This window comes from Microcoleus sp. N9_A1 (assembly GCF_036701795.1).
Lineage (GTDB): Bacteria > Cyanobacteriota > Cyanobacteriia > Cyanobacteriales > Microcoleaceae > Microcoleus.
On sequence record NZ_JAUBRI010000001.1, the window covers coordinates 1 to 108,558 of the forward strand.

The 108,558-nt window shown below is 45.9% G+C and carries 79 protein-coding genes, 1 tRNA gene and 1 pseudogene; 46 read left to right on the forward strand and 35 right to left on the reverse strand.

Going from position 1 to position 108,558, the window contains the following annotated elements:
- Positions 1-179: 179 nt before the first annotated feature.
- Positions 180-2,675, forward strand: coding sequence for a hybrid sensor histidine kinase/response regulator (locus QUA58_RS00005; RefSeq protein WP_333392661.1), 2,496 nt, complete (start codon positions 180-182; stop codon positions 2,673-2,675).
- 276 nt (positions 2,676-2,951) lie between these two features.
- Positions 2,952-4,037 (forward strand): chemotaxis-specific protein-glutamate methyltransferase CheB, encoded by a 1,086-nt coding sequence (gene cheB / locus QUA58_RS00010; protein ID WP_333392575.1) that lies wholly within the window; start codon positions 2,952-2,954, stop codon positions 4,035-4,037.
- A gap of 148 nt (positions 4,038-4,185) precedes the next feature.
- Here the strand turns inward: cheB and QUA58_RS00015 are convergent, their stop codons facing one another.
- On the reverse strand, positions 4,186-4,572 hold the full coding sequence (locus QUA58_RS00015) for a response regulator (RefSeq protein WP_015175702.1): 387 nt from the start codon (positions 4,570-4,572) through the stop codon (positions 4,186-4,188).
- Between the two features lie 740 nt (positions 4,573-5,312).
- Between QUA58_RS00015 and QUA58_RS00020 the strand changes: the two genes are divergently transcribed.
- Together QUA58_RS00020 and QUA58_RS00025 are read left to right on the forward strand one after the other, a co-directional pair.
- Complete coding sequence (locus QUA58_RS00020; RefSeq protein WP_333392576.1) at positions 5,313-8,120, forward strand: GAF domain-containing protein; 2,808 nt, start codon at positions 5,313-5,315, stop codon at positions 8,118-8,120.
- A gap of 101 nt (positions 8,121-8,221) precedes the next feature.
- Positions 8,222-8,293: transfer RNA gene (locus tag QUA58_RS00025), tRNA-Gln, on the forward strand.
- A gap of 322 nt (positions 8,294-8,615) precedes the next feature.
- On the opposite strand, the gene QUA58_RS00030 is transcribed toward QUA58_RS00025, so the two are convergent.
- From QUA58_RS00030 to QUA58_RS00035, 3 genes are all read right to left on the reverse strand, one after another.
- On the reverse strand, positions 8,616-9,617 hold the full coding sequence (locus QUA58_RS00030; RefSeq protein ID WP_333392577.1) for a transposase: 1,002 nt from the start codon (positions 9,615-9,617) through the stop codon (positions 8,616-8,618).
- Positions 9,562-9,882 (reverse strand): hypothetical protein, encoded by a 321-nt coding sequence (locus QUA58_RS31435; RefSeq protein WP_333309862.1) that lies wholly within the window; start codon positions 9,880-9,882, stop codon positions 9,562-9,564. Before QUA58_RS31435 ends, QUA58_RS00030 begins: the two co-directional genes overlap by 56 nt.
- An 817-nt stretch (positions 9,883-10,699) precedes the next feature.
- Positions 10,700-12,202: a serine hydrolase gene (locus QUA58_RS00035; RefSeq protein ID WP_445301855.1), complete on the reverse strand. Its 1,503-nt coding sequence runs from the start codon at positions 12,200-12,202 to the stop codon at positions 10,700-10,702.
- A 179-nt stretch (positions 12,203-12,381) separates the two neighbouring features.
- On the opposite strand from QUA58_RS00035, the gene QUA58_RS00040 reads away from it, so the two are divergent.
- The gene (locus QUA58_RS00040; protein WP_333253318.1) at positions 12,382-13,494 is read left to right on the forward strand and encodes an N-acetylmuramoyl-L-alanine amidase-like domain-containing protein; all 1,113 of its coding nucleotides are present in this window, start codon (positions 12,382-12,384) and stop codon (positions 13,492-13,494) included.
- A gap of 48 nt (positions 13,495-13,542) precedes the next feature.
- Here the strand turns inward: QUA58_RS00040 and QUA58_RS31440 are convergent, their stop codons facing one another.
- A complete protein-coding gene (locus QUA58_RS31440; RefSeq protein WP_445243684.1) occupies positions 13,543-13,770 on the reverse strand; it encodes a DUF2809 domain-containing protein in 228 nt (75 codons plus the stop codon).
- A 635-nt stretch (positions 13,771-14,405) separates the two neighbouring features.
- On the opposite strand from QUA58_RS31440, the gene QUA58_RS00045 reads away from it, so the two are divergent.
- The gene (locus tag QUA58_RS00045) at positions 14,406-15,149 is read left to right on the forward strand and encodes a TylF/MycF/NovP-related O-methyltransferase (RefSeq protein ID WP_333253316.1); all 744 of its coding nucleotides are present in this window, start codon (positions 14,406-14,408) and stop codon (positions 15,147-15,149) included.
- Positions 15,150-15,387: 238 nt separating this feature from the next.
- Here the strand turns inward: QUA58_RS00045 and QUA58_RS00050 are convergent, their stop codons facing one another.
- Positions 15,388-16,806 (reverse strand): D-alanyl-D-alanine carboxypeptidase, encoded by a 1,419-nt coding sequence (locus QUA58_RS00050; protein ID WP_333253314.1) that lies wholly within the window; start codon positions 16,804-16,806, stop codon positions 15,388-15,390.
- Positions 16,807-17,390: 584 nt separating this feature from the next.
- On the reverse strand, positions 17,391-17,726 hold the full coding sequence (locus QUA58_RS00055) for a ribbon-helix-helix domain-containing protein (protein WP_333253312.1): 336 nt from the start codon (positions 17,724-17,726) through the stop codon (positions 17,391-17,393).
- A gap of 582 nt (positions 17,727-18,308) precedes the next feature.
- On the opposite strand from QUA58_RS00055, the gene QUA58_RS00060 reads away from it, so the two are divergent.
- Positions 18,309-18,824: an HNH endonuclease gene (locus QUA58_RS00060; protein ID WP_333121920.1), complete on the forward strand. Its 516-nt coding sequence runs from the start codon at positions 18,309-18,311 to the stop codon at positions 18,822-18,824.
- 247 nt (positions 18,825-19,071) lie between these two features.
- Positions 19,072-19,470, forward strand: coding sequence for an alr0857 family protein (locus QUA58_RS00065; protein ID WP_333253310.1), 399 nt, complete (start codon positions 19,072-19,074; stop codon positions 19,468-19,470).
- Positions 19,471-19,726: 256 nt separating this feature from the next.
- Here the strand turns inward: QUA58_RS00065 and QUA58_RS00070 are convergent, their stop codons facing one another.
- Positions 19,727-21,796, reverse strand: a complete 2,070-nt coding sequence (locus tag QUA58_RS00070) for a ShlB/FhaC/HecB family hemolysin secretion/activation protein (RefSeq protein WP_333392578.1) — start codon at positions 21,794-21,796, stop codon at positions 19,727-19,729.
- 502 nt (positions 21,797-22,298) lie between these two features.
- The gene (locus QUA58_RS00075) at positions 22,299-23,165 is read right to left on the reverse strand and encodes a DUF928 domain-containing protein (RefSeq protein ID WP_333392579.1); all 867 of its coding nucleotides are present in this window, start codon (positions 23,163-23,165) and stop codon (positions 22,299-22,301) included.
- Positions 23,166-23,587: 422 nt separating this feature from the next.
- Between QUA58_RS00075 and QUA58_RS00080 the strand changes: the two genes are divergently transcribed.
- Complete coding sequence (locus tag QUA58_RS00080; protein WP_333392580.1) at positions 23,588-25,279, forward strand: transglutaminase domain-containing protein; 1,692 nt, start codon at positions 23,588-23,590, stop codon at positions 25,277-25,279.
- Positions 25,280-25,387: 108 nt separating this feature from the next.
- The gene (locus tag QUA58_RS00085) at positions 25,388-25,525 is read left to right on the forward strand and encodes a hypothetical protein (RefSeq protein WP_333253304.1); all 138 of its coding nucleotides are present in this window, start codon (positions 25,388-25,390) and stop codon (positions 25,523-25,525) included.
- 130 nt (positions 25,526-25,655) lie between these two features.
- Here QUA58_RS00085 and QUA58_RS00090 read toward each other — a convergent pair whose 3' ends face one another.
- The 3 genes from QUA58_RS00090 to QUA58_RS00100 all read right to left on the reverse strand — a co-directional run bounded on the left by QUA58_RS00090 (position 25,656) and on the right by QUA58_RS00100 (position 27,950).
- Complete coding sequence (locus QUA58_RS00090; protein ID WP_333392581.1) at positions 25,656-26,642, reverse strand: aldo/keto reductase; 987 nt, start codon at positions 26,640-26,642, stop codon at positions 25,656-25,658.
- A gap of 132 nt (positions 26,643-26,774) precedes the next feature.
- Positions 26,775-27,704: an alpha/beta fold hydrolase gene (locus QUA58_RS00095; RefSeq protein WP_333392582.1), complete on the reverse strand. Its 930-nt coding sequence runs from the start codon at positions 27,702-27,704 to the stop codon at positions 26,775-26,777.
- A 78-nt stretch (positions 27,705-27,782) separates the two neighbouring features.
- Complete coding sequence (locus tag QUA58_RS00100) at positions 27,783-27,950, reverse strand: hypothetical protein (protein ID WP_333253298.1); 168 nt, start codon at positions 27,948-27,950, stop codon at positions 27,783-27,785.
- A gap of 8 nt (positions 27,951-27,958) precedes the next feature.
- Here QUA58_RS00100 and QUA58_RS00105 point away from each other — a divergent pair, with 8 nt between their 5' ends.
- The gene (locus tag QUA58_RS00105; RefSeq protein ID WP_333253296.1) at positions 27,959-28,300 is read left to right on the forward strand and encodes a hypothetical protein; all 342 of its coding nucleotides are present in this window, start codon (positions 27,959-27,961) and stop codon (positions 28,298-28,300) included.
- 101 nt (positions 28,301-28,401) lie between these two features.
- Positions 28,402-28,890, forward strand: a complete 489-nt coding sequence (locus tag QUA58_RS00110; protein WP_333253294.1) for an anti-sigma regulatory factor — start codon at positions 28,402-28,404, stop codon at positions 28,888-28,890.
- Between the two features lie 252 nt (positions 28,891-29,142).
- On the opposite strand, the gene QUA58_RS00115 is transcribed toward QUA58_RS00110, so the two are convergent.
- The gene (locus QUA58_RS00115) at positions 29,143-29,418 is read right to left on the reverse strand and encodes a DUF6439 family protein (protein WP_006631172.1); all 276 of its coding nucleotides are present in this window, start codon (positions 29,416-29,418) and stop codon (positions 29,143-29,145) included.
- A 118-nt stretch (positions 29,419-29,536) separates the two neighbouring features.
- On the opposite strand from QUA58_RS00115, the gene QUA58_RS00120 reads away from it, so the two are divergent.
- Together QUA58_RS00120 and asnS are read left to right on the forward strand one after the other, a co-directional pair.
- The gene (locus tag QUA58_RS00120; protein ID WP_333253291.1) at positions 29,537-29,902 is read left to right on the forward strand and encodes a DUF2203 domain-containing protein; all 366 of its coding nucleotides are present in this window, start codon (positions 29,537-29,539) and stop codon (positions 29,900-29,902) included.
- A gap of 96 nt (positions 29,903-29,998) precedes the next feature.
- The gene (gene asnS / locus QUA58_RS00125; protein ID WP_333253289.1) at positions 29,999-31,390 is read left to right on the forward strand and encodes an asparagine--tRNA ligase; all 1,392 of its coding nucleotides are present in this window, start codon (positions 29,999-30,001) and stop codon (positions 31,388-31,390) included.
- A gap of 81 nt (positions 31,391-31,471) precedes the next feature.
- Here the strand turns inward: asnS and QUA58_RS00130 are convergent, their stop codons facing one another.
- Both QUA58_RS00130 and QUA58_RS00135 read right to left on the reverse strand, forming a co-directional pair.
- Positions 31,472-32,953: a pitrilysin family protein gene (locus QUA58_RS00130; protein WP_333392583.1), complete on the reverse strand. Its 1,482-nt coding sequence runs from the start codon at positions 32,951-32,953 to the stop codon at positions 31,472-31,474.
- A gap of 382 nt (positions 32,954-33,335) precedes the next feature.
- Entirely contained in the window at positions 33,336-34,931 is a 1,596-nt protein-coding gene (locus QUA58_RS00135; RefSeq protein ID WP_333392584.1) for a pitrilysin family protein, read from the reverse strand.
- A 387-nt stretch (positions 34,932-35,318) separates the two neighbouring features.
- On the opposite strand from QUA58_RS00135, the gene QUA58_RS00140 reads away from it, so the two are divergent.
- Together QUA58_RS00140 and QUA58_RS00145 are read left to right on the forward strand one after the other, a co-directional pair.
- Positions 35,319-35,936, forward strand: coding sequence for a helix-turn-helix domain-containing protein (locus tag QUA58_RS00140; RefSeq protein WP_333225407.1), 618 nt, complete (start codon positions 35,319-35,321; stop codon positions 35,934-35,936).
- Between the two features lie 24 nt (positions 35,937-35,960).
- Positions 35,961-36,482, forward strand: a complete 522-nt coding sequence (locus tag QUA58_RS00145; protein ID WP_333392585.1) for a GNAT family N-acetyltransferase — start codon at positions 35,961-35,963, stop codon at positions 36,480-36,482.
- 8 nt (positions 36,483-36,490) lie between these two features.
- Here QUA58_RS00145 and QUA58_RS00150 read toward each other — a convergent pair whose 3' ends face one another.
- On the reverse strand, positions 36,491-36,853 hold the full coding sequence (locus QUA58_RS00150) for a hypothetical protein (protein WP_333253281.1): 363 nt from the start codon (positions 36,851-36,853) through the stop codon (positions 36,491-36,493).
- A gap of 112 nt (positions 36,854-36,965) precedes the next feature.
- Here QUA58_RS00150 and QUA58_RS00155 point away from each other — a divergent pair, with 112 nt between their 5' ends.
- Positions 36,966-37,100: a hypothetical protein gene (locus tag QUA58_RS00155; RefSeq protein WP_333392586.1), complete on the forward strand. Its 135-nt coding sequence runs from the start codon at positions 36,966-36,968 to the stop codon at positions 37,098-37,100.
- Positions 37,101-37,408: 308 nt separating this feature from the next.
- Here the strand turns inward: QUA58_RS00155 and QUA58_RS00160 are convergent, their stop codons facing one another.
- Positions 37,409-37,771, reverse strand: a complete 363-nt coding sequence (locus QUA58_RS00160; RefSeq protein ID WP_333392587.1) for a hypothetical protein — start codon at positions 37,769-37,771, stop codon at positions 37,409-37,411.
- A gap of 119 nt (positions 37,772-37,890) precedes the next feature.
- On the opposite strand from QUA58_RS00160, the gene QUA58_RS00165 reads away from it, so the two are divergent.
- The gene (locus QUA58_RS00165; RefSeq protein ID WP_333392588.1) at positions 37,891-38,688 is read left to right on the forward strand and encodes a cobalamin biosynthesis protein; all 798 of its coding nucleotides are present in this window, start codon (positions 37,891-37,893) and stop codon (positions 38,686-38,688) included.
- Positions 38,689-38,692: 4 nt separating this feature from the next.
- Here QUA58_RS00165 and QUA58_RS00170 read toward each other — a convergent pair whose 3' ends face one another.
- A complete protein-coding gene (locus QUA58_RS00170) occupies positions 38,693-39,061 on the reverse strand; it encodes a phage holin family protein (RefSeq protein WP_333253274.1) in 369 nt (122 codons plus the stop codon).
- A gap of 109 nt (positions 39,062-39,170) precedes the next feature.
- Here QUA58_RS00170 and QUA58_RS00175 point away from each other — a divergent pair, with 109 nt between their 5' ends.
- Both QUA58_RS00175 and QUA58_RS00180 read left to right on the forward strand, forming a co-directional pair.
- Positions 39,171-39,668, forward strand: coding sequence for a pentapeptide repeat-containing protein (locus QUA58_RS00175; protein ID WP_333392589.1), 498 nt, complete (start codon positions 39,171-39,173; stop codon positions 39,666-39,668).
- Between the two features lie 99 nt (positions 39,669-39,767).
- Complete coding sequence (locus QUA58_RS00180) at positions 39,768-40,601, forward strand: Uma2 family endonuclease (RefSeq protein ID WP_333392590.1); 834 nt, start codon at positions 39,768-39,770, stop codon at positions 40,599-40,601.
- A 74-nt stretch (positions 40,602-40,675) separates the two neighbouring features.
- Here the strand turns inward: QUA58_RS00180 and QUA58_RS00185 are convergent, their stop codons facing one another.
- The gene (locus tag QUA58_RS00185; protein WP_333253269.1) at positions 40,676-42,877 is read right to left on the reverse strand and encodes a transglycosylase SLT domain-containing protein; all 2,202 of its coding nucleotides are present in this window, start codon (positions 42,875-42,877) and stop codon (positions 40,676-40,678) included.
- Positions 42,878-43,414: 537 nt separating this feature from the next.
- On the opposite strand from QUA58_RS00185, the gene QUA58_RS00190 reads away from it, so the two are divergent.
- The 3 genes from QUA58_RS00190 to QUA58_RS00200 all read left to right on the forward strand — a co-directional run bounded on the left by QUA58_RS00190 (position 43,415) and on the right by QUA58_RS00200 (position 48,813).
- Complete coding sequence (locus QUA58_RS00190) at positions 43,415-44,593, forward strand: transposase (protein ID WP_333253267.1); 1,179 nt, start codon at positions 43,415-43,417, stop codon at positions 44,591-44,593.
- Between the two features lie 86 nt (positions 44,594-44,679).
- Positions 44,680-46,158 carry a leucyl aminopeptidase gene (locus QUA58_RS00195; protein WP_333253265.1) on the forward strand — a complete coding sequence of 493 codons (1,479 nt, stop codon included), beginning with the start codon at positions 44,680-44,682 and terminating at the stop codon, positions 46,156-46,158.
- 411 nt (positions 46,159-46,569) lie between these two features.
- On the forward strand, positions 46,570-48,813 hold the full coding sequence (locus QUA58_RS00200; RefSeq protein WP_333253263.1) for a PAS domain S-box protein: 2,244 nt from the start codon (positions 46,570-46,572) through the stop codon (positions 48,811-48,813).
- Between the two features lie 278 nt (positions 48,814-49,091).
- Here the strand turns inward: QUA58_RS00200 and QUA58_RS00205 are convergent, their stop codons facing one another.
- From QUA58_RS00205 to QUA58_RS00215, 3 genes are all read right to left on the reverse strand, one after another.
- Positions 49,092-54,467 (reverse strand): AAA family ATPase, encoded by a 5,376-nt coding sequence (locus QUA58_RS00205; protein WP_333392591.1) that lies wholly within the window; start codon positions 54,465-54,467, stop codon positions 49,092-49,094.
- Positions 54,468-55,086: 619 nt separating this feature from the next.
- Complete coding sequence (locus QUA58_RS00210; RefSeq protein ID WP_333253259.1) at positions 55,087-55,926, reverse strand: M56 family metallopeptidase; 840 nt, start codon at positions 55,924-55,926, stop codon at positions 55,087-55,089.
- Complete coding sequence (locus QUA58_RS00215; RefSeq protein WP_333090177.1) at positions 55,926-56,348, reverse strand: BlaI/MecI/CopY family transcriptional regulator; 423 nt, start codon at positions 56,346-56,348, stop codon at positions 55,926-55,928. Before QUA58_RS00215 ends, QUA58_RS00210 begins: the two co-directional genes overlap by 1 nt.
- 211 nt (positions 56,349-56,559) lie before the next feature.
- Here QUA58_RS00215 and QUA58_RS00220 point away from each other — a divergent pair, with 211 nt between their 5' ends.
- Positions 56,560-57,510: an MbnP family copper-binding protein gene (locus QUA58_RS00220; RefSeq protein ID WP_333253257.1), complete on the forward strand. Its 951-nt coding sequence runs from the start codon at positions 56,560-56,562 to the stop codon at positions 57,508-57,510.
- 202 nt (positions 57,511-57,712) lie between these two features.
- The gene (locus QUA58_RS00225) at positions 57,713-58,909 is read left to right on the forward strand and encodes an MbnH family di-heme enzyme (protein WP_333253255.1); all 1,197 of its coding nucleotides are present in this window, start codon (positions 57,713-57,715) and stop codon (positions 58,907-58,909) included.
- Positions 58,910-58,947: 38 nt separating this feature from the next.
- Here the strand turns inward: QUA58_RS00225 and cydB are convergent, their stop codons facing one another.
- The 7 genes from cydB to QUA58_RS00260 form a co-directional block, all read right to left on the reverse strand.
- Complete coding sequence (cydB, locus tag QUA58_RS00230) at positions 58,948-59,958, reverse strand: cytochrome d ubiquinol oxidase subunit II (RefSeq protein ID WP_333090185.1); 1,011 nt, start codon at positions 59,956-59,958, stop codon at positions 58,948-58,950.
- Positions 59,959-59,966: 8 nt separating this feature from the next.
- Entirely contained in the window at positions 59,967-61,409 is a 1,443-nt protein-coding gene (locus tag QUA58_RS00235; protein WP_333392592.1) for a cytochrome ubiquinol oxidase subunit I, read from the reverse strand.
- Positions 61,410-61,735: 326 nt separating this feature from the next.
- On the reverse strand, positions 61,736-62,209 hold the full coding sequence (locus tag QUA58_RS00240) for a hypothetical protein (protein ID WP_333392593.1): 474 nt from the start codon (positions 62,207-62,209) through the stop codon (positions 61,736-61,738).
- A complete protein-coding gene (locus QUA58_RS00245) occupies positions 62,184-63,389 on the reverse strand; it encodes an urease accessory protein UreH domain-containing protein (RefSeq protein ID WP_333253250.1) in 1,206 nt (401 codons plus the stop codon). Before QUA58_RS00245 ends, QUA58_RS00240 begins: the two co-directional genes overlap by 26 nt.
- Before the next feature lie 315 nt (positions 63,390-63,704).
- A complete protein-coding gene (locus QUA58_RS00250) occupies positions 63,705-64,766 on the reverse strand; it encodes an LOG family protein (protein WP_333392594.1) in 1,062 nt (353 codons plus the stop codon).
- A gap of 192 nt (positions 64,767-64,958) precedes the next feature.
- On the reverse strand, positions 64,959-65,282 hold the full coding sequence (gene trxA / locus QUA58_RS00255; RefSeq protein WP_006631199.1) for a thioredoxin: 324 nt from the start codon (positions 65,280-65,282) through the stop codon (positions 64,959-64,961).
- 484 nt (positions 65,283-65,766) lie between these two features.
- The gene (locus tag QUA58_RS00260; RefSeq protein WP_333253246.1) at positions 65,767-66,930 is read right to left on the reverse strand and encodes a GuaB3 family IMP dehydrogenase-related protein; all 1,164 of its coding nucleotides are present in this window, start codon (positions 66,928-66,930) and stop codon (positions 65,767-65,769) included.
- Between the two features lie 122 nt (positions 66,931-67,052).
- Here QUA58_RS00260 and QUA58_RS00265 point away from each other — a divergent pair, with 122 nt between their 5' ends.
- Positions 67,053-68,258: a lipid-A-disaccharide synthase-related protein gene (locus QUA58_RS00265; RefSeq protein WP_333392595.1), complete on the forward strand. Its 1,206-nt coding sequence runs from the start codon at positions 67,053-67,055 to the stop codon at positions 68,256-68,258.
- A gap of 98 nt (positions 68,259-68,356) precedes the next feature.
- Here the strand turns inward: QUA58_RS00265 and QUA58_RS00270 are convergent, their stop codons facing one another.
- Entirely contained in the window at positions 68,357-69,058 is a 702-nt protein-coding gene (locus QUA58_RS00270) for a polysaccharide deacetylase family protein (RefSeq protein WP_333392596.1), read from the reverse strand.
- 344 nt (positions 69,059-69,402) lie between these two features.
- Between QUA58_RS00270 and QUA58_RS00275 the strand changes: the two genes are divergently transcribed.
- Positions 69,403-75,888 (forward strand): AAA family ATPase, encoded by a 6,486-nt coding sequence (locus tag QUA58_RS00275; protein ID WP_333392597.1) that lies wholly within the window; start codon positions 69,403-69,405, stop codon positions 75,886-75,888.
- Between the two features lie 409 nt (positions 75,889-76,297).
- On the opposite strand, the gene QUA58_RS00280 is transcribed toward QUA58_RS00275, so the two are convergent.
- Complete coding sequence (locus QUA58_RS00280; protein ID WP_333253237.1) at positions 76,298-77,497, reverse strand: response regulator; 1,200 nt, start codon at positions 77,495-77,497, stop codon at positions 76,298-76,300.
- 1,136 nt (positions 77,498-78,633) lie between these two features.
- Between QUA58_RS00280 and QUA58_RS00285 the strand changes: the two genes are divergently transcribed.
- The 13 genes from QUA58_RS00285 (at position 78,634) to QUA58_RS00345 (ending at position 93,678) form a co-directional block, all read left to right on the forward strand.
- On the forward strand, positions 78,634-80,850 hold the full coding sequence (locus QUA58_RS00285; protein WP_333392598.1) for a transporter substrate-binding domain-containing protein: 2,217 nt from the start codon (positions 78,634-78,636) through the stop codon (positions 80,848-80,850).
- Between the two features lie 196 nt (positions 80,851-81,046).
- Complete coding sequence (locus QUA58_RS00290; protein WP_333392599.1) at positions 81,047-81,931, forward strand: sigma-70 family RNA polymerase sigma factor; 885 nt, start codon at positions 81,047-81,049, stop codon at positions 81,929-81,931.
- Positions 81,871-83,661 (forward strand): tetratricopeptide repeat protein, encoded by a 1,791-nt coding sequence (locus tag QUA58_RS00295; protein WP_333392600.1) that lies wholly within the window; start codon positions 81,871-81,873, stop codon positions 83,659-83,661. Before QUA58_RS00290 ends, QUA58_RS00295 begins: the two co-directional genes overlap by 61 nt.
- Positions 83,662-84,046: 385 nt before the next feature.
- On the forward strand, positions 84,047-84,835 hold the full coding sequence (locus QUA58_RS00300; RefSeq protein ID WP_333392601.1) for a hypothetical protein: 789 nt from the start codon (positions 84,047-84,049) through the stop codon (positions 84,833-84,835).
- Between the two features lie 137 nt (positions 84,836-84,972).
- Positions 84,973-86,073: a patatin-like phospholipase family protein gene (locus QUA58_RS00305; RefSeq protein ID WP_333392602.1), complete on the forward strand. Its 1,101-nt coding sequence runs from the start codon at positions 84,973-84,975 to the stop codon at positions 86,071-86,073.
- Between the two features lie 66 nt (positions 86,074-86,139).
- Positions 86,140-86,379: an aspartate 1-decarboxylase gene (locus tag QUA58_RS00310; protein WP_333392603.1), complete on the forward strand. Its 240-nt coding sequence runs from the start codon at positions 86,140-86,142 to the stop codon at positions 86,377-86,379.
- 72 nt (positions 86,380-86,451) lie between these two features.
- Positions 86,452-87,054: a GNAT family N-acetyltransferase gene (locus QUA58_RS00315; protein WP_333392604.1), complete on the forward strand. Its 603-nt coding sequence runs from the start codon at positions 86,452-86,454 to the stop codon at positions 87,052-87,054.
- A gap of 74 nt (positions 87,055-87,128) precedes the next feature.
- Positions 87,129-89,444 carry a hypothetical protein gene (locus QUA58_RS00320; protein WP_333392605.1) on the forward strand — a complete coding sequence of 772 codons (2,316 nt, stop codon included), beginning with the start codon at positions 87,129-87,131 and terminating at the stop codon, positions 89,442-89,444.
- 11 nt (positions 89,445-89,455) lie between these two features.
- Positions 89,456-90,190: a hypothetical protein gene (locus tag QUA58_RS00325; RefSeq protein ID WP_333392606.1), complete on the forward strand. Its 735-nt coding sequence runs from the start codon at positions 89,456-89,458 to the stop codon at positions 90,188-90,190.
- A gap of 182 nt (positions 90,191-90,372) precedes the next feature.
- A complete protein-coding gene (locus QUA58_RS00330; RefSeq protein ID WP_333392607.1) occupies positions 90,373-92,034 on the forward strand; it encodes an ABC transporter ATP-binding protein in 1,662 nt (553 codons plus the stop codon).
- A gap of 260 nt (positions 92,035-92,294) precedes the next feature.
- Positions 92,295-92,801: a hypothetical protein gene (locus QUA58_RS00335; RefSeq protein ID WP_333392608.1), complete on the forward strand. Its 507-nt coding sequence runs from the start codon at positions 92,295-92,297 to the stop codon at positions 92,799-92,801.
- Positions 92,802-93,158, forward strand: coding sequence for a hypothetical protein (locus tag QUA58_RS00340; RefSeq protein ID WP_333392609.1), 357 nt, complete (start codon positions 92,802-92,804; stop codon positions 93,156-93,158).
- Positions 93,159-93,288: 130 nt separating this feature from the next.
- A complete protein-coding gene (locus tag QUA58_RS00345; RefSeq protein WP_333392610.1) occupies positions 93,289-93,678 on the forward strand; it encodes a hypothetical protein in 390 nt (129 codons plus the stop codon).
- 458 nt (positions 93,679-94,136) lie between these two features.
- On the opposite strand, the gene QUA58_RS00350 is transcribed toward QUA58_RS00345, so the two are convergent.
- The 3 genes from QUA58_RS00350 to QUA58_RS00360 all read right to left on the reverse strand — a co-directional run bounded on the left by QUA58_RS00350 (position 94,137) and on the right by QUA58_RS00360 (position 94,823).
- A complete protein-coding gene (locus QUA58_RS00350) occupies positions 94,137-94,322 on the reverse strand; it encodes an NfeD family protein (RefSeq protein WP_332982109.1) in 186 nt (61 codons plus the stop codon).
- Positions 94,323-94,398: 76 nt separating this feature from the next.
- Positions 94,399-94,587: an NfeD family protein gene (locus QUA58_RS00355; RefSeq protein ID WP_333252189.1), complete on the reverse strand. Its 189-nt coding sequence runs from the start codon at positions 94,585-94,587 to the stop codon at positions 94,399-94,401.
- Positions 94,588-94,616: 29 nt separating this feature from the next.
- A complete protein-coding gene (locus tag QUA58_RS00360) occupies positions 94,617-94,823 on the reverse strand; it encodes an NfeD family protein (RefSeq protein WP_333252188.1) in 207 nt (68 codons plus the stop codon).
- A gap of 214 nt (positions 94,824-95,037) precedes the next feature.
- Between QUA58_RS00360 and QUA58_RS00365 the strand changes: the two genes are divergently transcribed.
- The 3 genes from QUA58_RS00365 to rodA all read left to right on the forward strand — a co-directional run bounded on the left by QUA58_RS00365 (position 95,038) and on the right by rodA (position 99,447).
- Entirely contained in the window at positions 95,038-97,449 is a 2,412-nt protein-coding gene (locus QUA58_RS00365; RefSeq protein WP_333392611.1) for a tetratricopeptide repeat protein, read from the forward strand.
- Between the two features lie 61 nt (positions 97,450-97,510).
- Positions 97,511-97,858, forward strand: a complete 348-nt coding sequence (locus QUA58_RS00370) for a VOC family protein (RefSeq protein ID WP_333392612.1) — start codon at positions 97,511-97,513, stop codon at positions 97,856-97,858.
- A gap of 329 nt (positions 97,859-98,187) precedes the next feature.
- The gene (rodA, locus tag QUA58_RS00375) at positions 98,188-99,447 is read left to right on the forward strand and encodes a rod shape-determining protein RodA (protein ID WP_333252185.1); all 1,260 of its coding nucleotides are present in this window, start codon (positions 98,188-98,190) and stop codon (positions 99,445-99,447) included.
- Between the two features lie 391 nt (positions 99,448-99,838).
- On the opposite strand, the gene QUA58_RS00380 is transcribed toward rodA, so the two are convergent.
- Positions 99,839-101,203 carry a proton extrusion protein PcxA gene (locus QUA58_RS00380; RefSeq protein ID WP_333252184.1) on the reverse strand — a complete coding sequence of 455 codons (1,365 nt, stop codon included), beginning with the start codon at positions 101,201-101,203 and terminating at the stop codon, positions 99,839-99,841.
- A gap of 52 nt (positions 101,204-101,255) precedes the next feature.
- Here QUA58_RS00380 and QUA58_RS00385 point away from each other — a divergent pair, with 52 nt between their 5' ends.
- The 3 genes and pseudogenes from QUA58_RS00385 to QUA58_RS00395 form a co-directional block, all read left to right on the forward strand.
- Positions 101,256-103,466, forward strand: a complete 2,211-nt coding sequence (locus tag QUA58_RS00385; protein ID WP_333392613.1) for a recombinase family protein — start codon at positions 101,256-101,258, stop codon at positions 103,464-103,466.
- 379 nt (positions 103,467-103,845) lie between these two features.
- Positions 103,846-107,133, forward strand: coding sequence for an Ig-like domain-containing protein (locus tag QUA58_RS00390; protein ID WP_333392614.1), 3,288 nt, complete (start codon positions 103,846-103,848; stop codon positions 107,131-107,133).
- A gap of 34 nt (positions 107,134-107,167) precedes the next feature.
- Positions 107,168-108,558: pseudogene (locus QUA58_RS00395) on the forward strand (calcium-binding protein); the annotation flags it as partial.

Below are 108,558 nucleotides of genomic sequence, written 5' to 3' on the forward strand. Positions count from 1 at the left end.
TGATCGCTGGTATTTATAATTATGAACTTTCTTTGAAGACAAATTAGCCCTCGCCTGAGACTTTCGCAAGAGGTCTATTAGTCATTAGTCATTAGCAATCGACTGACTATTCCACATAATTATCATTACCAATTACCCATGAGCCATGCTCAATTACCTATTACTCAAAAACATATATGATGATTGAAGATCAAGAACTTCGAGATGTATTTAAAGTCGCTAGTCAAGAACACTTACAGAAACTAGACGATGGATTGCTGTACTTAGAACAACATCCCAGCGACTTAGCTAAGCTAGAACAATTGTTGCGGGAAACCCATTCTCTTAAAGGTGATGCTGGGATGCTGGGCGTAAAGAATGTAGCATCTTTAGCTCATCAAATGGAGCATATTTTGGAGGGTGTCAAGCGGGGAGAAACTCAACTGAATTTGGATATTAGCGATCGACTTTCGCAAGGTTTAGAGGCCATGCGGAAACTCGTTAACGAAGCCGTTACCGGCGAAGATTCCGGCGTTAATACTTTTTACATCCTCGCTAGCATGATGGGTTCTTCTAGTCAGCCACAGCCACAGGCTGCAGCCTCAATAGTAGATCCCTCATCTTCACAAGTACCAGAACAACCGTTGATAGAACCGCAATTTACTGAGCCTCTTATTCAAGAACTAGAAACAAATGTTGAAACTTCTGAAGTCCTTAACTTAGAGAAAAATTCCTCTTTTTTACCCCTACAATCAAAGCCAGAATTTCTACGGCAAGATCAAAACTTGCAGGTACCTTCTGGGCCGGCAAGTGAGTCGGCTTCGCAGTCGGCAGTTACTGCATCCTCAACCTCATCTTACCGCATTGAAACCATTCGCGTTGCTACTCAAAATTTAGACGATTTAATGACTCAAGCAGGGGAACTTACTGTCACAAAAACTCGGCTAGGACACCGAGTTGCAGAGATCGAACAAATTACAACTTTGTGGGAAGAGTGGAGCCGAGAATATTTTGTAACGAGCTTGAGTTTTGATCGGATGCAAATAGATGAAAATGGTATTAAACCTAACGGTAAATTTAGCCAATTGCAGGATTACTATCAACGTACAGAAGAACGTTTAGAACGTCTCGGAACTTTAGTCAACCGATTGAGAAATCGAGTTTATGAAGATACTGCCAGACTCGAATTAATCGCTGAGGCATTAGAATCAGGAATTCGCACTCTGAGACTGCTGCCTTTGTCTACTATTTTTAATTTATTTCCTCGCACTGTTCGAGACTTAGCGAAACGGGAAGGTAAAGAAGTTGCATTAGTGATTGAAGGAGGCGAAACTACAGCAGATAAACGCATTTTAGAGGAAATGAAAGACCCTTTAATGCACATGATTAGAAATGCGATCGACCACGGTATTGAAACTGTTGCAGAGCGGAAAAAGCTCGGCAAACCTCCCGTGGCTACTCTCCGAATTAAAGGCTATAATATTGCTAGCAATATTATTATTGAAGTTGCTGATGATGGCCGGGGACTAAATCTAGAGAGCATTAAACAAATGGCTGTAAAACGTAATATTTGTACGCTTGAAGAACTGGCAGAAATGACCGATACTCAAGTACAATCTTTGATTTTTACTCCGGGGTTTTCGACCAAAAAATTTGTTACCGAAATATCGGGGCGCGGGGTGGGTTTAGATGTAGTTCGCACTAATGTTGAAGCCCTAAAAGGTAGTATCCAAGTAGAGTCTTTACCGGGTAAAGGATGCACTTTGAGGCTGCAAATCAGCACGTCTTTAGCTACAGCAAATGTATTAATTGTCATAGTTGAAGACATTCCTTATGCTCTGCCAGTAGAGTTTGTAGACACGGCTCAACAGGTGTCTCAGTCTGAGATATTTGCTATAGAAGGTAAGGAAACTATACTTTCAAAGGGTCACCCTCTGTCAGTTGCTCATCTGACAGATTTACTAGAATTAAACAATAGACAAGGGTGGCAAAAAAATCGGTATTTGAGACAGGAAACTGGGAGCGAAACTCTGAGAAAAAATCAAAATTACTTCCTAAATTCAACTTCTTCAAAAATGCCTTGTATTGTTTTGAAAGTTGGGGAGGAAAGATTTGGATTATTTGTAGATGCTTTGATAGACGAACAGGATGTGGTGATGAAACCTCAAAGTCAATTGCTGAAACGGGTGCGAAATATTTCGGGCGCCACAATTCTGGGTACTGGGGAAGTTTGTATGGTACTCAATCCCCACGATTTGATAAAATCTGTACGCCAGCAAGTTTCGTCCCGTGGGGTTTCTGGTGCGCGATCGCAACTTGAGACTGCCAGCAGAAAACAAGTTATACTATTAGCAGAAGACTCGATAGCCACGCGCACTCAAGAAAAGCGCATCCTGGAAGGTGCGGGTTACGAAGTTGTGACTGCGGTAGACGGATTGGATGCTTTCCATAAATTGAAAACTCGCGATTTTGATGCTGTGATTTCTGACGTACAAATGCCAAATTTAGATGGTTTGGCTCTGACTGTTAAGATTCGGGAGCAAAAAGAATACAGTGAGTTGCCGATAATTTTAGTGACATCTTTGGCATCGGATGAAGATAGAAAAAGAGGGGCTGATGCGGGGGCAAATGCTTATATTCCTAAAGGTACTTTCAATCAAGATGTGTTGGTAGAGACACTAAAAAGGTTAGTTTAGTCATTAGTCATTACTCCTTGGTTATTAGGCATTTGTTATTTACTACCAATTAGCAAGGCCGAATATCCAGTGCCCAGTGCACAATTACCAGTGCATAGATGCTGATCAATGCCCAATACTTTGACTACGCGGTTACTGAGCGACTCGTGCTGAGTGTAGCCACTCGCCCTGGGCGGTTTGCCCGCTCAGCTTCGCCGAATGGAAGTAAGTCGAAGGGCAGCACAAGTGCCCTATTCCCCATTCCCCATTTCCCATTCCCCATTCCCCAGCAAACTGATGTTATCGCCCATTAAACTATTGTTAGTTGAAGATTCTCCAGTAGTTACGCTCGTCCTCAAACGAATTTTTGAGTCCTCGCCAGACATCCAAGTTGTAGGAACAGCTTGCAACGGATTAGAAGGACTAGAATTAATCCCCAAACTTCAGCCCCAAGTAATCTGTACGGATTTGAATATGGCACCAATGAACGGGTTAGAATTTACCGAAGAAGTAATGAAGAAATATCCGCTACCAATTTTAGTAATTAGTGCTTCAGTGCAAGCGAATGATACTCAGAATGTATTTCAAGTGTTAAAGGCTGGTGCATTGGATGTTTTTCCTAAACCGATGGGCGGGTTGGTATCAGATTACGAGCGCCTAGCCAGTCAATTAATAGCTAAGGTTAAAATACTCTCAGGAGTTAAAGTATTTACACGGCATCAAAAAACTATGCCAACACAAGATAATAATCAAGTTGTAAAAATTAACCAAGCACCAGTTCCTAATTACAAATTTTCCAACGAAAATGTTAAATCTCCCACTATTAAAGTATTGGCTATAGGGGCTTCTACAGGGGGGCCGCAAGCACTGTACGCAATTATTTCTAAACTTCCGGCTAGTTTTCCAGTGCCTATAATTTGTGTCCAGCACATCAGTGAAGGTTTTTTGCAAGGATTAGTTGATTGGCTGGGTTGTGAATCGAAACTGCCTGTTAAGATAGCTTCTTTTGGGGAATTGCCACAAGCAGGAACTGTTTATTTCCCGCCCGAAAAACGTCATTTAGAATTGGACTCTCAAGGGCGATTTGTTTATTCAGAAGCTGCTCATGCCGCAGGACACTGCCCTTCTGTAACGGTGACATTTAAGTCGGTAGCTAATTTTTATAGTCGGGCAGCAGCGGGGGTTTTGCTGACAGGAATGGGTAGAGATGGTGCTGACGGAATGTTGGCGATCGCCAGACAAGGCGGGTTGACAATCGCTCAAGACGAAGCTAGCTGCATTGTCTTCGGAATGCCCAAGGAGGCGATCGCCCTCGGTGCCGCCCAATATGTTCTACCTGTCAGTGCGATCGCTCCTTTACTCCTGGCAAAATTAAAAATTTAGGACTTACCTCGCAAATTGTGCAGAATGCCCCGCCCCCCGACTTGTTAAAGAAGTCGAGGATCAGAGAGGGCGATCGCAACTTTTTAGTTCATTAATTACTTAAATTACTTCATTAATTACTCAAAACTATTTTTTTTTCTAAGTCCAATTATTTGATTTTGATAAACTTACCAATTACCTCGCGCAACTTATCAGCATCAAACGGCTTAGTTAAATACTCTGTTGCTCCCGCCAAACGCCCCTGTACCTTATCAAAGGCTCCATCTCGCGCTGTCAGCATTACGATCGGCAAATTCTGAAACTGAGGCAAGCTCCGCACCGTGCGGCAGAGTTCCAATCCGTCAATACCAGGCATCGAAACATCCAGCAACAAAACAGAAATTTGTTCGTGATAAATCGTTGACAAAGCATCCACTGCATTGTCGGTTACGAGAACTCGAAACTCTTTGCTTAAGGCTTGTTTAACAAGTCCTTGCATCACGACGCTATCATCAACTGCCAAAATAGTTGGTACTTGACTGCTACTTGCAGACATATTCTTCTCCCTGTTTATTTATAGTTCTTGAAAATACAAAACATACTTCCTGCAGTTATTTTTTGAGAGTTGCCTCTACACAATAATTGTCAACCCCGTTGGAGCGTTAGTTGAAACATTACCCCTCTTTTTTCACCTCAAACTCGAAAAAAGGGATTGGGAGAGTGGTCGATCGGCAATTACAACAGTTGCAAAATGTGCATCCGGGCCCAGAAACCCTAAAAGGTCGAGTTTGAACAACTATTGTTACAAAGTTTAACATCTTACCAATCTTTTGTAATTCATCTCCTAACTGTAGTTGAACTCCCGGCTAAGGCACAGCTCGGTAAGGGACACTGGTATTGTGGCACAAACCCCTGATTTAAATCTACCAGCAAGCCAGCTACCCACGATTAGATAAGTCTGTTAAAATACAATTAAACTGATAAAAAAATTCTAGGTAAGCAATCGTCATATATTTTGGAAAGCTGCTTCCTCCCAACAGAGGCTCTGAGATTTAGAGAGCCGGAGGTATTCAAAAGCATAGTCAACTGGAAGTATAATTTGTATAGTCTTAGATCTGGGCTGTTCTAACTCCGATAACTCAAAAGTTTCCAGATCAGTCAAGAGGTTAGTTTGAATTCGGCGCAAGCAGCCTGCGCCGAAGTTGCGCCCACGGTCTCCCATCACACAATTCATAGCTTGTTTTTCTCTAAAGTATTGAGAAGGGCGGTTGCCAGCAACTAGACGGGCAGTTACACATGATGAAAGCACCCTTGCCTCTTGGTAAAAAAGTGTTCAATCTCCATAACATTGACTTGTATCAGCTTCTCGGCTCTGCTCCAGATGCTTGCTTGGACAATTTGGTCGGTTTGGCAGCTCAAATCAGCCGAACTCCTATTGCTTTCTTGAGCTTGATTGACGGTAATCGCCACTGGTTGAAGTCGCAGTTAGGTATCGATCGAACTTTGGCCCACCGTTACCTGAATTTTTGCGATCGCGCCCTGGATCAAACTCCCGAAGAGTTCACCAAGAGCTCAAACTCAAACTCGGAATTTGACCGGGCAATTTCCCTGCAACAACCGCCAGTTGCTCCCGAATTTGCGATCGAACTCCCTATAAATTCCTTTAAAGAACTGCCTGCCGCCATTGTCCATGACGCTTCCACAGATGTGAGATTTGGCGAACACCCGCTGATCGTTTTCTACCCCTTCGTGAAATTTTACGCCGGAATCCCAGTAGTCAGCTCTGATGGGCAGGTGCTGGGAGTGCTATCCGTCATGGACTCGGTGCCGCGAGACTTGACAAAAGAAACGATACAAGGTCTGCAAGCTTTGAGCCGGCAAGTTGCGAGTTTGGTGGAGCTGCGCTGGCAATTAGTCAATGCCCAGAAACAGTTGCCAGAGGCAGAAGATATCAGCTCGAACAGCCAGCAAATCTCCGAGTTAGTTCCTGGCTCGAACCCATCCAGCTTGTGTGCGGTGCATACGCCACAGAGCAGCAGGAGAATATACGCAACAAAAAAGCTCCCAACGCTGGGGGAAACAGGCAAATCTCAATATTTGTGGGAAAATTCAGCGGGCATCGGGCGCACGGACGATACCCAACCAATCGGAGAAATTGTTGCCGGCCCTGGGGACACCTCCGATCGCCAACTAACGGCAGCGTCCCTACAAGAGCGAGCTCGCTTGGGATCTCTGCAAGCTAAAGTCGGTGCAGCCCTCGGACAAGGTGGGAAAATATCGCCCATCCTCAACCGCTGCACCGAGGCAATGGTAGATTACCTCGACGCCAAAGAGGCGAGTATCTGGACGTTCAACCCGCAGACAGAGCAGTTAGAATTGCAGGCAGATTCAGGACTCACCATCGAAGGGTGGGAACGGGAAATAGAAGATTGGGTGCGAGCAGAAGCGGGAAAACTCCAAACGGCTCCTGTATGCCTACTGTCGAACCCGTCTCTCTGCGCCATTGCCTATCCGCTGATAGTGGAGGAGCGGCTGGTGGGAGTGCTGGCTCTGTGCAGTAGCGCTTTGGTAAGCGAGGGAGCGCTAGAAGTTCTGGGCTGCATGGCTAACGCCATCGCCGTGGCGATCGATCGCATCACGGCCCGAGAAGAATTGTTGAGCCGCCGGGAAGGCCTGCTGTTCGGTCTCGCCAGCCAGATGCGGAATTCCCTCGACCTCGACAAAATTTTAGATACGGCTGTCAACGAAATTCGCAGCTTGTTGCAGGTTGACCAGTGCTACTTTTTGTGGTACTCTATCTCGCGAGACGGGCAGCCAAGCTTTGCAATCACCCACGAGGCGGCAAATCCCGAACTGAAAGAGCGGCTTACAGAATATCCGATCGAACAAGTAACCCTGCTGGCCGAGAAAATTTGCCACCGCCAAACGCTCCGGATCGGGGACGCGGCAACAGCACTGTGCATAGAACCGCCCACGCGAGATTTTTTGACCAGTCTCGGGATTTTTTCTAAGCTGCTGCTGCCACTCAAGACTCGCTCCGGTCAAATGGGTGCTGTAGTTTGCAACCATTACAGCAGCCACCATTCCTGGACGACGAGCGAAGTGGAATTGCTGCAAGCGGTGGTTGATCAACTGGCGATCGCGATCGACCAAGCCGAACTCTACGCCCAAACCCGCGCGGCAGCCTTAGCCGCCCAAACTCAAGCCCGCCAACTGACGGAAACTTTGCAGCAGTTGCAGCAGAAAGAAGCTCAGCTCATCCAAAACGAAAAAATGTCCTCTCTCGGTCAAATGGTCGCCGGCGTCGCCCATGAAATTAACAATCCGGTTAATTTTATTTACGGCAACTTGACTTATTGCAAGCAGTACATGAAAAATCTGCTGGATTTGCTGCACTTGTATCAAAAGCACTACCCCGAGCCTTGCCCCGAAATTCTCGACAAAAGCGAAGAAATCGATGTTGATTTCATAGCGCCCGATTTGCTGAAAATTCTGTCTTCAATAGAGATGGGAACCGAACGCATCCGCCAAATAGTCCTGTCTCTGCGGAACTTTGCGCGGCACGACGAAGCAGAGATGAAGCTGGTGGACATTCACGAAGGGATTGACAGCACGCTGCTGATTTTGCAGAGCCGCTTGAAGTCAAATGGGCTAATACCGGGAATTGAGGTAATTAAAGACTACGGCAACTTCCCGAAGGTAGAGTGCTATCCCGGGCAGCTCAACCAAGTATTTATGAATATTTTGGCGAATGCGATCGACTCTTTGGAAAATCAGCCCCCACCCAAGACGATCAAAATCTCGACGGCGGTGGTGGCCCCAAACTCGGAGGCTGATGATTCAGGAAAGTCGAGTCCTCAAGTTGTGGTGATTCGGATTCAAGACAGCGGGCCCGGATTGGCCGAAAAAGCTAAATGCCACTTGTTTGACCCTTTCTTTACCACTAAACCTGTGGGCAAGGGTACGGGACTCGGCTTGTCTATCAGCTACCAGATTGTGGTGGAAAAACACGGAGGAAGCTTGAACTGTATCTCGCAACCTGGACAGGGAGCGGATTTCAGTATTGAAATCCCGGTAGCTCGCCCCCGTGCGATCAAAGAATAAACCTGCGGGCGATCGGTTTCAAAAAGATTTTTTAAATTTTATTGTCAAAGTGCTTGACAGATTCCCGTGTCTGGGTGTTAGTATAGTAAATGTTGAGACGTTGGGGCGTCGCCAAGTGGTAAGGCAGCTGGTTTTGGTCCAGCCATTCAGAGGTTCGAATCCTTTCGCCCCAGTTAAATTGTGTCCGGTAAATCAATTGTTTAACTCATCGTTTAGAGTTAGCTAGACAGGCGGGAATCCCGAGCCCATAATCTTTGATTTGGGGTGGGATGAGAGCCGCGCTCCTGTGAGGAGCGATCCTGCCGCGATGTTGGGCCCAGCCAACCAGCATTCTTTGGATGGCGACGAGACGAGCACTCATTGTATTGACACTCTCAGCGCTAAAGCGACTGAGATTCTTAAGATTTCGCAACCTTAATATCCTGATTACTCAGGTTCCCAAACTCACCGCGTTTGCTCTTTGAGCACGGTGATGTCTTTTGGGCGTTTAGATGACTAGCACTCCCGTTTCGCAGAGTCCCCACGTACTATTTTTAAAGCTCTATCTCTGATGGTTTTTGCAGCGCCAATATCAGCGTGTTCGTGATAGCCACATTCGACACAGATGAACTTTTCACCATCTCTATTCGACTTGTCAATATGACCGCAATTCCTGCATTCTTGGCTAGAGTGTTTAGGATTGATTTTAATTGTGATTTTTCCTTGCTTCACAGCAAGATACTCAATCTTCAAAATCAATTCACCCCAACCTGCATCAGAGATAGAACGATTCAAACCTTTTTTTCTGGATTGTCCCTTCTTAAGAAACCTCCCAGCTTTTTCGTCAGTTGTCACCTTGCATCGGCGCATCATCCCAGAGATGTTTAAATCTTCTAGGGCAATCACATCGACGTTGCGAGACACAATCTTGTTAGCAACTTTCCATTGGTAAGCTTGACGTTTATTACCAATCTTTTGATGAAATTGCCCAACTCTGATAGCCGCTTTTTTGCGGTTTTTGCTACCTTTGACCTTACGGCTAACTCGCCTTTGTCTATTTTTTAGAGTCCGCTTAGCTTTTTTGTTGGTTGCAAACTTGGGATTCTCGATTTGATGTCCATCAGAAAGGTGAACCAACTTAGTTATTCCTAAATCGCACCCTATTACTTTGGGATTATTACCAAGAAGTTTAGCGCTGTATTCAGGTACAGATTTATCCTCTATTCTGAGGGAAATATACCAACCATTTTGACGTTTTCTAACCGTGCAAGCCTTGATGGTAAACCCATCTGGGATTGAGCGAGAGTTATGAAATCGCATCTGGCCCAGTTGAGGGAGATAGATTTTATTGCCCTTTAGTTTGACGCCCATCACATAAGTAAAAGACGTAAAGTTGCTACGGTTTTTGAACCTGGGAAATCCTCTGCCTTCAAAGAAATTCTTGTAAGCAGTGTCTAATCGTTTAACATTCTGTTGTAGAACTTTTGAATCTATTTGAGCATGACCTTGGTCTAGCAATTTTCAATTCTGGCAATGCTGTAATTTGAATGTCCGCCGCACTTCTACGGGGATTTCTAGCCTGACCTTCTTGATCAAACTTATAGTCTTTCCAGGGATTTCCGGTGGCGCCACTTTTGCTAACGAAACAGGTTAACGGTGAAACTTCGCCATAAGTTCTAATATCGCAGTAGTCGCCTTGGACAAACTGTTGGCTGTATTGGGTAATTCTGTCATTTAGACACCAGTTGTAATGACTTCTAAGCATATTTACCCAAGCCGACATTTTTAAGACTTGCGTTTGATTGGGGCGCAATTTGTAAATATAGTTTGTTAGCAATCTCACTCATCTCCTTGTTCATATCTTAATATAGCAGTCGCCTTTTAAATATTAAGAATTAAGAAAGATTCACGGCGGTTAAAACCGCCCGTGCCGCTTACATCTCATGGCTAAAGCCGATGAGTTTTCCGCTTGCCGAACTTTTTTTTATAATTGTGGTAGAATACTCGTATCTTCGATCGCAGAATAACAATCTAGATAACAATAAAACAGCTTTGATGTGACAAGTGGGGCGGGACGTGTTCCTCACTATAAAACGCCGTAGAGGGAAACGATTGGAGTACCTTGAGGGAAGATCTTGATATCCTTGACCGGACTCAGATGCCTACAACATACCGCTTGCGGTTGGTGTATGAGCGTCACGGCTTGCTCATAGGATATAACAAACCGGGTTTCTGGCTGCGGGTTTGACCTAAAATCCTAGATTTGTGGTCAAGAAATTGGTTTTTGTGGTCGTCAGTACCCATTTTTGGCAGAAACCGTTGTTTGTGCGTAATATCACTTCTGAGTGCGCCGGAATTGTAAAATCGAGTCAACATTCAACACTCAGATCAAATCCGGTTGCATTGGAATAATTAAACCACTCTTGACGCCGAAAAAACAGAGAAAGAGAACAGAGAGATGAATAATTCCGATGCAACCGGATTTGATATCAACCATCCTTCAGTTTTTCGAGTGACAGTAAACAGTCAACAGTCAATAGTCAACTTTTCGACTAACAGTCAACAGTCAACAGTCAACAGTCAACCCGCCCTACTCCATATTACTGCAAAGTGATGGGGCCACGAGCGTTTAGCCGGTCGAAAACGTATCGGGAAATGGCCGGAAATGCTGTTTCGTCCTTGGCGTAGGCCGGATCGTCTGCAAAAACAACTAAGATATAAATCGCGCGATCGTCTAAAGTTCTAACAAAAGCCGCTTCGCTGCGTGATTTGGAAGTATAGCCTACTTTGGAACCAAAATAAATATTAGTTGGTAAAGATTCGCCGAGAAATCCTTGTATCGAATTGCTAGGGTCATTTTTCCAGGCCTTGGGGTCTAAGTCTCTAGTCAGCAAGTAAGCCATTTTGCGGCTCGCGACGCTAGAAACCGCTTGCCTAGTATAGATTTCATATATTAATCTGGCGGCTTGGTCGGTAGTTACTTGATTGCGAATCGGCTGGGAAGCATCGCCCCGCAATTGCAAGTCGCGACCGATTGGACCTTCTTGCCTCAAATAGTATATGGGATAATTTTTGGTGGTTATACGAAGATCATTGTAGCCTGCTGACTGGAAAAAGGAGTTAATTTGATTGCGCTTTTTCAGCCATGTTTGCAACTCTTCTCCGGCGAGCCTGCCCCCGGATTTTGTATCTGTGATTTTGTCTAAAAGCCTGCTGGCAGCATCGTTGTTGGAGATGCCAATCATTTGTTCTAGATCGTTTTTGAAGGCTGATTCTTTTTGCGTAATTATGCCTTTTTCTATGGCTGAGTAAAAGGCTGCCATCCAAAATAACTTGGCAACGCTAGCGGGAAATCTGAGACTTTGATTTTGATATCCGGCAAAGGTGTGAGTTTTGGAATTGCTGACATCAAATAAGGTAATTGATAGCCGTTCTGCAGGCAATCCTTTGCTGCTTGCAATTTTCACAGATTCATCAACAATCCCTTGCAATTCTTGAGAGTAAACGGGATTGGGAGGTGTTTTGATGTTGTAGCTAAAGGTAGGCTCGCTTTGAGGAGCGGCTAAATTTTCCGATGGTTCAATTGTCGGAGGCGAGAGTGTTTCTTGAGGCGAGACGGCCTGTTGAGCCAAGATAACTGGCGGTTCTGGGGGACGGCGAATTCTGAAGGGCATTGTGACGAGCCAAAAAAACGCGATCGCCCCGACAATTAAACACAAAATGTTACGGTATTTGAGCCGAGAAAATTTCGTCCTCACTCGGCGACGAGACGGGACTGGGCCTTCGCTGCTTTGGCGACGGGGCCCGACTAGGCGCTGGCTGCTTTGGGGTCGGGATTGGATTATACCTCTTGCATGAATCTTTGCTCGATCGGTCAACCGCAGATACAAGGCAGATGAACGCAGATTAACGCAGATAATTTCAAGAATTGAGAGCGACTTTTGCAACAAGTCTATTGGGCGTCGGGTCTGGATTGGGCGTCGGGACTTGACTGGACGCTCGCTGCTTTGGCGTCGGGACTTGACTGGACGCTCGCTGCTTTGGCGTCGGGGCTGGATTGGGCGTTGGGGCCCGATTGGGCTGCGTCGGCGGTCTACTTGCATTACAGTGTTGTGGTATCAAACTCGCACGATCAGTTTATAATAGGGCGGCGTCTAAATGACAAGGGTGTCGATCGAGTCCGCTGTTGCCAATTTTATCTGTCTACTAGGCTGATTGAGACTTCTAGTAATTGTAAAATTTTCAGGATAGCACTGAGTTGAAGCAAAATCCTTTGAAAAACATGAGAAATTTTTGGAGTCTGGCTGTTTTGGGATTTGCGATCGTCGGCGTGAATAATTCTTTGATACCTGATGTTTGGGCATTTCAGTCTCAATCTGCTACGGGATATGTTGTCGATCGACAAACAGCAGGACAGGGCGCGGATGTAGCGTTTTCCTTGACGGGAGAAAGCGAAAATCTGGAAGTAACAAACAAGCAAACTGTTTCCAGTTTTCTGAGTATGTTTTGGGACTTCAACAATTTAGCGGCAATTTCCTATTCCGAATTGCTGGATGTACTGGCGAGACGACCAGACTCAAACAATACCGAGAGAGAAACCGTTGCACAGCCTGAAGACATAGCACGTTTTGAAAAGGTTGTACAGTATGCAAAACAACAAAATTTGCACGATCGCCCGATCGGAGAAATCGTCCAGGCGATCGCCGATAATTTCCAAGGATTGCCCTACGCCGCTGGTTTGCTGGACGAATCCGGCGAAGAAAAGTTGATCGTAACTTTGAATAAATTTGATTGCGTTTTGTTTGTAGAAACCGTTTTGGCTATTTCGCGGGGCGTAGCAGTACAAGATTACGACTATCAAAATTTTGTCAATCGCATAGAAGAACAGCGGTATTTAAATGGTAAAATAAACGGTTATTGCAGCAGATTGCACTATTTTTCCGAATGGATTAACGACAATCAAAAACGGCAAAGTGTGGAAAATATCACCGCTGAATTAGGTGGAGTTCCCATGAATAAAACACTAAATTTTATGAGCCAGCACCGCAGCAGTTACCCGCAAATGGTCAAAGATGAAGCGACTTATCAGTGCATAGTCAGCCAAGAAGCAGAATTAGCCAAAAATACTGTTAATTACATCCCGACAAATCGGATAAAAAGTGTTTATTCTCAATTAAAACCAGGGGATATTGTAGCGGTAGCCACGGATGTTAAAGGATTGGATGTCACCCATACGGGTTTTGTGTACAGGAATGCAGACGGGAATCTGGGCTTAATTCACGCTTCCCCGGCTGGGGAGGTGACAGTTGCTTACGACTTGCACAGATATATTAGCAGAGTCGAAAGTGCGATCGGCATTGTGGTAGCTAAGCCGATCGATCCCAGATCAAGATGATATGTGAGGTTATCAACAGAAAAGACTAAAAGCCTTACTACGAACCTGTTAGGATTTTTGATGTCTTTTCATGATTTTATGCTTCAGACAAACCACCAAAACCCACTCCACAATACATCCGAAAATATAGCCGATAAAATCCTCGCAAGCAAAGCTGCTACCCATAAATATATACCCGAATAATCTAGCCCTAATCCATTGCAAAAAACGAGGAAGCCACAGTTGGCTAAATTCAATTGCGGAGTAAAAAAGGAGAACTCCCCATTCTTTTAACAACTGATTAAGCTGTTGCGGGATTTAAATTTTCTGTCAAAAAAAAATCAAAATCTTTTGGGGAGTAGGGGTTGGGCGTCCCGCCCGCCCTGAATATACAATTTAAATGCGCGACAGCTTACCAATAAACTAGGTTTATTGCCGATCGCCTACCCCTGGGATGACGCAAGTGCCTTGATCGCACTCCTGAGCGGGCTGGTCTTCATAATTTACCTTGACAAAACGTGAGAACCTACCGCTCATCAGGCTTTACTTGTGATGTGAATTGAAGTAATTGCCTCTTTCTTCTGAAAAGGAGATGATTTCATGCTTTGCAGCAATCGGGATTTCATCCTGATTTCATAATTGCGTGCAATTCTAGAGAAGTAAACTAATTTGAAGTATCTCAGGTAGCAACATTTTCTTTTGTTACTCTATCTCTAGTCTCAATGAAGTGAGTGTTTCTCAACTTCTTTGCAAAGAGAGGATTTTCATTTCTTCTATTTAAAGTCATTGCTATTAGCAGCTTCCCAAACGTTTATTCCACCGCTATTCAAAACTATGTAATTCGGTGCCACCACTATGCTGCTGATGCCAGGATTCTAAGTGAAGTCCTCCATCCTCTCAACCACTATTCACAATTTTATCTAGCAAACGACATGAACAATACTTTCATTGCAACTTATTTTGATTGGGATCACCGGACTCCACGCAAACGCCATCGTTTGGCTAATCGGGTATTGAATAAATTGCGTTTGAACGGTCAAGTTATTCCCAAATCGCCTGGTATGGCAAGTATAGAAGCTCGAATGAATATTTTTCATTTGGCAAGCCAAACAGCAGCATACAAAGTATCTGGTGATGTTGTCGAAGTGGGTTGTAATGCTGGCGAAAGTTCGATTGTGATCAAAAAAGTTCTGAATGAGTATGCGCCGGAGAAACAATTTCATGTGTTTGACAGCTTTGAAGGGCTTCCAAAACTACAAGGAGACGATATTAAAGATGGAGTATACGATCAAGGTTCGATGACAGCGAGACTCGACGAATTCAAAAATAATTTTTCCGCTGTTGGACTGGATCTACCACATATTCATAAAGGATGGTTTGAGGATACTGTTCCTTCATGTCTTCCAGATAAGATCAGCTTTGCAATTGTGGACGGCGATCTATATAGCTCTACTAAATATGTACTGCCCCATGTTTACGAGCGTTTAACGCCAGGAGCTATTTGCTTATTTGGCATTTATTATGATGAAAAGGTGTTTTCACGTCCACATACTGCTGAGCCTTTCAAATCGCCTGGTGTAAAACGTGCTTGTGATGAGTTTTTTGCAGACAAGCCTGAAAAAGTCTCTGTACTCTATGCTTGTGAGTATTCCAACGGCTATTTTCGCAAGCTGTAGAGACAGAGCAGTTTGATGGGAATAATAATCTGGTGTTTGTATCCTGAGAGTGTTTCATCACCTTTATAAATAGGGCATTCCTCGGAATTTGCCGATAAATAATAAATCTTGTTTATTGCCGATCGCCAAGACCTATAATGACGCAAATACGTCGATGGCACCTTGACAGGGTTGGGTGCTTATGGCGCACCTTACGCTACTTAAAAATCAAGGAATAAAATCCTTACTCCAAACCCCATTAATTGATGATTTCGCTGCGAGATACCTTACTAATTCTAGCAGGATTTGGCGTTAATTCTGGCGGCGAAACTTGAACACTTCCCCACTCATTCAAAAAGCTTTTCAGCAAAACCTCTTGCTGAGTGCGAAATGTCTCGACATTTGCCCCGCGATTCATAATCACAAACCACACTGTTTCTTGTTTTTGAGTGGGCAGGGCTCCGCCCAAAGCGCTAACATTATCCAATGTGCCAGATTTGACCACTGCTAATTGGGGAAGCGACCGTTCTGATAGTATTCCTTTATCTTTCCCAACTACAGTTAAGACATCCGCAACTGTCATACTGTAAGGTTGAAGATAGCGTTCTAAAGCTATAAATAACGCGCAAGCAGCCCGGGGAGAAATGAGATTTTCTTCGCTCAATCCCGAACCATTGACGAGTTGAATTTCTGCGGGCGGAACTCCGGTTGCTGCTGCTGCTTTTTGCGCGACTGTTTTGGCGCCGCCGACAGTATCAGCTAGCATATCTGCCATGAGATTGTTGCTGTACTGATTCATTTTTTTAATCAGTTCAGCAAGGGGCAAAGAATAATGTTTGACTAAAGGCTGCACGTCATTGGGAGATGCTGGCAAAACTTGTACAGTACCCTCAATTGCTATTTGGGGTTTGGGCGTATTGGGAGGCAGGGTTTGATACTGGGCGGCGGCTTCGCTGGGCCAGATTTGACTGTTCAATCCTTGTTTGAGCAATTCTCCCGATTTGAGGGGATCAAGTTCAAAGTTCATGTAAAACTTATCGACAATTATCAAATTGCCACTGACTCGCTTGATGCCTTTTTGATTTAAGGCGTTACCAAGGGCGATCGCCTCTTCCCAGACAAACAAAGGATCGGCGCTTCCCTGAACAATTAAATCACCTTTTAATACGCCGTTTTCTATTTTTCCTGTTGTACCAATTAAGGTAATAAATTCATGTTCCGGCCCGAATTGTTGCAGCGCGACGAGAGATGTTGCTACTTTGGTAATAGAAGCGGCTGACAGAGGAACTGTACCTTGATGATTGGCTAGCAATGTATTGCCTGATTGCATCCAGATGCCTTGGTCTTCTTTGGCAAAACCTTGGGCTGTCAACCCGTTGAGATATTGCTGGATTTTGGTATTTGTGGGGGTTTCGGGATTGGTAGCAGAGACTATTAAGGGCTGAGGCTGACTTGGTTTAACTGGCGGCGGGGAAGATTCAGCTACAGGAGAGGGAGGTGCAAGTTGAGGTGATTCAGTAGCTGCACATCCGGCAATAATTGTGAGAAGGGCGATCGAACTTACAGCAGTCAAGTAGCGGTTTTTCAGCATTACTTTAATTTTTTTCATCAAATGTACGATCGTCTGTTCGGCACGCCCGATGGAAAGTTTAGCATTAACCCGCGCCTTTTGGAGCATCCGGAGCTGCGTTACCAGAATTGTGAACCGCTAACATTACCCATCTTCTTCTCTATCTTTCTTCGTGCTCTACCCTACGGCAACGGCTTCGCCGAACCCGTCTTCGTGGTTCGTTAAATAGATATTGTTTAAATACTGCGGGATTTTATACCAATAGCCCGGACTGTTTTTAGTTCGTAATCTGAAACCTTAGATTTTTCGTTGGTAGCTCACATCTTGCATCATTCTCAAGAACAGGCTTTCCGGCCTGTTCCACAACAAGTGCAATTTCTTGTGGAAAGTAGGGGTTGGGCAGGAGAGCCCGCCCATAAAAAGCTTATTGAAAATGGTGCAAGATGTCAGTTGGTAGTTCGATTGCCACATCGCCTTGAAATCCTTATTCTACGGTTGGCACTCAACAACTGTCCGAAGTATTTTTATATTTTTTCACAAAAAAATGCAATTCTAGGCAACCTCCAAACCTTTATCTCATAAGTCATTCCCAAATCTAAAATCTAAAATCTAAAATCTAAAATAGAATGATCTTCAGCGCCTGGGGCCTTCACCCCAGGCCGATCGCTCTCACAAATTTTCGGTAAACTGGTTTATCCAGCCATACTCCCCATACTCAGCGGCACCATCTCGCCGTGAATCGTCAGGCCTAATAACATCGGCCCACCCGGTCGGATCAACTCTCCTGTAAGCGCGCAGCGTTCCTCCTGCTGTGCTGTGGCATTAATGCTGGCTCGAATATCCGATCGAGAAAACATCTGCCGATACTCTCCAGACTTCTGCTGCACGTAATTCCAGAGCAAATCTCGAATCAAAGCTTGATAGCCTTGATTGCCTGCGAGCTCTTTAAGTCTCTCTTTGAGCTCTCTTTCGAGTCGAATGCTGGTGACTTCCATTTCGGTGGTTGAGGTTCTAGGTAGGGTATGCATAATTTTTTCTCCGTGACGGGTGGACATCTGTGTAATATCAGTGTAGTATGTTTACAGCTAGATTGAAAGCCTCTTAACCACCTTCTGCCTACAGTGAAATTTCTCCCCACCTACTCCACCTATCAACTGAAGTGCGATCGCCCCACGGGTCGCTCCGAGTCCTTACGGCACGTCTTTAGCACGGGTTTTGCGACAGTCGCAGCGACCTCGTGGGCGGGCCGGGGCCTAAATAAACACGGTTATAGTGGATTAGGACAAATGGCAGAAATTCATTACAACGAGATAGACCACGAGGGTCTGCAAGTGGCACAGCCATATCGAGATACGCGAAGCGGGAGGTACAGCTAAACGACTGTACCAAGACAGGATGAAAATTTGCATGAAAGCAGTTTTTCTAGCCCCCGCTTCTAAGTAAGAGAAGCGGGGGCATTTGATTGGATATTTGAGAAATTCGATCCGCTTGGGGAACTGGCAAAAAACCAGATGTAGCCAATGCTGAGGAAGCAACCAAAATTCAAAATTCAAAATCTAAAATCTAAAATCCAAAATCTAAAATCCAAAATTGACGAGGAGGAGCAAGCCGTGAACGTAGTAACTGATGTATTGAGGCAATCTGTGGTGGTGTTTTCTCAGAATTACCTACCAATGAGCCGTGTCAACATCAAACGGGCGATCGTACTGTTGGTAACAGGCAAGGCTGAACCTCTGGATTTTAGCATTGGCAACGGCTGGCTGGTGCGATCGCCCAGCACCAGCATCCACGTACCCGAACAAATCCGCTTGACTTTTGGTAACAGGGAACGCCTGTGGAAAGTGCCCCCGGTGAATCGCCGGGAAGTTCTGCGCCGCGACGCTCATTCTTGCCAATACTGCGGTAGCAATCGGCATTTGACGCTGGATCACGTCATGCCTCGCTCGAAGGGCGGCCCGCATACTTGGGACAACGTGGTGACTGCTTGCGAACGGTGCAACTCTCGTAAGGGCGATCGAACTCCCATAGAAGCTGGAATGTCTCTGCGAACTAAGCCGAAGGCCCCCATACACCCCACTGTTGCTTTTGCCGAACTGTTTTGGCACGAATACCAAATTGGGGAATAGGGAATGGGGAATAGGGCATGGCGCATGGGGCATGGGCCAAACAGGTAATTGGTAATAGCTAATAGTTAATAGCTAATTCAGTCCTGTAATTAAAAAGGATTTTAGTTCGGAATAGCAAACTTTTCATTCCGACCTATCCAATGCCCAATGCCCCATGCCCCATGCCCCATGCCCCATGCCCGATGCCCAATTCCCCATTCCCGATTTTCAATTTTAAACTTTCAATTCCAAATTTAGGGCTGTCAATATGCTGAAGTTGACTTACACTGAAACGGGCTTTAACCTAGAGCGTTTAGCTCAATCTCCCGAACAGTTAGTGGCGCTGCGAGTTGTGCTGGCTATGCGAGTTGGTCAAAGCATCAGCGTCGAACCGAGCACTGCGGCATTTTTGCTGCCCGTGAATTTGCCAGCGCTGTCTCTGTTGGAATCTGAGGCGCGCCGAAACGACAACGATGCGATCAACCTTTGTGTTGCTGATGCTGACTTTGTAGAAGTGACTCTGCGCGGTACGTGGATTTCTGACGCGTCTGAGGGGGCTGACGGGGTGTTTGCGACTGTGTTGGGCGATCGGGCGGAGCTCTTGCTGCTCAAACTCTGGCTCGAAACTCAGGCTGCTGCGGAGGTTGTCGGGGAAGTCGGCGATTAATATCAATTCCGGTTGCACTCAGGAGAGATGACTGTTGACTGTTGACTGTTGACTGTTGACTGTTTGAACAATACCCATGCAACCGAAAACGATATAAGATCCGATGTTGAAGGAAGAAGGAAGAGGGAAGTTCGGCAACGGATGCAAGTAACGGATGTAACGGATGGAAGAAGGAAGAACGAAGAGGGAAGAAGGAAATATTTTCTTCATCTCCCACTCTCCCCCTCTCCCTCTCTCCCTCTTTCCCCCTCTCTCCTTATGGCGTATAAATTATGTTGAAGTAAATTCCCTTATCTTGCAGATTGTCGCCCCTATCGCTAATTCTCACCAAAGGAAAAGCGTAATCTAGGCGCAGGTTCACCCGCTGTATCGGTTCCCAGATTACCCCCAAACCCACACCTGCTAAAAATGTCTGATTTGTTAATTTATTAGGATTGTTCGCAACGTTCCACACCGTACCCGCATCCAAAAAAGGAGCCAATTGAAGTTTGGGATTTCCCGAAGCATCGCGCTGCAAAGTAATCCGATCTTCGATGGAAACTCTGAAGCCGTTATCGCCAGAACGGACATTTTGGCGGTAGCCGCGCAAAGATTGTCCACCGCCAATTACAAATTGCTGGGAAGGCAACAAACTATTAGCTGACAACTGTAAGTCTGCCTGCACAATTAATAAATGTTTGTCATTCAATCGCTGTACTCGCTGCACTTGACCCAGCCAGCTAAAAAATTGTCCGTCGGGATCAGAACCTTCGTATGCAGTAGCATCAAACAAGCTAGTGCCGATCGTAAATTGCGATCGCACGGCCCAAGCACCCTGCGGGTCGCGCCGAATGTAGTCCTGTCCCAGCTTAATTGCGCTCGTAGTGCTGACACCCTTGGACTCCGGGCGGATGCCAAAAGAAACCGGTTCGCCCGCGACAAAAGTTCTGCCTGTCTGATAAGTAACACCGGCAGACAAGGCAAATTCTTCGATCGGCGTTCTTCGCAACGGCTGGCGGTAACTTAATTCAAATAAATGCGATTTTCCCGAAATGTCAAAACGGTTAAAAGGTGCTTGTACAATACTGTTGCGGTTTGGCGCTGCCCTCAATTGCAAAGTGCCGTTCATCGCATTTAGCGGCACGCGATAGCTGAAATCAAACACATCTGAATCGCCGAGCGATCGATAATAAGCCCCTGCCAGTTCGTCGCCATTTCCTGTTATATTGCGGTGCCGCAAACTAACTCCCAATCTTTCGGAACCGACACTGGGAGGCGAGTAATTGTCAATGCTTAAACTAGGCTGAAATGGATTAGCTTCCGAGATTCGGACGATCAGAATGCTCTCGCCTTCATTATCCCCAGCCCGCAGACTGGCTTCTACATTGTCAAATAAAGGATCGACTCGCAGCAGCCGGAGTTGGTCTTCTAATGAAGCTGTGCTTAAAGGCATTCCCGCCCCGAGTCGAATCCGGCTGCGGATGTAACTTGGATTCAATCTTTTAGTTCCTTCTACCTCAATTCGGGCTAGCTTGCCTTCAATCACTTGAATTTGGACTACCCCTGCGGTGATAGTTTGGGGCGGCAAGACTGCTCTAGAAGTGATGTAGCCACGATTGAGGTAAATTTCGGTAATTTTGTCGGCGATTTGTTTGAGCTGTTCTAGGGTGGTAGAACGGCCTTCTAAGGGGTTGACTAAGGCATTAATTTCGTCTTGGCTTAAAATTGTGCTGCCAACTACTTGAATTTTCTGCACCTCAATTGGTGTATTCGGCAGCGTTGGGGGAACTGGCGACGGAGACGGAGACTCCGGCGCTACTGTGGGCGGTACTTGGGGAGGTTCTGGGGAAGGCTGCGGGGCAGGTTGCAGAAATCGATCGCGATTTGGATCTGGCTGAGTCGGTGGCGGTGGGAGGTTGGGAGGCGGCGAGGGTTGGTTCTGGGCTAAAACATGATTGCAATGTAGCTGGTTCTGACATTGGGGATCATTGTCAACCAGATTTGTTTGTTCGGGCAAGATGCCCGCACCACAAGCAGTTTCATCGATTGTGGAACAGGCAGCTTGGCTGTTCTCGGCGGGGGTCGATTGTGCTTCTGGTTCAGGGTTGGTCTCGATGGAATCGGGAAGCTGATTTAAGTTGGTCGCTGTTTCATCCTGGTTGATTTCCAGTTTTTGCAGTGCTAATACTTGATTGCCCGTATCTGCTGAGTTGTCAGCGGCGACGGGCAACTGAGAAATATCGTTTGTTTGGGATATAGCTTTATTGGCGTAAAAGCAAGCCATCGGGAGCGCAGTTAGAAGTGAAATCCCCAACCGAAATAGTGCAATATTTGCATTCGGGCGCATAATTAATAATTTCTCTAAAATAAGTTTGTCGGCTGCTTGACTATGCTAGTTTATCATTTAGTATTAGGCGAAATTTTACCATCAAAATCTCCACAGTCCGCCTTTCAAGATGCCAGAAGTCCGAACTGCTGATCAGTACACAAATTTTAATTTATTTAGGACGATCGACCAAACAACCCGCAACAGCCAAAAATCATCTGTGGCGCTGCCAAATACCGCGCTCTAAACCGAATTTTTCCTACTTGCTGCACCAGTCATACTATTTTAGGTTTGAGATTTGAGATTTGGCAATGACTGATGGCTATCACCGTTGGGAGCATCTCATATTTGTAAAAACACTTCTTCTGACTCTTTCCCCTGGCTCTTTCCTCCTGGCTCTTTCCTCCTGGCTGCTGGCTCCTGGCTGCTGGCTCCAATTTCTAGCTTGGCGACAAAAGTGAGATGCTCCGTCACCGTTTGGGGCTTGCCTACCGTTGCATTCTTTTTTGAAACTGGTGTTGAATTATTTTCTTGTGATAGGTGTTAACTCACTTGCGACTAAGGGTTCTTGGGCTATTTTGCCGAGTTCGACTGAGTTCAACACTGCTAACCACTTGATCGCTAAACTGGCATCGCTGGGAGACTCGATACGCAATTGAGCTAGAGTGGCCAGGTACTCGTACCAGAGACTTTGTTGGGCGAAGATGCTGAGCTTGGTGAGATCGGACGATCGATCCAACTCTGTTTTCACGGTTGGGGCGAGTGCGGTGCGGTTGATCCACCCGGAAACGAGAACATCATCTCTTGTATTTTTTGGGTTGCATTTGATAGTAAAGTACCATTGATAGTTTTTGCCAACTTCCAGGGCTGGCGAGTTGTCGTCGGAGCCGAGGCTGACGCTAACGATACCTGCACGGCTAGTTACCATGCGAAAACTTTTTTTGTATAGTGTTTTGTCTCTTTGGTCTGCTAACTCAAACTGAACTGTTTTGTCGAGGGCTACGGGAAGGTAGTAGAAAAATGTTGGCTTTGCTGATATGGTTTGCCCCATAGTTGATTGGGGAATCAAGGCAGTTAAGGCAGTTGTGGCCGTGGGGCATTCTAAGCCGCGGGTTCCTCCCCCTTCACGCCTTCCGGGTACTCCGTCCTCCGGCGGTTGAAAGCTATTCCACGTGGAGCCCGTTGGCTGAATGTTCGGTCTGCTTCCGCTGGGTTCAGGGGGTTGAACTGTTTGCCAGTTGAGGGGTAGCTGCGGTGGTGAGGCGCGCTGGACAATGTTTGCGGGGCTGTTGAGAGCCTCTGCTGGTATTAAAAAACTACCGGCGGCAACTGCCTCTAAAGACAGAATTAAGGAAAGAGTACCGATATTTAGAGCAGACTTCAAAGCCATGACGAACCTGCCTTTTGATGAACCTAGGAACTTTATCGCACGGTTTTATTCTATCCAAGGTTTTGACGGATATAGTAATCTGTTGTACTTAATTTATATCTTCAGGCAGATACGATTATTTGGGTCGCTCTGATCAACATAGAATTCTCTGTCGCGTTTGTCAGTGGTAGCTTAGTAGTTATACTTACTTCCATTCACGGCAGCAGGTTGGGTTGAGCTTGTTAAACCCAACTTTGACAAAGACTAATATTCGGGCTCTTTTAACTCTAGTAAGAGGGTACAACGCGTCTTTTCGTAAAAACACCCGGTTGATGCGTCAGTCCTGGATATCAGGAAACTAGGCAATTTTGCTGGTGAACCTCAAGCGATCGGCTACAAGTTACAAATCAGGTTTTCTGTACAATACCGGCAAGAAATTTAGCATGAATCTCGATTCACCTGTTCTCTCGGACAAACAGCCTTCGGGGCTGCGGATGGTAAGACCGATCGGAGTCTTGGCACTGCACGGCATTGCTTTTTTAGGAAATAGGTTGTTCGCTGTCGATCGCGCCGAAGGGCTGCTATTGGAGATCGATCGAGAAAGTGACAACACTACTGTTTTGAATCCTTATCAAACGGCTAAGTTTGCGGGCGCAACCGGGCTGGCTATTTCGGAAGATACTCTCTGGTTTGCGCGGGATGAGGATATTTGTTGCTGTCGGGGCGCAGTTCGGGACGGGGCGATCGCTGAACTCAAACCGGAACATTTTGTTTCACTTTCTTATCCTGCTGACGGGATTGCTGTTTGGAAATCTACGCTTTATGTGACTTGCCAGAGATTGGGCTATATTCTGGTTTTTGACATGAAAACTGGTCGGGAAATTACTCGGTTTTACGCTCCCGGTATAGGGGTGGAAAATATCACAGTCCGGGATGAGGAAATTTGGGTTTGCGACAAGACTGAGCAAACTGTTTACTGTTTGGAACGGGGAACTGGGGAGATTAAATTTAGCGTTTTGACTCCCTTTGAGTCGCCTTCGGGTTTGGCTTTTCACAAGGATTCCGAAACGGGGGAGGAGGTTCTGTACGTGGCTTATGCCGGGGATGAACTTTACATCCGGGATGACCCGAATTCGGAAGATCCTTTTCAGTTGACGAAGCGCGATCGCACTTTTATTCAGCCTTTGTCTTTTCACTACAATGAAGCCGATCGCTACGCTCTGTCAAACGGTTTTTTGATGGAAATGTCTTATGTGGAGGAACTGTCTCCTCTGGATGAGGTAGAAATCGCAAATTTGGAGTGGCGGATTGCTTTGCCTTCGGAAACTCATCGACAAAAAGTAAGGAAAATCACGCCGATCGGAATGCCTTTTACTGAGGAAATTCTGGAAGGGGAACGGGTGGCGGTGTTTAAGTTCGATCGCCTGCAGAAGGGGGAACGGCGAATTTTTGGCTGGAAGGCTTTGTTGGAAGTGCGATCGATTAAGTATCAGTTGTCACCTAGGGATGTCGAAAAGATTCCGAAGCTGTCGCCGGAGTTTGCAGCTAAGTATTTGGTGGATAATGACAATTTGGCTATGGATACGGAGATTGTGCGATCGGCTGCCGTGGCCTCAATTGGCACAGAAACTAACATTCTGAGGCAATTACTGAGCATTCGCAATTTTGTTTATGACCAACTTTCTTACGGGATCAGGCCTCACATTGACACTCCCGATATTGTACTGCGCCGCGGCATCGGTTCTTGCGGCGAGTACGTAGGGGTGTTGTTGGCTTTGGCTAGGTTAAACGGGATTGCTTGCCGCACGATCGGGCGCTACAAGTGTCCGGCTTTTGCTGACAGAAAAGGCGTGCCGCTGGAGCCGGATTTCAATCACGTTTGGCTGGAGTTTTACATTCCGGGTTTTGGCTGGGTGCCGATGGAATCTAATCCTGATGATATTCAAGACAGAGGCCCTTATCCTTTGCGATTTTTTATGGGTTTGGCTTGGTATCACGTAGAAATTGGCAAGGGAATTCGGTTTCAAAGTCTCACAAGCGGGGGTCTTCCTTTGAACAAGGAGGATGTTTCCGTAGGGACTCTGGCAATCAATCATGTGAGGTTTACAATTTTGGAAGATTTGCCAGCAGTTTGAATGGAGTGTGAGCAATTAACAGTTAGCCGTCAATATTCAACTGTTAATTGTTAACATTTTTCATCTAAAATCGAAAGTAGAAAATGTAAAATCAGAGGAAGAGGGGTTGTGGAATTTTCGATTGCTAATATTCTAGTTTTAGTGGCTTTTGTACTGCTGCTGACCGTGACTGGCGGGGTCGCTTATTTGACTGCGGTTGAGTGGCGCGATCGCAGGCGGTTAGATAAGGCTAAACGGAAAAAATAGTAGCTCGTTGCTGTTGACAAATTGCATCTTTTATGATAAAAAACCAGGCGACCCAATCGTGTCGCCTGGTTTTTTGATTTGAGGAGTTTTGACAGCTTCGCAACGCCGATCAACCTTTGGAAATTGGCAACTAAGTCCATTGTCGGAAAAATGTATTTTCTTGCCAAGCAGCGGCGGTGCGCTTTTCAATTGCTGCCATTTCTGTTTTGTTCAAAGGTTTGAATGCTTGGGCGGCTTTCAAGTTTTCTTCCAGTTGCTTTACTGAGTCGGCGGCGATGACGCAGCAGTGCACGCCGGGAAGTGAAAGCGTGTAGCCCATTGCTTGGTGCATTCCATCTAAAACACCGTTCTGAAATAATTTGCCGTAAGCTGGTATTTTCATGGCTATGACGCCGATATTTTTGGCTTTGGCAACTGGTAAAGCGCTGGTAACAAAGGAGCGCGGATGGTGTTTTTCGGCGGCGTTGAGGGAGATTAATGTTGTGTCAAAAGGATAGCGCTGCAAGCCTGCGGCAATGATGGCTGGTTCGTGGTGTCCGGTGATGCCGGAAAAACGAATTATTTTTTGCTGTTTGGCTTCTTCGATCGCCTTTATTGCTCCTTTGGCACTGAAAATTTGGTCTAATTCTGTTTGGAATGAGACGTGGTGGAGTTGCCACAAGTCTAGCCGATCGGTTTTCAATCTTTTGAGCGATTGCTCAAAATCTCTCCACGCGCCATCTCTGTCTCTGGCGGCGGTTTTTGTGGCTAGGAATAGGCGCGATCGATATTTTGGCAAAACTTTGCCTAAGTTTTCTTCGCTGGGCCCGTACTCGGCCGCCGTGTCAAAATAGCGAATGCCTAATTCGATCGCGCGTTCAATTTGCGCCACCGCTTCTGCTTCTCTTCCCTGCTGCGATAGGGGTGTTTGTCCGGCCCATCCCAAACCAAAAATCGGCACTGTCACGCCGGTTTTGCCTAACAGTCGTTCTGGCATTTTTACTGTGGTGGCCGCCTGGTTATTGGGTGCGGCTGCGATTTCCCGATCCTGCTGTTCGATCGCCTTAGCGCCTGCAATGCCGCTGGCAACAGCTATACTGCTCAATATAAAATTGCGGCGAGTCTTTTTGCTGGTCATGGTTTCGATCTCCTCAGAATGTTTGAGTTGAGATTAACCAGAAAGTTAAATTAAGTCATTAGTCAACCGTCAACCGTCAACAGTCAACCGTCAACAGTCAACCGTCAACAGTCAACAGTCAACCGTCAACCGTCAACCGTCAACAATGCCCTTGTCAATTATCCATGCGCGAATCAGTTCGTTTATGTGTTCTGGTACTTCGTCGTGGGGACAGTGACCAGCTTTGATAAAGTGTTCTGTCAACTGCGGATAGTGTTTGCGAAACTTGGCGCTTCTTTCTGTAGAATTCATCCACGGATCGCCTTCTCCCCACAGCATTAGCAACGGGCATTTTAATTGACTCAGCAATACGTCGATTTTTTCCCCTTGGGGTGTTCGGAATACGGAGGCGAATACTTTGGGGGCACCGGGATCGCAGGATGGTTGGTAAATTTCTTCTACTAATTGGTCTGTGACGGCGCTTTGGTCGAGATAAACTTTTTCTAGGGTTTTCCGAATTGTCGATCGCTGGCGCACGTACTGGAACAGCAGAAAACTTGCCCAATCTTGCTGAAATAAGGTTTTAGCTACCGTAGATATGGCTTTTTGCAAGGGCGGGGCTTCGGGTGCGGGCTGCGGTTCGCTGAAGGGGCCGGCGCTGTTGATTAATATGAGTCCGGCGGCTGATTCGGGGCGCTGGGCGGCGACACACAAGGCGGCGTAGCCTCCGAGGGAGTTGCCGGCTAGTACGGCGGGCCGGCCGATGATGTTGGTGATAAAGTCGTGGAGTTGGTCGCGCCAGAGGTCGCCGCTGTACTGCATTTCGGGTTTTGCCGATCGCCCGAATCCGATCAGGTCGATCGCCCAGACTTCAAAGTCTTTGCTCAGGCCGCTGATATTTTTGCGCCAATGGTCTGTGGACGCGCCAAAACCGTGAATTAACAGCAGGGGAGGGCGTTCGGGATGCCGATCGCTCGTTAGCGAAGCCCTCGAAGAGGATCGAACGTAGTATACTGAATGCCCCCGCCACTGCCAGTAAGTGCCGGCGATGGGGGCTGTGGTGATGGCTGGGGTTGTTTGCATGATGTAAAGAAATAATTATTTACTTTAACTATTGTATCGCGACGCTCAGATTTATAAAATTTTGCAAACGCGCTGGGCTTAGGCCAGCAAAGGATTCGTCAAGTTTGGCGAGTTGGGTTCTGGCGATCGCCCGTACTCAGTATTAATAAGTTTTGTAACGAATATTGATTTTGTGAGGATCGCAGCAATCCGAGATATTTTGCCCGATCGCATTTTGGAAAATAAATCGGGTTTTGGCTGCAACATACCTAGGTATGATGATTTTGCTGTTTGGTGGCAAGACCAAGTTCTGGGCGATGCAGCTTGCCCAGCGGCTGCGAGGGTCGAACCTGATGGGCGAGGGTCAAGGGATCGACTTTTTTATAGTTATTTGCGGGCTTTTCCAGGTGGGGATCGTTTGTTCAAGAGGTGTTGACGGCTTGGGGGATGCAGCTAACCGTTTGGTTGCGAGTTGGCAAAAGCTGAAATCAAAAATTTCGGGGCTGGAAGAAGTTATAAGTAAAATTACTGATGGTTCTCTGCAGAAGTTTCTCAGAATCGCAGAATATTTTGTGACGTTGTTTGCTGTTCTTAATTGCTTTGATACTCTAAGATAGAAGTAGAGCTGCGCCGCTCAATTAATTAGCATTTTGAATACTAGGGAGCCAACTATGCAGGGTGTGAACTTTATCCACCTGAAAGTTAGGGAGTTTTCTGAGTGATTGCTATTTCACCTCGTCCCGTCGGACGCAATTGGATTACGATTAGCTTCGCTTCTACTCTATACCTTTGTCCTATTTTGGATCTGCTCCTAGCAGAGCTTCCGGATCACTGGCAAGCGGAATTGCGGTTGGGGCTTCAAGAAGCTTTGGTAAATGCTGCTAAGCATGGTAACAAGTTAGACCCCGGTAAAACTGTTGGAGTCCGTTTTTCGATCGTCCAAAACCAATATTGGTGGGTGATATCGGATGAAGGTGCTGGCTTTAAGGCTCCTTGCGGTTGCGATCTTGATACCGATAATTTCGACACTCTCCTAGCAGAGGATGTTGCAGATGAATCGGCACTCCCCCATGTGGAACAGGAATGTGGTAGGGGGTTGTTTATTCTTTACCAAATATTCGATCGGGTAGAGTGGAATTCTCAAGGTACAGAGTTACGGCTGTGCAAAGAACTTCCCAGTCGCTACCGACTGCCTCGCTTGCGCTAGCACCGCCAGTTGGCAGCAGTTTTCACCTCAGCTAGTCCTGGAATTTTTTTGGTTTCCGGGCTGAAGTTTGCAGTGAGAATTTGGAGGATGTGGCTATTGATAGCTGATAATAATGCAAAATGTGAGTTTTGAGTCAAAAAAGTATAAATCTTTTGAACTCACAATCGCGCTGCTCGATCGAGCGGCGCGATTGTCTAAGTTTTGAGCGACTAATCAATTCAAAAGTCAAAACTCAAGACTCAAAACTCAAAATTATTTGCCGTGGGTGGGACAGGGAGGAGCAGATATCGATCGATCCAGCCATCCTGCTGCTTGGTTTAAGCGCGGGAGAGCTTCTTCGGGCTGTTTTTTGAGCAAAAAGACCAAAGCGGCCGCAGCTTGCTCGCAGGCCCGCGCGGAACGGTTGGCTTTCAGGCGGTGCCAATCTTTTTCGTGGATGGCGAGGCGCGCGGCTAGAGCTTGGGCTAGTTCTACCGTGCTCAGCTCGTTGAGGTTGACAGTTTGGGTTGTTTGTGTAGTTTCAAGCATAATTGGCAATTATAGGGATTTGGCTGCCGTTTCTGAATTTAAAAAATATACTGCATATAATAACAACTTAATTGGAAATCGGTTTTTTTTATTATTATTGTCAGGTTTACGGATCGAAATGCCTCAACAGCCGTCAGAGTTAAATCCCCAAGAGCAAGAAAGTGAGTTTGTTCAAGCGATCGCAGCAGTGGAGCGATCGCTCGCGGCAGTTAAAGAGCGTTACACTCAAATTCAGGTCGATCGACAGCGCCAAGTCGAACTAGGCCATCGGCGCGAAGAAATCCGCCAGTCGGGACGCCGAAATCCATTGCCGGAACTCAAAAAAGAATTGCGGGAAATTGAGCAAGAATTGGAAACGATCGAGTTAAATTTAGAAAGCAGTCTGTTTTCTTGGGGAAGCATAAAACAACCTTTTTGGCAAGCAGTTCGCTTTGGGGGACTGGGCATTTTGCTGGGTTGGATTTTGAAATCCTATGCGGGATAGTTTTGGATTTTTTTACCGCAGAGGGCGCAGAGGGCGCAGAGGAAGAGAAAAGAGAGAAATATGGTGCAAAATAATATTAAATAAACGGGAGTGGATATGACAAATCAACGAATTGCAGCAATTTTGCGCGGTGGCGAACCCGACGACACTGTAACTATTCAAGGTTGGGTGCGTACCAAACGCGAATTAAAAGAATTTGCCTTTGTGGAAGTCAACGACGGTTCGGCGATGGCTAATTTGCAAGTAGTCATCAATGCGGATTTGCCAGACTTTGAAAATGTACTCAAACAACTAAATACAGGTGCATCTTTAGAAGTGTCTGGCGTGCTGGTAGCGTCACCGGCGAAAGGACAGCGAATTGAATTAAAAGCTTCACAAGTACAAGTTTACGGCGAAGCAGACCCGCAAACTTATCCGCTGCAAAAAAAGCGCCATTCATTGGAATTTTTGCGGACAATCGCCCATTTGCGGCCGCGCACAAACACGCACGGCGCTGTGTTTCGAGTCCGCAATGCTTGTTCGGCGGCGGTACACCAATTTTTTCAAGAACGCGGCTTTTTGTGGGTTCACACTCCGATTCTTGCTGCTAGTGACTGCGAAGGTGCGGGGGAAATGTTCGCCGTTACCAACTTTGATTTAAAGAACGTGCCGCGCACAGATTCGCAAGAGGTTGATTATGCGAAAGACTTTTTTGGAAAGCGCGCTTATTTAACAGTTAGCGGCCAGTTGGAAGCGGAAGTTATGGCAATGGCTTTTGGCAATGTTTACACTTTTGGCCCGACTTTTCGAGCGGAAAATTCCAATACTTCGCGACATTTGGCTGAGTTTTGGATGATTGAACCGGAGATGGCTTTCTGCGATTTGCAGGGTGATATGGATTTGGCTGAGGCGTTTTTAAAGTACATCTTTAAGTACGTTTTGGATCACTGCCCGGAGGATATGGAGTTTTTCAATGAGCGGATTGATAAGACGGTTTTGGCTACGGCTGAAAATATTATTAACAATCAGTTTGAGCGGATTACTTACACGGAGGCGATCGCACTTTTGGAAAAAGCCGACAAAAAGTTTGATTTCCCGGTAAGTTGGGGCTTAGATTTACAGTCGGAACACGAGCGCTATTTGGCTGAAGATTTGTTTAAGAAGCCGACAATTGTTAGCGATTATCCAGTCGGGATTAAAGCATTTTATATGCGTTTAAACGAAGACGAGAAAACCGTGCGAGCAATGGATGTTTTGGCTCCGAATATTGGGGAAATTATCGGCGGTTCCCAGCGGGAAGAACGGCTGGATGTGTTGGAGCGGCGCATGGAAGCGCAGGGCATGAATAAGGAGGAGTTGTGGTGGTATTTGGATTTGCGCCGCTACGGTACTGTGCCTCACGCTGGCTTTGGTTTGGGATTTGAACGGTTGGTGCAGTTTATGACGGGAATGGGGAATATTCGCGATGTGATTCCGTTTCCGAGAGCTCCTTTGACTATTGATTTTTAGTTGACGATTGTGCGGCAAAACGTAGGTACACGGCAACGCCGTGTCCCTACCCGGATCGGTGACTCATAATCACAAATAAATTTAAGTCGCCGAGGGAATTGTGATATCAACAGATTGCACTTTGACCGCAGTTCCCAAACTCGATAGCGGCGGTTGAATTGCCGCACTATTTCCCACTACTAATGTCACCAGATTCTCCGGTTTCAAGTAAGTCTTGGCTACGCGCTGCACGTCAGCAATTGTTGCTGCTTCGATACTGCGACGGTAGCTAAAAATGAAATCTTCGGGATAACCGTAGTATTCGTAGCGCATTAATCGCGACAAAGTTTGACTCGGATTTTCAAATTTGAAGATGAAAGAATTTAGGGTGGAATCTTTAGCAAAAGCTAATTCTTCCGGGGTAATTGGTTCGGTGCGGATACGATCGATCTCTGCCCGAATTGCCTGGATAAACGGTACTGTCGCGTCCGATCGCGTTTGGCCTCCAGCGACAAACACCCCCGGATAGTCATATCTCGGACTCCAAGCCGCGTATACTGAATAAGCTAAGCCTTGGCGCGATCGCACGTTATTGAACAAACGGCCACCGAAACCGTTCAGAACCCCGTTCATTACGTCCAAAGCACCGTAATCTGGACTGCTGAGCATTCCGCCCAAATGTCCCATCTGCACGTAACTTTGACTTAATTGCGACTGATTTACCAAAAATACGCCACCGCCTTTTGCTGGCGATACCGTTGGTAGCGCAGGCACTTCTGCACTCTGACTCGGTTGCCAGTTGCCGAATTTTTCCTCGACGAGCGATCGCATTTTAGCTGTATCAAAATCGCCAGAAATACCCAAAATCATATTCTTGGGATGGAAATATTTCTGGTAGAAACTCACCAAATCGTCGCGGGAAATATTCGCGAGGGTTTTGTATTCTACGGTGCGCGCGTAAGGACTGCGATCGCCGTAAATTAATTTTTGAAACTCGCGGCCGGTAATACCGTCAGGATCGTCATTGCGGCGGGCGATCGCACCTTGAGTTTGGTTCTTCGCTAAATCCAACTTTTCTGCTTCAAAGATTGGCTCCCGAATCACTTCCGCAAATAAGTCAAACACTGGTTCCACATCTTCAGCTAAAGCACTAAAATTAGCCGTACCAGAAGCAACATCAATCCCCGTTTCTACCGAAGCTGCTCGCTGTTCTAGCAATTGATTTAGTTCATCAGCCGTATGCCGGCTAGTACCGCCAGTTCGCATCACTTCTCCCGTCAAACCTCCCAGTCCAATTTTATCGGCAGGTTCAAAACGCTCGCCCGTGCGAAATAGCGCCGTTCCCCCAATTAGCGGGAGTTCCCGGTCTTCCATCAGATACACCCGGATGCCATTTTTTAGCTCGAAGCGAGTGTATTTAGGCAGTTTAATTTCTGGCACCGCCGGGAATGTTAATTCGTCGTAGTGTTTGGGTGCCGCCGCAAAGGAAGGTAACAAATTAAACGTGCCAAGTGAAACAGTAAAAAAGCAAAGCGACAGCAGAAATAACTTTACTTTTTTCAGTCTCAATTTAGTCCTTTTCATTCTTTCTCCTAAGTTTTATATTGTGACAATTCTACAGCGAGGCATAGCCTCTGGATCTGCGTTCCCCGGCTCTGCCCATTGGTGACAACTTAACGTTAAACCGATCGTCTCTCTTGTTTGTAGCGAAGTCTAGATCCCCCCTAACCCCCCTTAAGAAGGGGGGGACAAGAGTGTTCTCAAAGTCAACCCCTACTCCCCTTAATAAGGGGGATTTAGGGGGATCTAGACTCGACTAAAAGCGACATTTATTATGGGTTTTAGTCTTAAGTTATCAGGAATGGGCAGGCCTGAGAACGAGTTTTTCTTTCTTCTTTCTGATGAATGCCTCACGCTCGACAATTCATCCGTGTATTCGTGTCAAAATCCGTGTCGTGCCTTCTTCTTACAGTGGCAAAAGTTTACCAATCGTGCGATTTTCCGGGCGAAAAGTTGCCTGAGAGACACGCTGAATGTCAGCCGGAGTAACAGCCGCGATCGCATCCAATTCCTTGAACAAATTTCGCCACGAACCAGTTTTCACTTGATAGTCCAGCAGCGAAAATGCCATGCCCATATTAGAATTGAGCGATCGCAACAAATCGGCTCTCGCCTGAGTTTTCACGCGCTCCAATTCCAAAGCAGAAACCGGCTCAGTTTTCAGGCGATCGATTTCCTTGCTCAAAGCTGCCGCCACCTCATCAACCGTGCGGCCCGGAGCAGTTTGAGCGTAAAATAACATCAAATTCGGATACTTTTCCCCCGGATAACCGCTGAAACCTTGAGCAGCCAGCGCCAATTGCTGCTGTTCAACCAAAGATTTGTAAAGCCGAGAAGTGCGGCCATCGCTGAGCAAAGAACCAATCATTTCATAAATCGCATTGTCGGGATGATTCATCGCCGGCCGGTGGTATCCTTCCAAATACCAAGGTTGAGTGTTTAATTTCAGCGTCACTTCCTTAGTTTGCGTTTGGGGAGGTTCGACAATCTGCAATTCTGGAGGCGCTGGTTTCGCCTTGTAACGGCCGAAATAAATTTGAGCGAGTCGCTTCACCTCCGCAGCTTTCACGTCTCCTACCACCGCCACAGTCAGCTTGCTGGGGACGTAGTGAGTCTCGAAAAACTTCTGCACGTCGCTGCGGCTGAGGTTTTTAATGTCTTCACTGTAGCCAATTACGGGACGGCGGTAGGGATGAGCAGAGAAAGCTTTGTTGGCAAAAACTTCAACCATTTGTCCGATCGGAGAATTCTCGGTTCGCAGCCTGCGCTCTTCTAAAATTACCTGTTTTTCTTTGTAAAATTCCCGAAATACTGGTTCTAGAAATCGCTCGGATTCCAGCGACATCCACATTTCTAACTTGTTAGCTGGGAGGCTGTAAAAATACATTGTGGCGTCGGTGGAAGTAGCGGCATTTAGTCCGACTCCGCCTGCTTGTTCCACTATTTTGCCGAGTTCATTGCGCTTGACAAATTGCGAAGCTTCGGCTTCAACTTTGTCAAATTCTGCTTTTAATGTGGCGACTTCTTGAGTTTTGCCGCTGGCCTTGGCTGCTTGCATTTGCTCGAAGAGTTGGTCTTGTTTTTCTAAGAGCGGCTTTTCGGCTTGGTAGTCGGTAGTGCCGATTTTTGGCGTGCCTTTGAAGGCTAAATGTTCGAGATAGTGCGCGACACCTGTTTGACCGTCGGGTTCGTTTGCGCCGCCGACATCGGCGTGAATCAGAAACGATGCTACGGGCGCTCTGGGCCTTTCGAGTACGATGAATTTCATGCCGTTGTCGAGCTTAAATTCGCTGACTTGGCTGATTACTCGATCGAGCGATGGTTGAACAGAGACTGTTTGGGAGCCGCTAGCGGGGTTGGGGCGGGCGAGGGCGATTTCGGGAGAAATGCCCCACCACAGCAGTACAGCGGCCAGCAGGGAGGCGATGAATCGAGTTTGGCGATCGGGCGATTCCCTACGGGATAGCTTCGCTTTACGGAGTTTTTGGAACTGCGGGGTCATTCGATTTTAGATTTTAGATTTTGGATTGTGGAGTGTCAAACAAAAAAATGTTTGTGCTCGGTGGCCAGGGATTCTTTTTTAAGGATAAAGATTTTTGGAGGCATAAGCGATCTATTGTGCCGCAGATGTTAGGCTGATACAGCAAATCTCCAAAAGGGTCATTGGATTTTAGATTTTAGATTTTAGATTTTGGATTGTCAAAGGGCAAGAAGTTTATGCCGAATAACAAGAGATGCTTTTTAAGCATAAAGATGTTTGGGGCATAAGCGATCTGTTGCGCTACTTCCAGTTTAAGATTAAAGTCACGCACAACTTAAAACTTAACATTATTTCGCCCTTCAGTCCCGAACCCGTAGTTCCAAGTCGCCAATTACCGATTGCAAAGCCATGCGAATTTTTAATCAGTCTCCTCCTTCTGAAACAGAAACTAAGAAGCGGATTTTACAAGCAGCTCAGCGGTTGTTTGCCCGCAGCGGATACGATGGCACGACAACTCGCGATTTAGCAGCGGCGGCGGGGGTGGCCGAGGGTACGCTATTTCGGCATTTTGATAATAAAAAAGCTATTTTGATTGAGGTGGCGACGGAAGGATGGGTGGAGTTGCTGACGGATTTGCTGACAGAATTGAGCGAGATGGGCAGTTACAAAGCAGTGGCTCAGGTGATGCGGCGTCGGATGCTGAATATCCGCGAGAATAGCGACATGATGCGGGTGTGTTTTTTGGAGGCGCAATTTCACCCGGATTTGCGCGATCGAATTCAGTTGGAAGTCATCGGAAAAATGAGCGATGTGGCTGAGGCTTTCTTTGAAACGGCGATGGAAAAAGGAGTTTATCGGAAGATGAATCCGAAGATTGTCGCTCAGGTATTTTTGGGAATGTTTGCAGTCGCAGGTTTCAGTCAAAATACGATTATGGAACCCAATGCTTCTCCGCAGGAAATGCAGGAAATGGCCGAAGGACTCGCAGATATTTTTCTGAATGGGGTTTTAGTCAAGGATGAATAATTAGGGTCACAGGGAAAAGTTGTTATGGGCCAAATTTTGCACTATTCTATTCGCCCGCTAACGCAGGAAGACGAGCCTTTTCTCTGGCAAATGCTGTATGAAGCGGCGCACGTGGCAGCAGAAGGCGAATCAACGGTGCAAGCGGTTGTCAATCATCCTTTAATTGCGAAATATGTCAAAAACTGGGGACGCGCAAACGATCTGGGCTTCGCAGCGATCGAATTGAACGACAGCCAGCCTGTAGGAGCCGCCTGGGTGCGTTTGTTTACAGAGGATGACAAGGGGTTTGGCTGGGTTGACGATACTACCCCGGAATTGGCGATCGCCGTTCTTCCAGAATATAGAAATCAGGGTGTAGGAACGCAGTTGCTGGCTCGTTTGTTGTCAGCAGCACAAGTCTCTTATCGATCGCTATCCCTGAGTGTCAGAAGCTCGAATCGAGCCCTGAGTTTGTACGAGCGATCGGGATTTAAAGTAATTGAGGGAAGCGAGACAATCAACCGCACAGGAGGGACATCATTCACCATGAAACTTGATTTTGACTAAGTGAATTATTACTCTATAAATTTATACATTTGCTGTACCCAATTCTCTCGATTTTCCTGCCATTCATCCGTCATTACTTCCCAAGTTGTATTGCTTTCAAGTTCCAGCAATAGACTTGATACTTCTTCAAGCGTCGATGCTATATGACCTTCTTTTATCCAACTTTCCCGGATCATTTTCCAGAGACTTTGTACCGCTTCTCGCTGAAAATTTGATTCTAATTCAACTAGCAATTGGGCTAGGTGTTTTTCGTTCATTGTGGCTGACACCTCGCTCATCCAACAGTTGCGACGTTCTTTCCATTCTTCCGTCACTGCGTCCCAGTTTAGGTGGGCTTGAAACTCTAACAGTAATTGGTTTAGTTCTACCATATTAAATTTTGTCTTGTTTGCAGTTTGTGCTATATTTGTACAAATTTTATTGATTTAGACTGTTGTTTTTTTATAATGAGCTATGTGGCTGAGGCTTTATTTGGAAACGGTGATGGAAAAACAAGTTTATCCAAAGATGAATCCGAAGATTGTCGCTGAGGTATTTTTGGGAATGTTTGCAGTCGCGCCATTCAGTCAAAATACGATTATGGAGCCGAATGTTTCTTGGCAGCAAATGCAGGTATAGCAATCCTAAATCATTTGTGTAATTCTTGTAGGGGCAAACCCACCGTGGTTGCCCCATGAGGCAGGGTAGGCACGGGGGCAGGGTAGGCACGGGGGCAGGGTAGGCACGGGGGCAGGGTAGGCACGGGGGCAGGGTAGGCACGGGGGCACTACCCCTACATCTTTTTACGATTCATTTAGGATTGCTATAATGGCTGAAGGACTCGCTGATATTTTTCTGAATGCGGTTTGGCAGAAAGATGCATCATTAGTCATTAGGAAATTTTAGAGCCTGAAAACGCAATATCTACAGGCTCTGACTCGTCGAAACTACTCGTTAAAATTGTGCATTTGCTGTACCCAATTATCGCGATTCTGCTGCCATTCATCAGCCATAGCTTCCGAATTTATATTGGTTTCAAGTTCCAGCAATAAACTTGATACTTCTTGAACAATCGATGCTCCCAGACATTCTTCTACCCAACTTTCCCGGCGCTCTTGCCACTGAATATCCACCGATTCCCACTGCAAGTTAGATTCCAATTCAACTAGCAATTCTGCTAGATATGTCAGGTTAACTGATGCTGCCGCATCGCTAACCCAACTTTCCCGGCGTTCTGTCCATTCTTCTATAAGTCCTTCCCATTTGAGGTTGCTTTCAAGCTCTAACAGTAACTGATTTAGTTCTACCATCTTAAATGTTGGGTTTTTTGTAGTTTGCGCTACAATTATACCAAAATTTTCACTAAACAGAGTGTTATTTTTTTTTAAGATTGCGGTCGCCGTGAAACTACAGAATAGATAACTGAATAATGAGCGATAAATTTACTTTAGATATGCTAGACATTCCCAGCGGCTGGCGGCGCGGCGAAGGTGACTGGACAGGAGTGGCGGCGGCTCTTGCTAGAGGAGAAACTGTAGAAGTAATTCAAGAAGTTGGTTCTACTTTGTGGCAAAACAGTCTGCCAGAAAAACATTCTTTGTATTGGGAGGGGGAAAATCTCTCAACTATCAAAGCTAGAATTTGGATTAGTTTCACCCAGAGAAGATTTTCGCCGGAATCTGTTTTGCCAAAGGTTCAGTGGCATCCGAGAGTGTTGTGGGTAGGGATAGGTTGCGAACGGGGAACAGCGCGAGAATTAATCGAAACTGCGATTCAAAATGTCTGTCGCGGTTATCATTTAGCGGAAAGTGCGATCGCAGGGATTGCTACAATAGACACTAAAGCAGGTGAACTCGGCTTGCTGGAACTTTGTCAAGCGCGAAACTGGCCGTTAAAAACCTTTGCTGCTGACATTTTAAGTTCCGTAGAAGTCCCCAATCCTTCAAATATTGCACTCAAAGAAGTCGGGACGCCCAGCGTAGCAGAAGCTGCTGCACTTTGTGCGATCGAACTGATATCTTCCACAATTCTCAAGAACAGGCAAGATGCCTGTTCCACAAAGAGTGAATCTGCTTGTGGGGTGGGCATCCTGCCCGCCCAGAAAAGGCTTTTAGTCCCTAAACAAATATTTCGCAGCAAAAATCCCCCCCTTTTACAAGGAGGGGTTAAAGTCGGTTCTGCGGTAACAGTGGCGGTTGCAGTTTGTGCGATCGACTATCTGGGATAATGTATTACTGAGCCAAAGTATCGGCATTCACAAATCGACCGATCAACCCAGAAACGAATGACAAAACAATCGAACCAAACAAAGCCGGCCAAAAACCGTTAACCGCAAAGCCGATACTGAACACACCCGCCAACCAGGAAGCTAGAGAAAGCGAGATTGCATTCACAACAAACAAAAACAAACCTAAAGTAATAATAGTCAAAGGCAGAGTCAGCAGTGTAAGGATCGGCCGGACAACCGCGTTCACCAATCCGATAACCACAGCAGCCACCATCGCCGCCGGAAAGCTAACCACTGCGATACCTGGTACAATGTTAGCGGTAATGACTAGCGATACCGCTGCTACTATCCAAGTTAAGAAAAAACTTAGCATATGTTTTTTTTCATCTCCATCACTATTAATTAAGAGTGTAACTGTTTAGTCGATCGACCAAAGTTCGGGATACACTACGAAATACCCACCTTGCAAGAATATCAGACTTATGAAACTCCGGCAACTAGCAGCATTCCTCTTGGCGCTAACTATCTTCATCCTGCCGCGGTCAGCCCAGGCTCAATCTAAATATTACCCTCCTCCCCTCTCCTTTAGCAACGCCGAACTGACAAGACGCGATTTTTCGGGTCAAATGCTGCGAACCGCTGAATTTTCTAACGCTAATATGGACTTAACTAATTTTTCTAATGCCGATTTGCGCGGAGCAATTATGAGCGCTTCGGTGATGACTGAGGCGAATTTGCACGGAGCCAATTTAACTAATGCAATGATAGATCAAGTTAAATTTACTAAGGCCGATTTAAGCGATGCAATTTTAGTGGAAACAATTTTGCTACGTTCTACTTTTGAGGAAGCTGATATCACCGGCGCTGACTTTACGGACGCAATTATGGACGGCGCACAAGTTAAAGAATTGTGCACAAAAGCCAGCGGTATTAATTCCCAAACAGGAATTTCTACTCGCGATTCCTTGGGATGCCGCTAATTTATTTGATAATCTCATTTTGTGGAACAGGCTTTCCGGCCTGTTCCGGGCTAGAAGCAACGCCCCATGCCATAGAGTCCTCAAATTATGAGTGCAAATATGATTGAAAAGACTCGTTTTCTCCCTCAGACTGACCCGCCACTTTCGCCCCGGCAAACTCTGCCGACAATGTATGATTTACCAAGCGAAGACCCGGAGGAAGCTGGTTTGCCTGACGAATATCATTGCTACCAGTCGCCTTTATTGCGGCACACCTTTAGGCCTGTTAATGTTGATTTAGATGAGGTTTTTGTTGGTATTGACCTCAACCTTTATTACGATTTGCGACATTCCAATTGGTACAAACGTCCTGATTGGTTTGCTGTTTTGGGCGTACCGAGACTCTACGAAGGCGAAAATCTACGTCTCAGTTACGTGATGTGGCAAGAACAAGTTAGCCCGTTTGTTACAGTTGAATTGCTATCTCCCAGTACGGCAGATGAAGATTTAGGTCGCACAGTTAGCCAAACCGGAAGACCACCGACAAAATGGTATGTTTATGAGCAGATTCTGCGCGTTCCTTACTACGTTGTTTTTAGTGGCACAACAAATGAAATTCTAGGATTTCGCTTGGTGGCTGGTGTTTACGAACAGGCAGAACTTATCGGCGGAGGTTTGCCAATTCCTCAGTTAGGATTGAGTTTGGGTTTGTGGCAGGGAAGTTATGAAAAGATCGATCGCACTTGGTTGCGCTGGTTTACACTCGAAGGGGAGTTAATTCTGACTCCGCAAGAGGAAGCTGAACAACAAACGGCTGAATCTGAACAACAAACGGCTGAAGCTGAACAGCGAGTGGCTGAAGCTGAACAGCGAGCGGCCGAATCTGAACAGCGAGCTCAAAAACTAGCAGCAAAACTCCGCGAGTTAAATATCGATCCCGATGAACTCGATTAGTTAGTAGGGTGCGTCAGCTTTGAACCATCAGTTATCCATCGAATAACGCACTGCTGACGCACCCTACAACTTAACTAAGGCTTGGCTTTTTTCTGAGAAGCCGCATAATGCTCAGTCATTAACTGATTAACTTCAGGATTGTAAATCCGCAGATAATTCCAGTAATTCTCAAACACCGATTTTACGTATCCTTTCGTTTCAGGAAACGGAATCTTTTCCGCAAAAGCATCCGGATCACTAAAACTAAACCTCTTCAACCAATCTGCTACTGCATTCGGCCCGGCATTGTAACTCGCCACAGCTAACATCGAGTTATTCTTGTACTCGTCGTGAGTGTGATCCAAATACCACGTACCGAGTTTAACGTTGTCGTCCACATTCTCCAATGAATACTTTTTAAGGCTGATTTGTGCAGCAACCCAAGCTGCTGTTTCCGGCATTACTTGCATTAAACCAGTGGCGCCAACTGATGATTTGATTGCGGGCATAAACCGCGATTCTTGCCGGATTAATGCTGTTACTAATACTGGATTTATTTTGCGTTCTTGCGACCATTTGACAATAGTTTCTAAGTAAGGAAAAGGATAAAGTGCTTGCCAATAAATCGGTTGCTGTCTGAGTTCTAGGTATTGGGTTCTATCATCTGGTTTATCGCGCTGCCGCAAACTACCAACCATCCACAAACCGTCTAAATTGTCTCCGACTGCAACTCGCATTAAACCGTCGGTAAACTGTTCGGCAATACTTGGTTCTACGCGGTCGATAAATTCTACTTGCCATAGCGTCCAAGCATCTCTATCTTGACCTAATTGATAGAGTTCTTTCAATGCAGGAGAACCGGCGGTTGGTTCGGGGCGCTGAGGGGGTCGCACTACATTGGGAGACAAGTCTCGGACTGTGGTAAAGTCGCCTACGGGCCAGCCGAGAAATACAGCAGATCGCCACGCAAAATATGATTCTGGATAGCGTAAAATAGTGTAGTCAAATGCGGTCTTGGCGTCTTGTTCGCGGCCGAGTTGCTGTGCCCATTTTCCGACCCAAAATGCTGCTTCTGGAGCTTGTTCGCTGTCTGGATTGTGGGTGGTTAATTCTCTCGCCCACTGCCAAGCTGATTTTAAATCTCCGCCTTTGGCAAACTGCTGGGCGATCGTCCACCGCAATTCGCCTGCTTTATCAGAATTATTGTATTTTGTCAAGAGCAACTTGCGGGTATCTGAGGCGGATTGACCACTGCGTGCTTTGTCGAGAAGTTGGGATTTATCTAACAAAGCTTCGGGGGCATAATTGGGAAATTTGCTAATAACTCGATCGAGCAAAACGATTGCTTCTTTCGGTTCGCTCAAGCGCGATAGCCGAATTAAACCCAAACCAGTATCTTCGGCATCGGGAAACTCCCGCACTAATTCTTGATAGGCAATTCTCGATTCCGGGATTTTTCCTTCGAGCCACAAACCGCGAGCTTTTCGGTAAATATTTTTGGCGTTGCGGGGAGCTTTCCCGTAAGCAATAGCTCCTTTGCCGTAATCTTGTTTTTCCCAATAGCCAAAGGCAATTTCTTCCCAATCTTCCGGTTTCAAAGCGGTGCTGTTTCGCTGCACCAGTTGTTCCAAAATTGTCCCGTAGTCTTTGACATAATGACCGTATTTAGCTACTAGCAGCATCAAATCCGGCTGATTGGGATTTTCTTTTAACTTGCTCATGGCAATTTCTACGCTGCGGGGATGAGCGGGAAATTCAGTAATTGCCTGTTGCCAATATTCCGGTTTTGACTTGCCTAAAACATATAAAGCTTCCGCTGCTACGGGGTCGCTCGGATAGTTTTTGAGCAGTTCCTCCCAAGCTTTTTGGGCTTTGCCTTTGTCGCCGCTCAATTGGTAGGCTTCCGCTCTTTTTAAGGCAATGTGAGCAGCTAAAACCGGATATTCTTGCTCTAATTTGTCCAATAAGTTTAATGCTTTGGCGGCATTTCCTTGCTGGATTAAATCGCTGGCAAGCAGGTAGCGGGCGCGGCTTTGAGGGGAGATTTGCTGCTGCGGGTTTGTACTTGCAGACTGAGTAGCTGCGAGTTGAACTAATTTCGCCGATCGCTCGCTCGGTGACAGCGACACCAGCATCTTGACTTGCGATTCGGAATTCGCTGCCTCTAGGGGCTGCTCGGCCTTCTGGAATGAGCCCAAACCCATCCATTTCATCGCAGCAACCAAAGAGCCGATCGCAATAACGCAAACTGAAACGCTGATTAAAACAGAAAATCGGGCCCGGCGTCGTTTTAGCATGGGAAAATTTAAGAGAATAAGAATAGATAATCGATCGTTTGTCAAGAGCCATAACAGGCAGGATGCCTGTTCCACGCCATAACAGGCAAGATGCCTGTTCCACGCCATAACAGGCAGGATGCCTGTTCCACGCCATAACAGGCAGGATGCCTGTTCCACGCCATAACAGGCAGGATGCCTGTTCCACGAGAAATAAATGTTAACAGTGGGGCGGGCACGAGTGGGCCGGCCCTCAAACAGATTATTGAGATTGGTGCGAGATCCGAAAAGCAGGCGGACTTGGCTGATATAGTAGCAGAATTTATTTAGATGCGGAGCGGGGAATTTGTGCGATCGATCTATTTGCCCGCACCTGCGAAAAAACGACAAACCACTCACTACCAAAACTTATGCTTAGAGCCTCCGTGCTGGGGCCGACGGAGGAAAGCTAACAACAGGCTGTCTTCCCGCAGTATGGGTCGGATCTTTAACCATTCTTCATATCCTACGACTATTTGCAGGATACAATTAACAGGTCAAGTTAAGGTCGTTCTTAATATGGCTCAACTAACACTAACGTTAAAGCTTCCGTTTCACAGGTTGAATGCCTGCAAAGCACTTGAATTTGAGCGGCTCACCGCCGTCAATACGGCTGTTGCAAATGATTTGCTGGCAGTTGACAACAAGGATCGTAAAAAGCTGACGAGTGCCGCGTTTAGACATATTGAGATTGGATCGATGTGGATCAATCAAACCATTCGGAACACCCATGCAAAAACTAAGGTGAAGCACTTTAAGCAAATGTGGCTTGAAGTGAACAACCAAGGTTATGAGGTTGTCAAGTCTGGCAATTTATTCACTGTCTCTTTCAGTCTCTATCGAGGGCGGAAAGGAAGAATTCCTCTTGATGTTCATGCCGCCTCGCATACCGAAGTTTTGGATAAAGCGATCGAAGGTTCTGCCAAATTAGGCAGTCTGAAGCTATGCAAGTCCAAAAAAGGTGTTTGGTATGCACTCATTTCTGTATCGATGGAAGTTCCCGATGCAGGTGATGTTAAAGGTTGGATTGGAGTCGATCGAGGACAAAACAATATTGCAGTCGCAGCACTGCCCAACTCCTTCGGCAAGTTCTGGAATGGTCGCAAAGTTAAAGCCGCCCGACGACGGTTTCAGAAAACCCGTAAGGTTCTCCAAGAAGCGAAAAAGCTGAAAAAGGTTAAGCAGCTAGAATCGCGTGAGCGTCGCATCATGACGCAGATCAATCACGAGATTTCTAGGCAGTTGGTTCAGTTTGCTTCATACTTCGGAATGGGATTGCGGTTTGAGGATCTTTCTGAAATCAGAAGTACCTCAAAGCAACGCAAGAAAACCAAATCGGATGCAGCTCAGAACCGAGATGCTTGGGCGTTCTATCAGCTTGAAATCTTCACCCGCTATAAAGCGATTCGTGCAGGTGTTCCCGTTGAGTCGGTGCCGGCACCCTATACCAGTAAATCGGATCATCGAAATGGTGTTATCGGCAAACGAGTCAAGCACCAATTCAAAGGATTTGATGGGTATCGCTGTAACGCGGACTGGAACGCTTCGCAAAATATTGGGCAGTGGGTAGGATTTGCGTGTCCTTTGAATCTTCAGAAAGCGGTGTCTGCAATGGAAATCGTTGATTCAGAGGATGGGGTCAATGACAGTCCCTTAACTGGTGATGCGTCTTTGACGACGGCTTCAGCCTCGTCTTAGATAACCGCTAGAATCCCTCGCGCTTGGGCCGGGGGGGTGTCAAAAAGTACAATCTAAAGTCTAAAATCTCAACTCTAAATCAAAACATGGAATTTCTAGTCACCGATACGCCCCGCTCTGTTTGGACGGGAGACGCCCTGGCAATTGGTCTGTTTGAGGACGCCCTGGAACTCACCGGCGACTTGGCACAATTAGATGAAAAGCTTGCAGGCACATTGAAAGAGCTGTTACTGGAAGTAGATTTTAAGGGCAAAGCGGGCACGAGCGCGATCGCCCGTGTCGGCGGCAATAATCCCATTCGCAAAATTGCGATCGTCGGTTTGGGCAAAACAGAGGACTTAAAATTAGACACCGTGCGGCAAGCAGCAGGCGTTTGCGCCAAGTTAGCCAAAAAAGAGAAATGCAAAACCCTCGGAATTAGCTTTCCTGTATGGAAAAGCGCGCCGGATTCTACAGCAAGCGCGATCGCCGAAGGTGTAGAACTCTCCTTGAATCAAGACAACCGTTTCAAATCGGAACATGAAGACAAAAGCCCGCAAGTCGAACAAATTCATTTGCTCGGTTTTGCCGGTACCGAAAGTGCGATCGCCCGCGCCCGCCAAATCACTGCCGGAGTCATTTTAGCACGGGAATTAGTCGCAGCGCCGGCAAATTTTGTCACCCCGATTACCATGGCAGAAACTGCTCAAAGTCTGGCTGCCGAATGCGGTTTAGAATTAGAAATATTGGAGCGGGAAGACTGTGAAAAACTAGGGATGGGAGCCTTTCTCGGCGTAGCCCTAGCATCTGATTTACCACCGAAATTTATCCACTTAACTTACAAACCCGAAGGCACACCGCGCCGCAAAATAGCAATCGTGGGCAAAGGATTGACCTTTGATTCTGGCGGTTTGAACATCAAAGGTGCGGGCAGTGGCATTGAAATGATGAAAGTAGATATGGGCGGCGCTGCGGCTACTTTGGGAGCGGCAAAGGCGATCGGGCACATCAAACCCGATGTGGAAGTTCACTTTATCAGCGCCGTCACTGAAAACATGATTAGCGGCCGCGCCATGCGCCCTGGAGACATCCTTACAGCTTCCAACGGCAAAACAATTGAAGTCAACAATACTGACGCTGAAGGGCGTTTAACCCTGGCTGATGCTTTGGTATTTGCTGATAAATTGGGAGTTGACGCGATTGTCGATTTAGCAACTCTAACCGGGGCCTGCGTAATTGCTTTAGGCGACGACATCGCGGGTTTGTGGAGTCCTCAAGATAGCGTCGCCGCCGAAATAGTCGCAGCCTCAGAATTGGCCGGCGAAAAATTTTGGCGGATGCCGATGGAAGAAAAATATTTTGAGGGCTTGAAAGCATTGCACGCCGATATGAAAAATACTGGCCCACGTCCCGGCGGTTCGATTACGGCGGCGCTATTTTTGAAGCAGTTTGTCAAGGATACTGCTTGGGCGCATTTAGATATTGCCGGCACGGTTTGGAGTGACAAAGAAAATGGCTACAATGGCCCTGGGGCTACCGGTTTTGGAGTTCGGACTTTGGTGCATTGGGTGCTGGGCGGTGCTTAATTGTGGATTTCCAGCGGAAAAATTGAGATTTTCTCTGCCTTAAAAGTCTGCTAGTCCATCAGTGAGCCAGCGGTTAAAAACCCCTGGCTCACTGCTTAAGTAATCTAAAAGAAAATTTAATAGTGATCATTAACAATTTAAATGTTTCTGAATCAATAGGTAGGCTAACCTCTGTATTCCGTCACAGGGAGCAACGTAAGCGTTGCTAGCCGTGAGGCTCACCATTGCTCATACTTGGGAAAAGCTTCGTTCCCAGCACCCAACCTCGACAGTTTTGACATTTCCTGAAAAAATAGCTGTTTCATAAAAATGAAAAAAGTATATAATTATGTAAATATTTCACTAGCCGAAATCAAATAATTAGATTTGAGCGGATTTGCATTGGTACAGATAATTTTTTTCTTGAACTTTATGCAAGAACAATTAACAATTTTTTTTTCCACACTTGCTGTATCTTCTACACTCGCCTGCAACGTCGTGCCGGAGTTGCGATTGTACGCTGTTTTTGACTCGCTGACAGCACTGGCTTATTGCTCGATCGCCCTATCTTTAGTTTATTTTACCCGCCAAGGTTCTCACCGCAAGATTTTCCGGGTGTTTGCCCTTGTTTTTTTTGCCTGGGGCGCGGCTAAATTGACGGAAGTTTGGACGCTTTGGCATTCCATATATTGGCTGTCGGTAACTCTCAAAGCTGCAAGTGCTTTGATTTCTTGGCTTTTAGCCGCAACCGCCCTCGCCCTGATGCCCAAAGCACTTGCCGAGTCTGGTTTAAATCAAAAAGAAAAATTTCAACAACAGTCGTTAAAACAGGTAGAACAAAATCAGCACCAGCATGATATCGATAAAGGAGAATTGGCAAAACAAGCGCTCAATTTTTATCCTTCGGATACTATTGTCGATCGCACTTTAGCTCTCAATTCGCTTAACGAACAGTTAGAAAAAGAAATTGCCGATCGCCACCGAGTTGAGGAAAAGTTGCAACTGACTCAATTTGCGATCGACCGATCGGCAGATGCGATATTCTGGATCGGGCCCGACGGTAAATTTTTGTACGTCAACGACGCTGCTTGCACTTCATTGGGATATGCTGCTGCAGAATTGCTCTCAATGACCGTGCACGACATCAATCCAGATTTTCCCCAAACTGCTTGGAGTTTGCACTGGAAAGTCTTAAAACGCTGCGGTTCGGTTAATATTGAAGTTCACCACCTCACTAAGTACGGTCGCATTTTTCCGGTAGAAATTACGATCAACCATTTGGAATTTAACGGCAAAGAATATCAGTGCGCGTTTGCTCGTGACATTAGCGAACGCAAGCGGATTGAGGCAGCTTTGCGAGAAAGGGAAGAAGAATTTAGATCATTAGTTTCTAGCATTCCCGGTGCGGTTTACCGGTGCAGTGCTGCTGGGCGATCGAGGGTAACTTTTATCAGCAGCGGCATAGAAGCTATTTCCGGCTATCCCGCAGCTAATTTTATGGTTCAACCGGTGCAGGCTTTTCCTAGTATAGTTCATCCCGATGACGCCCAGCAGATCGAGACAATTATCGATCGGGCTATTAAGACAAAACAACCTTACATCATCGAATATCGCCTGATGCACTGCGACGGAAATGTGCGGTGGGTTGCAGAGAAAGGTCAAGCCCTTTTCAACGCAGACGGTGAAGTTTTATCCCTCAACGGCGCCATTTTTGATATGACAGAGCGCAAAGCAGCGGAGGATGCTTTGCGGCTCTCCGAGGCGATCGCCAACAACAGAGCCCAGCAGCTAGAAATCGCTCTCAAAGAACTTCGAGAAACTCAAGCTCACCTAATTCATACCGAAAAAATGTCAAGTCTCGGTCAAATGGTAGCTGGAGTAGCTCACGAAATTAATAACCCTGTCAGTTTTATCTACGGCAATATTTCCTACGCCAGCCAATATATCCGAGACTTGTTGCAGCTTGTGGAACTTTATCAAAAACACTATCCTCAGCCCGTGGTAGAAGTTCAAGAATGTATTGAAAATATCGATTTAGAATTTCTAAGAGAAGATTTACTAAAAATATTATCTTCGATGAAAATGGGAGCAGATCGCATTCGCGAAATAGTTCTGAGCTTACGAAATTTCTCGCGTTTAGACGACTCGGCAAAAAAACCTACTAACCTTCACGAAGGCATAGATAATACGCTCTTAATATTGCACAACAAACTGCGAGCCAGAGGCGACTATCCCGAAATTAAAATAATCAAAAACTATGGTAAAATCCCTTTGATTCAATGTTATGCAGGTCAGCTAAATCAGGTATTTATGAACCTGCTTAGCAACAGTATTGACGCCTTGGAAGATGCTTACAACCAAAAAAGGCGATCCTCTCCGATGGATTCGCTAACAGCAGCCGACGGCGACGATTGGAAACCAACTATTAGCATTCGCACAGAAGCCCTAAACGAAAATAGTATTTGCATCCGCATTGCCGATAATGCGATCGGCATGACAGAAGACGTGCGGAGCCGATTATTTGACCCGTTTTTCACAACCAAACCGATGGGAAAAGGCACTGGTTTGGGGTTAGCCATCAGTTACCGAATTGTCGCGGAAAAACACGCCGGAGCCTTGAGCTGCCGTTCCACCGTAGGAGAAGGTACGGAATTTGCGATCGAGATTCCTTTATGAATTAGTCCGAGGGAAGTATCAAAAATTTGGCAGAAGTCATCGCTCACTATAAATTATCAAGTGGGGTGTAAAAAACTTTCAATTTTTAAGAAAAATCCAAAAATTGGCTATAAATCAATACGGTTCACTTAACATATTTATGCCCCGGAGATCCCCCTAAATCCCCCGAAAGCAAGGGGGACGCAAGAGGGCATTCTTGTCCCCCCCTTTTGAAGGGGTGTGCCAGGGAGATCTGTCTTAAGTGAACCGTATTGGGCTATAAATTACCAAGGTAACAATCAACATGGAATTGAAATCGTAAATTCTGTACCTCGACCTAAAGTTGAGCTCACTTCTACCATACCAGAGTGTTTCTCAACTACAATCTGCCGTGCGATCGCCAAACCCAATCCCGTGCCTTTACCAACACCTTTAGTTGTAAATAAGTGGTCAAAAATATGACCTTTTATCTCATCTGATATCCCTAGCCCGTTGTCAGAAATGCGAATCGTCACCCACTCCTTAGACTTCATTTCGGTGCGAATCGTGATGCAATTGGCTGGGGCTTTAATCTTCTTTAAACTCCGTTCCAGATTTGATTCTTCCAGTGCATCAATGGCATTGGCCAATATATTCATAAACACCTGATTTAATTGTCCGGGGAAGCAATCCACTGAGGGCAAGTTCCCGTACTCTTTCACTACTTGAATAGCTGGACGCTGTTCGTTGGCTTTCAATCGGTGTTTGAGAATCAAGATCGTACTGTTAATTCCGTCATGAATATTGAAAGGAATTTTGTAGTCTTTGTCGGCTCTGGAAAAGGTACGAAGACTGGTGCTGATACCTTGGATGCGATCGCACCCGACTTGCATAGAATTCAACATTTTGGGTAAATCTTCTAAGAGATATTCAATGTCCATCTCTTCTGCTTTTTCTTCGATTTCGTCACCCGGACTGGAAAATTTTTCTTGGTAGAGTTGCAGGTATTCTGTAATATCTTTGACGGCGGCGATCGCTTCATGAATATTACCAGAAATAAATCCGACTGGATTATTAATTTCATGGGCTACCCCCGCTACTAAATTGCCCAAGGCGGACATTTTTTCGCTCTGTACTAATTGCAGTTGTGATTGTTCCACCTGGTAGGCATAGTCTTGGGCTTGCTGATACAATCGCGCATTTTCTAGGGAAATGGCAGCCTGAGTGCAGAGGAAGTTGAGGACGAGGAGACGATCGCGAGTAAACACTCCTTTTGTCGATCGATGTTCCAGATAAAGTATGCCAACTAAATTCCCGCGATCGAGAATCGGAGTACATAGCATACTCTGATAGTGATACTGGAGCGCACAGTCATTCATCAAACCGGGAATATCGGTTTTGCCGCCTTCAATAACCACAGTTTCCAGGGTGTGTTTGACATAATAAACCAGCTTGAGCGGAATCACTGCCGAGCCATCTAGAGGCTGGGTTTGCAGTAAGGTTGTGGGTGGCTGGTTATCTAGATTGATGTGAGTTATTGCCCGGATTTGCCATTCATCCTGATGGGGAAGTAGCAAAGCACAAGTTTCGGCCCCAGAAGTTTTCAAAATAATTTGATTGAGGGTGTCGAGTAATTCATCAAGCTGAATTTTACTGGATAAAGCTTGAGCGGCTTGCACAATCGAGGCGAAATCAAGGGCATCGGAAATACTGGTGCTGCTATTACTGGAAGTGTGCGAAGAGTGGCTAATCGTTGCCAGCGTCTCTAGAGGATTAAAGCGAAGTTTGGGCTGATTCAGGATAGGCTGAAGTAATTGGGGATAGCGTTGTTCTAGGTGTTCAACTTTGGCTTTAGCTCCCCAACGGGCATAACAGTAATACGCTTCCTGCATATAGCCTGCGGCAACTTTTTCTTTGCCCCAGTCCAAGTAGAACTTGGCGGCGAGTTCGTTGGCTAATGCTTCTTCGTTGAGGAATTGATTTTCTTTAGCTAGTTTGATGGCGCGATCGTACAAATCTATTGCCTCAGCTTTATTGCCCCAAACCCGTTGCCGCTCAGCCTCAACTAAATACCATTTATGCAAATGATTCATCGGAGCATTTTGCGCCCACTGTTGCAGAGTAGTTTGATGGGTTTCCACAAGGGCGAGAACTTCAGCTTGCTCGGTTTCGGGCTGTGTGGAGAAGAGCGCCAGGTGCGTCAGAGCTGCATAGAAATGGAAAACGGGAATATGAACCAATCCCGATAATGCCATTAAATACGGCTTGGCTTGGCAAATATGGTTTAAGGCAGCCGGATAATTGCCCCATGAGTAGGCAAGCAGCAGTTTATAAATGTAGACAAGAGCGATCGCACTGAGTTCATTATCCTGATAGTGCTTAGGAAGCATCACGGTTTCATCGTAGGCCGGGCCCATTAAGCAATCCGGTTGACTAACGGCTTCAGTCAAGTTCAGTACCGTCTGCTGCTTCATATCCAAATAAGCTAGAGGAGTATATTGTTTTGCCTGAGCCAAGGCAGTGCTATAACCTGCTATTTCCGGTTCCCAAGTGTCGAGTTCTACCCCACTGAAAAAGTTGGCGTAGAAATAATCCAATATACTGAAGCCAGCGCTAAGAAAATCCCCAGTTTCCATACCCGCCGTATATCCAGCTTTCAACACCGGTATCGTTGCCCTTACGGCTTCTTGGTGATGCTGAACAAAGCTTCCAAATAAATTGGCAATTACGGATTTAAATTCCTGTACATTGAACTGGTCAAATAATGAGATCGCCAATTTGCCAAAACCATAGCCTGTTTTTGCATCTCCGAAAAAGGCACACAGCACCATCCCATGAATTACATACCCTACCGTCGATGCGGATGTATTCCCAAACGAGAGCGATAAACTCACCATAGCGGAGCTAAGTAGGGGCAGCAAACCTGGTATTCCAATAAAAATAGGTGAAAACAACATTGCCATCACTTCCATTGCTGCCTTAGCCTTAGCATCGGTCATTACTGGCAAATTAGCTAGTTCTTCAATCCGTCTGTCTTGGAGTTGGGTACCCAAGCCTTGTAGTGCTTTACCGATCGAGGCTTCGTCAGGTTCAGTGGGGAGTTCAACTCCTAATTGTCTTAGCGCGTTTCTCCCCACTGCGATCGCTTCTAATATTTTGCCCTGAGCTGTCTGTGCAGTGATTGAAATTTGGTAAATTTTAACTTTGTCTAAAATCGACTGAGCTTTTTGCAACACCAGTCCTGCCATTTTTTCCATATTGTCAAAGTCAGCATTCAAATAAGCAGCTTCGGTAGCAGCAACATAGAGGTTTAGAGTCAATTCATACTGACTTTGCCAGCAGTTAGCTGTCAGTAACTCAATCCCTGTTTGTACATAGATTCTTGCGGCAGCATAAGCTGTAGAACTTCTGGCTTTCTGTGCCGCTTTAAAGTTTAGTTGAGCTAATGCTTCTCGTTCGCTATGTTGGGTAATTAACTCTTCTCCTTGGTTCAAATGCCTGACAATATTAAAGAGTTTTTCCTCTTGCTCTATTTCTGATAAATTTTGCTGGAGTAACTGTCCGATTTTGAGATGAGTTGCTTTTTTATCTGAATCGGGAATGAGTGAATAGGCGGCTTGTTGGACGCGATCGTGCAAGAAACGATAGGCAACGGTTTGAGAAGTTGCTTCAGAAATCGCCTGTTCTGCGCCTACATAAAATTTATAAACTTCACTTTGGGGAATAATCAGCTCTTCCTGTAAAGCTTTCCACAATGCCGTTGCGGTTTCAGTCTCAGAACTCTCTGAAACAATTGCCAATGTTGCCAGATCGAACTGGTTGCCAATGCAAGCGGCTAATTTTAAAACATCCTGAGTTTCTCTGGGCAACTTCTGCAACTGCTGCGCCATAAATTCCACTACATTATCGGTCAGTGCTGCCTCTCGAACTTTGCTAATATCGCACTGCCAATGTCCCGCTTTGATATCAAAACTAATCAATTCATCCTGATGCAAGGCTTTCAGAAACTGCGTCGAAAAAAATGGGTTGCCTTGAGTTTTTTGATATACCAATTCGGTCAGCGGTTGTGCCAAGTTAGGAGAACAAACTAGCGTATCCGCTACCAATTGATTCAAACTGATTTTGTCGAGCGGTGCTAATGTAATGGTGTTGAGCGCTGTTCCTGCCTTACTAACTTCATCTAGGGTCAACATCAGGGGATGGGTTGGTGAGACTTCATTATCCCGATAGGCTCCCAGCAGCAACAGATAACCTAATTGCGACTCATTAACAAGCAATTGCATTAACTTCAGCGATGCCGAATCCGCCCATTGTAAGTCATCCAAAAACATCACCAAGGGATGCTCTTTTGTCGTAAAGACAGAAATGAATTTGTGGAAGAGCAAATTAAAGAGATTTTGAGCCGCAATCCCCGATAATTCTGGGGCGGGAGGTTGTTGTCCAATAATCCGTTCTAGTTCGGGAATAACTTCAATAATGACTTGTCCGTTGTCACTGAGTGCTTCGAGAATTTTGGTTTTCCATTCTTGGATTTTGGCATCACTTTCACTGAGTAACTGTGCCATAAAATCCCGGAATGCCTGGACAAATGCCGAGAATGGAATGTTGCGGTTGAACTGGTCGAATTTGCCTTTGATGAAATAGCCCCGTTGCCGGACAATGGGTTTATGCACCTCGTTGACGACTGCCGTTTTACCAATCCCGGAGAACCCAGCGACCAGCATTAATTCTGATGTGCCCTTCGCCACGCGATCGAAAGCACTCAACAGGGTTTGGACTTCAGTTTCTCGACCATAAAGCTTTTCAGGAATCAGGAAGCGATCGCATACATCCCGCGTTCCTAACTCAAAAGTCTCAATGTTCCCAGTTGCTTGCCACTGCTGCAAACATCGTTCTAAGTCATTCTTCAAGCCCAAGGCACTTTGATAGCGCTTTTCGGCATTTTTTGCCATCAACTTCATCACCATATCCGACACTACCTGTGGGATTTCTTGGCTGTTAATTGAAGGAGGTTTTTTGGCAATATGGCAGTGAAGCAACTCCATCGGATCGTCACATTCAAATGGCAGTTTTCCTGTTAGCAGTTCGTAAAATGTGGCTCCTAGAGAATAAAAGTCGGTGCGGTAGTCAATACCTCGGTTCATTCGTCCGGTTTGTTCGGGAGAAATATAGGCGAGGGTTCCTTCTAAAACGTTGGGATTTTGAATTTCTTGAGTTTCTCTCGGCAGTAGGGAGGCGATGCTAAAGTCTATGAGTTTAATTTGTTTAGTGTCGGGATGTATGAGGACGTTAGCTGGCTTGATATCTTTATGAATAACTCGGTTTCGGTACAGTCCGTCAAGAATGTCAGTTATTTGAATGGCAATTTCCAATATTTCTGCTAGAGTCAGCTTACGTTCTTGGGCGTAGTCTCGCAGAGAAATGCCGCCAAAATCCTCCATTACTAGGGCATAGCTGTGGCGATAGGACTCCAAATTGTAGGGTTCAACGACTCCAGGCAGACGTAGATTTTTGGCGATGGTGTACTGGTTGCGGAATTGCAGCAGTTCGCTGAAGCTGGGATAGTTTCGATTTAATAGTTTAATGACAACCGGAAGCCGATCTGTTTCTCGGATGGCTCGATAAACTAGGGTTCTCGAACCGTAGTATAATTGCTCAACCAGATGATATCCAGAAATTCGGTTCGTCAAATCCACTGCTGCACTCCTCTGGATTATTCCATCTTAGACATTGACTCTTGTAACTAAGTATACACTTTTATTGGTCGAGTCTGAGGAAAATAGAACTGCGAAATCCCCAGGCGACAGACTCTACCGCTTTTATGATTTTTTACTTTTGAAGAGAAAGATGGCGATCTATCAAGATAGTCTGAGGGAGCATCTCAATAAAACCAGCTAAGCTAGAAATTGGAGTTTTGAGGCAGGAGACAGTAGACAGGAGGAAAGAGCAAGAAAGAAGGAGTCAAAAGAAGTCTTTTTATAAATATGAGATGCTCCCGGATAGCAGGAGACAGGAGACAGGAGACAGGAGACAGGAGGAAAGAGGAAGAAGGAAGGAGTCAAAAGAAGTGTTTTTATAAATATGAGATGCTCCCAGACAAATCCCCCCTAGTCTCCCGAATCAAGGTGCGGACAAGAAGTTGCTCTTTCATCCCCCGACAATCATGCAGATGCGAGGGATCTCTCCGGGAATTAACAGCTTAACAATCGCTTATTGAGTTATGACGGGGACGGTTTCAAGCAGCAAGTCAAACTTTCGTCAGCCGAAGATTGACTGGTCGATCGAGGGGTATCCAAAACCCAGGTTTGGTATCAATCAACTGTGAAACGGCACCGTCAACAAAGGCAAAAGTGTTAAAATTAGCCAAGCAAAAAACCACTTATTCACCTTTAAAACTAATTCAGGCTCTGCCAACAGCGCCTCTATTCTCTCTCCCAATCTATTTTGCGAACCGACAGCACCAACTACGCAATCTACATCAAAATTTCGGTGCGGATAACTCGCCACTAACAGCAAAGCTTCTGCTAACAATAAACCATCCACTCCCGCCGCCGCCTTGGCATCAGCCCGCAATTCCCGCAGCGTTAATAACTCTTCCCACAAAGCTTGTGTATTCGGCAGCCACACAGTAATTTTTCGCAGCCATCCCAACCAAAAAAACCAGAACGTATCGCGATAATAGTAGTGCGCTTGTTCGTGAGCAATTACTGCTTGCAGGTGAGCTGAGTCGAGGGTTTTTAACAATCCCGTACTGACTACAAATTCGGTTTTCCAAAAACCAATTATAGCAGAAAAAAAAGCTGGCGTGTTGATAATTTTGACATTAATTCCGGCTATTTTTTTCTGAGGAAAAGTGCGAATTTGCTTTAAAAATAGATAGCCATCTGTCGCTAACTTGACCCACAAAATTGTAGCTACGTTCAAAAAAGTTACAGCTAGCAAATAGCTAAACCATCCGTCCCACAATCTTACCATTTGTCCCTGAGTTCCCATAAAAATCACTGCGATAGCTGTCGCAAACAACAGCAGCGGAGGAAACAAGAAAAATAAGAGCGATCGCTGCCAGCGACGGGCCCAATTTCCTTGAGGAACAGACCATCTAATTCTCAAAAAACAAGCTGCAATCAACGCGGTAACAATCAGGATTAAGTGCATTATTTTTGCTCCTCCCGGGCTTGGCGGACAGCTTGAATGCGAAGGGAAATTTCTTGTAATTGTTCGACTGTTGCTTGGTCGAGGCTGTCAGCAAATGCTGCTACAATATCGGGATTGCCAACTGCTAAAAACTTTTGTAGGCGATCGTAAGCAAAAAGCGATCGGGCTTCTTCGCAAGAAACTAAAGGTTGCCAAGCGAATGTCCGTTCTGTTTTGTCGCAGGCCAGCCAACCCTTCTCGGTCAAGCGGCGCAGCACTGTTGTTACTGAAGCGTAGGCCAATTCGCGATCCGGATCGGCTAAAATGCGATCGTGCACGTCTTTGACTGTAGCAATTTCTAGCTCCCAAACTATATTTAAAATCTCAGCCTCCAAAGGGCCGAGAGAAAGTTGCTTGGGGCGATAATTCGGCAGAGGATTCATGTAATTTTAGATTTGAGGTTTGAGATTTTAGGGATAATGTAATTAATTATCGATCGACAATACATCATTAAGGCTTTTTATCGACTGTTTCTTTAGAAAGGCTTAATCACTTTGCTATTTATAAGTTTGACAAGCCGTCATTTGACAGTTGCAGCAAAAAGTGTAAAAATCAGGCCGGAATTACCTGAGTTAGTATTTTAAGTATCCCTAAATGAAAAAACAACTAATCTTGGCCTCAACCTTGGCAGGCGCAGCTATTTTGGGTAGCTTTTTGGCGATTGACAGGCATCAAGCCACAGCCGCAGAAACTCAAGAAATCGAAATTAAATTTAGCGCAACGGTAGGCGAAAAATCCTTTAAATGTGGCGAAAGCTACAGCAATTTAGGCACTTCGGCTGCTACCGTTACACCTACAGATTTCCGCTTTTATGTATCCGAAGTTGCTTTAATTGACGGTAGTGGCAAAGCTGTACCGCTGACTCTCAAACAAGACGGCAAATGGCAGCATCAAAATGTGGCTTTGCTAGACTTTGAAAATAAATCCGGTGATTGCGCTAACGGAACAGTCGAAATTCGCGATCGAGTAATCGGCACAATACCCAAAGGCAACTACAAAGGCCTGGAATTCACCCTCGGCGTACCTTTTACCCTCAATCACGAAGACGCAAGTCTAGCACCTTCTCCCCTCAATTTAACATCCCTGTGGTGGAACTGGCGCGGCGGCTACAAATTTCTGAGGATTGACATGAAAAATCACATGGCTGACAAAAACCCCGACGGTAAATCAGGCACAGAAAGCAGCCAAATTGCTCACAACGCAGGCAATCACGGCAGCAGTCACAGTGGCGGATTGCACGGTTTTATGATTCATTTAGGTAGCACGGGATGCCAAGCTGAAGGCAACAATCAAAAGCCGACTAGCTGTACGAATCCTAACAAATCAAAAATAATTTTCAGCAACTTCGATTTAAATAAAAATACAGTCATTGCTGACTTGAACTCCCTAGTTTCTCAAACTAATTTAACAGCAAATCAAGCCAATACTCCGCCCGGATGTATGTCGGAACCGAAGGACAGCGACTGCGCCGGAATTATGAAAAACTTAAGTTTGCCATTTGGAGATCAACCTGCTGCGGGACAAACTTTCTTTCAAGTTAAGTAATAAGCTGTCGCGCATTGAAATTGCATATTCAGGGCGGGCAGGATGCCCACCCCCTACTCCCCACAAGAGTTTTATTGTTTTTTGACATTGCTCGTTACCAGGCTCTGCCTGGTAATGCAGATAGGCGAGGCTCTGCCTCTGTTTATGGCACACCTCAATCTCTATGTAATTGTCAAACCGCCGACTACCTACAAAACATCAAATGAAGTGGAAAAAATTATCAAATCTGACTATTATCTGCATTTTATCATGCTTCCTAGCAATGAGTTTGAGTGCAGTATTATCCTCCACAAATTCCAGTTTAGCCGCTGCACCGCCTCCAACTTACAATTGGAACATTCCCGCTGGAATACCAAAACCAATTGTACCAGCCGACAACCCAATCAGCCAAGAAAAAGTCGAATTAGGCAGGCATCTTTTCTATGAAAAACGCCTGTCAATCACAGGAGAATTTTCCTGCGCTTCCTGTCACATTCAAGCCAAAGCTTTTACCGACGGAAAAACGCTAGGAGTCGGCGCAACCGGAGAAAAACACCCGCGCAATGCTATGAGTTTAGCTAACATTGGCTACAATTCCGTGCTGACTTGGGCAAACCCGCTACAAAATAAACTCGAATCTCAGCTATTAGTACCTTTGTTTGGCGAACATCCCGTAGAAATGGGAATGGTTGGTAAAGAAGAGGAACTTTTGCTAATATTGCGATCGGATTCGCAATACCAAAAAATGTTTGCAGCAGCTTTTACTCAACAACCCAATCCTATTAATCTTAGCAACTTAGCAAAGGCGATCGCCTCTTTTGAACGCACTTTAATTTCCCTGACTTCTCCCTACGACAGATACCGCTACAACGGCGACTCCGGTGCGATTTCAGCTTCAGCCAAGCGGGGCGAAGAATTATTTAACAGCGAACGTTTAGAATGCTTTCACTGCCACGGCGGACTAAACTTCTCAGATTCTATTATGCACGATCGTCTAGCTTTCAAAGAAATAGCTTTTCACAATACAGGATTGTACAATCTTGACGGGAAAGGCGCTTATCCGCCCAACAATACTGGAGTATACGAAATCACCAGCGAACCCTCTGACATGGGCAAATTCAAAGCACCAACCCTGCGAAATATTGCTTTGACAGCACCTTATATGCACGACGGAAGTATCAAAACCTTGCCAGAAGTTATCGGCCACTACAAAGCGGGCGGCAGAACTATTAAAAAAGGAGAATTGGCGGGAATCGGCAGCGAAAATCCGCTCAAAAGTAACTTTGTTTCTGGCTTCAAACTCAACGTGCAAGAACAGCGCGATTTGTTGGCTTTTTTGCACAGCTTAACCGATGAAAAATTTATCACAAATTCTGCTTTTAGCGACCCATTCGTTCGTAGTGAAGACTTTAGTCCTTAAATTTTTAGGAGGATTTTAGCCCTCACTACGAACCTATTTTATTCGCCGTAGCCGCCAGTAACCTTACCCCGAAATACAATGTAATTGTAGATGTTGTAAAAAATCATGATCGGGATCAAAAAGCCAATGAACACAATCATAAACACCAGGGCGCTGGGGGAAGCTGCGGCTTGGTAAATCGTAATTTTGGTCGGAATAATGTATGGAAAAACAATCAATCCCAAGCCAATAAAACTTAGCAGAAAAATTAATATTGTCCACACAAACGGCGTTTTTTCTTCTTTTTTTGCTAGGCTTTTTAGCAGCATTCCTACCAGTAGCAATCCCACCAAAGGAATCGCCACAAATACATAAACTAGCGGTTTCTCGAACAACCTGGATCTAGCACTTTCGTAAAAAATCGGAGTGGCAATTGTAATTAAAACTGCTCCGATTAAAGTCGTCACCGCCGCAATTTTAGCAGTGCGATAGTGATTTGTTTGCAGTTCTCCGTCAGTCTTCATAATTAGATAGGTGGAACCGATCAAAACATAGCCTTGAACCAGCGTCAAAGCTACCAAGATCGATCGCCAATCCAGCCAATCCCAAGTTGTCCCCACAAAATGCCCAGCCTCATCCACCGCAATGCCTTCAAGCACCGCACCGAGGGCAAATCCTTGAGCTAAAGCAGCCAAAAAACTGCCGACCCCAAAAGCATAATTCCAAAATTTTTTCCGGTTAGAATGCTCCCGAAATTCAAAGGCGACAGCCCGAAATATCAAACCAAAAAGCATCATGCAAATCGGTATGTACAAAGCAGTTAAAATCGTGCCGTAAGCGAGGGGAAACGCCCCAAACAAAGCGCCTCCCATTAAAACCAGCCAAGTTTCGTTAGCATCCCAAACGTTGCCCAGACTGGTCATTAAAATGCCCCTGCGTTCCTCATCGTCAGCAGTCAAAGACAAGATTCCAACTCCCAAATCAAAACCGTCTAGCATGATGTAAAGGAGTAGAAATAGAGCCAAGACTACAAACCAAACTTGCGGGAGAAAATGCTCCAAAGCTTGCATAAAATCTCCTATTGTTGTGCTTCTGCTGGACGTTGATTGGGAATATGTTCTGCGGGTTGAGTTTCGATGGCGGGTTCATTCTCTAATCCCGGTACGGGCAGAGTTAAATTCGGCCCTTTGCGGATAATTCTGCTGCCAAAATACAAGGCACAAACAAACAAAAAGCTGTAAATAACTGCAAAGAAACTGAGAGAAGTTAAAACATTGCTAGCGGGGATGTTTGACACCGCGTCAGCCGTGCGAATTTGCCCGTATAAAACCCACGGTTGTCTGCCGACACAGCGCACTATCCAACCCGATTCTACAGCAATATATCCCAGCGGTGCAGCTAATACCCAAGCCCGCAGCAGCCAAGCTTGACTGCTGATATTTTCAGCAGCAAGTTTGCCTCGCATCCACTGAATTATACTGAATAACATCAATCCTAGAAAAAAGAATCCAATCCCGGACATGATGCGGAAAGAATAGTAGATTAAACCCACCATTCTTGGTCTATCTTCGGGCTTCCATTCTTTTAAGCCGAGAACTGGTTCGGATAGTTTTTGCTTGAATTCCAGAACGTATCCTAAGCCATTGGGAATCTTAATTTCCCAGTCATTTTTTTGAGCTTTTTCATTAGGTAAAGCTAGCAAAGTCCAATCGGCTGACTCTCCGGCTGGGGAGGTTTCCCACTTAGCTTCGATTGCTGCTAATTTAGTGGGTTGATAGTGATAAACTTGTTCGGCGCTCAAATGTCCGATGAATATCTGCAAAGGTGCGACGGCGATTGCTGTTGCTATGGCAATTTTTAATGATTTGGAAAAAAAGGCTTGGTTGCGCTTGTTAAGAATGTACCAAGCGCTAATGCCGCCAATTACAAACAGTGAAGTTTCTAACGTCGCAAAAAACATATGCAAAATGCTGTTTAATGCGAAGGGGTTCATAATTGCTTGAAAGTAATCGCTGACAATAAATTTGCCATTGACCATTTCTCCGCCCGCTGGAGTTTGCAGCCAAGAGTTGGCGACTAAAATCCAGACTGTGGAAAGGTTTGCGCCGAAGGCTACCATGATTGTAGCGAAATAATGGACGATCGGGTGAACGCGCTCCCAACCAAATAGCATAATTCCTAAAAAGCCTGCTTCTAGCATAAATGCCATTGAAGCTTCAAAGCCTAAAATGCTGCCAAAAAAGTCACCAACAGCTTCCGAAAATGGTGCCCAGTTCGTGCCAAATTGAAATTCCATCGGAATTCCTGAAGCTACACCAATCCCGAAGTTGAGGACGTAGAGTTTCGACCAAAAACGAGCGTGGTGGTAGTAGTCAGGATTGCGAGTTTTTAGCCACATTCCTTCAACAATTACTAGATAAATCCCCATTCCGGTAGTCAGAACTGGCCACAGCATATGGAATATTGCCGTTAGCGCAAATTGCATCCGCGATAGCGCGACGGTGTTTGATAAGATATCCATTGTTATATCCTTTAGTCAGTTCAAGAGAGGTTAGTTTGAACATTTTCCAGAATTGACACTGGTTATAATGTAATGTAAAAATTTGTGAGATTTTGTAGGGTTGGCAATTTTTAAGGTTTTATACAGATTTGATCGGAATTATTTAACCGCAGAGAACGCAGAGAACGCAGAGAAAGAGAAGAGAGAGACGAATAATTCTGATGAAGAGTGTATATGATATTACCGAACGTTGGGTGGGGCCGGGTTTATGAGGTTGTGGGTTTTAGGCATTTATTGTCGGCGAACCCGCCCTTACAAGATTTATGTTCGGTGATGGAAAGATGATCTTAGCGAACCGTGACAGTATAATTAAATTCAAATGGTTTAAAATTAGCTTTGTTTTTGGCTGTTCCGCTCAATTGAAGTTCGTAAATGCCAGCTTTGGGAAATACGATGTCAGCGCCCGGAATGCCTTGATATTTCTCCGCAGATATGGCTTTGAGAGGCGGCTGCATCAGGGGCTTATCCCCCTTTTTGTGCTGTTTGGGATAAACCGCTAATTGGCAGTTACACTGCTCTAGTGGGATTATTTGACCGCCCCTGCGAGTCAGGGAAAACCAAACTCTGGCGGTTTCTCCGGCGCGGGGGTTGTGGTTGGGTTCTAGGTGAAAGGTAGCGGCTACATCTCCCGATACTTCCACTTCGTGCGCCCAAACTGAAATCGAGTTTAAGTGCGGCGCATTGGGAATTGCTGCTTCAATTAGCAATCCTAAAAAAACTAACAACCCCAAAATTTTATTTTGGTTTGACAGGCGCAACATAGAAATTCTCCAGTGATAAAATTGACCAAAATAAGCGCGATCGCACTGCGAGAACTAATACTGCAACTACGGCTAAAACGGCGGTCAGCAGTTGATTGTGCAACTTCCATTCAAAGCCGCCGAGATAGTGGGAACCGATGAGGGCTGCGTGGATGGCGGACAGCAAAAAAGCGGGGACGGTTAACAGGTGAATTCGCCGCCACAGTTTGCCTAAATAATGTTGAAGGCGATCGACACTGGTGACAGCAGCCGGTAGCATCAACAGCAGCGACAACATCCCAGCCACCATTCCCAACTGATGCTGCGGCAACATGAAAGACACAGCATCAAAATTCCATTGCAGCGTATGATCCAGCATATGAAACGTGTGGGCGACTGCGAGGACAAACGCACCCACACCCAAGGCGCGGCGGTATCGCAGCAGTGCCGGCAAAAACTTGCTAACCGGACGCGCCAATAGTGCTAGCATCAAACACAACAGCGCTGCGTGGCCTGTAAAATCGACCATTTCGTCGGTTCGCAGCAAGGTGAGAATCCCGATCGAAATTGTCACCCACCCGCCCATCCGAAACAGTTGACTCCGCCTGTCTGCGCTCAATCTGCCAGCAAAAAAACCTACTCCCAGCATAGTTGGCAGCGTGCCGAGTCCGAAAGCAAACATCGTCGCCGCACCGAAAACTGGATTTCCCGTTTCCGCCGCCTTAATCTGCGCCGCGTAGAGGAAACCGCAGGGAATCAAACCCCAAAGCAAACCCAAAGCCATCGGTACCCACCAGTTTTTTTGTGCTGAAAGCTTGTTCATTGCTTGTCCGACTCGATCGTGCGACATTGGGTGCAACAGTGGTAATCGCGGCAGAAAATCGGGTTTAATTTGCACCACACCGAACCAAATCAGCATTGTACCTGTCAGAAGTGCGATCGCCCGCCGCAATCCGCTACCAGTACCGGCCATTTGTCCGCCAGCAATTAATGCCGAACCCAGTCCGCCAATTCCAGCACCAACCAAAGCATAAGCAGCAATTCTCCCCAAATTCAGCAGCAAATGAAAGCGGAAAGTAGCTAATTTATCGTTGCGGGAATTAGAAAGAGAAAACGCCACTGTCAGCGGGCCGCACATCCCCGCGCAGTGACCGAAACTGCCGAGAAATCCCAAAGTGCCGATTAGCAGCAGGTCTAGCATTTTGCTGGTTTTTCCCTAACAACGCCATCAAGATATTGACAATATTTGCTTTTGCTATTGCACGCTTTTTTCTTGACTTTGTACAAATATTTATCTCAGTCTATCGCTTTTGTCAAGAGACAAGTTGTCAAACTTATTTCCAATCTCATCCATATCAAAGTTCGTCGTTCACTATCAACTATCAACTGTCAACTATCAACTATCAACTGTCAACTATCAACTATCAACTGTCAACTGTCAACTATCAACTATCAACTATCAACTGTCAACTATCAACTATCAACTGTCAACTGACTACTGTCAACTGTCAACTGACTACTTTTGTTCTGGATGCGCCGCTTCCGGCGAAGCTGCACCCATTTGATTTATAGCAGCAATTAGCTGATAAAGCCGCCCCAAATCCCGCTGGTTGAAATGCAAAGTCAGGCGCGGCAGATCGAAAGTTGGATCTCCTATTTCCGGCTGCAAAGCTTGACTTTTTTCAATTTTTCCGGTGACAACAATATCGCTAAAATCAGTATTTAGCCGATCGACATTATCGTCAGAAAGTTGAGACTTTAATCGAAGTACCAGTTTTTCATCCACGTAGCGGCAGGAGTGATAAACCAGATAAAAACTCGCGATCGCCTCGCAAGCGACATTTACATCGTCTGTAATCGTGTAGAGACTGCGATCGTCAGCAGAAATCAGACCTCTGCCCCGCAATTGTTTTTGCACAAAAATATTCCAATCGTGCCAATAATCTCCTCCCGGTCGATCGATCAATACCACAGGAGCCGGCCCGAACTTGCCAGTTTGAATCAAAGTCAGACACTCAAAAGCCTCGTCCAGAGTACCGAAACCGCCCGGAAACAGAGCCAAAGCATCGCTCTCCCGCAGAAAAAATAACTTGCGAGTGAAAAAATATTTAAAATTGAGTAATTTGCGATCGCCAGCAATAAAAGGATTAGAATTCTGCTCGAAAGGCAACTGAATGTTCAGCCCAAAAGAACGTTCAGCAGTCGCCCCCTCGTTACCTGCCTGCATAATCCCGCCACCGCCGCCAGTAATCACCATAAACCCTTGCTGGGCGATCACCCGCGCAAAGTCTCTGGCAATCAAATATTCCCCAGATTCCGGCGACACCCTCGCCGAACCAAAAATCACAATTTTGCGAACGTGGCGGTAAGGATAAAACATCTCAAAAGCCTTTTCCATATCTCGCAGAGACGACGAGATAATTTTCCAGTCAAGGCGATCGAGTTCCTCTCCGGCCATTTGCACAATAGTCGAGAGCGATCGTTCGATCCACTCAGAGTGCTTTAACATTGGCAGGCGATCGATCAAATCGAGCGCATCAGCTTGGAGGGACTCAAAACCTTGACTTGAAGGAACCATGAACTTTTCCGAAATGGTAACAATTTATTGCTAAAAAAAAATTAAGGGGCAAAAGCCAAATTTAGAAATTAATAGCCACCAGCAAATTGCCCTGCTGACAACTAATAACTTTTCCAGTAGCTTTGCCCCGGTTTTGAAGCGAGTGAGCTTTCGCGGCCCACAAAGAACAGCGCGAAATCGCTCGCAGTTGGGTTAAATGTACTTTTCCAGAGTGTTGGCCAGAGTAGTTTTAGGAACTGCCCCAACCACCATATCCACACGTTGACCGCCCTTAAATATCATCAGCGTCGGAATGCTGCGGATACCGTATTGGCTGGCCACGTTAGGATTCTCGTCGGTATTAACTTTTACTACCTTGACCTGCCCTTCATATTGCTGGGCAATTTCGTCTACGACGGGTGCCACCATCCGACAGGGCCCGCACCAGGGAGCCCAAAAATCCACTAGAACTGGAACTTCGCTATCGAGCACTTCCTGCTTAAAGGTAGAGTCGGTTACTTGCGCGGCTGCTGACATCCCTAGCCATCCTTGTAAATACTATTTCTCGGATAACAAGTCTAGCAAAAAGTGTAACCACTTGCGTCAACGATTTTAAGAGAAGGCTTCTGAAGGAAGACGGTAGAAGGAAGAGGGAAGACGGTAGAAGGAAGAAGGCACAAGGTTTCTGAAGGAACAAGGCACTTATGTTTCCGAAGGCAGAATGCACTTATGTAGAAAAAAAAATTCTCCCACTCCCAGACTCTCCCACTCTCCCACTCTGGGCCTCTCCGGAGCTACAAGCCTCAGTTCTGTATCTAGTAAACAAGAGCCAAGATTTCCGGCAAAAAAGGAACCGCCCGAACAGTAGTCCGGGCGGAGTGTGGTGTGAGGAGTGAACGGAAACATTCGTCTCCGCTTCTTCTATTGTGACATCTCCTTCTCGATAATTCCACAATATTCTGTAAATTTCGAGACTCTTGAACAAATTTTGTCAAGATATGCTGGTATTTGATCGGTAAATCTACTTACCCATGCCCAACTGCTGAGCTTTTTGATAGACTTTACCCTCAGTCAGCAGAGAAGGAGCAATTACCACTTCCACTTGCTGCATCTCCTTAATATCCTTAGCGCCCAAGGTACCCATGCTAGTTTTCAGAGCTCCGAGCAAGTTGTGCGTACCGTCATCTAGGAGGGCCGGCCCCCGCAAAATTTGCTCCACAGTACCCGTAGTCCCGACACGAATCCGAGTACCCCGCGGCAAAACGGGGCTGGGAGTCGCCATCCCCCAGTGGAAGCCCCGGCCTGGAGCTTCGGCGGCCCTGGCAAAGGGCGAACCAATCATCACTCCATCGGCACCGCAAGCAATGCACTTGCAGATATCGCCGCCGGTAATTAAACCGCCGTCAGCAATCACCGACACATATTTGCCAGTTTCGCGATAGTAGTCGTCCCGCGCGGCGGCGCAGTCTGCTACCGCTGTTGCTTGGGGAACGCCGACACCCAATACGCCCCTAGATGTGCAAGCAGCCCCCGGCCCAATGCCCACGAGAATGCCTGCGGCGCCAGTTTTCATTAAATTCAGGGCGACTTCGTAGGTCACGCAGTTGCCCAAAATTACTGGTATCGGCATCTCTTGACAGAATTGCGTCAAATCTAAAGATGAGATTGATTCAGGGGAAAGGAAAGCTGTCGAGACTACAGTTGCTTGCACAAAAAATATATCGGCTCCCGATTCAGCAACCGTCCGGCCGTATTTGCTCGCGCCGGCTGGTGTACCGCTGACGGCGGCAATCCCTCCTCCAGCTTTAATTTCTTTAATTCTCAGGTCGATTAATTCTGGCTTGATGGGTTCGGCATAGAGTTGCTGCATCAGGGAAACAAATTCGTGGTTCCCGACACTGGCGATGCGCTCTAATATTGGCTGGGGGTCGGCATAGCGGGTTTGAATTCCTTCTAGGTTGAGCACGCCCATTGCTCCCAATTCCGACAGCAAAATGGCCATGCGGACATCGACTACTCCATCCATGGCGCTGGCGATGATCGGGATTTCTCGATCGATCCCGCCAATCTGCCACTTGGTATCTGCCAAACTCGGATCGAGGGTGCGCTGTCCGGGTACGAGCGCGATTTCATCTATGCCGTAAGCTCGGCGAGCGCTTTTGCCCCGCCCAATTTCAATATTCACGCTGTTTCACTTCCACAATGTATTTAAATTAGACTAACAAAAAGTTAGCCCGCCCGAGTTTAGCTATTGCACGGCTGTCTTTCAAAAAAGCTCGGCACTGATTCTGATTGTATTCTGATTATATGAAATCGAAGGGGATACTTTTCCTCAGCAACGGCCACGGGGAAGACTCGATTAACTGTCAAATTCTCAAAGCTTTGAGAGCATCTGGCGCGGATGTTGATGTTTCGGCAATGCCGATTGTAGGTGACGGGGCTGCTTACGCGCGATCGACCGTGCCAATTATTGGGCCCACCAGTCAAATGCCGTCTGGGGGAGTTTTTTACATGAATCCCCTGTTTTTCCTCAAAGATGTTGGGGCGGGGCTAATTACCTTGACTTGGCAGCAATTACAAGCCGTTTGGATCCATTCGCGCCGCTGCGATTTGGTGGTGGCCACTGGAGATATAGTCGCGGGGGCGATCGCCCATTCAACGTCGCGCCCCTATATAATTTTTCTGTCAGCTCATTCTAGTTATTACGAAGGGCGAGTCAACTTAGGTTTAATCTTGTGGCAGTTGCTTGCCTCAGAGAACTGTGTAGCTGTTTTTACTAGAGATGCTTTGACTGCTGCTGACTTAAACCGACAGGGTTTAAAGAAAGCTCAGTTTGTCGGCAACCCCGTCATGGACAACCTCAATTCTACGGGCAAAGATTTGCAGTTAATACCCGGAGTTCGGACGATCGCCCTTCTCCCCGGTTCTCGCCTTCCAGAAGCCACTAACAACCTTGTTTTGCTGCTGGAACTGGTTAAAAAAATTGCTAGTAACTCTACTGTACCAGTGCAGTTTCGGGCAGCTTTAGTTCCCAGTTTGATGCTTGAATTAGATGATATCGCGGTGCGAGCTGGGTGGCAAGTGCGATCGGGCAAGCTCATTTTTCCAGCAATCAAACGGTCTTTTTGTGAAAAAAAGTTAGTCGAAGTAATGTGCTCAGCCGATGCTTTCGCCGATATTTTGCAACAGTCGAGTTTAGTAATTGGGATGACAGGAACTGCTGTCGAACAAGCTGTGGGCTTGGGAAAACCTGTAATTGCATTACCGGGAAACGGCCCTGCCTTTACCTATAGATTTGCGGAGGCTCAAAACCGGCTTTTAGGTGATTCGGTGCAGGTTATTGGCACAGAATCGGCGAATTTTGATATTATCAAGGAAGCTGCTTTGGCAGTCGATCGCACTTTGCAAGACAATTGTTATTTGGAAAGTTGCGTTAAAAATGGTTTAGAGAGAATGGGGCGATCGGGCGGCAGCATTAATATTGCTAACTACCTGGTAAAATATCTAAACTAGAGCAATATGGGTAGCCAGAAACCTGGTTTTTGCTGAGAATACTCGTCACAGAACGCAGAAACGGCAAAAAACCCGGTTTCTTTGGTTGGATTGCGCTATTATTTCAACAACTCAGAAACAGTTTTAAACTCGTAACCTTTCGACTGCAAATCCTTGACAATCATCTCAGTTGCTGCTACGGTTTTCGAGCGATCGCCCCCGCCGTCGTGCATCACCACAATCGAGCCCGATCGCACATTGTCAATCACCCGATTTGCGATATCTTCCGCCGTGAGTGTTTTTTCATAATCTTGGGAATCCACATCCCACATAATCAATTTTTTGTGCATTTGGGAAACCAAATAAGACAAAACTACAAATCTGCGCCCCCAAGGAGGCCGAAAACTAATACTATCTTGTTTAACGCCCAATTCCTGCAAAAGTTTGTCCGTTTTTTCAATTTCCGACAGCAGATACTCGCGGGGTTTAAACATCATATCCTTGTGAGAGTAGGAATGGTTTGCCAACTCATCTCCCCTCGCAATAATCATCGGCACGATTTCTGGATGTTTCTCAATATTGCGGCCGATTTCAAAAAAAGTAGCTTTAACTTTGTAGCGGTCTAAAATATCTAAAAGTTGATTTGTATAAGGAGGATAAGGGCCGTCATCGTAGGTGAGAGCAACTACTTTCTCTTGAGTGTCGGCGCGGTTGATACCGAAATAATTGTTAAAATTAGTAACTTTAATTAACAGCGTTGCTGCGAAAAATAACGCTACTGTGAAAAGCAGAAACTTTTGTAAATTTTTACCGATTCGCATAGTTGCACGCACTCGATAGAGAATGAAAGTGGATTGTTGTCAGATTACCACAATTAGGGAGCTGAATCCTTAAGCTATTTTATCATTAATTATTGTCCGTTCCGAGATTTTTCAGTTTTGGCGATCGCACAGTAGCTAGAGGCTTCAAGTGCCAGTACACTTGTACGCTACATATAGCGTAAGTAAGTCCAGAGCAAAAAAGCAATAATAAAAGATCTGGAATTGTAGGGGCAGGTAAGGCAATGATTTATATTCGCAGCGAGTTTACTGCTCCTCTCACCCGCTCCTTGCCATGTTATATTTATTTGTATACTTAACTTTTTTAGGCAGCAATAATTCCCAACATGATTTCACTGCCAGATATCACAATAGTCAACCAAATCTACGAAAGTGCGAATTCACTCGTATACCGAGGCATCCTCAAATCAAATCAGCAACCTTTGATTTTGAAACTCCTCAAAGAGGATTATCCCACACCTGCCGAACTCTACCGCTATCAACAGGAATACGAAATCACTCGCCGTCTCAACCTAGAGGAAACGATTAAAGCCTACAAGTTGAGAAAATATCAGAATACCCAACTGATGTTGTTGGAGGATTTTGGCGGAGAGTCGTTAAAAATAATTTTGGAACGCCAGAGATTTTCAGTAACAGAGTTTCTCCACCTCGCCATCCAGATTACACAGGCTCTAGACAAAGTTCATCAAAACAATGTCATTCACAAAGATATCAATCCATCTAATATAGTCTTGAATCCTCAAACGGGACAATTAAAAATTATTGACTTTGGTTTATCTACCATCCTATCCCAAGAGAATCACAGCCTCACAAGTCCTAATCTTCTAGAAGGGACATTGGCTTATATGTCTCCAGAACAAACAGGACGGATGAATCGAGCGATCGACTACCGCACGGACTTTTATTCTCTGGGCGTTACTTTCTATGAACTGCTAACCAACCAGTTGCCTTTTGAATCCGTAGATGCACTTGAGTTAGTCCATTGCCATATTGCCAAACAACCGACTCCACCTCATGAAATCAATCTCGAAATTCCCTTACCTGTCTCAGAAATAGTCAGGAAATTAATGGCAAAAGTGGCGGAAGATAGATATCAGAGTGCTTGGGGAATTAAGGCAGATTTAGAAACTTGTCTTGATGGATATAAAACTGGTAAAATTCAAGTTTTTTCCTTGGGAGACCAAGACATTTCTACTCAATTGCAACTCCCTCAAAGAATGTACGGGAGAGAATCACAGATCGAGTCCTTATTGACTGCATTTGAGCGCGTAGCCTCCGCAGAAGAGCAACCACTAGGGGCGAGCAACCCAACGACAACTGAGTCACAAAATGTACCCGTACAAAGACAAACTGAACTCATGCTAATTTCGGGATACTCTGGTATTGGGAAATCAGCTTTAGTTCAGGAATTGTATAAACTCATAACTCAAAAAAGCGGCCACTTTATTGCAGGTAAATTTGACCAGTTGCAACGCGATATTCCCTATCAAGCTTTAGTCGCTGCCTTCCAAGAATTGGTGCGGCAATTGCTCACCGAAACTGAACCCCTATTACAACAGTGGCAAGAGCAGATTCGGCGCGCATTAGGAAGCAACGGACAAATTATTATTGATGTCATTCCCGAAGTTGAACTGATTATTGGCAAACAGAATCCCGTCCCCGAATTACCTGCAACAGAAGCCAGAAATCGGTTTAATTTAGCTTTTCAAAACTTTATTCAAGTTTTTTGCCAAAAAGAACATCCCCTCGTCCTATTTCTAGACGACCTTCAGTGGGCCGACAGCGCCACACTGCAATTGATTCAGTTGATCGTGACCGATTTTACTACTAAATATCTGTTTGTAATCGGAGCTTATCGAGATAACGAAGTCAGTGCAACTCATCCTACTATGCTGACTTTATCTGAGATGAAAAAACAGGGAGTAGTAATTAATCATCTCTCCCTTTCACCCTTAAATTTAAACCAGGTTAATCAATTCATTGCGGATACGCTGAAAACTGAGTGCGTCCCTACGCAAAGACTAGCCGAATTGGTTTGGCAAAAAACCCAAGGAAATCCCTTTTTTATTAAAGAGTTTCTCAAGTCACTTTATACAGAGCAATTGCTGAATTTCGATCCGAATGCTGGGGCTTGGTATTGGGATTTAGAGCAAATTATCACTAGGAATATTACTGATAACGTTGTTGAGTTCATGGCAGATAAAATTCAAACCTTATCAGAGTCAGCACAAAAAGTTTTACGATTAGCCGCTTGCATTGGCAACCAATTTGATTTACTCACCCTTTCAATTATTAATGAAACTTCTCAAAAAGCAGCCGCAAATGAATTGTGGGATGCCATTCAAGCGGGATTGATATTACCCGTTGGTGATGATTACAAATTCCTGAAAACAAACCGAGAGGGGAATGACCTAAAAATTACTTATAAATTTGCTCACGATCGCATCCAGCAAGCCGCCTATTCCCTAATTTCTCCAGACGACAAGCAAGCGGTTCACTGGAAAATCGGCCAACTGTTGTTACAAAATACACCGCCACAGAACCTCCAACAAAAGATTTTTGATATTGTCAATCAACTCAACTTCGGTATTGAAGCAATTGACGTTCAGTTAGAAAAAGATAAACTTGCTCAATTAAATCTGATTGCTGGCAAAAAAGCGAAGGCATCAGCAGCTTGGAAACCCGCCTGGAACTACTTAAGAATTGGTATAAATTGCTTGAGTGCAGATAGTTGGCTTCGTAAGTATGACCTAACTTTGGCACTGTACGTGGAAACAGTAGAAGCTGCCATCTTGAGCAACCACGTTGAGGAAATGGAAAAATTGGCTAACCTTGTGCTTCAACAAGCTACTTCATTGCTGGACAAAGTGAAAGTCTATGAAGTCAAAATTCAAGCCTATACAGCACAAAACAAACCGTTAGAAGCGATCAATACGGCACTTTCAGTATTAAAGCTGTTGGGAATTCGTTTGCCAAAAAAACCAACAAAATTAAATATTTTTCTTGAACTGATGAAGACAAAGTTAAGTTTAGTCGGGAAGCGCGTTGAGGACTTAATCGACCTGCCAGTGATGACTAATCCTTATAAGCTAGCAGCGATGCGTATCCTATCAAGTGTAGTTTCTGCGGCCCATTTATCCCAACCTGAATTGCTACCGTTAATGGCCTTTAAACAGGTGAATTTATCAATTAAATATGGGAATACTTCTGTGTCTTCTTGTGCCTATGCTACTTACGGACTCATTATGTCTGGAGAAACCGTAGGAGACATTGAGACTGGTTATCAATTTGGGCAACTTGCTCTCTTGTTACTCGATAAGTTGAATGCTAAAGAACTCAAAGCTCGAACAATATTTATTGTTAATTACTTTGTCAAGCATTGGAAAGAGCATCTTAGAGAAACCTTAAATCCTTTGCGGGATGTTTACTCGATCGCCCTAGAGACTGGAGACTTAGAATATGCAGCTTATTCAGTTTGCGTATACTGCTATCATTCCTATGTATTGGGGAAGGAATTGGCAACAGTCGAGGCAGAGATGGCAATGTACAGTAATACCCTCAGGCAACTCAATCAAGAAACATCATATTACTATAACCAACTCACTCGACAGGTTGTATTGAATTTGATGGGACAGGCTGAAGATAAGTGCCGTTTAATCGGTGAAAGCTATGACGAAACAAAAATGTTACCCCTGCATCTAGAGGCGAATGCTCAAAATCTTTGTCGCTCACTCTATTTTTTTAAGTTAGTTCTCTGCTATATTTTTCAAGACTATCAGCAAGCTATAGAAAATGCTAACTCCGCCGAAAAATATAGCGATAGCGCTGTAGGTACTATTCCTCTCTACCATTTCTATAATTCTTTAGTTTATCTTGCCATCTATTCTGACGCACCTAAATCCGAGCAAAAACTCATCCTCCAGAAGGTGAAAGCCAACCAGAAAAAGATCGAGAAATGGGCGCAGTTTGCTCCGATGACTCACCTCCATAAATTCTATTTAGTGGAGGCAGAGCGATATCGAGTTTTGGGGGAAACCACTCTAGCTATAGACTACTACGATCGCGCCATTGCCTTAGCCAAAGAACATGAATACATCAACGAAGAGGCTTTGGCTAATGAATTGGCTGCCAAGTTTTACATCGCTTGGGGAAAAGAGCAAGTTGCCGAAGCCTATATGACAAATGCTTACTACTGCTATTTACGTTGGGGTGCCACAGCTAAAATGACAGATTTGAAACGACAGTATCCAAAACTTTTAAAGCGTTTTACGACAGCCAATACGTCCATAGATTCGCGCAACAGCCTGTCTAATACCTCTGGCAGCACTTCAGGTGAAACCCTGGATTTGGCAGCATTGATGAAAGCATCTCAGGCGATCGCCAGTGAAATTGAATTGGATAAACTCCTCACGACTTTGATGAGAATCCTGCTGGAAAGCTGCGGCGCACAAACTGGCTATCTAATTTTAGAGTCTCAAGGACAACTAAGAGTCGAAGCGTCAGGCGAGGCTAACTCAAATCAGGTGATGGTGTTGCAATCGACTCCAATAGAAACCTGTCTGCCTTTGTCGATTATTCACTATGTTGAAAGGACTCAGGAAGGACTGATTGAAACCAATGTGGCCCGTGAAGGCAGGTTTACCCAAGATGCTTATATCAAAGCACACCAGCCCAAGTCTATTCTTTGCGCCCCTCTGCTCAATCAGGGGCAATTAATTGGAATTGTTTACTTGGAAAATAATTTAGCAGAGGGCGTTTTTACACCCGATCGCCTAGAAGTGATTCAATTGCTTTCAACTCAGGCGGCGATCGCACTTACTAACGCCAGACTCTACACCCAAGTACAATCGACGCAAAATCGCCTGAATAAATTCCTCAATGCTATTCCCTTGGGCATCTCCGTTCACGACGCCAAAGGACAAATCATCTACACCAATCAAGTTGCACAGCAGTTACTGAATATTCAAGATTTACCCAAAGCCGAAACCGAGAAATTATCACAAACCTACGGCGTTTATCGGGCAGGTACTGGGGAGATATATCCAGTGGAACAGCTACCCCTAGTGCGATCGCTGGGCGGTGAAAAAGCTCAGGCGGATGATTTGGAACTGCACCACAGCGACGGGAGCATTTTTGTAGAATCAACGAGTACGCCAATTTTCGATGAGACGGGTAATGTAGAGTATGCGATCGCAGCTTTTCAAGATATTAGCGATCGCAAACAAGCCGAAAAAACTCTAATCGAAAATATCCGCTTAGAACAGGAAATTAGCGATCGTAAAAAAACAGAAGCAGAACTCGAACAAGCAAAAGAAGCAGCCGTTGCCGCCAACAAAGCCAAAAGCACTTTCCTTGCCAACATGAGCCACGAATTGCGAACTCCCCTGAACGCCATTCTCGGTTTTTCTCAACTGATGGATCGGGATACAAACCTGTTAAGCGAACAAAAAGAAAACCTCAACATTATTCATCGCAGTGGAGAGCATTTATTATCTCTAATTAATCAGGTGCTTGACCTTTCCAAAGTCGAAGCCGGACGCATGACGCTATCTGAAAATAATTTCCACCTCCCTCAATTTCTAGCTGATATAGAGGATATGTTTGCGTTGAAAGCAAACGATCGAAGCTTACAATTACGAGTGGAAGGTGCTGCCGATATTCCTAAATACATCTACGCTGATGAAGTTAAGTTGCGGCAAGTGCTGATCAACTTGATAAGTAATGCCGTTAAGTTTACCTCTTCTGGAAGCGTGTCTGTAGAAGTGAAAAATAAACAGGCAAAAACCCAAAGTGAAGCCGGAACACAAATAACCAAAAACCACCAACAACAAACAACCATTACCTTTGAAGTCAAAGATACGGGAGTTGGCATTGCGGCAGACGAACTGGAGAAACTATTCCAACCCTTCGTGCAAACAGCATCCGGTCAAAAAGTGCAGCAAGGAACCGGATTAGGACTGACGATTAGCCGTCAATTTGTCCGCTTGATGGGAGGTGAAATAACAGTCATTAGTCACGGTAAAGCTTTCACCCCTGGAATGCCTCTCAAGGAATTTTTAGAAGACACGACGGGTACAACATTTAAATTTGACATTCCTGTGGGCATCGCTGATGCCAGCGCAATTCACAACCAACCCTACAATCGTCGCGTCGTTGCCTTAGCGCCTAACCAACCCCCATATCGCATCCTAGTAGTGGACGATCGAGATTACAATCGGCAACTGTTAGTTAAACTCCTTAAACCTGTTGGTTTTGAAGTTCAAGAAGCGACTAACGGTATTGAAGCGCTTGAAATTTGGGATTCATACTCACCCCATCTGATCTGGATGGACATGAGAATGCCCGTTATGGATGGTTATGAAGCCACGAAACGCATTAAAGGCACCATCAAAGGTCAAGCTACTGCTGTTATTGCTTTGACAGCCAGCGTGTGGGAAGAAGACAAGGCAGTGATTTTATCCGCTGGTTGTGATGATTTTGTGCGAAAACCGTTCCACACAGAAGTCATCTTTGACATGATGGCTAAACATTTGGGAGTCCTTTATATTTATCAGGAACAAGAGCTATCATCTCCCCCTTCTAATGTGACTGGAGAACCGTTAAATTTCACTGATTTATTAGCAGCGATGTCAAAAGAATGGATTGTAAAATTGCATGAAGCTGCTCTTGACGCGGATTCGGAATTGGTTTTTCAACTCCTTGAGGAAGTTCCTGAATTCCAGGCTCTAGAACTTCAAACTCTCAGGGGTTGGGTGAATAAGTTTCAGTTTGAGAAGATTCTCGATTTAACTGAACCGTTGGTTGGTGAATGATGATACAGCAGATTGCAGGTTTATGAAGTATACCGCGCGATCTATCGCCGTAGGGAAACGGCTGAGCCTAAGTCCGCCAGGGAATGAATTCCCTGTCTAATAGCGAAAGTCCTCTTAAGAGGACTGAAGAACTCATTAGTCCTCTTAAGAGGACTTTCTCTTTGAGGCAGGGGTTTCAACCCCTGCCGGACTATTGGTTGTACGTGGAAAGTTGACACGAATGGGCATGGTGAGGACTGAAGAACTCATTAGTCCTCTTAAGAGGACTTTCGCTTTGAGGCAGGGGTTTCAACCCCTGCCGGACTATTGGTTGTACGTGGAAAGTTGACACGAATGGGCATGGTGCCGTGTCCCTACTGCACTTCATAAACCCGGTTTCATGGGTCAGATTGCGTAAGTCCTGTTTCTGCTATTTGATGCTAGCACGCGGTTGATTCAGTTCCATCATTGACTTTAACGGCGACTGTTTTAAGTCTGTAATATCGCGGATGGTAATTGAGCAACCGTCTCCCAATGTCACAGCAGTGAAATAATAGCCTTGGCCAAGGTAATCACTTTCTAGATAAACCTCTCCTTCAAGCGATTCTCCAGTCTCAACAACCTCTACTAATAAATCAAACAATCCTGGACTCAATTGATTAAGCAGTTTTTTCAAAACGGGTGCGCCCGCGAGTTCTGTTCGTTTTTTCCCTAGGAGTCTGGCAAAGACAGGGTTAACTACCAAGCAGCGAAAATCTTCAATTTCTCCAGCCATATCTGCCCTCACCGCCTCCACTGCGGCTATTCCATCCAGAGATGAGTTTAGCAAATTTGCCAGCAGGGTGCGAGATTGGTAGGCAATTTCAGCGGTTTGCTGGTGTCGCTCGATTGCTTCTTTAAGCTGCCGTTTTTGGTGCCCGATAGTGACCTGAGTTTCGAGGCGAACTAGCACTTCTTCCAACTGAAAAGGTTTAGAGATGTAGTCAACTCCCCCTACCTTAAAAGCTTTAACTTTATCAATTACTTGGTCAAGTGCGCTTAAGAAAATAATCGGAATTTCTGAGGTTTTTTCATCATTTTTGAGGGCTTCGCAGACTTGATAGCCGTCCATGTCTGGCATTTTAATATCCAGCAATATAGCATCGGGGAGATGATTGCGAACTGTCCTCAAAGCCATCGTACCATTGGTAACGCAGCGAACTTTATACCCATTTTTTGTAAGAATTTCTGTTAGAAAACGCAGATTTTCTGGGAGATCATCCACAATTAAAATGTTGCCTTTGCAATTTTCTAATTGATCGATGTCACTTCCTCCGGCCGCAGTCATCGTCATAGGTTCGTCTTTGACTTTTGTATCGGATCTCGCAGTTGTGGTGTTTTGCTTCTCTAGTAGAGAGCGGAAGTTATTTTTAGTAACTTTTTCTCCCATTACGTCTGAAAGGCGCTGCCACAGGATGGCTGCTAAATCTTTGATATGTCCTATGCTCAGGTACAAGCTGTCAGCAATTACACTATAAGTTGCGTTTTGCCAAGCAGCTTTTAAGATTTCTTTTTCAAGCAAACTTAAGGGTTTACTTGTCTTGGACTCTAAGGCTGATTCGATAAATTCTAGGGCTTCTTCAAAAGTCATATACAAATCAATCTCATCGGGTAAGGTTTTGCCAGTTTTGCACCCTAGCTTTGAGTTATACACCGTACTAAGTTGGTGGAGAAATTCCTAATAGCTATTATGACAGACTTATTGACAATTACGCTCCGGGACGATCGCCCCCGATCCTCATTTTACCTTGTCGCAACCCGAAAAAGGGGATCGCGGCAGCCTAATTCTTTTTGAGGGCGATCGGCTTAAACCCTTGTCACTACAAGGCTTTTAAGTTGCTTGTCACCCCCTCGACGCCTACGACATCGACTCTTTGACATATATAAAACTCTTAAAAAATCTGAAAAACTGGTTCATTTTTCATAAATCTGAGTTCGCTACCTAGCGGACAACCGTATAACTCAGTATCAAGGCTTGTCTTGATCCAAAAGACAAGCCTTGATTAGTTTTTATATGGTCAAGTAAAAACATCCGCCGATTAGCGCCGACAATTCGATTAATTTTCAGTATTATCACTGATGTATTTTAGCGCGTGATATGAAAACCTCACTCAGAAATATGCCAATTAGGCAAAGATCCGACTTTTCCGACTTTACGATCCGACTTTTCCGACTTGCTTTATGCCGATATTCCAAGCATACTATTAATAGCATCCACCAAAAGACAGAGAACAGTACCAGTCATGCTGTCGATCTGCTCCATCTAAAGATAGATAGTAAAACCAGGGCGTCCGACTTTTCCGACTTTACGATCTGACTTTTCCGACTGACAGGGGCAGGGGAGGAGAGCGATGATAGAGACCTGGAAAGGATACAGCCTCAAAAAAAGGCATTGCATCATTTTGGGATGAATCTTGTAGGGTGGACTGAAGAACCCGCCGGAAAAATAAGGGTTTTCAGCTTTGATAAAATTCAAAATCATCCCGCAAATATGCAACGCTCTTTTTGAAAGGTGCTGAAAGATATGGAGGACAGTGGGTGCAGTTAGCTGTCTTCCAAGTCAAAGTGAGCGCTCGGTTAACACAACAGCAATAGCATAATTCACCTATTGCTTAACAAAACCATCCAACAATAGCAGCGTGCCGGAATAGGCTGCGGTTGGAGCAGAAATAAGAATTGATCGGAACCCCTGCCAATTGAACGCACAAATTATCGAATTACAGGAGTATGACCATTCTTAACTACAACGAAAGCACCTATCTGCAAGAAAATCCCGACGTGGCACAAGCCGTAGCTTCAGGCATTATTCCCAACGGCTTCGAGCATTGGGTAAAGTTTGGTTTTATTGAAAAAAGAACGCCACAAATTTCCTTCAACGAGCAATTTTATCTAGATGCTAACCCCCAGGTAGCAGCAGCAGTTGCCAACGGTAGTTTCTCAAGCGGATTTGAACATTATGCGCGGTTTGGAGCGGCTGAAGGTCGATCGCCCGTTGCCAGTATAACACCCACAGGCTCTCAACTTCAAGAAATCTTAAAACGCGGGTTTGTGCGGGTTGCAGTTAACGAAGATGCACTCGGATTTAGCAACCGAGAAGCCGACGGTTCATTTAGTGGGATTGGTATTGATTTTAGTCGCGCCATTGCCACTGCTTTGTTTGGGAACCCGAATGCAGTAGAATTCGCAGTCGTCAAGGCCGGTGAAGACTTTAGTAGTGTTGCCAGTGGCGCAGTGGATATCGCCGCCACTTTGCCCACTCAATCTGTGCTCCGCGATGCCAGTTTAGGAGTAGATTATTCGCCTACAGTTCTCTTCGACACTCAAGCGGTATTGGTGCGTGGTAATAGTGGAATTAGTTCTGTTGAGCAGTTATCAGGAACAACCATCGGCGTATTAGCAGGAACGCGCTCTCAGCAAAATTTAATAGATGCCGCCCAACGTGCCGGAATCGCCCTCAACATCCAAACTTTTCCCTCTCAAGATGCTCTGTTTGGCGCTTACGATGCGGGACAAATCGGTGCAGTTTCGATTAATCGCGGGGTGCTGAGCAATCGCATTCCCACCTTATCCAATCCGGGAAATCAAGTCATCTTGGATGAAGCCATTTCTAAAGAGCCTTTAGCACTCATCGTGCCGGAAAATCAGTCTGAATGGGCTGATGTGGTGCGCTGGGCGGTCAACGCTCCCATCCAAGCCGAATTCTTTGGCATCAACTCCCAGAATGTGAATGAATTTCTTGATGGAAATTCCGCCAGTAAGCGCTTCTTAGGCGTGGAAGGGAATTTAGGAGAATCTTTGGGACTCAAAAATGATTTTGCCTTGAAAGTTATCCAACAAATTGGTAATTACGAAGAGATTTACAATCGCAATTTCAATCCCGAAGTGCTGCCGCGCCAGCTCAATGAACTAATGTTTGTCGAGCCTGGGGGACTGCTTTATTATCCACCCTTTTCGGGGACTGACGAATTAAGTGTACCCTTGGTAAATAACGACAACCGCAACGTTTTACAGGAAGTTTTAGACCGGGGGTTCGTGCGCGTTGGGGTGAGAAATGATGCACCTGGACTCGGTTTTTCTGACCCCAACGGCAATTTAACCGGATTTGATGTGGATTTGGGTCGGGGACTAGCAGCTTCCCTATTTGGCAACCCCAATGCAGTGGAATTCGTGATTCAGAAAACGGGTGCTCAGCGCTTCAGCGATGTCGCCAATGGCATCGTTGATGTAACTAGCCGCAATGCCACCCTCAACCTCAAGCGGGATGCTTTGCTGGGGGTAGATTTTGCCCCCATTAATACTTACGATGCTCAATTTGTGGCAACACCAACTGCCAGCGGAATTACCTCTTTTGAACAGCTTGCAGGTCGCCGAATTGGCGTGACTGCAAATACCACTTCTGAGGCAACTCTGCGAGAAAAGTTGAGTGCTTCGGGCATTAATGCGGAAATCGTAGCCTTAGATAGCTTCCCGACCCTATTTGATAGTTATATCAAGGGCGAATTGGATGCGATCACCGGCGATGGAAGTCTGATTATCTCTCGTCTTCTCACCTTACCCCCAGACCAGCGAGACCGGCATCAGCCGTTTCCGGAAGTCTTGGGAGAGGAGCCTTTAGCAATGGTGGTGGACGAGAATCAATCCCAGTGGAAGGATGTGGTTTCTGGAGTTACTTATTCTCTTTATGAAGCGTTAGAACTGGGTTTAACTTCTGAAAATGTGCGCCAGGAAATCAATAGCTCCGATCCAGTTGTCCGCCGCTTTTTGGGAGTGGAAGGAAATGTGGGTGAAAGTCTGGGTTTGTCGAATAATTTTGCTTTGAATGCGATTTCTGCAGTGGGGAACTATAGCGAATTGACCGATCGCAACTTCCCGGGTATTCCTGTTAGCCCTTTTCAAGTGCCTTATACCGAGGGCGGTGTCCTGTTCTCGGTTCCTTTTGCTTGATTTTGCTGAATCGGGGTGATTCATGAATCACCCTTACAACAATAAACCTTGAATATTGGCTAACGACATTGAATCCAATCTTTAGCCGCATAAATACTCAGATTGCACTCAGCTAGATGTTTGCGGGATTGGGGTGCAACGAAAAAAGCAACAGAGGAATGTTCCTTCACATCTATCTTTCACCACTTTTAAAATCATGTCAAATTCTCAATCCGTTATTGCAACAGACATTCGGTGTTGTCCAGAAGATATAGAGAAAGCATTTTGGCAGCTATGGCAGCAGAATCGAGATTATCTTTACCGTTGCTGTCTCAGGTGGATGGGGGGGAATCCTACTGATGCTGAAGAGGTGCTCAGTCGCGCCATGCTCAAAGCTTGGGATAAATTGGCAGACTATGCCGAAAAAATCACCAACCTCCGAGCTTGGCTGATTCGCTTAACCCATAATCTATGTATAGATGTACACCGAGAACGTCGCCGGAAAGCAATGCAGATGGAGGATATTGAAGAAGTAGCTGCTAAAGGAAGCTCAGCAGTTATTTCTGGTTTGAACTCTCCTGAAGAGGCGCTTCTACATCATGAGTTGGGACAGTACATTCGCCGCGCTATTGATACTCTTCCTTCTCGATTACGCAATCCGTTTATCCTGCGTTACTGCCACCAGATTGCCTATCAAGATATTGCCCAACAACTTGCTCTCTCGCTCAATAACGTTTACAAGCGCATCCAACAGGCACGAGAACTTCTGCAAAAGCGTTTGAGCAGGTATTTGTCAGGGTTGGATGATGCTTTGTCAGATTCCTCCGAGTCGTCTAAACAGGGGGACGTTGCCTCGATCGGGGATGATTTTGCTGTAGGGGTAGTGCCACAGTACCTACCGCGTCAAGATTCTGGGCCGATCGCGGGTGGGGCGATCGCAGGCGCATTGCCCCTACAATCCGATGAAACGATCGCATCCGACTCGATCGCCCCCATCCCTCAAAACATTGGCGAGACAATTAATTATCAGGTAACAGCAATATGTCTAGAAACACTACACTCCGGGTGGTATCCCTCACTCAGTCCTCTGGGGTGGAGTTGAATGCTTACCTGGTTGGAGACTCCAAGCCAACCCGACAAGAGCAGAAGCTGAAAACATTAAGTGAGTACGTGCAGCAGTATCCATCTGGGTGGAAGAAGCGGTTGGAATTGGCGAATCTGCTGTATGAAATGGGTCATATCGAGCAGGCGGTTGAGGAATATCGCCAAGTGATCGATCGGCAGCAACCATTGATTGGCGTGCGGTTGCAATTGGGGAAACTTTTGCAGCTTATGGGACGAGAGGTTGAGGCAGTAGCGGTTTATGAAAGTGCCTCGGCCAATGCACGCAATGAGGCGACTCGGCAGCATATCAGCGGATCGATCGCACTCTGTAAATGTGACACTCAGGCAGCGATACTCGCTTTTGAGTCGGCGGCTTCCCTAGAACCAGATAATGCGGCTCACTGGCTGGCGTTGGGGCAGGTGCAAATGGGGAGAGGGGATGCGGTTGCAGCTTTGCGAGCCTTTGATACGGTTTTGTCACTGAACCCGGATGATGTTGTAGCGCTGATTGACAGCTACGACGCGAGTCAGGCGGTGGGGAATGTGCGCCAAGCGCAGCGCAGGTTGAGCAAAGTGCTAGAGGTGGCTCCGGGTGATTTCCGAGCGCTCAAACGACTGGCGGATACTCGTTGCCGGATGAGATTGGTATCGGGTGAGGAGGGCAAGCAGACTAAACAGATAATTGGTTCTGTGCTGCAACTGGCTCCTGATGCGGCGGATGCCCGCGAGTTGCTGGCATATTATCACCTTTTCCGGGGGGAGTCGGCTAACGGGGTTGGGGTGTTGGAACGGTTTACTGAGGAACACCCGAATCATCCTAGGGGTTGGTATTCCTATGGGCGGTGCTTGTTCCATACCGGGGAATATCAGAAAGCGGCTGAGGCGATGCTGAAGGCTTATCGTCTCTATCCCCAGGATTGTGAAATTTATCGGGCATTGTGCGAGATTTTGCCTGCTGCGGGGATGACTTCTTCCCCAGTTCCTCTCGATCCCCCCCAGCCCCCCTTAAAAAGGGGGGAGCTAGAGCAGGCAAAGCCTTCTAACTGCACGGGGGGAACTCCTCTCAAAGTCCCCCTTTTTAAGGGGGATTTAGGGGGATCTAACCGTCGTCTCAAAGTCCCCCTTTTTAAGGGGGATTTAGGGCGATCGAACAATCAAGTAACCCTTGCATCAATAGTAGAAGAGATGCTCGATCGTTTTCCCGAACGCTGGAGTGTTTGGACGACGGCGGGGCGGGTGTTGGTGGAAAGTTTTCAGGAGATTGAGCGAGGGTGTGGTGTCTCTGCGAAGGGGACGCAACTTGAGCCGCAGTTACCTGATGCTTGGTTTAGTCATGGGCGGGTGTTGGCGCTGGCGGGGAAACACCGAGAAGCGGTGGAGGCTTTGGCGCAAGGATGGCAGTTGTTACCGGAAGATGCGGGTTATCTGCAATCAGTGTCTGCTGCGGTGTGGCTGGGGGAGAGTTATCGGCTGCTGGGGGATGAGGTGGCGAGTCGGAAATGGTTGGAAAAGGCTTGTCAGTTCCGGGAATTGATGGAGTTTGACCCAGCGATGGCTGGTTACTGGCAAGGGAGGGCGTTGTTGGGGTTGGGCGATGTGACGGAGGCAGTGGAGGCTTATCGAAGTGCGATGAGTCGGCGGTTGCTCTACCCTTTTCGCGGGGAGGTTGAGGAGGCTGTGAAACGGTTGAAAGGTAAGAGGCGAAAGGGCGATCATGCTAAAGCGTAGATCCTTGACTTCTTAGGGAAGTCGGGGATCTGAACCTCTCAGAGTGCATTGAGTTAGGAAAAAACAGCCTCTAACTCGAAAAATTCAGAAATTGACCTCTGGATTCGTCTTATAGGTATAGAGACAAAAATCAAGTTTCGTCTCGACAAAAAACAACATCAAACTAATTTCAAAGGAGGCTAATTATGGGTCGTCCTAGATTGTTCTAAAACCAATATTTTTTCAGCACAACTACATTGGTAAGCTGATTAAATGTGATTAAAAGCAGTCACTTATCGCTGCTAAAGTTAAACGCTAGACCGAGTGGAAACTTACCACTCGGTTTAGTAAGAATGTATTCGATTAACTCGGCAAAAGTAAAACAAAAGGTCGCTTAGGAGGCTCTATGAGTTGGTTTTCCACATTGACTTCTGTAGCTCGGGTAGCTGGCGGAATTCTCACAAAAATAGGCGAACTCGGCAATGCCTCTGATGGAGAGGCTGCGCCATTGCCGAGTTTTGACATATCAAATGTCACCTACGTGTACAGCAACAAAAGTAACAAACTCCTAGCTCTTAATAATGATCCTAGTGTGCCGGAGGTGAACTTAACTTACTCGCGCACCAACGATGACGGTGCACTCGTAACGGTTATTCAACCATTAGAGTTTGGTTCGACATATGACGCTACCAAAGATATCCAGGATTTCGATAACGGAAATATTGTCATTTCCAACCCTGAGTCATCGACACAAATGGCGGAAATTGGTAATCCCCCTCGGCGATCACTATTTTATACCATCTCCACGTTGTTCGCTGCAAAAGTATTTCTAACCAAGGATATTTTCATACTCAAGACAGACAAGGGATTTGCACTGCAAAGCTCGACTATAATCGACAGCGCTTCAATCACTTACAAAGACAAAGACGGCACCGTCGTCCAGATTGACGGTAAAGCTCGATCACAGTCAAGCATTGACAGCTCCTCTGGCTCAGGCAACAACGGCAGCTATATCACCGAATTGCCCTTCCAAAAAGGTACAGTCACCGATTTACCTTACCGAGAAGTAACGATTAACATCACCATGCCCACTCCCACTTACATGGAATTAACCGCAGAAAGACGCCAACGCCTTCAAAAAATCTCTGACTTCCCCGAACTCGAAACGTTTCTTGCTGCGCGCTCCCGTAGCTAGACAACGTATTTTGTTAGCCTTCCTGTTCACAGTACGAACTCTCGTAGGTTGGGTTTTGCTCTCGGCTCAACCCAACATTTCCCAGATTAAAAAGGTAATTTACAGTCGCTACCGATTCAGTAATTGGAGGAAATGCAATGAATAACATTCGGATTTTATCAATTGATGGTGGTGGCATTCGTGGCATTATTCCTTTAAAAGTGCTTGAATATATTGAACGCCAGACAGGTAAGCAGATTCACGAGCTATTCGATGTCATGGGCGGAACGTCAACTGGGGGAATTATTGCTTTGGGTTTGAACTCGAAACACCAAGGAGAGGGAGAACAATCAATATATAGTGCGGAAGAGTTGAATAAGTTTTACACAGAGGAAGGAGACAAGATTTTCGTAAAACTCAAGCAACAGGAACCCAAGCAAGAAGAAAGCGATGAAAATAGCAATAGCGAGGAACTGAGTGAAGCAGAGGAGACGAAAAGCGAAAACTATAAGGCTCCTGGCTTCGATAAGCCAACCTATAAAAAAGAAAGTATTGAAGACTATTTACGAAAAAAATTTGGGGATACAAAAATGTCTGAATTAGACAAAAGAAAGGATGTGGTGGTGTCTAGTTATGACATACAGAATGACAGTCCATACTATTTCAGTAGCCAAAAAGCCTGTAAAAATCCCGAAGAAGACTATTATGTTTGGCAAGCCGCACGAGCAACATCAGCAGCTCCCACTTATTTTCCTGCTGCTAAGTATTCTTTAGAGAAATCCTCCCCGGTATTCGTTGATGGTGGAGTTTACATTAATAATCCGGCGCTCGATCTTTTGATTCGGGCTAAGCGTCTGTCTCAAAATCAAAATGAGCAAAACTTTATTCTAGTTTCTCTGGGGACAGGAAATATGAAAGTATTACGCCCCTATCTTGAAAATGAAGGGATACGGGCATGGATGTTGGGGAATCCGCTCAAGCCGAAGACAAGACCTCCTGGAGCGCTCTTGGAAGTTATGATGAAAGGCGTAGCCGAAGCCACTCATGAACAATTAGAAGACCTAGTAACTGGCAATTCCGGATTAAAGCTTCCAGGCTTAAAGAAGTATTATCGCTACCAGAAAAAGATGTCGGAAAATATTGCAATGGACGATATCGAAAAGGAAACAATACGCAAGCTGATAAAACTCGGAGAAGAGCTTGTGAAGGACAACCAAAAAAGCCTAGATGAACTTTGTGAAGACCTAGTAGGAAAATGATGACTACCAAAAGGAGTAATATGGCGACAATTAGACTGATGCACGCTTAAACTTCATCGAGTATGTGTGACCGATGCCAAGCGCGATTATGTGGGCAGTATCACCATTGACCAAGAGTTATTGGAGAAAGTCGGAATATTGCCCCTCGAAGAGGTGGAGATAGTCAACATTAGCAACGGCAACCGTTGGTCAACTTATGCTCTGCCAGGAGAGGCAGGAACGGGTTGCATTTGTCCCAACGGTGGGCTATCGCCCCGCAACCTGATTAAATTTCCACATCAGAAGGGCGATCGCCCCACAACCTAATTAAATTTCCACATCAGAAGCGTGAGCGCTCTAACTAAAAACAAACTCTGAATTTACAAACATAAAACTACCATGCTGGAAATCAGATTAGCTCAAACCCCTGAAGAAAAAGAACAGGTTTTCAAATTACGTTATCAAATCTATGTAGAAGAGATGGGATATGCCCAACACTATGCCAACCATAAAGGACAGAAAATAGAAGAACCGTTAGATAATTCAGGCAACATATTTGTGGCTTTTCAAAAAAATAAAGTAGTGGGAACTGTTCGGAGTAACTATGCTAGACAATCAGATTTAGGGTACTATCTTAGCCTTTTTAAAATAAGTGATGCTACTCAAAACACCAATCTTGGGTATGTGTCAGTTTGTACTAAATTTATGGTAGACAAAAATCTAAGAAAAAAGGGCATAGGGTTTACTCTAATGCAAGCGCATTACAATCAAATGCTGATAGATAGAATAAAATTTGATTTTATAGACTGTGAACCCCACATGATTCCTTTCTTTCAAAAATTAGGGTATCAACTAATTGATATGATAAATCACCCTGAATATGGTAGTGGTATGGCTATGATGTTAGATGTGTTTAATTTGAAACATCTAGAGCGAGTTAACTCACCTTTCATGCGCCTGCATAGAAACTTTGTAGAATCAAAAAAACTAGCACAACTATAGACAAATCCAACATGACTATGCTTTTACCTCCGCGATTATTCCTCTAGTTAATACTATTTACTCAAACTAAAAAAATGAAACTGATTCAACCCCTAAGAAATCTACAAATTCTAGACAAAGAGATACTGGTTTGGGCATTTCTTCCTGGTTTATCTGTAGAAGAGCAAAATTTTTCTAACCAAGAATTCGCTCCTGTATATTTTCAGCAAGAACTAGCAGAGGTTTTTGCCGAACTGGATGTGGCATGGAAGTTTAAGCTAATCACCTTAGAAAATATGAAGGCAGTGGTTGAAGAAGTTGCTGCTTCTCAAGCCCAATATTTCCCACTTGTACTGAACTACTGTGCGGGACTCGATGAAATTGATGGATATCCAGGGGCTTCTGTTGTGAAACTATTGGAAGCTAAAGGGATTACCTTCACAGGGGCAGATTCTCAATTTTTTAAAATGGGGGACTCCAAAATATTGATGAAACAGGCTTTTGTTGAGTCGGGAGTTTCAACTGCACCCTATGAAGTAATTAAAGATGTCAATAGTATTCGGGGATTGTGCGATCGGCTTGTACCTCCACTGATTGTCAAACCTTCAGCTTCGTTTGGTACGAGAGGCATTTCCTTGCAATCTGTTATCCACACTGATGAAGAAGCGATCGCTCGATTTGAACATTTACAGCAAGGGCAACATGGGATGCAGGTTCAGGCAGACAGTATCTTTGTCGAGCGATTTATCAAAGGTCGAGAATTTACGGTTTTAGTCATAGGGACTGCTCAACATCCAGAGGGAATAAAGATTTATCCAGCCTTGGAAACAGTTTTTCACTCTGGTGTACCCGAAACTGAACGATTTTATACCCGTGAGCTATGGCTAGGAGAAGCAGAAGAACGAACTATCCTACCCCATCAGGAACCGTTATTCGGTTATCAATTAGCACCGATTGAATTGCAGGCTCGACTAAGCGAACTAGCTAAACGTGCTTACTGTGCAATAGGTGCTACTGGATATGGACGAGTAGATATCCGTATGGAGGAGATAACTCAAGAGATGTTTGTTTTAGAGGTAAATCCCTGTCCTTTTGTCACTTCCACGTCTCTCACGATGGGTGTAGAAAATCCAAATACATCCAAAGTCGGTACTATTTTACACCTTGCCAAAATTCCCTTTTCTCATCTGATGTCTGAAATAATTGCTGAGGCTTTTACTCGGCCTTCTACTGAGTTGCTATTAAGTAAGGACTTTATGCCACTCTTTGATAACAAAATGACGGAGGAAATATTTATGTTACAGGAATTGCCTGTGTCTAGGGATAAGCTTTTTGTCTGGGCATTTATTCCCTACGAATTTAAAGCTCAAGAATTGATAAGCGACTACGACTATAGCACTATTCGTCAAGACCTCGGTAAAGTCTTTGCCGAACTCGAAATAAAGTGGAAGTGGCAGCCGATAACCTTAGAAAATATGCACGCGGTTGTAGAAGAAGTGACTGCTTCCAGAAATGAGTCTATTCCGATCATACTAAACTATTGTGATGGTAATGAAATCGACGGGTATCCAGGGATTTCGGTTATTAAACTGCTGGAGGCAAAAGGCATAAATTTTACGGGAGCAGATTCTAACTTTTTCGAGATCACATCATCCAAAATTTTAATGAAACGTGCTTTCCTTCAATCCGGTGTATCGACTGCACCCTACGAAGTTATTTCAAATCTCAACGAGATTAAGGGAATTTGCCAGCGTCTTAACACTCCCTTACTTGTCAAGCCATCTGATTACTATGGAGGAGCAGGACTGTCTAACAAGTCTGTGGTTCATAGTGATGAAGAAATCCATCAACATCTGCAATTCTTACTACAAGAACAACAACAGTACCAATTTAGTCTCGGCAATCTTTTTGTGGAACGCTTTATAGATGGACGTGAATTCACTGTATTGATTCTCGGCTCGGCCCAACAACCAAACCAACTAAAAATCTATCCACCTCTGGAACTGATATTTCATTCCAGCTTGTCTAAATTTGAGAAATTAAAGTCTCACCAGATACATTTAGAAAATAGCCTAGAAGGTTTTCTGACTGGACAGCTAGTTATTTCTCCTTTATCTGACCAAATTTACGATTTAGCCAAACGTGCTTACTGTGCAGTAGGTGGCAATGGATATGGACGGGTGGATATCCGAATGGATAACGCATCTCAAGAGCTTTTTGTACTTGAAGTAAACGCAAATTGCGGTATTTCTTCTCAGCCTATCTCTCCATTCCTTGAGGATGGACAAACCAGCGTCGGCACTATCTTGCACCAAGCGAGTATTCCCTTTGCCCACTTGATATCAGAAATTATTAGGGAGGCTTTTGCTAAATATTCTCTTAAATCACGCCCAATAATCCAAGCAGCATGAAAATGTATTGTTTGAATTATAAAACAACAAGAATTGAAGTTATCCAAAAAGAGCAAAAAGGAGAAAATCAGATGTTTTTAACCGAGCGAGCAAATAACCTCAACATTTCGAGAGAGGCTTTAGTCTCTCAAGTTATCAATGAAATTGAAAAATGTATTAAATCATTGCAAGAAAATTCCGCCAAATTTCCTTGGGATAATCGATTGGTTTATGCTGAAACACTTGCTCAAAGTTATTATCAAACTTCCCACACTCCTCGTATAGAAGCTCTAGCACTTTCTCGATGTAGTGCTAATAGTATTTTCTTCCCTTTCTTCGTTGAAAGTCTTAAAGGAGAACTAGGGCATGAAAACTTAGCCCTCCAAGACTTACAGTCCTTAGGCTACTCTCTTGAATCATTTCCAGAACTGCCAGCTACATCCAGTTTTTACCAAAGTATTTTCTACTTGATAAATTACGAAAGCCCCTTATCTATTTTAGGATACAGACTTCCTTTAGAGGGTTTCGCGATTCAGGATAGTGAGATTATTTTGTACGAAAAAATTCTAGCTCTATATGGTGAATCAGCAACATCTTTTTATAAAGTTCATGCTTTAGAAGATGTTTCTCACTACACAAAAGGGTTAGAAATGTTGGCGATGTGTGAAATTAAAGACTTAATCGCTATCTCTAAAGCCTGTCAACAACTTGCTTATCTCGATCAAGCACTTTCAGAAGCGATTGCCAAAAAACACCTTAGCAAGTAAGCTGCTCAAAGTTTCTTATAATCTACTGTAGTCAAATCGCTGAATCATACACTACAGCATCTCAGCTAGTGGAAGATTTACTGGCTGAGATGACTACTGTTTTATTCTGTACTAGCAATACCACCTTAGCTGGCTTGAGAACCCCTAGTTTATTGGAGCAAGTCAGCTTTTAATTAAAAAAAATGAATCTAATTTGGTTTCTCAAAGAACTGAATAAATACATCGCTCCCTACCGATGGTTAGCAATTCTTCTCATCGCTCGTAGTCTTTTTGAGGCCGCTTTTGACTCCTCAATTAGGATCAGCTTAAAGTTCATTATTGATGCTGCAATCATTCCCCAAAATTATAGTCTCCTGGTTTTAATTCTGCTATTGCTGGGTGGGGGAGCGATTTTATTTGTCTTCATCGGCTTATTAGGAGATTTTTGGGCAACACGGTTTAACATTTCAGTCATCAATAACATCCGCTATGCTATGTTTTCTCGCCTCCAAACCCTATCTATGGAGTTTTTTGGGCGACGTTCAGCCGGAGATATTGTCAACTGTTTTTCAGCCGACACCGAACAAGTAGAAAATAGCTTGAGCTACGGATTCATTCTAGTTTTAGAACTCGGTAGCATATTATTTTCTGCTATTTTTATGTTTTCCCTCAACTGGCAGTTAGGTCTAATTAGTTGTATCGGGTTAACCTTATGTGTCCTTGCCCCCGCCAAAATTGGTCAAACAGCTACAGAACAAAACTATAAACTAAGAGACAAACAGGGCGAAATAGCTAATGCTATTCAAGAAAATATTATCTCTCAATCTGTGATTAAGTTGTTTGGTTTACAAAGTCGAACCATCAATCATTTTAACATCAATTTGCGCCAGTTAAAGAAAGTTTATGTAAAAGCAAAATTTTCCTCTTATTTAGTCCAAAGGATTCCTACTTTAGTCTTTGTCTTTGTCCAACTTGCCGTGATCTGTATCGGTGCAGTCATGACCTACAAAAATATGATTACAGTCGGTACATTGGCATCTTTTCAGGTTTTCTTAGTCGGTTTAAATCTAAATATTCTTAGCTTTACCTTTTCCCTCCCCTACCTCATAGAAGGAATAGCTGGGATGCAACGTATTAATATTCTCTTAGCTGAAATTACTCAAATACAAGACGCACCTGATGCGATTGAATTACCCCATTTTACCCAGGAAGTTCGCTTTGATAATGTTACCTTTAAGTATTCCTCAGAAAGAAAAGGCATTGATAACCTATCCCTAACCATCAAACAAGGAGATTTTGCCGTCATTGTCGGTCAGAGTGGGTCAGGTAAAAGCACCATTGTCAATCTATTAACCAGACTTTATGACCCCGAGCAAGGTAGTATTCTTTTTGATGGTATTGACTTGCGTTCCTGCACTCAAAAATCCCTGCGCGACCAAATGGGACTGGTTTCTCAAGATGTGATTTTATTTAACACTTCCCTCCGTGAAAATATCAGAATGGGATATTTAGAAGCCACCGATGAGGAAGTCGAAACCGCCGCCAAAAATGCAGAAATTCATGATTTTATCTTAACTTTACCCCAAGGTTACGATACCCCTGTTGGTGACAGAGGCGGACAGTTATCGGGGGGACAACGGCAAAGAATCGCCCTTGCTAGAGCCTTAGTCAGAACTCCGGCTATTTTGATTCTGGATGAAGCCACATCATCATTAGACCCCGCCACGGAAGGGGAAATCCTCGCCACCATCGAGCGTATCACCAAGGAACGCACCGTAATTTTCATCACGCACCGCATGGCTCATGCATTACGTGCAGATGTCATGTTCGTGATGGACAAGGGAACCTTGGTGGTTAGCGGTTGACACACAGATTTGATTCAACCCAAACCCGCCAGGGAATTAATTCCCTGGCTTATAGCCAAAGTCGGTTGAAACCGACTACAAGAAACAGGAAGCTTTTTAGTTTATTTCAATGGACTTGAGCTATTAGACCGGAACTTAAGTTCCGGGCGGACTTCGGGAAAATGAATCAACCCTGCCCTTTTTAAGGGCGAAAAGAGGAAATTTACACATCGCGTTACTAACAAATTTGACCTGTACTGAATATCTTGGACTTGAAAATAATGACTAACACAAATGAATCTAAATGGCTCATCCCCTCTTCTAGTCGCCTTGCCTCAAAATCTCTTGAAGAAGAGAAAGCGATGTGGGATGAAAACCACAAAGATTATGCTGGCAAGGTTTTCAGCTTGACACAAGACCCTGACCTTTGCAAAGCCCTGATCCGTCCTTACAATCAATCTTCCTGCTTTGATATTCCCAATTCTCCAGACATCCAAGTTCTGATTCCTAGCTGTGGCTCGGAAATTCATCTTCAGAAGGCATTACTAGAGTTTTGTCCGCAAATTGGCAAAATTTACTGCACAGATTTTTCCCAAACCGGAATTGAAAAAGCACGGGAAAATTGGCAAAAAGCAGATGGAGATTCCCGGCTTAACAGCCAACAATTAGTTTTTGAGAAAGTTGATTCTACCAAAATAATAGAAGAAAGACCCGATTGGAAAGAAAAATTTGATTATGTCCTAGCGGTTGCTGCAGTTGTCTCCAGTGAGGATGAAATCAATCGCTAGATGATACACGAATTTTCTAAAGTTCTCAAACCAGGTGGTAAGCTCTACGGCTTTTTTCCTACCATCTTTTGTCCTTTAGAAATTGCCCATTTAAGTAAACCCCACGCTTATTGGGTAACAGAAGGGCTAGTCAATGTACCGCACAACACGCTTCACGGGCGGGATTGGCATTATTCACAGATAAATTATACGCCCTTGCGCTTGAATCGCATCTTTAAAGAAGTGGGTTTGAAACGGCTAAATTTTGAGATTTATTTTTTGGATTCGGAAATTTTAGCTAACGTTCTGAAAGAGGATATCGAGCATGACGATCCCGATATCTATCTCTGGACTCTTCTCGTCCGGTATGAGAAATAGGCTCTCGGTTGAGGATTTTCGCAAGGCACTTACAATCAATACTTCGGACAGTTTTTAAATAGGGAAGCGATGCCTACGCCAAGCTTCACTAACGCAACACAGCTTTGATTACGTCCTCCTTGTAAATGCCGTGGTTTCCAGTGAGGATAAAACCAACCGCGAGATGATACGGGAATTTGGAAGAGTTCTCAAGCCAGGTGGCAAGATATACGGATATTTTCCAACCACCTTATGCTTCTTAGAAATTGCCTATTTCAGTCGCAAACACGCTCACTGTGTTACAGAGGGATTTATCGATGTCTACGGCAATAAAGTTTGGGATGCTGAGTGGCAAACTGCCCAGATTTATTACACTCCCTTGCGGTTAAATCGCATCTTTAAAGAAGCAGGATTAAAACAACTCAGTTTGGAGATGCAGTTTTTGGACTATGAGCCTTTTGTTTCCATGTTTAAAGAGATGATAGATCATGACGACCCCGATATCTTTGTCTGGCATCTTCTAGCCCGTTATGAAAAATAGGACTTAGGCATTTGGGCGAAGCATCTCGCTTGATGCTTCGTTTCACTCAGCATGACATATAGGCTTTGCGTAAGTAGGGACACGGCATTGCCGTGTCCCTACTTTGTCTAACGGACACGGCAATGCCGTGTCCCTACTGAAAAAAACCGCCGACAATACTGTCAGCGGCGGGTTGTGGTTGAGGTTAAACTCTAGAATATTGAAATTAATATCAATTCCGTTAGCATCGGAATGATATAAACAGAGGACACGGCAGTGCCGTTTCCCTACCGCGATCAATTGTAGGGACTTAGGCTCTCGCGGTGTCCTCTATATCATTCCGGTGCAGCCGGAATTGATATAACAGAGGTGATGAGTACGATCGCGCGCTTGAAAAGAAATGTATCGAAATAGAAACGCGATCGCAACTTTATTTTTTCTACCCTCCGATAACTCCCCACCTCCAGATTAATTCCCAACTACGCTTTAACTATCAGAGTAATGTTGTCAAGTCCCACGACGCGAACCACATCACCGGGTTTCAAAGTTATTTTTCGATCGCACTTAGCGGGCCACCAACTGCTTTGGAAGCGGACGAGACCGCATTTATTAGGCCGAATTTCTTCTTCTACAATCGCTTTTTCCAAATAGCTGACAGTCATCATTTTTTGCTCCTAGTTGCAATTTTTGCGTAACTTTTATATCTGATAAACTGATAGTTCGCGTCCCTAACCCATTGATTTATAACGACGCTGCAACGATCAAAGTAATATTTTCAATTCCGACTACGCGAACTACGTCACCAGGCTCAAAAGTCAGGTCTCGATCGCACTTCGCCGGCCACCAACTGTTTTGGAAACGAACGCGACCGCACTCATTAGGTCGAATTTCTTCATCCACGATCGCTTTTTGGGAATTGTCAAAAGTCATGATTGCTTGCTCCCGATTGTAGATTTGCCTTAACTTTCAGAATTGATGACAAACGACGCTGCAACGATCAAAGTAATATTTTCAATCCCCACGACGCGAACCACCTCACCGGGTTCAAAAGTCATGTCTCGATCGCACTTCGCCGGCCACCAACTGTTTTGGAAACGAACGCGGCCGGGCTCGTTAGGTCGAATTTCTTCATCGACGATCGCTGTTTCAACATCGTTAATAGACATAGCTGCTTGCTCCCAAATATAAACTCGACTCGATCGGCGTGTAAGTTAGAAGCTGGTTTGTCAACTTCCCCTCGACACTCAACAGTATCCCCCGCCAACCTCGGCCGTGTCAGTCGGTAAAAGTCTATACAAGTCCACTGTTTGAGCGTGTAAGCGAGTCGGAAAAAGTCTGTTAAAGTTGTGTCAGATGGGTAACGCTAAACCTGGTGACTAAATGGAAGCAGATCGTGCACTGGATTTTACTAATTCGTTACTTGTGGCTCGAAACCTGAAAACTCTCGACAACCTTGACAGCGCGATCTTTCGCGAAGCATGGATGGGAGTGCAAGGCAGGACGTACCAACAGGTTGCAGATAGTGAAGGGTATGGAGTAGGGACTGTTAAGGATGCTGCCTCTAATTTGTGGAAGCGACTTTCAGCCTTGTTTGGAGAAGGAGAAAAAGTCAAAAGAGACAACCTTCAGGCCGTAGTAGAGCGATTTTGGCGCAGCTACTCGAAATTAGAACCGCAGTCGGGACAGATTGTTGCGGCGACAGGATCTCTGGGCCCTGATTCGGAGTTGGACATCGAAAACCCCAACTTTTTGGGCAGGGAAGTGGCAATCGCCGATCTCAATACTCTTGTCAATCAAGGTGCAAAAGTCATTGTCATCCAGAGTGCCGGCGGTATGGGCAAAACGACTTTGGGCAGACAGTATCTCAAATCTCAAGGGTTCGATCGGGTAATTGAACTGTTGATGGCAAAAGAGACAGAAAACATCACGGCTTTGGAAAGCGCGATCGAAGAATGGCTCAAGCAAGACTTTCAGGAAGAACCAGGGCCCGACTTTGGCGTCACCCTGGGGCGGCTGAAGCGGCAGCTTCAGACTCACAAAGTCGGCGTATTGATTGACAATTTGGAAGCCGCACTCGACGGACAAGGTAAGTTTATTGAACCGCACCGGCTTTACGTCGAACTGTTGCGAGTTTTGGCTGACGCGGAGGTGCAGTCGGTAACGCTGATTACCAGTCGCGATCGGCTGTGCGATTCTGATGTCACCGTCGAACACTACCTGCTTCCAGGATTGGAAGTTGAAGTTTGGCGGCAGTTTTTTAGCGCTCGCAACATCAATATAGATGATGTCGCCCTCAAGGAAATGCACAAAGTTTACGGCGGCAATGCTAAAGCAATGGGCATTATTTGCGGCACGATTCGAGAAGATTTTGACGGAGATATGGCGGCCTACTGGCTGGAAAACAGCGAAGATCCGCTCCTTGAAACTGACTTAAAAAATTTAGTTACCAGTCAGTTTAACCGCCTGCAAGAACTCGATGCCGAAGCCTATCAACTCCTCTGCCGCTTGGGCTGTTACCGCTATCAAGACGTGCCGACAGTCCCGACTGACGGACTTTTGTGTTTGCTGTGGGACGTGCCCGAAGCCGGACGCCGACAAATCATTAAATCGCTGTTGCACCGATCGCTAGTTGAGTCTCAGAAGGGCGAATACTGGCTGCATCCAGCCATTCGGGAAGAAGCGGTCGATCGGCTCTCGCCCGGAGACTGGGAAACTGCAAACCGCAAAGCAGCCGAGTTCTGGAGCGAGAGTGTTGAAAATATTGAGACTGTAGAAGATGCGCTGAAAGCTTTTGAAGCTTACTATCATTATGTGGCAATTAGCTGTTTCGAGCAGGCCGCTAGCGTCATCCTCAAAAAAATTAATATCCAGTTTGCCAAAGATTACAAGCTCGGTCGAGCACTCTACACATTAGGTTTCTTGCAGCCAATAATTTCAGCAACTACTCGCATCGTCAACAATGTGACTTCTGATTATTATTTGAGCGGTCTTTACAGTATTTTAGGCGTTTGTTACCGGATATTAGGGGAACTCAATCAAGCCATAGAATGCCACCAAATATCGGAAATAAAAGCAACTAAATCTTTGCAAATTATAGCGAAAAGCAGCGAGCCGGAAAACGGCAAACAAGCTAATCTGGAATTCTGGAAAGTTAACGCTGCAATTAATATAGGTTTTTGCCAAATAGAAATGCGGGAATTAGAATCAGCTATGGAGATATTTGTCAAGCTGAAAAATTCGCGGGATGAAATCGGGATTAACAGCTATTCGATCGATGTTGGCTTAGCTTTCCTCAACTCCTGTGTCGGAGCAAAAAAAGAGGCGGAGGAACTCGCCGAAAAACTTTATGCCGATCGGGAAAACAGTCATTTGGTGGGTACGGGATACAAGTTAGTTTTTCTCGCCGCCACCTATCAAAACCTGGGAGAGACAGAGAAAGCTTTGAGTTTGTACCGCCAAGCGATCGCCCAAGCCGACCAAAACCAGTACAGCACCATCAAAGCCAAAGCTCTCAGCGGTATAGCAGCGCTGTACCGAGAACAGGGAGAATTTGACCAAGCCCTGCAGCACCATGCAGAAGCAATAGAAATACTCGATCGAGCCAGCGCTAAATTAGACCGAGCCGAAGCTTGCTATCAACTAGCACTGACAGAACAAAAACTTGGTAACATCGAGAAAACCCAAGAAAATTTTGACCGCGCCATTCAACTATTCAGCGAAATGGACGCCAGCAAACAAGTAGAAAAAGTACAGTTGTCCGCCACAAAAAAGACAGAAAAAATACCTAATTAATCGAGCAACAAATCAGAAAATAGATACAATAAACGAAAGAACAACCATAAATTTTGTAGACATGAAACTAAAACGATTGGGACACGTAGCCGTCTGCGTGCAAGACATCGAGAAATCTGCTGAATTCTACCGCGACTTGGGTATGGAGTTAGTCTGGAAAGATGCAGACTGGGCTTATTTGAAAGCAGGAGAGGACGGACTGGCGCTGATGAGTCCAACTTACGACCAAGCAGGGCCGCATTTTGGGTTTGTATTTGACGATCGTACCGAAATGGAATCCGCCCACGAACAACTCAAAGCCGATGGTGTTTCCGTCACCCACATTCACGAACACCGCGACGGTACTGCATCTTTTTACGGCAGAGACCCCGACGGTAACGGTTTTGAGTACCTTTACGAACCGGCCTGACGATTCTAGGGCTTACGAATCAAAACCCAAGAAACCGGGTTTTTAGCGGTTTCTGCGAGTTGTAACGCGTCTTCTCGACAAAAACCGGGTTTCTGACCACGTGCGCGAAATAAATTAAGTAAGCGCACAGAAAAAAATAGAATACCCAGATACCCGGTTTCGCGTTCCTTCTTCAGTTCCCGGAACATCCCTGCAACTCCCCGAATAATGTGAGGTACTCACACCGACGCTTCTCAAGTAAGGTGCAGGCTCTGAATCCGAACTATATCCACAACTTCCGAAAATCAGCTCGATAATCTAAAATCTAAAATCTAAAATCTAAAATCCTCATGTTGCAGAGAATACAAGTCAGAAACCGCTGGAAATCAATCTTCAAACCCTGGGAAGAAGCAGACCCTTGGCTGTTCGCCGCTTGCATCGCCCTCACCATCTTCGGGGGAATCATGATCCGCAGCGTCGAAATCAACCAGGGGCTGATCGACTGGTGGCGACACTGGGTAACTGGGGCAATCGGTTTGTTCCTCGCCATCATCATTTCCCGCTGCCGCTACCAAATACTGCTTGAGTGGAAATGGCCGATTTACATATTAATCAATTTGTCGCTGATCGCAGTGCGTTTTATCGGTACTACAGGGCTAGGTGCCCAGCGGTGGATCAACATCGGCGGATTCTACCTGCAACCGTCAGAATTTGCCAAAGTAGGCATGATTGTCACTTTAGCAGCTCTCCTGCACGACAAGACTGTTCCCACGGTGGGTAATATGTTGAAGATGCTGGCGATTATGGCTGTACCCTGGGGATTGATATTTGCTGAACCAAATTTAGGTACTTCCTTGGTGTTCGGCGCGATCACAATGGGGATGTTTTACTGGGGTAATGTCAATCCCGGCTGGCTAATATTGCTATTCTCTCCTCTCATCTCAGTTCTCTTCAATAACCTGTCTACACCGATTTGGATAGCCTGGGTAGTTGTTGCGGGTATTATCGCTTGGCGAACCCTGCCTTGGCCCTGGTTGGGGACTTTCGGTGCTGTGTTGGTGAACGTTGTTTCTGGACACCTCGGACATATTTTTTGGAATGTGCTCAAAGATTATCAAAAAATGCGTCTGACAGGGTTTTTAAACCCCGAGAAAGATCCTTTAGGCAGCGGATATCACTTGATTCAATCTCGGATTGCTATTGGGGCCGGGGAACTGAAGGGCCGGGGTTTGTTTCAGGGAACGCAAACTCAGCTTAACTTTATTCCCGAACAGCATACGGACTTTATCTTTTCAGCTATTGGCGAAGAATTGGGTTTTATTGGCTGTATTAGCGTGTTGTTGGTGTTCTGGATAATTTGTTTCCGGTTGGTGACGATCGCTCAAACTGCTAACGATAATTTTGGTTCTTTGCTGGCGATCGGCGTACTCTCAATGTTGATTTTTCAGGTGTTTGTAAATATTGGCATGAACATTGGCTTGGCTCCGGTTACGGGCATTCCGCTGCCTTTCCTAAGTTACGGGAATGCGTCGCTGCTGAGTAATTTTCTCGGCCTGGGGCTGGTGGAGGCGGTGGCAAGCCAGCGACAGCGCAAGAAGCGTTGGAATTAGATCATTGATAATTGGTAATGAGTTCCGGGAATGCGATCGCGCTTTTGATTTCTTTCGAGAGATTCTGCGGGCGATCGCATTTTTTTTCGATCGACCTAGGCGCATCTAAATTTTACGCTTCCTGAGCGGAGCCTTGATGAATGTCAAGTTTGATAAAATTATTGTGGGGTGCGCGCGAGAACCCGCCCAAAAATAAAATTTAGAGGCCAAACAGCTTAAGTAGATCAACTTAATTAAACCACTCCTGACGCAAACAATAAATGGTTTTATGCGCTATGAGTAAGCCACTCTGTGTGCAGTGGGCGCCCTACTGATGACGTTATCAATACCTGAAACCATTGCTATTATTACATTTTTTGTTCTTCCTTCTTCCTTCTTCCTTCGCCTCTGATTATTCGTTCATATTCTTGTACGTAGCAACAGCCGAAGGCGAACTCCGGTTTAAATAACGGAATATCCAATACTTAAATACCGTATCCAAGATAACTGGAAAAGTCGCAATGAACAAAAATATAAACTGCCTATTTTCTGGTATTCCCAAATGCCTCGATAAACCTTCGAGAATTATTTCCCAACCGTGAGGCGAGTGAAATCCGACAAACACATCGGTAAACAAAATAATTACGAAAGCCTTAGCACTGTCGCTGAGACCGTAAACCACATCGTCCATGAAAGACTTTAAAATCTCAATCTCTTTCTTATTAGTGACGATAATCGCGGCAAAGGCCATGCAGGAAATCAAATCGGCAAAAATATTTTTAATAGCTCCACCACTTTCAGAGCGGTATTCTTCCGCTAGCTCAACTGCTTTCTCGGCAATCTTATTTTCTCTTTCCTCTGAAGAAAGCGACGGAGCCGTGCCAATTAACATTTCAAATTTGAGGTGCTGCTCAAATCTATCCAGTTCTTCGAACGCTTCTTCTTCCAGGTCAATATTTATGAAAACTGGGGCATTTTCTTGACCTCTAAAATGGTCAACTACCGGTCCGATTAGAAAGTTTTTGGAAATTTGATTCGTCAACAGCGGAACTAAAATCAAAAGCAAAATAAATCTCAGAGAAATAATCGTTTTTACTTTGGAATTGCGAAAATTCTTGACTACTTCTTTTTCAGCTCCAGGGTCTAAATCTTTAGTGATTCGATTCAAAGTTCCCAAAAGTGATCGCGGCAATAAATTCACTTCTTCATAGTTAGTGTCAACCTCACCATCGTGAATTTTAACAGAATTAGCGGAACCTTTATTTTGGTCAGGTGGAGAGCTGCTATTTTTTGTAGATTGTGCCTGCACATTTACTGAACTGACAACCGGAACAATTGCCGTTGATCTACTATTATTAATATACTTGTCGATGACTCCATCAATAAACTCTAGCTTCTCAAATATAAGGGAGGCTCTATCTTTATTGTTGAGATGTAATCCGTGCTGGTGAGGCTCAGCGCTGTGCCCAGTTTTTGGTTTAGCCCCCACTCGCTCCGGCAGTTCCAAAAAAGAACGGCTAGCATTAAACTCAACCATTCGGGTTTGGATGACCTTGAGGTATTTTTCCAGTTCTGATTTAAAGTAAGACAGTGTGCTTTGTCCGTAATCTCCCGATCGCTCAGAGATTCCTTGACCGCCAAAATGCTCGTCTTCCATCGCCTTAATTGCTAACGCAGCATCGTAGGCCTGTTCTAGAGCCCTCTCAGGGGTTTCTCGATACCATTGGTGAAGGCTGTAGAGATATTTTACAATCCTGTTCCAGGGAGAAGTATTCATAGCTAAAGCTGGTTAGTTGGCTGTAGACATTAGTGATTAAAGTATTCACGGTATGGTAACAAATTTACATAAATTGAGAACTGCCACCGAAGATTCAATTTGGATTGTCGGATCTGCCCGCAGTGGCAAAACCACTCGTTTAGTCGAGCAGTTCTGCATTTGGAGCAAAACAGTCAAGCCCCTGTCCACAACAGTTTCAAGGCGATCGAGTTCCGGGCGGCGGCGGGCGGGACAAACTGCCCCAGCAATTTTAGTCTTAGCAGCTAATGGAGACAATCGGCTGGAATTAGCCGATCGCATCGCCGTCGCTACCGAAGGAAAATATACCTTTCACTCCACAACGCCCTTCGGTTTTTTTGAGCAGGAGGTATTGTTATTTTGGCCCCTGCTAGTTCAGTCGCTGGATTTGAGGGCTCAATTTCCCCTGCGGCTGCAACCTGAAACAGAACTGGAACTTGCCACGAGACTCTGGCGTCGCGAACTAGACGAAGGCATTTTGCAACAAACAGGGGTAAGTCCAACTCGAATGGTGCGTCGAACTCTAGACTTATTACAACTGGCTGCTGTCAGCGGTACGCCGAGAAAAGAGATTCCCAGCATTCTGGAACAGGGATTTGCTCTCTCAGGCAGCTCGATCAACCTGTGGACTAGCATGGGAGAGTTGTTGGAAAGGTGGCGGGAATGGTGCTTGACGCGGGGGCTCCTGACTTACGGGATTGTTTGCGAACTCTACTGGCGCTATTTGTTGCCGGATGTCAGTTACCAGCAGCATTTGGCCTCTAGATACCAAGCTGTGATCGCAGACGATGTTGACGATTATCCGGCGATAAGTCGCCATTTGTTCGATCGAATGCTCGACCAAGGTGCAGCGGGGGCGTTCTCCTACAATCGGGATGGAGGAGTGCGTTTGGGCTTGGGGGCTGACACTGAATACCTAGCCCGACTCGAAGACCGCTGTCAAAGCGTGGTAAATTTGGACGAAAAAGCCGGTTTAGCCCCAGAGATTGGAGATTTAGCGGTAAGTTTAGCAGTTAATACTGAGGGCTTTTATCCTTTAGGCTTGAGTTTGCCCGGATCAGTTCGATCGCTCCAAACCACTTCCCGGGCTCAACTGCTGCGAGAAACAGCCGAAATCATCGTGGATACGGTGAAGTCACAAGCCGTGGAACCGCAGGAAATCGCCGTAATTGCTCCTGGGATGGATGCGATCGCCCGTTACAGTTTAACGGAAATTCTGGCGCGACATAATATTGCCGCCGTATCCCTCAACGATCAGCGTCCCCTCTCGACTACCCCAGAGATTCGAGCTTTACTCACTTTGTTAGCCTTAGTTTATCCGGGACTCGGCCGTTTAGTCGATCGAGACGGCGCCGCCGAAATGCTGGTAGTGTTGGGCAGCCAGAAACACCGTTCATTGGAAACAGAAGATTCCAACTCGACGTTCAATCTAAAATCTCAAATTCAAAATCAAAAATCGATCGACCAAGTGAGAGCAGGTTTAATCGCCGATCACTGTTTTTGTCCAGATCTCGATCAACCTCAATTGCTGCCAATTACAGCCTTTCCCCGGTGGGACAGACTGGGACACCGAGCAGCCAGGGCCTACGAGCACATTGTCGAGTGGATCGAACAACAGCGGTCGCAACAGCAGGAGCGGCTGTTGCCGAGTCCAATTGCGCTGCTCGATCGAGCCATCCAGAAATTTCTCATGAACGACAGATACCTCCCCTACGATCGGCTAGCAGCCCTGCGCGAGTTAATGGAAACCGCCACCCACTACTGGGAAATCAACGGGCGAATGCAGCGCGTAGAACCAACAAACGGCGGCGACTCAGAAACCATCGCCCGGTTCATCCAGTTGTTGCGCCAAGGAACCGTCACCGCCAACCCCTTTCCAGTCAGTCCAGAAGGCCCAGCAGCCAGAGCCGTCACCCTCGCCAACATCTTCCAGTACCGCAGCAGTCGCCGCGCCCACAAATGGCACTTTTGGCTGGACGCCGGCTCGCCCCTGTGGCTGAGTGGCGGTGCGGCGACATTGTTTGGTGCTCCCTTATTTTTGCGATCGCAACAGGGGCGTCCCTGGGAAACCGAAGAGGAAACAGCGGCCGACCAACAGCGACTGCGGCGAATTCTGCTAGATTTGTTAAGTCGCTGTTCCCTGCTTTACCTTTGCCACAGCGAACTATCCGTCAGTGGACAAGAACAAACCGGCCCGCTTCTGCCCCTAATTAACAGCTCTGTTTCTTGTCAGCAGTCAGCATAATGCATTCGCTTCTGGAGGCAAGAGGCACATCTGTATTCAGCATTCGACATTCGGAAAGAAAAAATTATGACGGCGAAGATTTTTATTTTTTCTGATTCTGGATAAATACACCGGGCTGACTCCAAGCCCGACTTCTAGGTTCTCTCGAAATGGCGCGATATTAAAGTATACCCAACATAGGCAGCAAAACGTGCAATCATTAATATTTTGAGATCAAAAGATGCCCGGCTTAAAAAATATCCATAGCCGTTGCAGTTTTGATTTAGTATGCTAGAAATGATGGGATTATTAATCAATTTTAAGCCAGATTTGTGGCAACAAACTGATACTAATCAGTTCTTAAAGTTAATCGGGATCGTCGTTTAAAGGAGCCAAAATAATGCCAAGTGCAGTGCCAGTAGTAAATATACCAACACCAACACCAGAACCAACACCAGAACCGACACCAACACCAGAACCACCAACTCCAACACCCACTCCAACGCCAACTCCGCCTCCAACTCCAACACCGACGGGAACTCCAACTCCCTCCGGGGACGACACCTTTGGCGGCATAGACGACACATTGGGCGGAGGCCAAGGTACGTCGCCCGCAATCATCGGCGGCGTAGTCCGCGGCACCGAAACCAACGACTCCTTAGTTGGCAGTCCCGGCCCCGACGTGATTTCCGGGCTGCAAGGCAACGACAACCTGCAATCCGCCGACGGCGACGATTTAGTATTTGGCAACGACGATGATGATGTGTTGTTCGGCGCGCCCGGCAACGACGTTCTCGATGGCGGTTCAGGACTCGATACCCTGTACGGAGGTAAAGACAACGACTCCCTCGACGGGGGAAATAACCCCGACCTGTTGTATGGCAATGACGGCAACGACACGGTAATCGGAGGCGAAGGCAGAGACACGGCTTACGGCGGCAAAGGCAGCGACAGCTTGCGTGGAGGCTCTGGCGACGATAGCTTTTTGGGCGATCGAGGCGACGACATCCTGTGGGGCGACGAAGGTAACGACTCGCTCTTCGGCGGCGATGGCGAAGACTTGGTATTTGGCAACGAAGGAGGCGACTGGCTCTACGGCAACGCCGGCGGGGATACATTTTTTTCCGGCGACGGCGACGACATCGTATTCGGCGGCGACGGCGACGACATTGTGGACGCCGGTGCTGGCAACGACGTTATTTGGGGCGAAGCAGGCAAAGACGTAGTGGCAGGAGGCGAAGGCAGAGATGTCTTCGTCATCGGTGCCTTCAGTTCCCCCAGTGGCAGCAGCAGCGACGGCACTAACCCGGCATTTCTCACCACAGGCGGCCCCGACATCGCCGATGCCGACATTTTCACAGACTTTCGCCAAGGCGAAGATGCGATCGGCTTGAGTGGCGACCTCAAGTTTGAAGATTTGGTAATCTTCCAAAGCACCGACAACAAAGCCGGCAGCACGATTATTCGCAACGGCGTCAGCGGCGACTTTTTAGCAGTATTGCCCGGAGTGGACAGCAGAACCCTAGGGCGAAGCTCATTTGTAATTGCCCCCACAGTTCCCGGCAGCGCAACTCCGCTTCCCCTACCGACGCCGACAGCAAGTCCGACGCCGACGCCAACAGCAAGTCCGACACCAACGCCGACAGCCAGCCCGACACCAACGCCGACAGACAGTCCGACGCCGACACCGACCCCGACACCGACGCCAGACGAGCCGGTGCCGACGTTCCCGACACCGAATTTCCCGACGCCGACAGGAAGTCCGACGCCGACAGGAAGTCCGACGCCGACAGGAAGTCCGACGCCCATCTTTAACCAACCTCCAAGAGCAGTTAACGACAACTTCACCACGGTTGCGGGTCAAGAACTCAGTTTTAACGTTCTGTTGAACGACACTGACCCGGAACAAAGCGCTCTGACTGTCACGACTTTTGCTCCTGCAAGCAAAGGGAGCCTGGTTCCCGTGGGCGGCGGCGTATTCAAATACACCCCGAATCCGGGCTTCTCGGGTACTGACAGCTTCAGCTACTCGATCGCAGACGGCAGCGGCGGTACAAGTAAGGCGGTAGTAACCATCAACGTCAGTAGCCCGCCGCAGCTAGTAATTAACGACGGTGTGGTGGTTGCCAAAAGTAATCCTACCCAGACGATTACTGCCGCCGAGTTGTTAGTCACAGATCCCGACAACACCCCTTTGGAAATCGTTTACACGATTACTAAAGCCCCCGATGCTACCAGAGGTTTTGTCCAAAGGGGCACCACCTTTCTCAACGTCGGTGGCAAATTCACGCAAGACGATATCAACAACAACATCGTCAAATACAACTTGCTGGCGACAGGTGGCAGCGACACTTTCACGTTTACAGCCTCCGACGGATCTGCAACTCTCGGACCGGCATCCTTCAGCATCACGGTGGTAGATAATATTGTCGATCGCAGCGCACTCCCAGCCAGCAGCTTTACAGGCAGCAACCTCAGCGACTTCATCCTCGGCGGGGCAGGCGACGATACCCTCGCTGGGGGCGACGGCGACGACCTGATCGATGGTAATGGCGGCAACGACCTCGTATTCGGTGAAGCAGGCAACGACTCGCTGGTGGGTGCGATCGGCAACGACACCGTTGACGGCGGACTGGGCAACGACACCGTTGACGGCGGAGATGGCATAGACTCGCTGATCGGCGGACTGGGCAACGACCTGATGTTCGGCGGCAATGACAATGACAACCTCTTGGGCGGTGACAACAACGACACCATTGACGGCGGAACAGGCAATGACTCGATATTGGGAGAATCCGGCGACGACTCGATACTTGGAGGAATAGGCACCGACACCTTATTGGGCGGAATTGGCGACGACTCCCTCGACGGCGGTGCAGGCGACGACATCCTCGACGGTGGACTGGGCAGAAACTTGCTCGACGGCGGTATAAATAACGATTCCATCTTGGGCGCCGACAGCGATGACACGATTTTGGGTGGAGAAGGCAACGACACCGGACTCGGAGGTTCCGGCAATGACTACGTGTTGGGCGAGGCCGGCAGCGACTCGCTCGACGGCCAAGCGGGCGATGACACTCTCGACGGCGGTGCCGGCAGCGACTGTCTCAGCGGTGCCTTCGGCAATGACTTGGTATTGGGCGGTGATGACAACGACTCGCTTTCCGGCGGTGCAGGCAATGACATTTTGGGTGGCGGTGCCGGTTCTGACTTGCTCACGGGCGATGCTGGCAATGATTTCTTCTACTACGAAACTCCCAGCGAAGGCGTGGACGTGATTGCTGACTTTAACGCTAACGGCAGCGAGACCGACAGATTTTTGTTCAGGTCGTCCAATTTCGCAGGTTTAACCAACTCAGGAACTACTCTCGATTTCACCAGTTTTATCGTCAGGAATATCGGGTCTAGCGGCGACAACATTAGCAAGCAATCAGTCATTTTGTTTGAAAATAAGTTCGACAACGCTCAAGCAGTAAATGCAGTGTTGAAAAATCAAAACGGTTCGAGCCAAACGGGAGCTTTCTTCGTGTACCTGAACAATACTTTTAACAAGTATGTTCTAGGGTTTGACCCGAATATGGCAGATGACAGTCTCCCAGCTTTCGATTTGGCAGTGTTGAATTCTATTCCTACAGTGCCGGGAGCCCTCAGCACCGTCATTACTGCATCTGACTTTAAGTTTATTTAGTAGTTTTTGAGTAGCGTCGCAAGGAGTCGGAACAATGGCAAGTGCAGTACCACTAATTTTTCTCGAAGGGCGGCTACCCGATGAGAACGAGGATAGTTTGGATAGCGGCACGGTGCCGCAGCCTACGCCGTCGTCGGGAACGGAGCCGATGATGACGGGGACTTCGACAACAATGACGGGGACTTCGACAACAATGACGGGGACTTCGACAACGATGACGGGGACTTCGACAACGATGACGGGGACTTCGACAACGATGACGGGGACTTCGACAACAATGACGGGGACGGGCCCGGACATTTCGATCACCCCGGTGCCGCGGCCACCTGTGACAGTTCCTACGCCTCCCCCAGAACCACTTTTTGTCGATGGCTTAGTTGTCGCCAATGACGGCAGTAACTATTTAATCGGCAGCTTGTTCAATGACACGATTTCCGGGGGTGGCGGCGACGACACGCTTCTGAGTCGGGACGGAGACGATCTACTCAGGGGCGAAGACGGTAACGATTCTCTCAACGGTGGCGCTGGTAAAGATATCGTTGAGGGCGGGCGTGGCAATGACACGGCGCGGGGCGGCAAAGGCGATGACTTGGTTTCTGGCGACGAGGGCGGTGACGTAGCTTTTGGCGACCAGGGCAACGATCTTGTCTTGGGTGCTGAAGGCAACGACTCGCTGTACGGCGGTAAAGGCAATGACTGTCTGCGCGGTGGTGGCGAGGACGACCTGATTTTTGGCGACAAGGGCAGTGACACTGTTTTTGGCGACACGGGTAACGACTGCCTGATCGGCGGCGCTGGCAATGATATTTTGTTGGGCGCCGAGGGCGGGGATGTCATCACCGGCGGTGTTGGTAACGATACTGGTGACGGCGGCGAGGGTGATGACCTGCTCTTCGGGGGCGACGGCAATGATTCTTTGTCTGGAGATGCTGGGGATGATATTCTTTCGGGCGATCGCGGGTCTGATACTCTGACAGGAGGCGACGGATCGGATATCTTTGTTCTCGGTAGGGTGGGCACGTCGCCTGGTGGCAACGGGTTTCTGACTACTGGCGGCCGCGAAATCGGCGATGCTGATGTAATTAGAGATTTTAATGCGGGAGATTCGATCGGTCTGGCTGGAGGTTTAAACTTTACAGAGTTAGAAATTTTCCAGGGCCAAGGCTCGAATTCTAGCAACACGATTATTAGGGACAGGCAAACTGGGGAATTTTTGGCGGTGTTAATTGATGTTCGATCGAACTCGCTAGATGAATCTCGGTTCACTACAGCTCAAATACCCCGCGTAGACGACAATCCCTTCACCATTGAGGGAACAAGTCCTTCTCCGACTCCAGCAACTGGAACAAGTCCTTCTCCGACTCCAGCAACTGGAACAAGTCCTTCTCCGACTCCAGCAACTGGAACAAGTCCTTCTCCGACTCC

Coding starts and splice junctions, on each gene's coding strand:
- QUA58_RS00195 (WP_333253265.1), top strand. CDS start 44,680: ATGGAATTTCTAGTCACCGATACGCCCCGCTCTGTTTGGACGGGAGAC.
- QUA58_RS00095 (WP_333392582.1), bottom strand. CDS start 27,704: ATGCAAACAACCCCAGCCATCACCACAGCCCCCATCGCCGGCACTTAC.
- QUA58_RS00015 (WP_015175702.1), bottom strand. CDS start 4,572: ATGTCTGCAAGTAGCAGTCAAGTACCAACTATTTTGGCAGTTGATGAT.
- QUA58_RS00245 (WP_333253250.1), bottom strand. CDS start 63,389: ATGCTAGACCTGCTGCTAATCGGCACTTTGGGATTTCTCGGCAGTTTC.
- asnS (WP_333253289.1), top strand. CDS start 29,999: ATGACAAATCAACGAATTGCAGCAATTTTGCGCGGTGGCGAACCCGAC.
- QUA58_RS00275 (WP_333392597.1), top strand. CDS start 69,403: ATGATTTCACTGCCAGATATCACAATAGTCAACCAAATCTACGAAAGT.
- QUA58_RS00180 (WP_333392590.1), top strand. CDS start 39,768: ATGATTGAAAAGACTCGTTTTCTCCCTCAGACTGACCCGCCACTTTCG.
- QUA58_RS00380 (WP_333252184.1), bottom strand. CDS start 101,203: ATGAATACTTCTCCCTGGAACAGGATTGTAAAATATCTCTACAGCCTT.
- cydB (WP_333090185.1), bottom strand. CDS start 59,958: ATGCAAGCTTTGGAGCATTTTCTCCCGCAAGTTTGGTTTGTAGTCTTG.
- QUA58_RS00220 (WP_333253257.1), top strand. CDS start 56,560: ATGAAAAAACAACTAATCTTGGCCTCAACCTTGGCAGGCGCAGCTATT.
- QUA58_RS00175 (WP_333392589.1), top strand. CDS start 39,171: ATGAAACTCCGGCAACTAGCAGCATTCCTCTTGGCGCTAACTATCTTC.
- QUA58_RS00020 (WP_333392576.1), top strand. CDS start 5,313: ATGATGAAAGCACCCTTGCCTCTTGGTAAAAAAGTGTTCAATCTCCAT.
- QUA58_RS00090 (WP_333392581.1), bottom strand. CDS start 26,642: ATGACCAGCAAAAAGACTCGCCGCAATTTTATATTGAGCAGTATAGCT.
- QUA58_RS00265 (WP_333392595.1), top strand. CDS start 67,053: ATGAAATCGAAGGGGATACTTTTCCTCAGCAACGGCCACGGGGAAGAC.
- QUA58_RS00290 (WP_333392599.1), top strand. CDS start 81,047: ATGTCAAATTCTCAATCCGTTATTGCAACAGACATTCGGTGTTGTCCA.
- QUA58_RS00145 (WP_333392585.1), top strand. CDS start 35,961: ATGGGCCAAATTTTGCACTATTCTATTCGCCCGCTAACGCAGGAAGAC.
- QUA58_RS00185 (WP_333253269.1), bottom strand. CDS start 42,877: ATGCTAAAACGACGCCGGGCCCGATTTTCTGTTTTAATCAGCGTTTCA.
- QUA58_RS00100 (WP_333253298.1), bottom strand. CDS start 27,950: ATGTTGCAGCCAAAACCCGATTTATTTTCCAAAATGCGATCGGGCAAA.
- QUA58_RS00105 (WP_333253296.1), top strand. CDS start 27,959: ATGATGATTTTGCTGTTTGGTGGCAAGACCAAGTTCTGGGCGATGCAG.
- QUA58_RS00065 (WP_333253310.1), top strand. CDS start 19,072: ATGCTGAAGTTGACTTACACTGAAACGGGCTTTAACCTAGAGCGTTTA.
- QUA58_RS00080 (WP_333392580.1), top strand. CDS start 23,588: ATGAATCTCGATTCACCTGTTCTCTCGGACAAACAGCCTTCGGGGCTG.
- trxA (WP_006631199.1), bottom strand. CDS start 65,282: ATGTCAGCAGCCGCGCAAGTAACCGACTCTACCTTTAAGCAGGAAGTG.
- QUA58_RS00210 (WP_333253259.1), bottom strand. CDS start 55,926: ATGCACTTAATCCTGATTGTTACCGCGTTGATTGCAGCTTGTTTTTTG.
- QUA58_RS00115 (WP_006631172.1), bottom strand. CDS start 29,418: ATGCTTGAAACTACACAAACAACCCAAACTGTCAACCTCAACGAGCTG.
- QUA58_RS00315 (WP_333392604.1), top strand. CDS start 86,452: ATGCTGGAAATCAGATTAGCTCAAACCCCTGAAGAAAAAGAACAGGTT.
- QUA58_RS00355 (WP_333252189.1), bottom strand. CDS start 94,587: ATGACTTTTGACAATTCCCAAAAAGCGATCGTGGATGAAGAAATTCGA.
- QUA58_RS00225 (WP_333253255.1), top strand. CDS start 57,713: ATGAAGTGGAAAAAATTATCAAATCTGACTATTATCTGCATTTTATCA.
- QUA58_RS00155 (WP_333392586.1), top strand. CDS start 36,966: ATGGAAAAACAAGTTTATCCAAAGATGAATCCGAAGATTGTCGCTGAG.
- QUA58_RS00050 (WP_333253314.1), bottom strand. CDS start 16,806: ATGCTCCAAAAGGCGCGGGTTAATGCTAAACTTTCCATCGGGCGTGCC.
- QUA58_RS00280 (WP_333253237.1), bottom strand. CDS start 77,497: ATGACTTTTGAAGAAGCCCTAGAATTTATCGAATCAGCCTTAGAGTCC.
- QUA58_RS00140 (WP_333225407.1), top strand. CDS start 35,319: ATGCGAATTTTTAATCAGTCTCCTCCTTCTGAAACAGAAACTAAGAAG.
- QUA58_RS00360 (WP_333252188.1), bottom strand. CDS start 94,823: ATGTCTATTAACGATGTTGAAACAGCGATCGTCGATGAAGAAATTCGA.
- QUA58_RS00150 (WP_333253281.1), bottom strand. CDS start 36,853: ATGGTAGAACTAAACCAATTACTGTTAGAGTTTCAAGCCCACCTAAAC.
- QUA58_RS00120 (WP_333253291.1), top strand. CDS start 29,537: ATGCCTCAACAGCCGTCAGAGTTAAATCCCCAAGAGCAAGAAAGTGAG.
- QUA58_RS00340 (WP_333392609.1), top strand. CDS start 92,802: ATGATACACGAATTTTCTAAAGTTCTCAAACCAGGTGGTAAGCTCTAC.
- QUA58_RS00285 (WP_333392598.1), top strand. CDS start 78,634: ATGACCATTCTTAACTACAACGAAAGCACCTATCTGCAAGAAAATCCC.
- QUA58_RS00160 (WP_333392587.1), bottom strand. CDS start 37,771: ATGGTAGAACTAAATCAGTTACTGTTAGAGCTTGAAAGCAACCTCAAA.
- QUA58_RS00070 (WP_333392578.1), bottom strand. CDS start 21,796: ATGCGCCCGAATGCAAATATTGCACTATTTCGGTTGGGGATTTCACTT.
- QUA58_RS00385 (WP_333392613.1), top strand. CDS start 101,256: ATGGTAACAAATTTACATAAATTGAGAACTGCCACCGAAGATTCAATT.
- QUA58_RS00350 (WP_332982109.1), bottom strand. CDS start 94,322: ATGATGACTGTCAGCTATTTGGAAAAAGCGATTGTAGAAGAAGAAATT.
- QUA58_RS00055 (WP_333253312.1), bottom strand. CDS start 17,726: ATGCATACCCTACCTAGAACCTCAACCACCGAAATGGAAGTCACCAGC.
- QUA58_RS00300 (WP_333392601.1), top strand. CDS start 84,047: ATGAGTTGGTTTTCCACATTGACTTCTGTAGCTCGGGTAGCTGGCGGA.
- QUA58_RS00370 (WP_333392612.1), top strand. CDS start 97,511: ATGAAACTAAAACGATTGGGACACGTAGCCGTCTGCGTGCAAGACATC.
- QUA58_RS00190 (WP_333253267.1), top strand. CDS start 43,415: ATGGCTCAACTAACACTAACGTTAAAGCTTCCGTTTCACAGGTTGAAT.
- cheB (WP_333392575.1), top strand. CDS start 2,952: ATGTTATCGCCCATTAAACTATTGTTAGTTGAAGATTCTCCAGTAGTT.
- QUA58_RS00250 (WP_333392594.1), bottom strand. CDS start 64,766: ATGGTTCCTTCAAGTCAAGGTTTTGAGTCCCTCCAAGCTGATGCGCTC.
- QUA58_RS00170 (WP_333253274.1), bottom strand. CDS start 39,061: ATGCTAAGTTTTTTCTTAACTTGGATAGTAGCAGCGGTATCGCTAGTC.
- QUA58_RS00035 (WP_445301855.1), bottom strand. CDS start 12,202: ATGCAAGTAGACCGCCGACGCAGCCCAATCGGGCCCCAACGCCCAATC.
- QUA58_RS00295 (WP_333392600.1), top strand. CDS start 81,871: ATGTCTAGAAACACTACACTCCGGGTGGTATCCCTCACTCAGTCCTCT.
- QUA58_RS00390 (WP_333392614.1), top strand. CDS start 103,846: ATGCCAAGTGCAGTGCCAGTAGTAAATATACCAACACCAACACCAGAA.
- QUA58_RS00040 (WP_333253318.1), top strand. CDS start 12,382: ATGAGAAATTTTTGGAGTCTGGCTGTTTTGGGATTTGCGATCGTCGGC.
- QUA58_RS00135 (WP_333392584.1), bottom strand. CDS start 34,931: ATGACCCCGCAGTTCCAAAAACTCCGTAAAGCGAAGCTATCCCGTAGG.
- QUA58_RS00130 (WP_333392583.1), bottom strand. CDS start 32,953: ATGAAAAGGACTAAATTGAGACTGAAAAAAGTAAAGTTATTTCTGCTG.
- QUA58_RS00200 (WP_333253263.1), top strand. CDS start 46,570: ATGCAAGAACAATTAACAATTTTTTTTTCCACACTTGCTGTATCTTCT.
- QUA58_RS00330 (WP_333392607.1), top strand. CDS start 90,373: ATGAATCTAATTTGGTTTCTCAAAGAACTGAATAAATACATCGCTCCC.
- QUA58_RS00320 (WP_333392605.1), top strand. CDS start 87,129: ATGAAACTGATTCAACCCCTAAGAAATCTACAAATTCTAGACAAAGAG.
- QUA58_RS00335 (WP_333392608.1), top strand. CDS start 92,295: ATGACTAACACAAATGAATCTAAATGGCTCATCCCCTCTTCTAGTCGC.
- QUA58_RS00240 (WP_333392593.1), bottom strand. CDS start 62,209: ATGTTGCGCCTGTCAAACCAAAATAAAATTTTGGGGTTGTTAGTTTTT.
- QUA58_RS00215 (WP_333090177.1), bottom strand. CDS start 56,348: ATGAATCCTCTGCCGAATTATCGCCCCAAGCAACTTTCTCTCGGCCCT.
- QUA58_RS31435 (WP_333309862.1), bottom strand. CDS start 9,882: ATGTCGGCTTGGGTAAATATGCTTAGAAGTCATTACAACTGGTGTCTA.
- QUA58_RS00165 (WP_333392588.1), top strand. CDS start 37,891: ATGAGCGATAAATTTACTTTAGATATGCTAGACATTCCCAGCGGCTGG.
- QUA58_RS00005 (WP_333392661.1), top strand. CDS start 180: ATGATTGAAGATCAAGAACTTCGAGATGTATTTAAAGTCGCTAGTCAA.
- QUA58_RS00235 (WP_333392592.1), bottom strand. CDS start 61,409: ATGGATATCTTATCAAACACCGTCGCGCTATCGCGGATGCAATTTGCG.
- QUA58_RS00365 (WP_333392611.1), top strand. CDS start 95,038: ATGGAAGCAGATCGTGCACTGGATTTTACTAATTCGTTACTTGTGGCT.
- QUA58_RS00045 (WP_333253316.1), top strand. CDS start 14,406: ATGAACAATACTTTCATTGCAACTTATTTTGATTGGGATCACCGGACT.
- QUA58_RS00305 (WP_333392602.1), top strand. CDS start 84,973: ATGAATAACATTCGGATTTTATCAATTGATGGTGGTGGCATTCGTGGC.
- rodA (WP_333252185.1), top strand. CDS start 98,188: ATGTTGCAGAGAATACAAGTCAGAAACCGCTGGAAATCAATCTTCAAA.
- QUA58_RS00270 (WP_333392596.1), bottom strand. CDS start 69,058: ATGCGAATCGGTAAAAATTTACAAAAGTTTCTGCTTTTCACAGTAGCG.
- QUA58_RS00075 (WP_333392579.1), bottom strand. CDS start 23,165: ATGGCTTTGAAGTCTGCTCTAAATATCGGTACTCTTTCCTTAATTCTG.